The organism is Pseudoalteromonas sp. CO348 (assembly GCF_004208845.1).
Classification (GTDB): Bacteria; Pseudomonadota; Gammaproteobacteria; order Enterobacterales; family Alteromonadaceae; genus Pseudoalteromonas; species Pseudoalteromonas maricaloris.
Map to the genome: position 1 here is coordinate 173,015 of NZ_SGPI01000039.1, position 89,800 is coordinate 262,814.

Consider the following 89,800-nt stretch of genomic DNA (forward strand, 5'->3'; position numbering starts at 1 on the left):
TATTTTTCCGCCAAGAGATACCAACGAGGATCACTTCATCGAACAAAAAGAAGGTTGCCGAAGACAATGCTTCGATATGCCATACCGCATCGGTAAAGTAGAGTACAGGATAGCTTTTATCTTTTGAGTATTCCTCAGGCAGCTTGATATAAAGTTCATATTGATGGCCGGTAGTGATATCTTTTAGTGGCACAACTTGTGTTCCGGGCATCGCATATTGCGGTACTTCACTGGCATGTAGCAAGCTACAGAATAGGAGTAATATCAGCATAAACAGCAAACGTTTCATCACACATTTCCTTCTTTCATGTTATTTTTAGACTAGTGAATAAGTATCTCGTACTGGCAACTTAGCAGCTGAGAACAAAAATGCATGACGTTTACATGATGTTGTGCTGAATTGTGACTTTTAAATAAAAAACTATTTCTATCAAGTGGTTATGTTGTTGAGTTTCGATTGCTTCAAGTTTATCCTTATACTGATAATTATAATAATTGGCGTGGTTAGTGCGTGCGCTAGGCACATTGGGGATTTATGGTAGAACAATATTGGGTTGGTGATTTTTTTGTAGATTTATCACGTAACCAGATTTCACACCAAGGTGAATGTCAAACGCTTGCACCAAAGGCCCTGGCAGTACTCACTTGCTTGGCTCAGAATCAAGGCAAAGTGATGAGCCTTGATACCTTGCTCGATACAGTATGGCCAGATACGGTGGTCTCTCCTAATACTTTGCAGCGTAGTATTGCGCAATTGAGAAAGGCGCTTGGGGATGATGGTAAGGTGCAAGGTTACATCCAAACGCATGCTAAAAAAGGGTATAGCTTAGAGTGTGAAGTACGTTGGGGAGGGCAAACGAACGAGCTGACGAATACTGAGCTGCAACTTGAGGTAATGCCAGTCCCTGAACCTGAAATGCAACAAGATAAACACCTCAATCAAAGTCAGAATAAAAACAAGCTCGGTCTTTATGTGTTTGTTTTACTTGCCTTCACTATTTTGCTTGGGGCTATCGGTTATCAATATTTTTCCATCAAAAAACCTTCACCACTGTTCTTTGATACTTTGCGCTCATTGACCGCAACTGACGATAAAGAATTTGATGCAAGCTATTCCCCAGATGGTCAATACATCGTTTTTCACCGCTATTTAGATAAGTTTTGCGATAATAAGATATGGGCAAAAAAGGCGGATACCCAGCAAGAGATCTTGCTCACAGAGCGCTTTGGAGCATACGGCAGGCATAGTTTCTCAAAAGATGGTGAGCAGTTACTGTTTTTGGCCACCGATGCTTGTAGCGAGCCCGTTACACAAAAGCGCTGCTACGACCTTGTAACACTCGATTTTACTAAAGCATTGAAAGGCCCTCAGCAGCCAAAAGTTATTCTCCAGTGTAAAAACTCAGTGGTTGATAAGCCTATCTGGCTGAACGATGGCAATGTGGTATTGAAGCAAAAACAAGGCGAGCGCTGGAAGCTGATCAATTACTCCATTGATGACGACAGCGGTGTCGATCTTTATACCGTAGAAGACGGGACGTTGATTGATTACGCTTATTCCCCTCAAGATGATTTAATCGCGGTCAGTAGTATTCATGCCGATGGCCTACATTATATTGATATGCTAAAACCCGACGGTGAGTTGATCTCTAGCCATCAGATCCAGCTGCCGCCGGAAATTACTAAATTTCACGATATCTACCCAAGTTTTGACCCACTCAACCAGCAATTGATTTTCAGTACCGGACGTCAGCTATTTAGTCTGACTTATGAAGGGCTTGTGAGTAAAATTCAATTGCCGTTTTCAGATCGAATGAGACAGCCTGAATTTCGTCCTGATGGCAAAAGTGTACTGATGATCAAAGGGCCTTACGACAGCGATATCGTCAAATTACCGCTGACACAGTTAGCACAAGGCGCTCAAACATACACCAGCTTTGCGCGAACCAACCTTGGTGAAGATTATGCTGTCTTTCAGCCAGATGGAGATTTAGTGGCATTTTGGTCAGAGCGCTCTGGTACTGAACAGGTGTGGTTAAGCGATGGCAATAACACGCGACAACTGACTAACTTCCCCTTAGATACTTTTGTTCGCGGGATCCACTGGGCTGAGGATGGCCAAAGCATATTGGTCAGTGCCAGTGGTGTACTGACGCGAATTGCTTTAGATGGCAGCTTGACATCTTACCCGCACGCCTACCCTGTTTTACGCTTATATCAATGGAAAAGTGCAAAACAACGTGCGCTAACACAGATTCGGGTAAAGGGAGAAATGAAGTTAGCTGCTTATGATTTTGCTCAACAATCGTTTCAAATATTGACGCAGCAACCTGTGCTGTGGGCACTTGAAAGTGAACACGGTAAAGTTGTGTATAAGGATAGACTTGATCAGTTTTGGCAAATAGGCGCTGTTGAGCCTCAGCGGATCAATGCACTAGACAATCAAGGCGGCAGAGGAAAATCTTTTGTAATGCGCGGCAATGGGATATATGGCGTCAATGAAGATAATCAACTTTGGTCCTATGATCTAGACAAAATGTCGTTTACCATACTCGGCGAAGTGCCTACCAGTGTCGACTATCTCACCGACATTAACGACAACGATGTACTGTTGATAAATCGAATATCGGCCAAGAAGGAAGTGGTAGAGCTTACGGTTGCTAATCAATAACTGGAGTATAAAAATGAGCAAATTAGCTCAATATCAGCGTTTTAGGCAAGAACTGGGGCAATTGCTCGCACAATACAAAGGCTATGGGTTTGTACTCGGTTTTTTGCTAAATCTGAGTATTTGGCATATTGCATCTCAGTTTGTTGCTGATCCCTTTGTCTCTAATTTTTGGAATCAAGTGTTTGTTTCCTTGCTCTTTTCTGCGGTTTTTTATCTGCGCTCAGAGCGTACGGTAAGTTGATGTGGCGCTAACTCCTCATTCTGAGTTAGTTCATAAAGTTTGGGTCCACTTAAAAGCTAATTACTTGTTGTCATAGCTTTTAAGTGGACCATTCAATTAAGTGAGCTGTTATAAGACTAAAGCTCTGATTTTAGAATATCAATGGCACGTTCTACTTGATTATCAGTACCATTGATAATGCTCTCTCTAGTTCTTGGCACTAAATAATCTGGCGCAATACCTGCGTTGATCAGAGGGTCACCATTATAGCGGCTTGATAGAGTATTGGTGTAATAAAGTTCAACACCTAAATTCCCCTCTCCTACTCCCCCGAAAAAAGGGATCCCAAATACTGTTCCGTTAATTCCTGATGTGTGTTCTCCTAATATGGGCAAGCCGCCACTGCGTGCAAATATTAACGCATGTTCCCCTTGGCTTTGGCTTCTCCTAGAGGAAAGTACAATGGCGGGTATCGAGAGTGGGTTGGCATCTCTATGAATTATTTGCTGAAATGACTGAGCCTTTTTATCTGCTTGATTTGGTGCTCCTTGCCATAGCACAGACAAAGTATCATTAATCGCATCTTGTTTGATAAACCAACTTAATACGCTTCGCCATCCGTCCCAGCTTTGTGGGTAATGGCGAAAGTCGATCACGACGGCTTGTGCATTTTTTAACGTTTCTTTTATCGCGTTCAGGTCATCTGGTGTAACGTTATAGATATTGAGTTTATATATATTGTCACCCAGATATTCAATGTTTGATGGTGAGTGAGGCACGTAGGGTGAGCTAACAAGAGGTTTTATTTCACTGGGTTCTATTGGCGTTATAGTTGCTTGATAAGTAGTGCCCGTTGACTTTTTAAGGGTAAAACTAAGCGGGATCTTTTCTGTAAAAAAGAACTGCTGTCTCGCAGTATGACTCAATCTTTGTAATTCACTTTTCAAAGAGTAAAGCGCTTTCCTTGAAAGGTATTCAATAATATCTTCACCATTGACGGTAAGTAGCTCATCTCCAACCTCAACGCCATTTGGGTCATCTTGTTGAGCGCTTGTAACAATCGCTTTGCCTTCTACTATCTCGTAATAAAAAGTACCATAATATGTATTGTTATTCGTAAGCATATTAGTCGTTTTGATTATGATGTGGTTGTCATTCAATTTTGTGAACTCGGTATTAATTAGTTGCAGCCTTTTATTTGGCTCTTCAATTAAGCATGCGGCTAGTAGTGGATTCAAACTTGCTGGCCAGTCGACATCAATCTGTTCAAAGTAAGGCCAGAAATGTTGAATGTTGGCCCACATTCCTGACACGGTAGCCATACATGTTTCAATATGCGCGAAGTTAGGTTCAACTTGCCATCGTCCTAATTCTGTATATGTGCCACCTGTGAGCTCTGTTTTAACTGGTAGGTAGAGTGGTAAGTAGAGGGAACTCTGATAAAAGTTGAGGGTTACAAACAGTTCGTTGGGCGCGAATTCTCTCTCTTGAAGCTCGTTAAACGTGCCTGCGGTAAGCAAACTCGTATAAGCACTTACGTTTGCCGGCGCATTTTGTATCCAAGTATATGTTTGCGTATCAGGGAGCAATTTTGGGATATGGTTTTGTTTTGTAACCAAGTAAGGCGCAATTTGCCTTATGAGTTCAATCCCCTTTTCTCTACGCTCTTTACTTGGTGTTTGGTTTAATTCGACAATGCTTTCCGCGATGAAAAGTGACCAATCTGATTCTCTTACCTCGGCCGATGGATAAAAATACTGAACGGCATGCGCTAATTTAACAAACTCAGAAACATCATCAATAAAGCTTTGGTCGAAGCTCATATCAGGAAGGGGTTTAGGTGATGATGGTAAAGGCGTATTTGTTGGAGGCTTGTTAGAGGTTATATCTGTTGGAGTTGTATCATTTGTGTCACTGCCACATGCCGTCAGTACAAAACATAAAATTATGCTAGTAAGTTGCTTTATCATTTTTATATCCTTATGCAATCTTTTAGGTACAAGTTAGCTGTTATTTGAACAGCTGTAAACTTTAAGGAGCAAATGGGTAAGTTTGAATTGGCAAACGTGTAACTAGATTGCCTAATTTTACTGTTATTAATTCAATGCATTTGCAGTGTTTAAATTCATTAAATAAAGCCAGTTGAAATTTGATAGCAGGAGCATGTTTATTGTGCGAGTAATCAATTAGGGGCAGAATCACTTTGACTAATTAAAGTGAGACGTATACCTTAAGGCTGTTGCTGAGATGGAGACGGGATTTAATGAAAGCAATTGAGGGTAAGGAAAATGCGGTCGATTTCATTGAAAACTATAAGTTTGACGATGCTGTACTGGAGTGGTTTGACTGGTATATAGAAACGCACTTGGAATATAAATTATCTGATGATGAGATCCAAGTGGTCGTTGAGGGTCTGAAAGACTATCTAATATTTGTGGTTATTTCGCCACAAGCAGTTGCTGCAGCAAGCAAGTTAGTGGATGAGTTATTCCATGCATTTATTTTGCATACAGAACTATACCAAGCATTTTGCAAAGGTGTTGGGCAGTTTATACACCATTATCCAATTAGAAAAAAAGTGGTTCTCGGGAATGAAACTCCACTAGAAAATATTGAATATAATGATCATTACCAATCTATAATAAGAACATACTGTCTGGCTTGTCAGGCATCAGATCTCGATCCGCTAACCACTAATCAAGTTCCCTACCTATTTAAAGTCGATTCAATATTGCCTGAAAAACACGCCGCCTTATTCGACATCAAGTTTTTTCAATCTGTACTGCCTAAGTTAGGTGTACATAACTTTATAATTCAAGAGTAAAGGAGATAGTCATGTCATATTTAAAAAATCGTGCTAAGCGTAATGAAGCTGCCCATTCACAAGTTGAGATTGAGCTGACGAAACCCAAAAAGTTTGTAGATGTATGCCTAGCAGGTGTTTGGCCTCGCAAGTAAGTAGCCCAGAAGCAAAGCCGGTTTATGCTGGCTTTTTGGAAAGAGTATGCTGGATAAAATTGAAGCTTTAGAGCGAGCGTTACATTCGCCAGAGCTACGAAAAAATATTAATCTGATCTCGGACTACATCCATGATGAGTTTTCAGAAAGTGGACTATTTTGCGATGGTATGACGAAAGATGACATTATTGAAGGCTTGAAGAGTGAAGATCTCAGCGAGCATAAAATAATTAGCGAGGATTATAAGTTAGTTGAGCAGAGTCCCAATAAGGTTGTGATTGAGTACGTCTCCGCACTGGAAAATACCTTGGGTGAGAGGTCGTATGACGCACTAAGGCAGTCTATTTGGTATTTATGTAGCGATGAAAAATGGCGGTTGATAGGTCACTCTGCAAATTTGTTATAGCGCCAAGCCTGCAATCTATTGATAAAAGAGTGGACAAAGAAGAGCTAGGTAGAAGCACGCATCCTGCGTGCCTATTCAAAGTTAACTGGGCGTGGCTATAAGCAATATTGTGAGATGATCTTATACACTTGGTTGATATTGTCGCCTGCTTTAAATTCTTTACTAATCGGCGTTGGATCTGAGCCAATCCAGATTTTTAATTCCGCATCAAGGTCGAAGTGACCCGCAGATTCTTTGCTGTACTTTGTGATTTTGCTATATGGGATACTGAGCATTTCTACTTTATTGCCCGTCATGCCTTGCTTGTCGATTAAAATTAGGCGTTTGTTGGTAAAAATAAATAAGTCGCGGATCACCTTGTAAGCTTGTGCAACCTCTTCTCCAGCAATTAGCGTATCTGCTAATAACTTATCTACTTCGCTACTGTCTACTTCACTTGCATTTCCGAGTAGACCACTTAATAGTCCCATTGTTGTTCTCCGTTTTATTTCAATTCGTCTTAGACTGATCGTAAGATAGTGCTTAGGTCGAAATGAATTAATGATGAAAGTGCAAAACCAGCATAGAAAAGCGCGCTGATTTTGCCAAGTTAATAACCTGAGTTTGGAGTAAGGAGTTAGCTTATATCTCTTATCAAACAAATTTTTCCATCGCGAAATGCAAACTCTGAGCGGCCCTGCAAGGAGATGCTTTGTCCTGCTTTCATGCCATTGGCTAAGTCTTGGGCTAATTTAGCTTTGTAGGTCACATGAACAATAAACAGATCATTGTCTTGCGTGGCAGCGGTTAAAGATTGATTGCGTTCTGAAAATAACTTAGCAGACTGATTTGCTAATTCTGCAAATTCCATTTTACTGGTTGTACGCGTTGTAATTTCACCATTGGCAAGATTCTCAAACACGACATCATCCGTGAGCTGAGCTAGCATTCCCGGAATATCAAAATGATTGTAGGCAGAGATATAGTTTTTCACTAAGGTTTCCATTTTTTCCTCCTTGGTGTAATGGATGCTAATAAAAATTTAGATCGGTTTGTTCAATTTCGCACACTCTTTTTACCACTTTTTGCTGTGCCATCATTCGCATAAATCGGCCCAAATGTGCATAGTCTTTTGGCGCAGTATTAAACCCACTTGCCCAATGGGCCAGCATAAATAAATAATAATCACAAAGCGTGAGATGTTCACCAACTAAGTAGGTGTTTGTTGCTAACTGCTTGTCGATAAGTGCAAACATGTCGCTGACTCGTTGCTCAGCGGCTTGAAACATGGTCTTGCTGCTCTCTGGTGACAGCTGATATTTTTCAGGATAGAAATACAACATGAGTTCTGGCTGAACCGTCGTGGTTAAATAAAAAAGCCACTGATAAAACGTGGCTCTCTGTGGGGTTGCTGGTGCTGGGATAAGTTTTCCTTCAGGGTGCTTTTCGCATAAATGCAAACAAATTGCTGCACTCTCGAAGATGATTTGGTCACCGTCGACCAATGTCGGGATCCGCCCTGTTGGATTGAGTTCTAAATAGGTCGCAGACTTTTGTTGTTGCGTTTTTCTATCGATCAAGAGCAGTTCTTTTTCTAGTTGTAGGTGCTCAAGTACGAGATGTGGTGCCCAACTGGCATTACGAGGGTAGTAAAACAACTGATACATCTTTTGCTATTCCTTGACGATACTTTTTGTTAGCGTGCAATTGGTATTAGATGGTTGCAACTTTTATGGAGGCTGTAAACCGTTATTTTGCTTTTAGCTGGGAGAATCAAAAATGTATATTGGCAAGCTGTCGAAGCAAACTGGGCTGTCAGTCAAGGCCATTCGCTTTTATGAAGAGAAAGGGCTTATTCCTACCCCGGAGCGTGTTGGTAAATATCGCGTCTATTCTCAAGTAGATGTCGATCTGCTGTTATTAATAAAAGAAGCAAAATCGCTCGGCGTGTCGATTAAGCAATTACAGCAGGTGATTGAAATTAAAGGGCGGCAAGTCAACTGGGTAGAAATCAACACATTTTTAGTCGAACTCAAAGTATCTTTCATAGAGCAAGTTGCGCAGCTTCAGCAAAAAATACGGCGTATTGAACATTGCATCGCATCGCTCGATGAATGTCCACAGATAAAACTATCCTAACCTGAGGTTTGGATAAGGAATGTTCCAACTCATTGTTGCTAAAGCACAACTTAGTTTTTTCCTTGTCTAGCCAGCAAGATTTAGGGAAAACACCGCTTCCGCGTCCTGCTCTCGCTAAGGTACCTACATCCTGTAGGCAAGGCGAATTTACGCACCAATAGCTGGCTATTGGAAGTGAATTCAACACAGTTAGCGCTAAAACTGGCTGCTAGAAAGGCATTAATTATCCGCAGCTCAGGTTATCCTAGTCTCAGGTAGAGTAACTTGACTCTCCCGTTAAGGGGAGGCAGTACACTCGTTTCTCAGTCATGTGATAAGGAAACGACGATGAAAAAAATACTGCTACTAAACGGTAACCCCAAAACCAAAAGCTTGTGCCACGCTATCACCACAAGTTATGAGCGAGCAGCAAGCACCCAACATCAAGTACGTAGAATGGATCTTAGTGAGATGCACTTTGAAATCAATTTGATGTATGGTTATGAAGCGAGCCAACCATTAGAGCCATGCCTCAAGCAATTCCAAGAGAACTTACTGTGGGCGCAGCACATTGTGATAGTAAGCCCAATTTGGTGGTTGGCGTTACCTGCCAAGCTCAAAGGGCTAATAGATAGAGCATTACTTCCAGGCTTTGCTTTTAAATACAGTGAGACCGGCACTGAAATTGAAAAGCTTCTACCGCATAAAACCGCAAGAATCATTCTCACCTCAGACACGCCGCAAACTTATTTGCAAGAAGTTGCTGCTGGGCTTATGGCTCAGCTAGAACATGGGACATTGGGATTTTGTGGTATAGAGCCAACTCAACATACGCTATTTGGCCCTGCGCACTTAGCAACTCCTGAGGTAATTGATAACTGGCTGAGTGAAGTGACAAGCCTAGCCGTGCGGGGTGAGTGAATAAAAACACACAACTTCTATTGCTAAGCTTATTTTAAATCAAAATTTGCAATGCCGAATGTTGCTATCTTTTACACCAAGATGGCAACTTGGGCGGAGTGTATGCGAATTTGGAGTTTATTACTTTTTGCGTTTCCATTATTGGGAGCAGCAAATGAGCCAATTCTGCCACTTGAGCCTGCAATAGGGCTTGATGCCGATAAAGTCACCTTAGGCAGATCACTCTTTTTTGATAAGCGGCTTTCCCGAGGAAACCAAGTCAGCTGTGCGTCATGTCACCAACTACTCACTCATGGCGCGGATGTAAAGCCCCTTTCCAGTGGTGTTAATGGCGCACTCGGTGAGCTAAAAACTCCAACTGTTTACAATGCGGCTTTAAATATTCGTCAAGCGTGGGATGGCCGTGCGCAAGCGCTTTATGATCAAATCGACTCACCCATCTTAAACCCAAAAGAGCATGATATGACGTGGCCAGAAGTCGTTGCCAAGTTAAATCAAGATAAAACGCTGGTCGCGCAATTTACTAGAGTGTACTCGCAGGGCGTAACGCAGCACACGATAAAAGACGCAATAGCGACTTTTGAAGGGTCGTTAATCACGCTTAATGCGCCGTTCGATTTATGGCTTAAAGATAAAAGCGTAAAACTGCCTAAGTCGGCTATTGCCGGTTATGAGTTATTTAAACGGTATGGTTGCATTAGTTGTCATCAAGGGCGCAATGTTGGTGGCAATATGTTTGCCAAAATGGGCACCTTTGGTGATTATTTTGGCGATAGAAATACACCAATTCAAAACGCGGATTATGGTCGTTTTAACGTCACTGGCAATGAGCAAGATCGTTTTGTGTTCAAAGTACCGAGCTTGCGACTTGCTAGCAAACAAGCATACTTTTTTCACGATGCTAGTCATAGCAGCCTAGAAGCCGCCGTTGCGACCATGGCCAAATACCAACTTGGCCGCAATATCTCAGACTCCGATATTAACAAGCTAGTTGCCTTTATTGACAGCCTAGCAGGACATCACCACGAAATGGATTTGGAAAACCACGAATGAAGAATAAGGCCTTCATTGGTGTGCAAGCGTTACTGCTGTGCGCGCCAATTGCGCTTTTTGCGTATTTTTACTCGCAGCAAGAGCTCAGCAGTCAAACACACCAAGCACGAGTTACCCTGCTCTTTGAAGCCAAAAGTATTGATGCCAAACTGGATGCCGCTGTGTTACAAATGCTTAGTGCACAGCTCAATCAATATGATGAGTTAGCGCAATTAGCGCATGCAATTGATGCTTTGAATACACCACAGCGAGATGCATTATTTGCAGAAGCCACGCCTGACATTCGACAGCAATTTGATGCTTATCGTCGGCTACTCAGTAATAAAGTATTGCAAGTCGAGTCCATTAAAACTGCGGCGGCAAATATTAAAAATAGCCTGCTTTATCTTCCCGAGTTGCTAATCGAGCTGGAGCAGAGTGAGCCCGAACTGGCAACCCACGCCAATAGAATGCTTGCTAATTTAATGTTGGGTCAGCTCTACGAATTTGTCGCAGAGCCTTTAATGACCATCAACTCTGAAAGTAGCTTAGAGCAGCTTATCTATCAGCATTTTAATGTCGCGCTTGCTAACAGTGCAGAATTAAAAAAGGCAAAACAACGCTTTTTGTCTTTGCCGAGTGACCAAGCTTTTTCAGCACTTTACGCGGCATATAGCCAGCACCACAGTGAAACCATAGAAAAAACCAAGCATCAAAGTGAATTACTCTTACTGCTGACCATTGTGCTATTTTTGCTCTTGATTGTGTTTGCAAACCGACTTTATGTGGCCAAAAATAAAATTCTGAGCACCAGCCAAACTTTGTCCGATGCCGTTGCGCGTTTAACCGAAGGCTTTGCTCTTTTTAGTCGCAGCGGCAATTTGCTGCTCTGTAACAGTGCTTGGCGTAATCATTTCGCAATTGCCGATAGCGAAAAAATGCCACGCAAACTAGAAGAGTGGCAGCAGCAGTTTGGAGAAATTTTTAACTCCGACGCCAATTTGCATCAAACCGAATCTGGCGCTTGGTTACAGGTAAAACAAACGAACACACACAATAATGGCCAAGTGTTTGTGAGTGTTAATGTCTCCCTTTTTAAACAAGCGGAAGAAGAGCTTCGCAAGTGGGGCCATGCCATTGAGCAAAGCCCCTCTTCTATTGTGATCACCGATCCTCGTGCTCGCATTGAATACGTTAACCCTAAGTTTGAACAAGTTACTGGGTATTCACTTGAGGATGTGAAAGGACAAACACCCAAAGTACTAGGCTCCAAACAAGGATTTACCGACTACAAAGCGCTGTGGCAAACCATCAAACAAGGCAAAGTCTGGCGTGGTGAGTTTTACAATCGCCGTAAGTCTGGAGATTACTATTGGGAGTATGCGTCTATTTCCCCGATTAAAAACCAACAAGGGGAAATCATTAACTTTATTGCGATCAAAGAAGATATCACTGCACAAAAAAGCGCAAGTGCACAGCTTAAAACCGCAGCGGCGGTATTTAATGCAACGCAAGAAGGGATCATGACCACCAACGCAAAACTTGAGATCACCGCGGTCAATCCTGCTTTCACCAAAATTACTGGATACGAAGAACATGAAGTGCTTGGTCAACGACCTAATATTTTAAGTTCGGGTAAGCATGACAAACATTTTTATGAGCAGATGTGGAGCACCCTCAACTCGCACGGACAGTGGGCGAGTGAGATCTGGAACAAGCGTAAAGACGGTACTTTATATCCAGAGTGGCTAGCAATCAGTGTCGTGCATGATGACAAAGGGCTTGTGCAGCAATACGTTGCCATATTGTCTGATATGACCGAGCGCAAAGCGCAAGAAGAGCAGATTGAATATCAAGCCTATTACGATGTGTTGACCGGACTGCCGAATAGAACGTTATTACTTGAGCGCATTGAGCAAGATATTAAACGCATGAGCCGTACTCATCATCAAAGTGCAGTGTTATTTATTGATTTAGATAGGTTTAAGCGCGTCAACGACACCATGGGTCACGAGGCCGGAGATGCCTTACTTATCTCTGTAGCCAAGCGCTTAAACGGCCTGCTGCGTAAAAGCGATACCTTGAGCCGCTTTGGTGGAGATGAATTTGTATTGTTATTGAGCCAAATTGCGCATCCGGATCATGCCGCTCAAGTAGCCGATAAAATTGTCAAAGCACTGAGCGAACCATTTGTGATCAACGGCTTTGAGGTATTTACGGGGGCAAGCATTGGGATCGCGATTTTACCAAGTGATGCAAAAGATCAAAAAGAGTTATTACGACTTGCCGATTTAGCCATGTATAAAGCAAAAGAGGCGGGGCGCAATCAGTATCACTTTTTTGCGCAAGAAATGCAGCAACAGGTGAATCGTCGAGTTGAGCTGGAGCAGCTGCTCCGAGCTGCGCTTGAACATCAGCGCTTAACCGTACATTACCAACCTATTGTCGATACGGTGTCGGGTAAATTATATGGTGTCGAGGCGCTCATGCGCTGGCCAACTGATTTCGGCCAGTATATTTCCCCTGCTGAATTTATTCCAGTCGCTGAAGAAAGCGGCCTAATTGCTCCTCTTGGTGAGTGGTTACTTGCTAAGGCATGTAATGATATTCGCAGATTAAATAAAGCGCTCGGTATGAATTGTTATTTGACGGTAAATGTCTCGAGTCAGCAGTATCGACTCGGCTTTAACGCCACTATCATTAAACAAATCATGCAGCAATCAGGCTTTCTTCCAGAGAACTTAACGCTTGAAATCACAGAAAGCATCTTACTTGAAGATGATAAAGCCGTAACCGCTTGGCTGCAAAGCTTAAGGGCAACGGGGGTCAACTTAGCAATCGACGATTTTGGCACTGGCTACTCTTCGCTTAGCTACCTGAAACGCTTCCCCATCAATATATTAAAGATAGACCGAGGTTTTATTCAAGATATAGATCAAAACCAAGATGCTGCCGTTTTGGTCAACGCGATTTTGTCGATGGCGGAGAGTTTATCGCTCAAAGTGATAGCCGAAGGCGTAGAACAACAAGGACAACTAGATTGCTTAAAAGGCTTGGGCTGTCAGTATGTGCAAGGATACTTTTATGCCAAACCAATGGCGATTGAGGGATTAATCGACTGGGTTGAGCAATTTTCCATTGCATCGGAGCGAATAGCTCCCAAACTGTGGTTGGATTGAGGTGTGTGGCTGTTAAATTGCAGTATGGGGTGTTGTGATCCAATGAGAGCTGATATCTGGGCCCGTGAATGGGTTCCCAATCAAATGGCAATCCGTTCTAGATGGGTTGGCAAAGCTGTTTAGCTTTGCCAACTACTCAACGCAAAATCGCAGTTAGTAAAATTAAGATCTGTAAAAGTAGGCAAAGTACATTAGTAACAATGATTGCCATTCGCTGAAATCTCAGCCCATACATCAGCCAAAAACTAAACACCAATACATACCCGATTAAAAACGTAAAGGACAAGTTGGTTGGGCCTTGGCGCTCAAGTTCGCTGAGTAGCTGGCCGAATAATGCGATAAAACCGATCCCACCAAAGAATACACCGGCGAAATCCCAGTAGATATCTTTCGTTTGATAAAAGCCTGTCAGCCATGTTTTCATTCGCTTACTTCCTCTGATAAGTAGATATCCTGATAGTGATTGATACGGGCAACAATATGGTCATGCTGAATGGTACAAAAATGGTTAACTACGACTACGTCACAGCCTGCGCTAAGTGCGGATCTCACCCCTTGATCTGAGTCTTCAAATGCAAGGCATTTAGAGGTTGCCACTCCCAGTCGTTTGGCCGCCAATAAAAATGGCTCAGGGTGAGGCTTACCTTGCCCAACATCATCTGCGGTAATTAATATTTCAGGAATAGGTAAACCTGCTGTGGTGAGTCGTGCAACTGCATTGTGACGATTTGCAGAAGTTGCAACGGCCCACTTGCGTTGCTGTGCTTTTATTTCGCTTAAAAACGATTTAGCTCCAGGAATGGCTGTGACGGTATGGGCAAGGTCGGCTTCTGCTTGTTCCAACAGCTCAACTTCATGCAGGCTATCTAAATGCGGAGTAAATTGTTCTATAAAGTCTTTGAAACGTGCACCTCTGCCCGTAGTTAATACCATTTCCAAATCGACATGATGTTTCTCACACCAAGGCGCGACGGCCTGTCGTACTGCACTTTCAGAATCAACAAGTGTGCCATCCATATCGAATATCAATCCCTGATAACGGTTCAGGTTGAGTGAATTAAGTGCCATTTTTACTCCTTATGATAATATTTCACGCATAAACAGGCGTTAGTTAATAGTAAATCGGCTTTATCATGCATGTTTGTGCAAATAATACGCTTGTATCTCGATCTTTTTCAAGTAAAATTACGCAAAAACATGCAGGAACATGCAATGCTATTGGCAGAACGTCATCAATTCATTCTCGATCAGCTTAATTTACAAGGGCGGATCACCTCAGTGTCCTTGGCGCAAACGCTTGATGTAAGCGAAGACACAATCCGTCGGGATTTAAACAAACTGGCTGAGCTTAAGCTCCTGCGGCGTGTTCATGGTGGCGCTTTAGCGCTGCAGGATAATACTCCTGACTATATCGAGCGTTTAGATAAACCCGATACCAGTAAAATTCGTTATATTGAGCCTGCCTTAGCGATGCTCGTGCCTGGACAAACGATCGTGATTGATTCTGGCGAGACGTGCCGTTATTTGGCACAACACTTACCTAAAAATATGCCGTTGACTGTGGTTACGGGTTGTCCACTGATCGCTAAAGAGTTGGCTTATCATTCGCTGGTGGATGTGATTTTATTGGGCGGCCCGATGTTTAAACCAGCAATGCGGGTGGTAGGCATGACGGCGATCGAAATGGTGAAACGGATCCGTTTTGATATTGTTTTTATGGGGATTTGCTCGTTCCATATTCACCACGGTTTTAGTGCAAGCTATATCGAAGAAGCGGAGATCCTCTCTGCGACTATTCGTCAAAGCGATCACACTGTGATTATGGGACCGAGTAATAAACTAGATAAAGTCGCTACTTATCAGATTGTTACAGCTAACGAAATTGACACAATTATTACTGATGAAGAAATCAATCCAAGCTTAAAAAAGCAGATTGAGTCGCTAGAGATAGCGCTGACCTTGGTCTAGGTTAATAATGAAGCCAACAAATTAATATGGATCTACTTAGCAACTAGGGTCGCCGACTGACTATTGAGCTAAGCAGCTGTATACCTAAGGCTTTAATAAGGCAAAAATGTGATTGTTATAGAAACGTTCATTTTTGAATATAGCGTGTTTTAACACCGCTTCTTGCTCAAAACCTGACTTCTCTAGTAGCTTCATTGATGCATGATTGTCGTCAAATACTGCGGCAAAGATCCGTTCAATATTGGTCTCGCTAAATACCTCTGAGGTAATGTGCAAAATGGCTTTATGAGTAATTCCTTTACGCCAATGGCTTTTTGCGAGCCAATAGCCTATTTCACCAGAGCGCTCATATTCAAACTCGCCAGGATTAACACCTATACAGCCGATAAGCTGCTGACCATCGCAAATCGCCCGAACATAGCCGTGTTTACTGCCTTCATTTACCCACCACATGGCATCTTGCTCGGTGTAAGGTTGCGGAATTTTTGTTGATAAATACCGAACGACATCGGGATCGTTCAAAATCACGACCATGTTGTCAACATCATTGGCCTGGAACGGTCTTAGCTTGAACATTAAGCTCTCTTTCAATAAATTTAAACGTAAATTCATCAATAAGTTACCATTCCCTTTCGAGGTATACAATGCGTGCTTTGTGTTGAGAAAAGCAAGCTGGGGCTGGTTGTCGTCATCGGACTTTATTTTGCGTATTCTGATTGCATTAAATAAGGTTAATTATTTTATGGACGAGGAATCTACAGTGCTCACTTTAAACCTTGCATCGCAAATTCTTCAATTGAGATTACCTAACCTTAACTCGGGATAAGAAGTTAGTTAAGCTACTAAAATACCTAAGTTCAAAAGCGTAATATCACTCTAGCCAGAAGTTATTTCGTAATACAAGGCAAATTTGTGCGTCAATAGCTAGCCTATTGCAAGCAAATTTAATGCAGTAGTAAGGGATAACAGCTGCTAGAGAACAAGTTGTTATCCCGAGTTCAGGTTACCTATATTGTTTTTATTGTGTTTGCCCTAATTAAGAGAGTGGGATTACAAATTAATTGCAAAGGACTAGGAAGAAAAAACGATGGATAAAAATACCTTAATTGAATTGGTGACTGAGTACTTTAAAAAGATTGATGCTGGAGATTCAAGCTATTTAGACTTATTTCATGATGAAGTGACTTTCTTTTTTCCAAAGTTTGGTGACGCTGTTGGTAAGCAAGCATTACTTGAGTTTGGCGATAAAATTGGCAGCTCACTCAACAGTATTTGGCACGATATTGCGCATTTTAATTTCATTGTGTCTGGAAAAACTGTTGTTGTTGAAGGGCGCGAAGGCGGTGTGATGCGTGATGGTACGCACTGGCCTGATAATCAAATTTCATCTGGCCGTTTTTGTAGTGTGTTCGAATTCTCTGATAACTTGATCACAAGAATGTATATTTATGTTGATCCAGACTTCTCAAGCCAAGATAGTGATAGAATTTCAATATTATCGCGCTAATGTTGAGCGTTTTGATAAATAAAAGGATAGCTGAATTATGGTTTTCTCTGAAAGTGAAAAAGACACCTTACTCGCACTCAAGGGAGTTGGCCCTACGGTAATAAAGCGTTTTGAAGAAATCGGTATTTGCAGTTTGAGCGAACTTGCGACTTATGAAGTTGAAGAAATTGCTGAGCGGGTCGCTTCTATGTTGCGAACAACTTGTTGGAAAAACAGCCCACAGGCCAAAGCTGCGATCCAAGCTGCTATTACCAAAGCCAAAGAAGTAAGTTAACTGACTGGTTTATGGGTGGTGTGATGTAAAGCCCCTTTACATTTAGTGGGTTAGATTTATGGGTTTTACCGCTCTATCATCCGCAGCTGAGAATATGAGTCAACCATCTTACATCGGGTTGCAACTTAAACTACAGGTTTTTAAATCAGGGCTCCTTTGAAGTGATGAATAAGGGAGTGTTTGCAAGAAAGCTCCCTTATTATTTGTTGCAACGAATAATCAATCTGCTGCGATAAAAGTAGCTTACTTTTCGTGTTGTAGAACATTCACTAAGTAGCCAAAAGGATCCCGAACATAAAAGCGGCGCACACCCCAGGGCTCCGACACGGGTCCATACTCAATCTGTATTTGCTCCGCAACAACTCTATTCAAAGCGGTGTCAAGGTCGTCGACTTCTATGGATAATTGAGGCACAGGCGTTCCTGATCCCCCTTCAGATGCCACACTAATTTGTGCGATCATTTCTTCACCTGAACTAAAAGTTTTAATCCAGCCATGGTCCATGACAAGCTCAAGACCAAAGACACGTTCATAGAATACTGCGGCATCCTCTGGGTTGGGGGTGTTAATATTTGAAATAATCCGTTTTACTTTCATTAGACTAAGCTCCAAATATGTCTAAGCGTGTGCTTAAAACTTTGTCTCACCGGCCTACTGAGAAGCGGCTGCTATAAAGTTGAGATCAAAACGTCCGTCCGGATCTTCTACTTTGATAAGCTCGTTAAGCGGTTTGTTTTTTAACGCCTTATTTTCAGCAAAGATGTCTAGTAATAGTGGTTTTACTTCGTTTCCGCATAGTGCCTCGGCGAGCGCTTCATGAGATAGCTTGAACAACATATCCATATTCTCGTCCTCGTCTTCAACGAGTTCAATATCTTCCCAGCTCTCGAAAATGTCTCTCAGTTTACTGACTTCTGGACAATCATCTTCAAAATCAGACAAGATGATAAACTCGTCTGAAGCAACGTTTTTATGCTGCTCGAAACGGCTGTCGGGCAGGCTGTAGATATTCCAATTTACATCGTAATGCCAAAATTCAACAGATAACGACATATGAGAATAAGTACTTTGATTTACATAAAATTTTAACTCGTTGATACGCTTTTTAATAAGCGTAATTAAAACGTTTTCGTAGGCTTCAATAAGCGTATTTTTATCAAACATAATGTATCCTAACTGCAGTCTTAAACAATAAAACTACGTGCTCCTAAATTGGTTCTCAGTATTAATTCCACTCTACTATGTAAATGTGAACTTTTGTTACTGGTGTTTGCTAAAAGGAAATTTATCCAAAACAGATCAATTTAACCATCAGTGTAGAAAAAATACCAGATTATGCAGAGCCTGTATGGCTTTAATTTGACAGTATAGGTTTACTCAGAATAAGTTAGCTGTTTCGTTATAAAGCCACTGCACAATAGGGCCTTTACTTTGTTCTCTGCGTTGCACTATGCCCATTTCGACGACCAAAGAGTTAGGAATATGCTCGGTTGACAGCTCGAACAGTTCTCCCATGTACCAAGGCGTATTGACAACATGTTCAGGTACTAATGCCCAACCAACGCCTCTAATGACTAAACCCATGATGTAATAGTAGCTGTCAATGTGCCAGTGGCTTGTGGATATGGCTTGTGACTGAGTATTACCAATGCGGTCGCGTATTACGAGCTGCCGATGTCGATTTAGCTCTTCAATACTCGGGGCTGGATGTTGTGCCAGCGGGTGGTGAGGGGAGCAGATCAAGATTTGTTTAAAGCTGTTTATCGAAGTGAAATCCAGCGATTCTGGCAATGGTTTTTGGTGAAATAAAATGCCTATTTCTGCCCTTTTTGCGCTTACCCATTGTGCAATGTCGTCTTGAGAGCCATTAATAATGGCTAATTTTAATAACGGAAATTGCTGAGCCAATCGTTCAAACAAAGATTCAAATGCGATGATGGGTACTGCTTCATCCATGGCAACGGTGAGAGACACCTCTTCGCCACTATTAAGAGAATTGGCTCTTGATTGCAGTCGCTGACACTGCATGAGCACCGCTTCGGCTTCTTTAAACAGATCAAGACCAGCTTGATTTAACACTGGCAGTCTGGCGGAGCGGTCAAAAAGTGCAAAGCCTAGATCGGCTTCCAGATTGGCAATTGCGGTGCTGACCCGAGATTGTGCCTTCCCCAAGTGTCTTGCTGCAGCTGAAAATGACCCCAACCTGACGGCGGTGACAAAGGCTTCGAGTTGATCGAGTGTCCAATGCATGATTATTTAACCTATCCGAATTCCGGATGGATACTAACTTTGACCAATCTCAATTACAAGGATAATAACGGTTTTTCTTGCTTAAGGATTTCATCATGCTGTTAGATTCAGCGAGCAACCCCCCCACAAAAGACGCTAACGTTACCCGCGCTTTTTGGCGTTATACTATCCCTGCCGTTGTCGCAATGGTGGTCAACGGATTGTACCAAATCGTCGATGGTATTTTTATTGGTCACTACCTTGGTGCTCAGGGGTTGGCCGCTGTAAACCTTGCTTGGCCCATTATAGGGATCATTATTGGTTTTGGCGTTTTAGTCGGGATAGGATCTGGCAGTTTGCTGTCGATTTATCGTGGCGCTGGCGACAATACAGGTGTGCCGCAGCTGATGAGCACCAGCTTTTGGCTCATCGCTATCTTGACTGTGGTTGCAATGATTGTCCTTGTATTATTCGGACCGAGTTTGCTCGAGCTTCAAGGTGCATCGGGCGAGCTTTTACATTCCAGTTTGGCCTACTTACAGGTATTGAATTGGGGAGCTGGGGTTACCATTGCGGCAGGTGCGCTGCCGTTACTACTAAGAAACAATGGTAAACCAGAAATGGCAACAGCTTTGCTAATTATAGGGGCGCTCAGCAATATAGTGCTCGATTATTTTATGATTGTGAAAATGCAATGGCAACTTCCCGGTGCTGCACTTGCTACGCTGATTTCACAAGGGATAGTCGCACTGGCGGCGCTCTACTTTTTGCTCACTTCTAGTGACGAAAGTAAACCCAAAGGCGCGTTTAATCAGCCACTAGCTCTGGAAATACTAAAGTTAGGCGCTGCAGGGTTGGTGATGTTTTTATATTTTGGCTTTATCGTTGCGTTACACAACAAGCAGTTGCTGATATTTGCCAGTGAAGTTGAGGTGGCGGCCTTCGCTGTGGTTGGTTACCTTGGCGTTATTTACTATTTTATCGCAGAAGGCGTAGCGAATGGTGTCCAGCCGCCCATCAGTTATTATTATGGAGCAGGCCTTTACCAGCGCATTCACACTATGGTTAAGCTGGCGCTCAAAGTAAGCTTGGGTGTTGGTGTGATGATGGTAACGATGTTTTATCTGTTTCCGAAGGATGTACTTGGGCTCTTCAGTGAGGATTTGGCTTTGCTCAATGCGGCCGAGCGTGGTTTGCAGCTGCATCTATCCACGTTATTCTTGGATGGCTTTATATTTCTTACCTCGATGTACTTTGTTGCGGTAGGCAAAGGCGGTAAAGCATTGGCTATTTCGCTTGGAAACATGTTGGTGCAATTGCCGTTTTTATATTTATTGCCCTTCTGGTTTGGTGTTGATGGGGTGTGGCTTGCGGTACCTATCTCAAACATCACGTTAACCGTTATTATCATCCCTCTGCTTTGGCGTGATTTATATCAGTTAAAGCAGCTTGAGCACTTTGCGGATATGAAGGACGCATAGGCGCATACTGAAGGCGCTTATTTTAAGCGCCTTCTTAGGGTTATCTTTGGCGTACGTAGTAATTTTTTACCACGCAATCTAAATATCTCACAGCATTCACGTGTTTGAATTTAAGCGGTTCGTTTAATTTTCCGAATAAAGGTGTTCCACCACCTAAAATAGTTGGAATGGTCGTGATAATTAGCTCATCAATGAGATCTTGTTGGAGAAAGCTTTGTATGGTTTTTCCGCCATCAATGTAAAGGTTTTTAAAGCCCTGCTGAGCCAGTTGTTCGACGATATCAGTCAGTTCACCTCGCACAAGCGATACCTTATCTGCAAAGGCCTTCGGTACCTCTTTAAGCGTATTACTTAATACAAAAACAGGTTTATTGTATGGCCATTCGCAATCAAATCCTTGGATTGTCTCAAAGGTATTACGTCCCATGATGATGGCATCTACGCGGGCCATAAAATCGGCGAACCCCAAGTCTGAACCTTCAGGGTTGGGTAAATCGTGTAGCCAGTCTAAGCAGTTGTTTTTATCTGCGATAAAGCCGTCTAGGCTTGCCCCAATATAGACGATGTTTACCATTTTATACTCCAATTGAACCCTAAACCATTTCAAGATAAAATAAATTCTACGGTGTAGAATTTATTTTATCTTAGCGAGAGTAAACAATGAGTGTCAAGGATAAGAAGCGTGGCCGACCGTTAGCGGAAGGTGAAGCACTAAGTCAGGAGCGGATCATACAAGCTGCAAAATTGCAGATGAAGGAAAGTAGAAAAGTGCCTAGTATTCGAGCGTTGGCGAGCAGCCTACATGTCGATGCGATGGCAATTTATTACTACTTTAAAAACAAACAGGCTTTGCTCGAGGCTTTGACCTGCTCTTTAGTCGATGAAATATATGAACCTAGCTGCGATGAACCGTGGCAAACAGAACTACAACAGCTCAGTACAAGTTATTTACAGCTACTCGACGACTATCCAGGGTTGTTAACTGTGCTGCTGTCAATGAACTCAGTGGGTCCAGCTCAAGTATTTCAAACTCGATTTGAAGAAGTGACTCAAACGCTTAAATTACAAGGACAGGCACAACAAGATGCGATTAACTTACTGGTTGATTATTTACATGGGGTAGCACTCGCTATGGAGTGTAACCCAGATAGAGAAGCATTAAATGTCTCGATGACAAGCGGTGCAATTGCACTAATTTGTAAAGCGATTGAGGCTTAAGTGTCATTGCGTTGTGGTGTTGTAAAGGGGCATTACAAGGCGTTTAGGCGAAGTACCCGTTAGGGACGCTTGAGATAACGATTGGGAGTGGTGCCGATTATTTCTTTAAAATCTCTTATAAGATGTGACTGATCGGTATAGTTCAACTGAGCAACAATATCTGCCATTGTAGTCACATTGGACTCAAGCAGTGCAAGTGCTTGGTGCAGGCGATACTTTCGAATTAGCCATTTAGGACTAAAACCTATGTAGTGTTGGCAAAGCCTTTGTATTTTTCGTATTGGCATGTCGCATTGTTTAGCAAGTTGCTCAACCGAAAAAATATCGCTGTGATCTCGCAAAGTGTCGAGAATATCTTCAGCCATAGCAGCACCTGTGCTTTGAGGGAGTGTAAACGACATTAAAAATTGCGATAGCACTTTTACCCGCTCTGCATCATCACTTGCCATGGTTAATGAAGAAACCAGCGGACTCGATGGCACATCGCAAAGATGCTGCAAAGAAAAGGTTTTATCGACACATGTCAAAGGAGTGATATTAAATAGCTCCACTAGGGCACCGACCCTAAATTTAACCCCCAAGAGCTGCCCTTTTCCACGCATTGTGTAATCGTATACTTTGCTTACAGGGCCAATAATTTTTAACTCATCGGTACTTTGCAGCAAATGAAAGTTGGGATCTGGTAAGTTTCTTTGTGTATGGGTTTTATTATCCGGCAAACACCAGTCGACAAACCAAAATTGCTCGACAAAACCCTTTAACTCTGTACATGGAAAATACCGTCTAAGCTGGTAATTTGGCGCGCTTTGTTGTTGGTGAAGTACGCCGTTAATTTGACTATGGTTAGATTTCATCACTGCCTTGTTATGGATAGAGCTCTTCGTTTGTTGTCGTGTTTTTACAATACCAATTTGAAATCGCGTGCTAGATTTAAAACAAGCTGCATGAAACTGCAGAGCAAGGTCAAACTCTTCCACTATAAAATTAAGGGATAAACGATGCAACTAACAGGTGTGTACGAAATTAACAATTGGCAAGAAACCACAGAAAAACAATTTGATGATGGTGCTAAACTCTCAAAAGCCGTGGTGAGCCTCAGTTATGAAGGCGAAATTGAAGGCAGTAGCGAAGTTTATTATCAGCTTCACTATACCGAAGAAGGAGATGTTGAGTTTAATGGCTTTGAAGCCGTAACCGGGGGCTTTTCTGGGCAACAAGGTAAGGTTGTATTGATGCACGATGGTCGTTTTAAGCACGGTAAAGCACATAGTAATTTTACGGTGGTACAGAGCGATGTTGACGCGATTGCGGTGGGTGACAAAGGGTCATTTGAGTCGACTGAGGGAAAAAAGGCAAACTACCAAATAACACATAACTGATAGCTTCAATGTTATTGCGCTAGGCTAAGTAGCGGTGTCTTCTCATGTCTAGCGTGTACAGCGCATCAACTAACTCAGCAAAGTGACTAATGACGACATCTGCTTGCTCTGCGTAGTGAGGTTTGTCATTGGGGGCAAACAAGCATGACGGCATATTGGCGTTATGTGCCGCCTCTATATCGTAGAGGTAATCGCCAACATAAACACATTGATAAGGTGGCACTTGCCAGGTCTGAGCAACTTGCAGCAGTGCGGCCGGGTCTGGTTTGGCTGGTGCGTCGTCTCTGGTTAAAATCAATGGAATTGGCAATCCCGCTGTTTTAAGCTTCAATCGCGCCGCTTTTGCAAAGTTTCTGGTCACAACGGCAAGCGGGACCCCCATTCTCGAAAGATGCCCAATGGACTCCTTAACCCCAGGAATAACTTCACAGTGCTGTGCGTCACATAATTCATGTTGGTGGACGATGTTCATGGCCTCTTCACGCATATAAGGTGAAGGCAATGTACTGATAAAACTGAGTAAGTCTTGCCCTACCGGACAGCCAATTTGTGCCCGAATAAGTGAGAAGTCGAGTTCAGATGTCACTAGTGTGCCATCTAGGTCAAAAATGATGCCTTTAACCGGTATCCTATCCATTTTTAATATCCTTTGGTTTCGCATGTGTACTGCGTAGCCCTACTTAAAGGTAGGTACGTAATTGAAGTTTGTAAAGATCAAGACGATGGAGTTTTGCTTTTGCGAGATGAGTGGCTCACTGATGGTAACGGTGAGCCACTTTTTAGACTTTTCGAAGTTTTATGCGAGTTTGCGTAGTAGCCCTTGCGTGTTTTGTTTCATAGTGTTCGCTACCATAAAGTAACCGATCACAGCGACGAACGTTGCGCCGGTTGCAGGCCCTAATAACCAAATATAGGGGTGCAAGCGGCCATCCACATCGAATGTTTGGACTTGGATCACAAAAAGTGCAATGTCACTGACCACGGCAGCTACCAGCCCTGCTAATCCGCCAAGTAATAAAAACTCATAAAGTGTGGCGAGTTTTATCAAACGACCTTTGGCACCGAGTGTGCGCAAGATAACGATTTCTTGCATACGTTCGGCAAGGCTCGCCTGAACCTGAGAAATGAGCACCAAAGAACCGCTGATAAGCACGATACTAAGTACAAAGCTAATCGCCAGTGAGACTTGAGAAATCATCGACTGCGCCTGTTTGAGCTGACTTTGAATGTCTATCATGCTAATTGTTGGATACGCTTTCAAAAACTGACTAATAACCTTAGTGTCTGCTATTTCAAGCTTGGCGGCAGTAAAGTAAGTCACTGGGAATTGGCCGGCGATTTTATCGTTAAATATCATCACAAAGTTAGGTTTCAGCGAGCCCCAATTGACACTACGTAAACTCGTCACTTTGGCTTCAATTGTTTGGCTATTGATTAGGAAGCTAAGCGTGTCCCCCACTTTTATCCCTACTCGCTCGGCAAGCCCTTGGGCGACGGAAACTTGAAGTGCATCAGAGTCGTCAAACCACTCGCCATCGACTACTTCATTGCCCGCTGGCAATTCATCTAGCCAGGTAAGGTTGAGCTCTCTCCCTACCCCTTCTCGTGCGTCTTCGTCTTTTTCTTCACCTTCTTGTAGTGAGACCCGGCGCGCAAATTCTTCGCCATTCAGCGCATTTACACGGCCCAAAAAGACGGGATAAAAATGTTCATGCTTGATGCCACTTTCATCGAGTTTGCTTTGCATTGGCTGAATTTCTTGTTCCATGATATTGATAAAAAACGCATTGGGTGCGTCTTCTGGAACTTGCATCTGCCAATCTGAGATCATGTCATTTTTCAGCACCACTAAAAACAACATTAATTTGATAGCCAGAGCAAAGCTAATTAGCTGTACCGCATTTGCATTGGCACGTTTTTGCAGTGTGGCAATGGCTAAAGACCAACTTGAGCCCGGGCTCAACCCTAGTTTTCTACCCGCTGAAAATAATAGTCGTGAGATCACGTATAGCACGGCCATGAGTAGCAAGGTTGCGCCGAATAAAATCGCGGTGATCTTAATATCGCGACTAAATAGCCACATTAACCCAAAAATAGTTAACACTGAAAGCGCCATATGAATTCGGCTAATCGCGATGGTGTCTCCAAGGTTGCGTCTTAGGACGCGCAGCGGCGGGATATCAAATAAATCTAATAGTGGTTTTAATGAAAACATCATTGCGCATACCACACCCACGGCAATGCTCAATAGCCAAGGCCTAAAGCCTGCTTCAGGCAGGGCCGTATCCATAAAGTTAATCAGATAAGCGGCTCCAACACTTTGCAGCCCGTAACCGATAGCAAGACCGGCTACAACGGAAAAAAAGGTCACTAAAGAAAGATGTAAAAGATAAATACGGCGGATGGTTTTGCGACTACCACCGAGCGTTTTCATCATGGCGACGGGATCATATTGGCGCTCACAATAGCGCTTTGCAGAAACCGCCATCGCTACGGCAGCGAGCATGATCCCAAATAGTCCAGCAAGGAGCAAAAAGCTCTCCGAGCGAGCTAAGTTTTCACCCAAAGGTGATTGCCTGTCTTTTATTCCCTGCCAAGATTGGTTGCTCTTGAGTTGTGGCTTGAGCCAAGTGTAGTACTCTCCCAGTTGCTGCTCTGAGCCCGAAAATAATAGGCGGTAAAATACTCGGCTTCCGGGTTGAATGGCTTTAGTCACTGCAATATCATCATAATTAATAAGGACGCGTTTGTTCCCCGCCAGCGAGAAGAAAGGGGCATCAGGCTCGCTAATGAGCACCTTACTCACGGTAAACTGCCCTGCCCCTATTTCTACCACGTCGCCAATTTTAAGGCCAAGGGAATAAAACAAGCCTTCGCTGAGCCATACATTACCCTTTTTCGGAGCGGCTTGAACTTGGTAATTCTCGCCATTAAGGCTGTCTCTTAAAGTAAGCTTACCTCTAAGTGGATATGTCTCTGTCACCGCTTTTAGCGCGCCAAGTATTAACTCATCGTTGGCAAATAACATCGAGTCAAAATATACTTGCTTGGCGGTATTTAAGCCAAACTCTCGTGCTGTGGTTAGTACTCGGTCGTCGAAATCATGATTGCTTGAAAGCCGCCTGTCAGCAGCAATAAAATCTGCGGATTTTTGTTCTAGATTCAAACGGATCCGCTCGGTAATGGAAGACAAGCTAAACACTGTCAATACTGCAAGCGCAATAGCAGCTAGAATGATGGTGAGCTCGCCTCGTCTAAATTCCCTAGAGAATAAAGTAAGTGCTAACTTAAACCACATTGACGGCCGCTCCTTGTTTTATTACTTCTAGTTTTCCAGCTTCAATATGAATGATGCGATCACACTGTTGAGCGAGTTGCTCATCATGGGTAACAAGCACCAAAGTGGTGCCATTCTCTTTGTTTAGGTCAAACAGCAAACGCTCGATAAGATGGCCGTTTTTACTGTCTAAATTAGCCGATGGCTCGTCGGCGAATAAGATCTTGGGCTTGCCAACAAAGGCTCTGGCGATGGCTACTCGTTGCTGTTCGCCACCCGAAAGTTGTGAAGGATAGTGCGTTAGACGATGGGACAAGCCGACCTTTTCTAATAACTCTGTCGCTTGATTTTTTGCACCTTTGTCCCCAGCTAATTCAGCAGGAAGCATCACATTTTCAAGCGCCGTTAGGCTTTGCACTAGCATAAATGACTGAAATACGAAGCCGACTTTTTCTGCTCGCAGTTGAGCTCGAGCTTCTTCATCCATTTTTTGTAATGATTCGCCATCTAAATGAACTTCTCCTTTGGATGCGATATCTAAGCCGGCAAGCAAACTAAGTAAGGTTGACTTACCAGAGCCAGAAGCGCCAACGATTGCCACGGACTCACCTGACTTGACAGTGAAATCGATATCACTAAGGATAGTGAGATTACCTTCGACGGTAGAGACCTGTTTAGTAAGGCCTTTTACTTGGATCATATTTAACTGAGAAAGCACTGACATGAAGTACTATTTCCTAAAGTTGTTGTTCATACTTGTTATTGTAATGACGCCGTTAAGCGCAAATGCCAAGCAAAAACTCATGATAGTTGGTGATAGCTTAAGCGCCGCTTATGGCCTGAAACAAGATGATGGTTGGGTTAAATTGTTACAAAATAAATACGAAACAGAACAAAATCCGATCGAAATTATCAATGTTAGCGTTAGCGGTCAAACAACAGGTAATGCTGTGGCAAAAATAAATCAGCAATTGAAAACGATTTCGCCTACTCATGTATTAATCGAGTTGGGCGGTAATGATGGCTTGCGCGGTTTCCCTGTAAAAAGGTTAAAGGCAAATCTCACACAGCTGGTGCAATCTAGTCAACAAGCAGGCGCCAACGTTGCTGTAATGGAAATCCAAATACCTCCTAACTTAGGTCCACGTTATACCAGTATGTTTACCGAGAGCTACCAACAAGTGACAGAGCAAACCGGTAGCTATCTAATGCCCTACTTTATGTTAGAAGTGGCGGACAAACCGGAGTTAATGCAAAACGATAACCTACACCCAAACAAAGAAGCACAACCTCTAATCCGCGACTTTATGTATAAAGAAATAAATCAATGGCTGGCAAAGTAAGTACGAAAAAAACCCGCTAAGAGCGCGGGTTTGGGTGTGTTTTAGTTTGAAACTTGAACGTAAAGCGATTACTTGAAGTTTGCGATGCTCGTTTTAGTCGCATCTACCGTTTTCCAAGCATATGATTGACCAACTACACCATAAGGTACACCGCCAAGAGACCAGTTCGGGTTAGCGAAGTAGTCGTACTGTGTTGCATTACCAAAGACATGTGGATAAGCCATGATACTGGCGAAGTTGTCTTGTACGCCGTGGCCCATGCCATCAACGTATACACCACCGCTGGTGTCACCTTGTTTGCGTGAATGCGCTAGACCTTGGTTGTGACCAAGCTCATGAACAAATGTTGTTGCACCACAATCGATACCTGTAATGCTGAACATACGGTTGCTCATGCTTGAATATAGGTTGCCATTGCTACCTTGACCTACCCAAGCTAGACCACATGTGATGTAGTTACCATTGCGCTCACCTGTACCAAGTACTGCAACCATATCTGCACGCCAAGTATTACGTAGGTTAGCTACATAGCTGCTGTTAGTCACAGAATCTAACCAAGCACTCGTTGGTGTGATGTTGTAGTTACCTAAGTTTTGCGTACCTGCAAGGCGTAGTTGCAGATCGATACCATTTTGGCTGTAAACTTGGTTTGTAAACGCAATCAACTGATTGATTTTAGTATTAATGTTTGATGTAGCAGCCGCTGACTGATCAGTATAAAGAATGCCGATATCAACGGTGACTGCTGATGCGCTTGCAGATAGAGCGAGTGCTGTTGCCAGCGATGCTGCCTTTACTGTTGTATTCATTGTTTTTCCTTTCTTTTAGTTAACGTTACTTTTGGGTTGAAAAATATCTTCCTTCACAGAAACTGAGTTATGTTCTGTTTCATCATGACTATCATGCGGATGCAGTTCTTCTTCTTTGTGAGAGCGATATAAGTCTCGCTTGGCTGCGATCCAGCCAAATTGGTCTTTTGATTCGAATACATAGTTGCCGCTTGGCGCGGTGAGTTGACCATATACGGCGTCTTTGCCTACCGTCAAAACGGTGGTATGGAAACGACCATCAGCACCAGTGACCTTACCAAAGACGCTTTTATCGCCGTTTTCTGCCAAGGATATGCCGGTTACCTCTGCTACAAATGACTCTTGTGTTTGCGGAATAAGCAATTCAAAGTTATCGCCGCCTTCTAATTTTCTGAGTGTAGGTAAGTCAAATTCAATATAAGCTTCATTGTTTAAGTCTTGTGGTAAAACCTTTGCGGCTGACAGCACGGCTTTTGCTTTATTCGATACCTTATTCACCGCATAAAAGTCGCTACTTTTTTGTATTGGCGCTGCTGTAGTGATGGCTTGCTTAGAACCTTGTTCAAGCGTGTCAAGCTCTAGGGTCGCCTTCGACTCATCTTCTGTGTTGTTCGAAACTTGAATTACATTTGCATGTGAAAGTTGAGCTTCAGGCATCATTTTCCAAAAAGCAATTCCAATAAAACCAACAAGTAATGCAACAATGAGCAATCGCATAATCCACCACGAATACGTTAATAAGTGGTGAAATACTATTCATTTTGAGGGTTTGTGATCAACTTTAAATTTACCAAACGTTTTCATTTGTATTCATTGAAATTAAATATCTTCATGATATATATGTATAAATCTCATTAACAAATCTTTACAATGTGGTGTAGTTAAATGTGTTAAGCAGTGGGGTTGTCAAACTAATGTAACTAAAGTGTGTATTTCTAAAGTGATTGATTAAATTGACTTTATTTTTTCAATTAGTGGCATTATTTATCTGTTAGTCTCTATCTAGTTGATTTGTATATTTAAAGTTTTCAGCTTTAGTTGACGCTTTTATTCATAGTCCTGATGCGTGTTCAGGGTATTTTGCCATTTGTTTTGAAAACTGTTGTTTGACTTGGTGAAGTAACTGATCTGGAGTGAGCTCTGTAGTATTGTTAATCGCCGGCATAACAACAAAAGTTTTACTACGGTAGTCTATTGCCATAGGCACAATGGGGACTTCGGCGGATTGTGCGATGTAGATAAAACCTTTTTTCCATTCTGAGGTGTATTTACGAGTCCCTTCTGGGGCTAAGCCCAAAATTAATTTGTCGTTGGCATTGAAGATATCGCGAACCTGCGTGACCATACCATGAGGTGTATCTCGCCTAACCGGAATACCGCCCCATTTACGTAATAGCCAGCCAAATGGTGGGATAAAAATGGTGTGCTTGCCTAAAAAACGAATTTCAACATCAAGTGCAAGCTTGACAGCAATGCCAATAAAGAAATCCCAGTTTGATGTATGCGGCGCGACGGCTGCTACGAATTTGTCTTCACTTGGAAAAGTGCCAGTTATCCTCCATCCCATTATCTTAAGCATCAAGTTTCCAAGCTTTCGACCAACAGGGCTGTTCGAGCGTGGGATATTGGGTGGAATATTGATCAAGGTAATGGCCTTCTTTGTTTTTATTATTTATTGATGGTGAATTTATGTTAGTTGACAACTTTAGGTAGCCAGCGCTGGTGTGCGATACCATCGTGTAAAATGAACTACTGAATAGGCAGAGAAGTCTACAAAAGCATGATTGAACTAATATAGATCCCCTACTGCTGTATCCCAGCCCCAGATTAATTAACCAAAGCCGATAATTCAAGTTTCAATAGCTTGTCGCTCTGAGCTAGGTTTAGTTGGGTGATATGCACTGGTGGATAGGTTGCCATGTATATTTGGGGTTAAACAGGATATCCCTTGTGTGGCCACTCAAGTTTGGGTTTTGCAGTTTTAATGCTTTTCTCTCTTCAAATTTAGCTTTTGTAATGGCTTCACGAGTAATTGGGTGATTAAAAAATAGCCTATCAAATGAGCCGTCTTCTATTGCTTTGTTGAGGCCATAGGTAAGGCGCTCCTTGAGTCGGCGATTGTTTTTATTGACGAAAAAATACATGGCGGCGGGATAACAAAATGCGAACTTGGACTCTACCACTGCACTATCCATGCTTTGTAACTCCGTCCATGGTTCGTGAAGTGCGCGAGGGAAGAGCTCAAAGCGTTTTTCTTCTAGCATTTTAGGTAATAGGGCTGCCATGCTAGTAACCACTACAAAGCCATTTTTTTCGTAGATTGAGGTATCAGGCCAATCGATACCACTGCCAAGCGTGAAGCTCATTAATTGGGCGGGTGAGTTAAGTAAGGAGAGTCTTTCCTCGGTATCTTTATGGATAAGAAATAAACGCGCTCCCATCATCCCTTTTAATAACGGCACATATACCGTCGCTAAACTTTTTTCCCTTTGGATTGACGTCATGCTCCAGTGAACATCTAAAAGCTTCCCTTGTTCCAAGATTTCTAAGGTGCGTCCTTGAGGGGTGTGATCGAAAGAGTTTTCAATGAGTTGGTAAGCACCGTATTTATCGCGGCTCTTATTTAAAGTCAGTCTTAATAACGCGATGTAGTAGTCTTGTTTGGGATCAACAAATTCTTTAGAGATGTTATAGCGCACTAAATCGCTTGCACAGACGCCATATGACGTTAGTAATATGAAGGTCAAAACCAGTTTTATTGAGGCCATCATTCCTTTTCCTCGTCGCGCGTTCACAATGTATGCTTTAACTCTAGCGCAGAACGTGAGTTGATAAAGTAAAAAAGGCATCGAAGTGCCTTTTCCTCGTCGCGCGTTCACAATGTATGCTTTAACTTTAGCGTAGAACATGAGTTGATAAAGTAAAAAAGGCACCGAAGTGCCTTTTTACTTTAGCGAGTTAGGTAACCTAAAACGTGACGCTTAGCCAATCATCATTGCCATCAAAGTGCAGCGACCTGACTTTTCCTTTGCCTTCAAAGTTTACTAAATTGACTTGTTCTGACCACACATCTCTAAGTGCATTATGACGCATTTTAAGCTCAGTTATTGGTGAGAACAGCGGGGTTTCTTGATATACCCAAAAGAATTGGCCATCGATTTCCGCACCAACCAAATTTAAAGGCAGCACTTTCCCTGCGCCTGTTTTTATTTCAACGTGCTTACTGACATAATCCGCAAAGCTTTCTCTATCTGCAGCATTGTTAAAGATGTCGGCATTGTGACTCAGTAGGCTCTCTATCGCATGCTCAGTATCATGGAGATAAAATCTGTGCATGATCTCGATATTGCCACTGCGTTCGTTAAATAAAACAGTGGTGATCGCTGCTTTTAATTGGTGCGCCTGACAAAGCGGCGAAATCAGCACCAGTAAACAGGCTAAGCGCCAGGTTTTCATTAGTTATCCTTTTTCTCTTCGAATGGTTTTAGCTCGGCTTTCACGTCTTGCATGATATCGCGATACACTTTACCTTCACGCTCTTTCTTTTTATAGAGTTCGAGGCGGGATTCTATAATGCGCCTTGGGTAATGGTTATTCTCGATATCAACGTCAGCAGTTTCCCATCGCGGATCAACAGTCACGGATGCAAGCGGCTTATCTTTATCTGTAATAATTAGCTTGCTGACGTTACGGGCATTGCGACGCCAAATCTCGGCAGGGATAGTTCGCTCTTCTTTGCTACCATCTTGGTACGTGAGCTCAAGTAAGATTGGCATCACGAGTCCACCGACATTACTAAACTTAAGCACATAATAGTTTTTGTCTTCTTTTACCGCGCGCTCAAGGGTACGTTTTTCCCAAGGTTTAAGCTCAGATAAAAACTCACGATACTCATTTCGTTCTTCATTGGTTACCGTAAACTGGTCATTACTATCGTAAAAGTCTGTTATGTCTTGGTTTTTATCAATCCAAAGTGCGCGCCCTTGTTCTTGATTGCGTTTGACGAATAACGAGATTGGTTTGTTCTTTTCAAACTCACGTAGGCGGCCAAAGTCGATATCTGGGTTTTTGGTGTCTAACCGCAATTGATAGATTTTATCTAATGAAATATCGACATGATCAGTGCTGTAAAACCAGCCACGCCAGAACCAATCTAAATCGACCCCAGAAGCTTCCTCCATCGTTCTAAAGAAATCTGCTGGCGTTGGGCGTTTATATTTCCAGCGTAAGGCATATTCTTTAAATGCAAAATCGAATAGCTCACGGCCTAAAATCACCTCGCGCAGAATGTTAAGAGCCGCAGCTGGCTTAGTGTAGGCATTTGGACCGAGATGCAATACGCTGTCTGATTGCGTCATGATTGGAGACTGATCTTCAGATTTCATGTAGGCAGCAACATCTCTTGGCTCAACGCCCCAAGGAATGGTGGGATCCCATTCGCGGCCGGCAACGCCATCTAAAAAGCTATTGAGGCCCTCATCCATCCATGTCCACTGGCGCTCGTCAGAGTTGACTATCATGGGGAAGTAGATATGCCCTACTTCATGAATGACAACGCCGATTAAAAAACGTTTCTCGGCCAGTGAATAGGTGCGAGAGCCATCATCTTGCAATTTCGTACGAGGACCATTGAAAGTGATCATCGGATATTCCATCCCACCGACAGGACCATTTACCGATTGAGCGGTTGGATAGGGGTAATCAAACGAGAAGCGTGAATAGACTTCCATGGTATGAATAACGGCTTCGGTGGAGTATTTTTTCCACAAGTCACCCCCCTCTTTGGGGAAAAATGACATGGCCATCACGAGAGGCTGCTCGTCACCACCTTGCTGATAGCCTTTAGCATCCCACATAAATTTACGTGATGAAGCCCAAGCAAAATCGCGCACATTTTTGGCCTTAAAGCGCCACGTTTTAGTGTCATCTGTGCCGGCTTTTTCGTTTTCTAGCGCTTCTTCTTCAGTAACGACAAATACCGGGCGTTTTGCTGTTTTTGCTTGCGCTAGTCTGTCACGCTGGGTTTTGCTCAGAACTTGCTTTGGGTTATCTAACTTACCGGTTGCAGAAACGATATGATCGGCCGGCACCGTGATTTCAACATCGTAGTCACCAAATTCGAGCGTGAACTCACCACTGCCAAGAAACGCCTTGTTGGTCCAAGCTTCATAATCTGTATACGCCGTTAGACGAGGGAACCATTGCGCGAGCAAAAAGATGTCATTACCATCTTTTTCAAAGTGCTCATAACCCGAACGTGCGCCAACCGCATCTTCTTCAACAATATTAAAGGCGAAGTCCATGCTAAATTGTAGATCTTTACCTGATTTGAGCGGTTCGTTTAGGTCAACACGCATCATGGTATCAACAATCGTGACCTTGAGCGGTTTACCGCGACCATCCTTGACATTATTGATGACAAAACCAAGCTCAGTGTCATCCATAAACTGTTGGCGTCTGAGTTGATTTAGTGAAATTTTTGCATGTTTTGTAACCGGATTACTCTGTAATTCGTTCCCAAAAGTTGCAGTTCGTTCAGCGATTGAATCGTTTTTGAAGATATTTTGGTCTAATTGTAGCCATAAATATTTGAGGGTGTGAGGAGAGTTATTTTTGTAATGTATGGTCTGCGTAGCGGTTAATCTTTTGGCTTTCTCGTCCAAATTTACATCAATATCATAATCCACCTTTTGTTGCCAATAACGCTCTCCGGGCTCACCGGCTGCGCTGCGGTAGATATTTGGGGTCGGTAAAGTCTCGTCTAATTGGCGAAACTTATCTTCAAAATGCCCTTTGGTTTGTGAAATGGCGCTGGCGTGTGCGACACCGGATAGCGCGAGTGCAACCAATAAATGCATAGCTGGTGTTGATTTTTTCATTGTTATTTCCCGTTTTATCATGCCAAGGCATTGACCGATAAACATTTTTATTTCAGTTTTTTGCTCTGAGTGAGTAGAGGGGATTTACATGGTGACAAAGGAAGACAAATAAAACCTTCTACGTGTCAATAAACTGACAAATAAAAACACATAAATCAAAGTTTTGAGATAAAGTAACAAGATTTGGACACGACTGAAATGAGACTGTTTTGAGTGTTTTTTAATCTGTTGTTTTTGATAGAAAAAATACAGTGGTCTAAAAAATTAATTTGTATGCCAAAAAGGTATTTTGCTGGGTTATTGTGTACATTTTATAAATAAATAAAGAAAACAAAATTAGTTGTTGATATTGACCCAAGTTTGTCTTTAAAATCGCGCACTTTACAATCTCTGGGTAAAACTGGCGTTAGTTTTGCTCTGTACTAAATACCCGTTTAGCGAATCGAATGTGGTGGGCAGTATGGATTTCTACATACTAAAAAAACAAGAGAAGTTTGTTGCAATTCCTGCAGACGAACAAAACTGTAAAGATTATTTAGATGACGGCTATTTTTATGTTGATAAAGTAGCTGCCTGTAACGAGAAATCGGCGATTAAACGCGTGCAAGATAAGCATAGTCGTGTTTTCAAGTTACCTGCTAAATTCTTTTTACTGGCATTACCTATAATCATTTTTGCTTGGTGGCAGTTGACTCACTAAGCTGTTAAAGCGTCAATATTCACAAGACGAATATTGCTCGACGATGCTATATTAGCGTTTCTATAGGAAAAGGAACGCTAAATGAAGGTTTTACACACGTCTGACTGGCACTTAGGACAATCGTTTTACGAGCATGATCGCAGTGAAGAGCATCAGCTGTTTTTAGACTGGCTATGCGATGCGCTGGTTGAACAGCAAGTCGATGTACTGTTGATCAGCGGTGATATTTTTCATACCGCAACACCGCCCGCCAGTGCTGAAAAGCAACTGTATACCTTTATCCAAAAAGCATCTCAACTGTGCCCTCAGCTGCACATTATTCTGATTGCAGGCAACCACGATTCCGCTAATCGCATTGAAACCGCAAAACCACTCTTAACCTTATTCAACACCCATGTTATTGGACGCTTTAACAAACAAGCGCCTGAACAAGTTGTTATCGATTTACCCATCGCCGCGCAGCATATGCATGTTGTGGCAATGCCATTTTTGCGCAGTGCTGATTTACCAAAACCGCTAGCTGACGAGTTTGACTATCAAACCGGGGTACAATTAGCTTATCAGCATGCGCTAAGCACGATAGAAGAAGTGAAAGGTCCTATTGTGCTAATGGGGCATCTGCACGCCAAGGGGGGAACGATTTCTGAAGATTCTGAGCGTAACCTCAACATTGGCGGTTTTGATGCGGTATCTGCAGGCGTGTTTGGCGAGCAGTTTGACTATGTTGCGTTAGGTCATTTACATAAAGCGCAAACCGTCGCTAAGCAAAGCGCTATCAGATACTGCGGCACACCTTTGCCAATGTCATTTTCCGAACGCAATTATAAGCATCAGGTATTGCTCGCTGAATTTAATGAGCAAGGTCTGATCGATGTAAACCCCCTTTACGTTCCCCGTTTTAAAGATGTGCTATATATCCCTGAAAATGGTGCAAAGCGCTTGACTGAATTATGCGAAGCTATCGCGGCGCAGGATTTTAGCAAGTTCGATAGCGCTCCCTATATTCGCTTAAAATTATCTGCAGCGGAAACCAATAGCCGCTTTCGAGCTGAGATTGATGAAGCGCTAAAAGGAAAGGATATTAAGTTTTGTGGTATTGAGCGGGTGTCTAAAGGCGCAGCCGCCAGTGAGTGGTTGTTTGAAGATTTGGGCAAAGTTGAATCGTTATCGCCCAATACCTTGTTGGATATTGCCTATCGCGAAATTGAACCTGAGCAGGAAAAAGCACCCGCGACATTGCATGAAAAATTAGCAGAAGTGATCGCGAGCATGGAGGAGTAGTGCAATGAAACTTGAAAAAATATTAATCACCAACCTTGCCTCTATAGAAAGTGCTGAAGTCGACTTTACTGCGGCACCACTCAAAGACACCGGTCTTTATGCCATTACTGGTGATACAGGGGCGGGAAAAAGCACTTTACTGGATGCGGTTTGTCTCGCGTTTTATGGCAAAACCGCACGGTTAAAATCGGACGACAAAGAGAGAGTTGCCTTTAATGGCGATAACATTAAATTAAATGACCCGCGAAACTTATTGCGTCGGGGCTGTGTTGCAGCATCTGCGAGCGTGGTTTTTATTGCTCAAGATAGCAAGCGTTATCAAGCTACCTGGTCGGTAAAACGCGCTAGAAAAAGCCCTAAAGGAAATTTAAAAGACGCTACAATTGAGTTGTTCAGCCTACCAGATATGACCCTAGTCTGTGAGAAGAAAAAAGAAACGGGACAAAAAATCGAACAGCTAGTCGGGCTTAACTTTGAACAGTTTACTCGGGCCGTGCTGCTTGCTCAGCATGAGTTCTCCGCGTTTTTGAAGGCTGGGGGAGATGAACGGGCTCAGTTACTAGAATGTCTTACGGGTACCGAAAAGTTCAGCAATATCGGTAAAGCGGTTTTTGAAGCGCACAAACAAAAGAAAATTGAGCTGCAATCCCTGCAAGATAGGCTAGGTCAAATTGTGCTTTTGTCACCAGATCAGCTTGCCGAACTTGAAGCACAGAAGTTGGCGTTGATTGAAACAAGAAATCGACAACAAGAAACAAGCACAAAGCTGCAAGCTCAGCTGCAATGGCTCGCGGATGTCGAGCTAAGAAAGCAAAAAATAGCTGAGGTGGAACACACGCTAAAAACGCTTGAGCAGCAAATAGCAGAGGGAAAGCCACAGCAGGAATATGCGCAGCAAGTCTTAAAAGCCAATGAGATGCGTGATAACCGTGAGCAGCATGAGCTGGCGGATAAACGCGTTGCGCAGCTATCTCAAGAGCAGCTAGCACTGCAGCAACAAGATTTTGCATCCGCTATTGCAACGCTAAAAGCAAAACAGCAGCAACTTGAACAGCAGCTTATTACGCAGCAAGCCAATTTTGTAAAGTTAGAACCAAGCTTTAATACCATTCGTATATTGGATGAAAAGCTGAGCCTACACAAAGCGCAAGAACGAGAAACTAAGCCCTATCTCGACAAGCACGCCAATCTTATCGCGCAACATGAAGCTGCAATACAGAAGTATCAAGTGCAACAAGGCGAGATCGCTACTGAATTAAAGCAGCTAGAGCATGAGCAAGCGAACTTGCACTCAGTTAGCAATATTGCCGGGCAATGGAGCGTGGTTCAGCCTCAATTCGATGATCTGCAAAAGTACCAACAACAACGTAACGATCATGAAACCCAGTTGCAAAAATTACCGAGCGAACAGCAAGCGCTAGGTACACAATTGAGCAAACATGAGGCTGAGGTACAGCATCTACAAAAGGTTTACGACACCGAAGCCAGCGCGCTCTCAGCGTTAAAAGAAGCACTCACACCTTTGACTCAACAAGACCTAAATTTGGCATTGCAAAACTGGTCTCTATGCGTGCAGGCCTATCGTAGTATCGAAGAAGGGGATGCCTTGCTGCATCAGTTACGATCGCAACAAACTCAACAACATATTGGCTTGGAAAGGCTTGAGATACTGATCCGAGATACCAAGCAGCAAGACGAGTTGTCTAAGCAGCGCCTAGCCCTAACTCGTGATAACTTGGAGCAAGTGCAGTTACGCGCAAGTGAGCGGATCAGCGATTTACGCTCTCAACTGCGGGCAGGGCAAGAATGCATGGTGTGTGGCTCAAAAGAACATCCTTATGGTGTGGAGCACATCGATGCCCACTGGGAACAGCTACTATCGGATTTTCGGTCTCAGTATCAAGCTGCTGAGCAAGCTCGTGAACAAGTGTTGCAGCGTTATAATCAACAAGTCGGTGAAAAGGAGCGTGAGAATGCGCTATGGCAGTCAGTCACTCAGGAAATTGCTCACTGCACTAAGCAAATAAATGAGAATCGCGCTCGACTAGATGCATTGAGCGATGAGTATAAAGTTGGCAGCGCTGAGCAAGCTGAATTGCAACTCGTGAGTATTCAGTCACGGCTAAATGAACTATCAAAGTTACGCAATAATATCGACCGCCAGTGGCAATCGGTTCAGCAGGCACAACAACACCTCGAGCAGGCTAAACATAAAGGGCAGGCACTTCAGCAGCAGCACCATGATTTAGGCAATCATATTGCCTTTTTGCGAACCGAATATGAGCAGCTATCACAGACAGCAGACGCCTTACGCAATCGACTTGAAGCGTTAATTTCCGATAAGTCGTGGTGGCAAAACTTTGATTCATCTCCTCAAGCTGCCATTAGCCAACTTAAAACGGGGGTGCAAACTTGGCTAAAAACCACCGAGCGTACAGATGCGTTAACGGCGAATAAAGTTCAGCTTGAGCATCAATTACATCTTGTCAGTCAACAAAAACAAGATGAGGCGCAGCGGCTTGAAGAATTAGAACATACGCTTTTACAACATCAGCAGAATATTGAACGCCTCAATCGCGAACGTGCTGAATACTTACCACAGCAGCACACCAGATTGGATGATTGGATTGCAGAGCTGAAGCAGCAAGAACAGCAAAGCCGAGAGCAGATCACACAAACCCAGTTGGCGCTGAGCCAAACCGAAGCACAACGTGAAAAGACTCAGCACAGCCTGACGCAGCTAGAAAAGCAAATTGCCGAGCAAACATCGCGGTTGCAGCAGCTTAATGCGCGCTTTGAACAATGGTTGCTCGACCAGCAAGGGCAACTAGACAAAGTAAAAGTACTAGCGTTACTTGAGGTTTCGTTAGATGAAGCTCGAGCGAATCTAGAAAAGTGTGCGCAAGTTCAGCAAACCTTTCAAAACACTAAGCTGCAGCTTGGTCATCAGCGTGAAGAACTCAGCCAACTTGAAAATAAGTACCCTGATGGAGTTGATAGTGAACACGTTAAACTAAGTCATGCCGAGACGACGCAAGCACTTGAGCAAACTCAAAATCAGTTGCTACAAGTGCAAAGTGCATTAGAGGTTGATGCTCAGAATAAACAACAATTCTCTTTGCAAGCGGCAAATCTCGCTCAGTTGCAACAAGACTACGAACAATGGCATTTGCTAGACAAGTTATTAGGCGACGCAACAGGCAAAAAGTTGCGTAATTGGGCGCAAACACAAACGTTAAAAATCTTATTGCAGTATGCTAACCAGCAATTGCATACGCTTTCTAGACGTTATCTGCTTACCAATATTGAGCAATCTTTGGAAATTGCAGTTATAGATAAAGATATGGCTGACGAACAACGTAGCGTCAACACCTTATCTGGAGGAGAGTCCTTCTTGGTATCTTTATCTTTAGCACTTGGACTTGCCGCGCTTTCATCAAATAAAGTGCAAATACATTCATTATTCATTGATGAAGGGTTTGGTACGTTAGACCCCGAGACGCTAGGTGTCGCAATTGATGCACTAGACGCGTTGCAATCACAAGGCCGCAAGGTTGGAGTGATCTCGCATGTTGCTCAGATGAGCGAGCGGATCGCCACCCGTATCCATGTGAATAAACAGCCGGGAGGCTACTCATCTTTAAATTTAGTACCACAAACATAAGGAAATTTGGATGCCGACTTTTACGGGCGAAGAAGCCCAAAACTACGACTCTAGGATCACAAAACTGGTGCCAGGTTATGCGTTAATTCACCAACTTACCGGGGCGCAACTGTTAGCACTTTACCCAGATAGCGCAACCATTTTGGTTGTGGGTGCAGGGACAGGCAAAGAAATTGTAGAGCTTGCTCAGCTAAACCCGAGTTGGCGGTTTATAGCGCAAGATGTATCTGCTGATATGTTGGCAATTGCAGATCAGCATTTTACTAAGTTAGGCCTACAGGAGCGTGTGCAGATCCATCATGGCGCGATTTCACCACAGGCCTACCAAGCGGATGCAGTACTATGCTTGCTGGTAATGCACTTTGTAAAAGATAACGGCGATAAAGCAAGCTTGTTTAAACAAATGAGTGAACAGCTAAAGTCGGATGGACGTCTTTTTATTGCCGACTTAGAAAAACCTGCGACAAGTTTTGAACGTGAAGCGCAGTTAATCGTTTGCAAACAACTTGGCCTGACTGATGTTGGCGAGCAGCGCATGAGGGTGAATTTAGAGCATGAGTTTTATCCCGTGGATAAAATGCGCCTTGCTGAACTGCTAGACACCGCAGGTTTTGGCATTGCTAAACCTTTCTTTAAAGCCCTTGGATTTGCAGGCTTTGTGGTAGATAAACAGTAGTTTTTATCTAAATAACCTGAGCTTCGGATAAATAAGCCAGACCATATTCGGGTGTGGCTTTTCCTTTCTTACTTTTTCAAAGTAGCTTGTATTAAGTTAGTAAAATAGTGATCTATACCAAGTCAATTGCTGCTCTGCCACTGACGTCACCGCGTTCTATCTAAACCTCACGTCATTTACTTCTAAAAAGTTAGTAAAACTCTGATCTCAATGACTATGATACGGAAGGTAGATCAGTATTTTACTTAGTAAAAATTTGATCTCTTCACAAATTGGCATACAGTTTAGTTGCCGCCTAATATCTAACCTTGTCTTATTGTTTCCACTAACTTATTGATTTTTATATTACTAAGTTGGCGATAATCCAAAAATGGCGAAATAATAAGACGCAAGTTATAGTCAACGGCGAACTCATCATCCAGCCAAATTAGATTGTTAGTAAAAACCTGATCTCTGAGTAATGATTTCGCGTAGGTGCGTCCTGCAATAATATGCCAATCGTATGTTTTTGCTGAAAAATCAGGCGTTGAGAAGAGCAGGGCTTCTTGACTTGAAGCTTGAAGTAATGCGCTATCACGATATGACTGCCAAGTTGAATAGTTAGTAATATCGTGATCTGACAGTCTTGCAGCAAATAAAAACTTGGCAAAAACATTGAAGATTTTCCGCCAACCATTGCCACAATGCGCATTAATATGTTCGATCTCCCCACTCGCTAACGCACTGACTTGTATTAAATTATTATAAGGTTCTATGCGTGGTGGATGTTCAATATAAAACGCAACTTTACCCGTTGCTACACCCAAACCATGAGTTAGTATTTTTTTGCTCTGTGCTGTATTCATCATACTTTGCTGCGATCTATTCATTTACACGTAAGTTTAAAATAAATAAGGTGAAATTGGCATGGTAAGGGTTTGAATTAAATTTTGCTTTTACTAGGTAAAAATCGAACCTATCGTTAATCTTAGTGCTTGGTTACTACGTATGACATCAAGATGGAATATGGAGAACTTATATGAAAGTACCACAGTTATTTTTTACGGTGATTTTAGTGCTTGTAATTTCAGCATGCACAGGGCTACCTGAGGGCATTAAACCAGTTAAAGACTTTAATGTTGAGCGCTATACGGGCACTTGGTATGAAATCGCGCGATTAGATCATTCATTTGAAAGGGGAATGCAGAACGTCACGGCAACGTATAGCCAAAATCCTGATGGTTCAATTAAAGTCGTAAATAAGGGATATGTAACAGAGGAAGGAGAGTGGAAAGAAGCGGTTGGCAAAGCTAAGTTTGTTGCAAATGATGAAATAGCGCATTTGAAAGTGTCATTTTTTGGTCCATTTTATGGCAGTTATGTGGTATTCGAGTTAGATGAAGATTACCAGTATGCATTTGTTACCAGCTACAACCGTGATTACCTTTGGTTGCTTTCTAGAGCACCTAAAGTGCCCGATACCGTAATGAATCAGTTTAAAACCATGTCAGAACAATATGGTTTTAACACCAATGAACTTATCTATATGAGACACGAACCCGTTCAAAAAGAATAGTGTAAACCCCCTTTACATTAAAGTTCCTTTTATGGGTATTTAAACTTACTAACAGAAGGGAGGCTGTATGTGAGTTGAGCCTAAGTGTCTTATTCCTGTAGGAAATGGTTAATAAATCATTCAGTCAACTGTAACAGGAACACTTCACACTGTTGCACGCTTTACAAAAAATAATACTTAGGAACTGGAGTAACTCATGAAGCGTGTAGCATATTCTCTTATTGCAGCGGCAGTTGCAATGGCACTTACAGCCTGTGATGGTGACGATGGAGCACAAGGTCCTGCGGGTCCTCAAGGTGAGCAGGGCACTGCTGGCCAAGATGGTGCAAACGGTACTCATGGCTCAAATGGTACAAACGGCACAAATGGACAAAATGGTACTGACGGCCAGGACGGTCAAAATGGACAAGACGGCCAAAATGGTCGCGATGGTAGTTACAGCGTACCAGGCCTTGTTCGCATCGCAACCGTCCCTGCTGGTGCTGAAGTAACTGGTCTATTTCTTTCTGAAGGGGGTGACTTGTTCTTCAATGTTCAGCACCCAAATGATACCAACACAGCTACTGATAAGTTCAATAGCAAGCCATTCAATACGGGTACTGTTGGTGTACTAACCGGTGTGAACTTTAATAATTTACCTGCAAATATCCCAAGCGCGCCAGTTCCTGCTTCGACCATGGAACAACAAACCGTGATTTCTGCAATTGGTCAATATCAAATTCTAGGCCAAACAGGTGATACATTCGCAAACCTTGGCACTAAGGGGTTAGCAGGTGGTTTGGGTGTACATTACAGCATCTCAACTGGTGAAGAAATCATTAAAAATGATAACCCTGATTTCAATGGTTATATTCCAGTCGATGCAAACACAGGTTACCTATTCACAAACTGGGAAGCGTACCCTGGTGGTGTCAGTCGTTTGAAAATGAGTAAAGCGACAACGGGTAAATGGTCAATCGAAGAAGCCATGATGGTAGACTTTGACGGTGTTAAAGGCACTGCTGCTAACTGCTTTGGTTCAGTATCACCTTGGGGCACACCGCTGACTTCGGAAGAATGGATTGTCTGGTCTGAAGTTGATTCAACACAAGATCCACAGTGGAATAACCCTGCTGAAACAGGTAATGACACAATGGAAGCGTTAATGGCACCTGATTTCCCTAACCCTTATCGCTACGGTTACATTGCAGAAATCAAAAATCCTACAACCGAAACACCTGATGTTGTAAAACACTTTACAATTGGCCGTTATGAGCATGAAAACTCAGTTGTAATGCCTGATCGTCGTACTGTCTATTCATCACAAGATGATACCGGTGGCGTACTATTTAAATTTGTTGCAGATCAACCAGAAGACTTAAGTGCAGGTACCCTATACGCAGCAAAGCTAACTCAAGATGCAGGCCTTACCGATCCGGCTGTAACTGGCTTTGACATTAGCTGGGTTGAGCTTGGTAGCGGCAGTAATGCACAGATTGAAACTTGGGTGGCCGAATACGACGGCATCAATGAGACTGACTATGTTGAAGGTCAAACAAGCTATTTGTCTGTTGCTGATGTAAAAGCGTGGGCAGAAGGCGCTGCAACTTATCCAACTGTTGCAAACGGTGGCGGTAAAGTAACGGCAGGTAAAGCGATGGACAACCGCGCTATCTTCCTTGAGTCTCGTCAGGCTGCACGCCAAAAAGGCGCTACGGCTGAATGGCGTAAACTTGAAGGCTTAAGCATCAACCATAACCGCGTACTTGAGGCAGTAACTGGTCAAGATGTTGTTGCCGGTGAGGTGGTAGATAAAGCCTATATGTATATCGGTATCTCTGATATCGACAACACCATGATTGATGGCGAAGGTGACATGCAGCTTTCTGCGCGTGTTAAAGATTGTGGCGGTGTATACCGTGCTCATATCGATAACAACTATAACCTAACTCGTATTGAGCCGGTTGTTATGGGTGCAACTTACCGCTCGTCACTAACTGGCGCTGAGCGTTGTGACGTCAATCAGCTTTCGCAGCCTGATAACGTTATCGTTATGGAAGATGGCCGTATCATCATTGGTGAAGATGGCTTCCAAGAAAACAATACGCTTTGGCTTTATGACCCTAAAGCAAAATAATTAAGCAAGTAGCAGTGCACTGAATGGTGCGCTGCTTTTTTTTAGCAAAATTTTGGAGTCATAAAAATGAAATACGTTAGCCTAACTCTAGTGGCATTGACGAGCGTAGCCTTGTTTGGTTGTAATGATGAACAGACTCAAGGGCTAACCAATACCGCACTTATGTCGGCGCAAACTACAGCACCTTATAAACAGGGTGATGATATTCCTGCGACCGCATTTATGCAGCACAATGAAGTCTATAACCCTGAATCAGTGATCCCACCTCAGTGTTACACCAAAACGGATGGCGTGAATAACCCTTGCTATGCCTGCCATCAATCATATGATGAAAAAAACCGACCAAACATGATGCGCGATGCCAATTTACAAGGCGCCTATGAGTTTTCCGATCTTGGATTTAAAAACCATTGGAAAAATCTGTTTAAAGATCGTTCTGAGCTTATCAAAGGTATCTCAGATCAAGATATTACTAACTGGGTCAACCAAGATAATTACAGCCCTTTTATCGAAAAACTAAAAAATAACCCCGACTGGAAAGGTGAGATCACCCCGCTTAACAACTTGGCATATCCGGAAAAAGCGTTCGATGAGCTTGGTATAGCAAAGGACGGCAGTGGCTGGGTGGCATTCAATTATAAACCTTTCCCTAGTACTTTCTGGCCAACCAATGGCTCTACAGGGGATGTCATGATCCGCCTTGCTGACGCCTTCAGAGAAAAGGGCGAAACGTATAATCAGGACGTTTACCTTGCCAACTTAAGCCTAGTTGAAATGGCTGTAAAGGGGCTTGACGAAATATCAACGCCAGTGATTTCTGAGTCGCGAATTGGCGTAGATTTAAATGGTGATGGCAAACTCACGAAGATCACTAGCATGCTGCGCAGTGAACGTTATCTTGGTGATGCCAATACTATCAAGCTGGCTCATCTGTTATATCCACAAGACACTGAATTCTTACACACCGTTCGGTATATTGGGGTGGATGATAATGGCCAAGTATTTAATGCGCCAAGAATGAAAGAAGTGCGCTACATGAAAAAGCACAACTTTAAATCCAAGCAGTCACTCGGCGCTGCTTACTACAGAGAAGCGAAAGAAAAGTCATTCGAAAATTACCCACAAACGCTTTATTTGGGCGACCAAGGGATCAATAACAACTTCGGTTGGACGATTAACGGTTATATTGAAGACAAAAATGGTGCTCTTCGTCCGCAACATGAGCAAGAGCTCGCTTTTTGTAATGGTTGTCACAAAACCATTGGTTCAACCTATGACCAAACCTTCTCGTTTGCGCGTAAAGTTGAAGGCAAACTGGGTTGGGGTTATATCAATTTAAAAGAGATGCAAGACGTACCTAACAAAGGCGAAGAGCAGGGGGAGTTCTTGACCTATATGATGCGTGTTGGCGGCGGTGATGAGTTTAGGCAAAACCAAGAGATGCTAATGCGCTGGTTTAACGAAGATGGCACGGTAAACAGCAAAAAAGTGCAGTCTGCGAAAAACCTTTATGAATTGATCACACCTTCAAAACCACGTGCGCTGGCACTGAATAAAGCCTACTTGACCATTGTCAAAGAGCAAAGTTACCTATTCGGTCGTGACGCCACTATAGTAAAAGCGCGTAATGTACTTGAACAAGTCGATGATTCTCAACAGCCTCTAGAGCCAGAGCACCGATATGTGTGGGATATGCAGCTGGACTGGAATAAAGCCGAGTAAAGTATATTCAGGGTAGGACACTTCCTGCCCTGAGTTGATAAAGGCGCAAAGATAGGGGACTGGCACTGATAAGAGGTAGTTTCAAATTGAAATTGCACGCTAATCTTTTGATAGCGGATAAGTGCATGTCTTTTCATTATTTCTGAAACTCCAAAAGCAAGTTTCTGAGGGCAATTCATTGTTTTTATTACAGCTTTAAAGTTACACTTGTTTTAAGACAGGAGTGGGTTTGAAATACGTGAAGAAGTTGCTGGTTTTTATTATTGTTACGGGGTTAGTCGTTATAACATGGTTATTTACACAAGATAACAGTATTCAGCTTACTCCGTTCGTGGGTGAAAATTCAAACTTAATCAAGGTATTACCTCAAGAAGAGCGCCTTGTTGAGAAGTCAAATGCTCAACAACCGCTTTTGCTTCATGCTCACGAGAGTTCTGATGAGCTCTACGAGCAAGCAAACAAAATAAGAATATGCAGAAGAGTGCCTAAAACGCAGAGTGAACTCGACACTTGGGCTGAACAAGCGCATGCTAATGATGAGTACTATGAAATCATAGATAGTATGTATAGAAAATTTAAAGTGTGCTTAGGCAGCGCAGATCGCGATGGCCCTTATGTTGACATGTTGATAGAAGCTGCTGAAAAGGGCTCAGATAAAGCAGTGTCTTTGCTTTGGCTACTGGGCGACGTTGAGCTGGTTGATGAGCTGAAGTTAAAAGATGTCCCAAGAGATGAACAAGTTTCGCGTCGACAAGCATTTATCGCGACTAAGTATCGCTTAGCGCACAAGGTTGCACTTCAAGGTGGTGAGAATTCGATGCTAAAGCTTATCTCTGGCTTTCAACACTTAGATCCACAAACTGGTGGGCAGGATTATGTTAAGTCTCTCGCTTTTGCTTACTTTTTTGTAGAAGTGGTGAGTAACAGTGACGTATTTGGCAGAGTTGAGTGGACAATCAGAGATCTCGAGGGAAAAATGTCACCAGAAGAAATTACTCAAGCCAACGAACTGACTCGTGACTTTTTAGCGCAGCATAGAGCGCTATAGACCTTGAAGGTAAGATAAAACTTAAGCTCGGAGCAGAGCTGAGTTACTCTTCTCGCTTTTTGGATCAAAATTTAACTAACCAATAGTATTCTTTTGGCGCTTAGATCAGGATTTTACTAAGCTAGTCCGAAAACAAGACTGTCAGATCATATTTTTACCAACTGATTAAGCTTATTGGGCTCATTAGATCACGATTTTACTAACCTACCTTAGTTTGAGTTGGTAAATTTGCGGTGTATATCGTCATTATTGCTGATATTTTATGCTAAATGATGTGGTTTCAAAGAGTTAACAAAGGAATGTTAGTAAAATTGTGATCTAAAAAAGGCGCCGTTAGTGGCGCCTTAGTTAAAATATGATCCAATATAGCGTACTGAGCAGCATAGCGATAATGACTAGGTAAAATAGTGATCTGAAGTAACTAGGTTTGGTCGCAAAGATAGCGATAAGTAGTAATACTGCCAAGGTCATATAACCAATAAACTCTAAGCTACCGTAGGTCCCCTGAGTTTTAAGAGCAAGTGCTAAGCTGCCGCCGAGGCAGAGCCAGCTGGCAATGGTTAATTGGTTTGTTACGTTACCTTTTGGACGTGTACCAAATACTTCTTTATAGTGATTGGGCTTTGCTACTGCAAAACCCATAAATGCTAGTAGGCAAAGTAAAAACGTTAGCCATTCCATTAGGCGTTTACCTCGCGTTTTGCTTGGCGACGCGGTGTCGCTGGTGCTGCTTTGGTACTGCCGAGCTTTTTGGCTTGAACCAAGAAACCGAACGCGATACCAATAGCCATCGCGTCAAAACCAAATAATACCCACTGACCATTAATGAAATAGCTCACGAGGCTGCCATCAGTGGTTAGCATGTTTACGACAGGCAGTAAGCCCCATATGATTGCATTTACTTTCGCAGATAGCAGCCACGCTAGCCTATCCGACTTAAATAGAGCGGCCAGAGTGAATATTCCCCACGTAACAAAGAACGCCAGAACTTCTTTGTCTGCACGTCCCGCTAATTCCATTGGAAGCAATCGGTTTGCATAAAAGAACATCGCCGTTGCGGCTGGTAGACCCATAATGGTGCCTAAATTGAGCGACTCCACAAGCCTAAGGCCTACACCCGGCTTGTCATCACCTTTGAGCTTTTGGCGCAGTCTTTTTGCCCACATAACCGCACCAGTAGCAATCATGGCACATCCCGCTAATCCAGCAACAAAGTATAACCAACGCAAAAGCGGCTCTGCTAAACGTCCGGTGTGCAGTGCTATCATTCCGCCGTAGAGATTTTCAGCGCCAGACAGTGTCACATTGTGCGTTTTTAACAGCTCACCTGATACCGCGCTATACATCCAGCTTGGTGGGTCATCCTGAACAGTACGTTGAGCATTGGCATAAAGCTTAATCGTTGCGCTTGCATCCCCTGGCGATGAGATCACAATGCGGCGAAGCGGTGCGTCACCAGAGTTAGTAAAATAATGATCTAACGCTGTATTTAATGCGAGCTCCTTCAATGGTTGTCCTGTTTCAGGGATCGCAGCAAGAAAGGGGTAGCGTTCGGCTCGGAGCGTTTTTGTATCTTCAAAGCGCTGCTCAGTTGGTTGTGGCAGCAACATAAAAATAAGCGTCACTAAGCCGGTATAAGTGATCATAATATGAAACGGTAATGCCACTACGGAAGAGAGATTGTGGGCGTCTAGCCAACTTCTCAGTCCTTTCCCGTTTCTAAATTGGAATAGATCTTTGAAAATGCGTTTATGGATCACTACGCCAGAAATAAGCGCAATCAGCATAAACAGAGTCGCAAAACAGACAATCCAGCGCGCGGTGATTGCGTTCATGTAGTGCAAGTCAAAATGTAGGCGGTAGAAAAAGTTACCACCTTTGGTTTCTCTAAACTCAGGAAGTGCCTCCAGCGTTACTGGGTCAAGATACTCAGAGTGACGTTTTCCACGTCTTTCCCCTTCGGCTGGCTTTTCGGAGTACATCAATAGCAGGCTTGGGCGGCGCTCCGTTGGCATTTCAATACGCCAAGACTCTGCGTTTGGTGCTATATCTTGAAACCGTTCGATACTCTTTTTAACGGTTTCATTTTGTTGAGCGCTACCGTAATGAGGTAGATGATGTGTCGCAGGTTGTGCCCACAGACTGATCTCATGTCTGAAAAAACTCGCTGTACCGGCAAAAAAGATTAAAAACAGCAACCAACAAACGAGTAAACCAACCCAAGTGTGTAGCCAAGTCATACTGCGGAAAAATGACTCTCTCACAGGGAGCCTCCAAAATGCGTCAGTGCGCCGTAGAGAATACAAAGTAGTCCGATCATGCCAAGAAATACTTTTCTAAAAGAGCGGCATCCAAACACCCAAATAAAAACGATGGCGTAAAAGACGATGCCGGTTGTTAATGCATATAAAAGCGCATCTAGGCGCGGAGTAGGTAAAGTTAAAGCTAACAAAGATGAAGCCAAAACGGTCACGTAATAGCCGCCGAAAATAGCGATGAAAAAGCGTGCTAGCACTTCAGCTCTGTACAAAATAGCCTTATTGTTTGTGTTATCCCGACTAGGCATAGCACCTCTTAAAAAGACAGAAAACGTAATAGAATATTATCCAATAATTTGCATCTAAATGATAGTGATTCGTACTTGTTTTAAGTCGAGTGGAGGTGTTTTAACGACTAAGTGCTTTTGGTTCAATGGGGTTTTGAATGTGGTTATGCCATAATGACTCTCGGTGCGATTGGGTAAAATAAGAAGTAAGGGAAGATGGATACTTTTGAACGTGTTAGGCAGTGCAAGCTTTGTGATAAAACGCTTCCCATGGGGGCAAAACCTATCATCCAAGGCAGTTATAAGGCCAAAGTCTTAATTATAGGCCAAGCGCCGGGGTTAAAAGCACATCAAACCTGTCAGCCGTTTAATGATCCAAGTGGAGATAGATTGCGAGACTGGCTGGGTGTAAGTCGAATACAGTTTTATAACCCTGAACTCTTTGCCATTATGCCAATGGCATTTTGTTACCCTGGTAAAGGGAAATCTGGAGATTTACCACCACCTAAAATCTGCGCGCCCACGTGGCATTCTCAGGTGCTAGCTACACTCAGCCACGTATCGCTGACACTACTTATTGGGCAATATGCGCAAAAATACTACTTAACGCAATATTCATCAGTAACTGAGATGGTAAAAAATGCTGACTTTTCCAGTCAAAGTCATTTGCCATTACCTCATCCTAGCCCCCGTAATCAGATCTGGTTAAAAAAGCACGACTGGTTTGAAAAAGACAGTGTACCGCAGTTAAAGACAAGAGTTTCAGCTGCGCTATCATCTTGATAACGCGCTAATTAAGCTTTCACTTAATGCTTTAGGGTTAGGTTTAAAATCAAAGGCAATCTGATAGGTTTAAAACTAAGGAATAAAGGTCATATCAGCCAACATTTATCACCATTTAGTTGCGTAATTACGAGTATTACCTCATACTCCAGCCTGTTTACATAACAAACACTTTTTAACATTTTCAAAGGACTTGATAATGATATACAAAACTACCGGTTGGGCTGCTGTACTCCTTTCTCTCGTCGCATTTTATCCTAGTATGCAACCTGGTGCGTTTTCCGTTATAGGCTTCTACTTATGCCTGTTTTCCCTCATTATCGCAGCATTTGCGAGCCATATGGATAAACCGATTTATTTTCGCAGCGTGATCACACTGTCTCTTGTTAACATCTTGTTAGTGAATGATGGTACTCGTGCAAGCCTTTGGTTTGGCCAAAGCGACTGGGTTTATATCGGCTCTATGTACGGTATCTTTTTAGTCGTGGTGAGTATTTGTGGTTTTCTAGTGAGCCGAGACTTATTGATATCAACCTTAGAAGGTAAGGTTGAGTAAAAAATAAGTGCACAAGCAAAGCCTGTGCACTATATCAGCGGTAAAATACGCTTAACTCTTTGCGAGCGACTGGGCCACCGTTGTGGTCGGGCGACCAATCAACTGGCTGAGCGCATTACTCTGGGTTGCCAAATATCCTTGCTGTGCTTGTGCCTCGGCGTCAACCAATAACGCAGCAAACGCTGCTGGCACGCCAAGAGCAACCAAGTAGGCCAAGTATTCTTCTTCAGATACAAACTTTGCTTTTACTTCAACTTGAGTATGCTTTGACACCGCTTGTGCCAAACCTTCAATTGTAAATGCGTTATCGCCAGCCAGCTCATAGACTGAATTATCATGGCCAGAACTACTTAATACGGTTGCAGCAGCCAGTGCGTAGTCTGCACGAGCAGCGCTATTGATCTGAGCTTGCGGCGCGATTGAGGTAATGGCATTATTTGCTGTAAATACAGGTACTAAATCAGTGTAGTTCTCGTTATACCATCCATTTCTCAGCATGCTATAAGCCACGCCGCTTGCTCTCAAATACGCCTCTGTTTCTTTGTGCTCTTTAGCCAGTTCCAGTGGTGAGTTGTCCACATTCAAAATACTGGTATAGGCGATTAAGCGCACTTGGTTTTTCACTGCGGCGTCAATAACTGCTTTGTGTTGAGGTGTGCGGCTTCCGATCTGATTGCCTGAGATCAGCAGCAGCTTTTCAACACCTGCAAGTGCTGCATCAAGTGTATGCGGTTTGTCATAATCAGCTTGCCTTACGGTGATCCCTAAATTGGTGAGTGCCTTTCCTTTATCGAGATCTCTGACAAGAGCCACGATGTGCTTGGCTGGTATCTTCTGTGCCAAAAACTCGATAACTAATTGACCTAATTTGCCTGTTGCGCCTGTGATTGCGATCATGATGTATACCTCTTTTGAAAATGAGAATGTATTGGATGTGGCTATTATGCGTGGTAATTTTTGTTATCATAAGTGGGTTAATTCGATATGGTGAGTTCTGAAATTGAGTACAATAGACTTAAATGCATTAAAACTATTAGCAATATTTGCAACGGTTGTGGATGCGGGAAGCTTTGCTCAAGCTGCGCGAAAGCTCGCGACTAGCCGTTCTAGAGTGAGTGAACAAGTGTCCCAGTTAGAGACCATGCTGGGTGTTCGACTACTGCAGCGTAGCACGAGGCAACTCACGCTAACGCGAGAGGGGCGTGACATTTTGGCTCAAGCGCATTCATTGCACGCTATTTTGGATGATGTTGAGGTATTGCTCGATAACAAAGAGCCTCATGGTATGGTCTCAATAACCATGACACACGACACCGCACATAAGTTTCTGTTACCAAAACTTTCTGAGCTCACGGCGCGATATCCGAAGATCCAATTAAATATCATCGTTGATGATGACAAGCGCGATATTATTAACGACCAAATAGATCTCGCCATCAGGGTTGGCTTTCCTAAAGACAGCGCACTGATTGCAAGGCAATTACATCAAGAATGTTTTAAGCTCTATGCAAGTCCTAAACTGATAGCATTGCATGGGTTACCAAGCAAAGACACACAGCTAAACCAGCTACCTTGGTTACTGTTAGAGCAGGCTAAATCAACGGGGATGACGCAGTTTTATCGTGGTGGTGAAGCCGTAAACTTTACACCAACTCAAGTACATTGGTGCAATTCCCCCATGCTGTTACAACAAATGACAGTGGCAGGATTAGGAGTTGCGCAATTATTGCCTTCTACTGTGAAGCAAGAAGTTGAGCGTGGGGAGTTACAAATGATCTGTCCAGAGTTAAGTAGCGAGCAACTGGTGTTTTCTCTCATTTATCCATCACGTAAACAAATTCCGCCTAGAACACGGGCGGTGATTGACTACCTATTGGAAGCGAATCTGTTTGGATAGCTTTAATTCTTTTTAATAGAATGATGTGTGATATTTTTACTAATTTAATTATTTTAAAGCGAACGTATACTTTCTTCCAACGGCTCATCACCGAGAGTCAATCCAATGTCGTCTATATTTATCGAGGAAAGTATCATGAACCTAATTAACATCATTAAACCGAACAGTACAATGGCATCAGTATTATCTTTATTTGGCCGAGTAGGGCTGTCAGCCATTTTTATACTGGCTGCTATTAATAAAATCCAATACTTCGAAGGTAATGCTGCATACATGGCTTCAAGTGGATTACCAAGCGAGCTGCTGCCATTGGTTATAGCCTTTGAATTGATAGGAGGGCTTTTCATTCTTGCGGGGGCATATACTCAACTGACAGCGATTGCATTTGCAGGGTTTAGTATTGTCAGTGCGTTGCTGTTTCACTTTGATCTGGCCGACCAAATGCAGTTCTTAATGTTTTTTAAAAATATTGCAATGGCTGGTGGCTTTCTCGCACTTGCCGTGTCAGGTGCTGGTAAATTCAGTATCGATAGTAAGCTCGTAGAGAGTAAGTAACCTGAGCTGCGGATAATTAATGCCTTTCTAGCAGCCAGTTTTAGCGCTAACTGCGTTGAATTCACTTCCAATAGCCAGCTATTGGTGCGTAAATTCGCCTTGTTTTCCCTAAAACTCTCTGGCTAGACAAGGAAAAAACTAAGTTGTGCTTTAGCAACAATGAGTTGGAACATTCCTTATCCAAACCTCAGGTTAAGTAATTACAAAATAAAAGCGCACAGGGTTGGGACCGTGCGCTTTTTGGTTGTCCTGTTAAGCCTTTTTAAATTTAATTTGTGCGACAAAAAATAATGCTAGCGTTTGTGTAATTAGGACGGCCGCATGGAGGTAAACTGGAAAACCCAAGGTGGCATCAATGGTCGAAAGCGCCAACTGAGAAATATGGAAAGTTGGCAACAGCCAAGCAAACCATTGCATTGCTTCAGGAAATAGCGTGATAGGTAGCCACAGGCCAGAAAGCAATGAGAGTGGTAGGTAAACTAAATTAACCACTGCAGGTGCCGCTTTTGCTGATACTGACAGCCCAACTAACAGCCCTAACATACACAAAGGCAAGGTGCCGAGTAGGGCAATGGCAATCACGAGTAACCATTGAGCTAAACTTAAAGACACGCCAGAAAATAATGCCAGCAAGCTCATTAGGCAGGCTACGAGCAATGAAAAAGCCGTCGCACTCACACATTTTGCGAGCAGATACTGATAGGGAGAAACGGGAGAGAGCTGCTTGAGTATCAGCCAACCATTTTGCTTTTCAAGGGCGACGTTAACGCCAAAGGAAAATAGCGCAGGTCCTATCATGCCAAAAATCAAATAATTGATATACATATAGTTATGGGAGTCATGATGACTGAACACCACGCCGAAGAAAAGATAAAACAAGCAAGGAAATAGGGTGGCTGGGATCACAAAACCCTTACTTCTAAATGTGCTCAAAAGTTCAGTTTTGCTTTCAAGTATAAAGGATGCTGTATTTATCATGGCTAAGCGCTCCTAGGATTCATTAGGGATAAATAAGCTTCTTCGAGGCTCATTGGGGCTACATACAAATTGCGGATAGAAAATTTCTCTAATAACTGCTGCAAAATATGGTTTGGCTCGTCCGTCAATATAGTGAACTGATCACCTTTAACATTCAGATCTATCATGGGAAGTGCGTTAACCAGTGCAGCAGCAGACAGGTCGCTGGTGAACTTGATTTGTGAGCGACGATAGGTGTTGGCAAGCTCAGGTATGTCGTTAAGCTTGGTACATTTTCCTTCTTTTAAAACTAACAATTCATCCGCTAATGCTTCCGCCTCGTGAAGATAGTGTGTGGTAAGGAGTACCGTTTTATTTTGTTGTTTTAACGTCCGTACGGCCTGCCACAGTTGCTGTCTTGACTCAACATCCATACCAACACTAGGTTCATCCAAAAAAACAATGTTGGGGTTGCCTGCTAGTGCAATTGCCATAAACAGTCGTTGCTTTTGACCTCCAGATAACGTATCGAAAGTTTGTTCTAAAAATGGTGCTAATTGGCAGAGGGAAATTAGCCGCTCCAATGGAATTGGGGCTTGATGGTAACTTGCAAATAACGCCAGAAACTCCTTCACCTTGGTTTGCAGAGGTAGTCCGCCTAACTGCATCATGGCACCCACGCGCTGGCGACAAAAATCAGACTCAGGCTGATGGCCAAGAACTGAAACTCGTCCTGATGTGGGTCTTAGTCTGCCAAGCATTATATTGATCAGGGTGGTTTTTCCTGCGCCATTTGGACCAAGAATGGAATATACCTTACCCTGTTCAAGCGTAAGGTTTAGGTCTGCTAATATTGGCTTAGTATTGTTGTATGCAAAACTGATATTTGATAACTCAATGGCATTGCTCACGGTCTTCGCTCCTACTGAACTGTACTATTTGCAGTATGCGCTGCTGTAAGATGAAGCGTGAGTGAGGGTTGTCAGAAAATAAAATGACAAATGTCAGAACTTAAAAAGAGAACTCACAGGCATTGCAACACCTGTGAGTATTCAGCATTACAGCCCTGTCATTTTTGATAAATGTGTAGAGAGGGCAAGTTGGATCTTAGTGTCAGGGGCCTTTACTGTAAACAAAGCCTCTTCAAAATCTCCTTTTGAAAAGCTATCGTGAATGTTATTCGACAGCGCATAAGGCTCACTTGGCATGCCGGTAAATGGGAAGATCATCCGATCCATGCCGCCATCACCATCTTCGTCATGGATCACGTGGATCGCATACTGGCCTGCAGGCACGCCTTCAAAAGTGACCGTCGTGGTAGGAGTTTGCGGTGTGACAATCAGCTTGCGAAAAAAGTGAGCGTCTGGATCATTCACATTTTTATCGCTGTGGTAGTCAGCGCTGTTGTCAAATAGCAGTACTAGCATTTGACCATTGGTATTGGTCACATCAGTGATCTCAACCGTAAGATTCGTTGGGGGACCTGCAACCGTATTTACGCTTACCGGACTTGTTGAACTACACGCCGCAAGTAGTGCCAGCGCAAACAATAAACTTAGGGACCTCATCCTTTGCTCCTATTAAGGGTTAAATTGTAGCTCCACAAGCTTGTCAGATAATTGTGTAAATACTGTTAAAAATTGTTAGATGCGAGCAATGTTAAAGACTGTTCTGACCAGTATGACCGCGCGCTGTAATAGATGGGAATAATCATTCGATGTAATAGAACGAAATAGCCAAATTTGACTAATTTTATTCTCGCGCAGGTTTGGTAGGCTAACCATTGAATTATGGCGCTGAACTTATTACCCCAAGTTCAGGTTAACCCGAGAGCTATTATGAAAATTATCCGAACTAACAAAGCACAGGCAACACAAGATGGTGCTGGCGTAAATATTAACCGCATCGCTGGATTTGACGGCAAGAGTTTAGATCCTTATCTCATGATTGATGAATTGAAATCAGATAATCGCAGTGACTTTATGGCTGGCTTCCCACCGCACCCACACCGAGGCATTGAAACCTTTACCTATATTCGCAAAGGCGGCTTTGAGCATAGAGATCAAATGGGTAATGTTAAAGCCATTCGCAGCGGTGATGTGCAGTGGATGAGCACCGGGCGTGGTGTGGTGCATTCAGAAATGCCGCTAAGTGACGCACAAGGCATGCATGGCTTTCAAATTTGGTTAAATATGCCGGCAGAAGACAAAATGCGAGCGCCTAGATATCAAGATACAACTGAGCAGCCTGCACCACAAAAAGCGATAGCAAAAGCTGGTCATTTCAAAGCACTGGCGGGCACATGGCAAGTGGAGGGCGAAGTACTTACATCATCATTACAGTCTCTTGCTGGGGAGGGAGCACTTGCCGATGTGACCTTAACTGCGGGTAGTCAATTACACCTTGAACTGGTTCAGTTTGGCAAGGTGATGATCTACATTCATTCGGGCAGATTTGAAAACTATGGGGAGCAAACGCTGCTTGAGCTTGACCCAAGCCAAAACCTTGATCTCCTCGCGACGGATGATGTTGGCTTTTTGATCCTCGCAGGGCAGCCGATTAATGAAAAAATAGCGCATATGGGACCATTTGTGATGAATACCCAAGAGGAGCTTCAGCAAGCGGTAAAAGATTATCAACAAGGACGCTTCGGCGATATTGTATAGGAGGTTTACATGGGATTATTAATTGACGGTCAATGGCACGATAAGTGGTATGACACAAAAAGTAGCCAAGGCAAGTTTGAGCGTGAGTCTGCAAAACTAAGAAATTGGGTAACAGCAGACGGCAGTGCGGGGCCAACGGGTAAAGCAGGCTTTAAAGCTGAGTCCGGACGCTACCATTTGTATGTTTCCCTTGCGTGTCCTTGGGCTCATAGAACGCTCATTTTCCGACAGCTTAAACATTTAGAGGCGCATATTGATGTATCCATTGTTGACCCTGATATGTTAGACCAAGGTTGGTGCTTTACCAGTCAGCGGCCAGAAGTCGGTGATAGCCTGTATCAGCTCAGTTTTATGCATCAGCTGTATACGAAAAACGACCCAAATTATTCGGGTCGAGTCACGGTGCCAGTCCTTTGGGATAAACAAACGGAGCAGATCGTGAGCAACGAATCGAGTGAAATCATTCGTATGTTTAATCGTGCTTTTAATCAGATAACGGGAAACGACACCGATTATTACCCAGAGGCGTTACAGCATGAAATCGATGAAATAAACGAATTTGTTTATCACAATATCAACAATGGCGTATATAAGGCCGGATTTGCGACAACCCAAGATGCTTATCACAATGCGGTAAGCGCGTTATTTAACGCGCTAGATAAGCTCGAAGCAAGACTCGCTGCGCAACGTTATCTTGTGAAAGGACAATTAACGGAAGCCGACTGGAGACTATTTACGACTCTCATCCGTTTCGACAGCGTGTACCATGGTCACTTCAAGTGCAACATTAAGCAAATCGAAGATTACCCCAATATTTCTGCGTATGTGCGTGACTTATATCAACATCAAGGTATTGCAGATACGGTTGATTTTTACCACATTAAAAGGCACTACTACTTTAGCCATACGATGATCAATCCAACCCAGGTAGTACCAGAAGGGCCAAGCATTGATTATCACCGTTTTCATAACCGTAAAGGCATCACGTTGTAAATAACCTCCGTGTGCAGGGTAAGTAATCTTTGTCTTTGTTTCTATTTGGACTAGATTTAATAATGCGTTTGCTTGTAGCTGCCCTTTGTGCTTAAGTGCAAACGCATTTTAGGTCTTTATGCCTAACAGTTAGGCCACTGTCCAAGGAGAAAATGTGTCTTCTTCCAATATTGCTAAGGGCGCTATTGTACTGCTGCTCGCCGTGATGGTGAGTGCCATCTTATATTTTGAAAACAGTATCCATCGTGACCTGAACGAGGGCTTTTATCAGCGCTTGGAGCAGGTACATTCGGCACAAAACAATATTTACTTGGGAGAGATCGACGATAACCGCCGGTTTCTTTATTTTCTGCTAGATACCCCGCCAATTCAGGGTATCGCCAGAGCGGAAAAAAACGATGGTATCGACCCTCAAGAAAACACGCCGCTTGATGTTTGGCGGGCACGACTAAGTACGATTTTTAGGTCAATGTTATATTCGTATGATGGCCTTAACCAAATCCGCCTACTTGACGCCCATACAGGCGTTGAGATGGTTAGGGTTGAACGGCAGCTAGGGCAGGTCATCGCTGTACCCGATAGCAAACTACAGGATAAGAGCGAAAGTGATTACTTTATCCAAGCACTGCAACTGCCAGAGCGCACTATCTATTCCACAACAATCAACTTAAATCGCGAGCACGGACAAGTCGTCACACCTTTTCAACCAACCAAACGTTTTACTTTACCGACTTACGATATAGATAACGACTTATTTGGTATATTGGTAATTAATACCAATGCTGAAAAGATGATAGATAGGATTGTCTCTCAAGCGCCAAGTATGCAAAAAGTGATGCTATTAGGTGCAGATGACTCATTTATTTATCACCCTGAATTTTCGCTACGATACAGCAAAGATATAAACCCCGAAATCAACTTTCAAACATTATATCGCGTGACGCCATGGTCCAATAAAATCCAACTGGTGGAAGAAAAATCAACGGGAGAGCAGTTTCTTGCGCTCATTAGCAAGGTTGAAGGGGCTAACTTTAACAACTTAGAAGTTAAGCTCGTTAATCTTATCCCTTTTGCTGTTTATCAGCAAAGCCTCAATGAAAAACGATTAACCACCTATGTTTTACTCGCTATTGCCTGCGGTGTATTCGCTCTAGTCTTTTTTGCGTTTTGGCAATATACGAGCAGTTTACGTGCGCTCGATTCAACGCGAGCAGAGTTTAAGGCGATTTTAGATGGTGCATCAGATGGTGTGCTTGGCTTTGATAGCAACTTAAAGCTCACCAGCTTTAACGAGTCGGCACAGCGCTTCTTTAAGCCGCTGAATGACAGTCGTTTAGGTAACAACCCACAGTTTTTGCCAGAGGCTGTGCATCAGTTTTTATTTCACTATGCCAATATGGTTTTACAGGGCGAAGTGGTGGAGTCTAAGTCATTACAACTAGACTTGAACGCCCATGAAAACATCTGGCTTTCGCTTAGCTTGTCTCCAATCTACGCAGGAAATGGACGCATTCAGGGGGTTGCACTATTTGTTGAAGACATCACTGTGAAAAAAGAAGCGGAAGCACAGTTAGTTGGTGCAAATGAACGACTGGAGCAAGAGGTGAAGGAGCGTACCAAAGAGCTGGTGGACGCTCGGGATAAAGCAGCGAAAGCGTCAGAAGTGAAAAGTGCATTTATTTCCACTATCAGCCATGAAATGAGGACGCCTCTCAATGGGATTTTAGGATCACTAAACTTGGTGAGAAAAGAGCCCGTTACTAAGCACCAACATAAGTACCTAGAAATGATGGAAACGAGCTCGACTACGCTTTTGTCGTTAATTAATGATGTACTGGACCTGTCGAAGATAGAAGCGGGTAAGCTGGATATCGATAATGAACCATTCAACCCGCTCTCTGTCATTGAGCATGTCGCGCTATCTATGTCGGCGAAAGCCAAAGAACAGGATATCACTTATATTTTGGACCAAACTGGTTTAGCGCATATTGAACTGTGCGGTGATGCGGCGCGCGTTAAACAAATAATTTATAACCTCCTCAGTAACGCAATTAAATTTACTAAAAAAGGTCATGTGAAATTGACCGTTACCACCGAACAGTTAGACGACACGGTATGGCTTAAAGTCACTGTGGAAGACACTGGAGTTGGAATTGAAAAAGCTAATCAAAACAAGCTATTTCAATCGTTTAGTCAAGAATCTGCTAATACCTCGAACGAGTTTGGAGGCACAGGCCTTGGACTCTCTATTTGTAAGCAGTTAGTCGAAAAGATGCTCGGCCATATTCACTTTGAGAGTGAAAAGTTTAAAGGCAGCAAGTTTTGGTTTGAATTACCGTTTTCTAGTGCGCAAACTAAACCCACCAACGTGCCTGAAGTATTGGCCGGTAAAACAGTCTCTGTGTTCAGTGAAACCAAATTGGAGTCAGAGACTGTTGCTAAGCTTATCGCTAAATGCGGTGGTAAGTACCTTGAGAAAGAGATGCAGAGTGATATATGCATCATTACCAATGAGCAAGATTATATTCAAGTGAAATCAGCTCAAAATCATTTTGAGAAACTTATTTTAGTGGGGGATGAACTTCAGAATATTAACGATGCTGATAACATAGTGCATATCTCTTCACCTCTTCGGGTTGGAGAATTTGTCGCGCTATTTGACTTAAATAAGGCAATTCGATTACAGCCTAGCTTGAAGAAGTCAGGTGAGACAGTCGCGTTAAGTGGTAACTTGGTCGCGGGCTGTCACTTCTTGGTGGTAGACGATAATCAAATCAACCGGATTGTGGCAAAAGGTATTTTGGAAGGACAAGGAGCTAAGGTGAGCTTTGCCGTTGATGGTCAAGATGCTGTGAACAAGCTACTGTTATTTGAGCATCAAGAGGTTGATTTTGATGCTATCTTTATGGACTGTAATATGCCAGGAATGGATGGGTATCAGGCCACAAGAGCGATCCGTCAAGGTCAAGGTGGTGATAAGTATAAAGATGCGATCATTATTGCGATGACTGCCAGCGCCCTTGCGGGTGAAAAAGAACGTTGTCTCAATGCAGGAATGGATGAGTTTGTGACTAAACCTGTGGTCGTCGAACAGTTATTTGACGTGCTAGATGCGCTAGGTGTGCATGCTAAGGATGATGATTCTGTGCTTATTCACCCGTTTGAAAGCATGGCAGAAGAGCAAATAAGCCTGCCGATAAACGAAGCTGACGTGCTCGAGCGCCTCTCTGGGGACGAAGAATTACTTAAAAAGGTGTACACCTTATTCTTGAACGACTCTGAAAATCAAATGCAACAGCTTAGATTGAGTATCAAAAATAGTAATTGCGATGCATCGGCAAAATACAGCCATGCACTTAAAGGTCAAGCTGGTGATTTAGCCGCAGAAGCACTCTTTGATCTGCTTGATAAAATAGAGACTTATGCGCGTGAACACCAAGCTGGGCAGTGTAAATCACACTTGGAACAAGCGCAAAGTGAATACGATAAAGTCGTCGTATTTGCTAAAAAACGCGTGAGTGAGCTAGAGTTCGTAGATATCAACAGTGGCTAAAGTGAGTAAGGCCTTGGTTGAATAATGGTGAGGTTATTCACCATTATTAACTTCTAGGCCAGTCATAATCCATTTGGGTTGCGGTTTTTCTTGCAACAGATTGCCCAAAGCGTTTTTTCACCAGCTCTAAACTCATATCTATACCTGCCGAAATACCCGCTGAGCTAGTAAAATTCTGATCCATCATAAATCTTACGTCCTCAACGACTTCTAAAGAGGGATATTGCTCTCTCAAATCGTCGATATCCTGCCAGTGGGTGGTGACTCGCTTGCCATCAATAAGGCCTGCTTCGGCATATAAAAACACACCTGTACAAACAGATGCGCACTGAGAGGTATGATTCGCTGTTTCTGCAAGCCAATTAAGTACGTTGTGATCTCCGCAAATTTGGTGATGAAGTCCGCCGACTACGATGAGCAAATCAAACTTTGGATGCGAATAGATACTGTAATGGGGGTTTACACTCATACCGCCACGCGAGGTAACAGGAACATGACTTGGTGCGACAAGGCTGACGTTAATCGGCGTTTCGATAAATCGCTTTGCGGTGTTGAATACCTCAAACGGGCCACAAAAATCTAAACACTCCGCACCGTCATAGATAAAAATACCAACTTCCATCATTTTTTCTCACAGATCAGTTTTTTACTAACTTGGCTGATTTTAGTTAAATTTTCAAGATAAATTGTAACAACCCATGAAAAAACTCTACTCACTGTCGTTTTAGTGTCTTTAAGCTACTATGAACTCAAGCTTTTCTGCTCCATCGCAGAGAACCTTGTTTCTCCCGCAAAGCGATTGCACTTTTAGAGACGATCCGTAATATCTTACCCACGATAACAACAAGCGATGAAACAAAATGTTCAAACCTTCCATCACATTATTAAGTGCAGCCGTATGTTTAGCCCTTGCGGGTTGTGCGGGCACTGCAGACCAAAGCCAAGAGCCAGTAAAATCACTGCAAAGTAAGCAATATGATAACGTGCTTTTACAGGAGTTTTCAGGTCCTTATCAAGGCGTTCCTCATTTTGACAAAATGAAGCTTGAAGATTTAGAAGCCGCGCTTGAAATTGGTATGGCTGATAATTTGAAAGAAATTGAAGCAATAGCCAATAATCCAGCTAAGCCAACTTTTGAGAACACCATTGTTGCACTAGAAAGAGCGGGTGCCGCTTTGGATCGCGTTTTTACCTACTATGGTCTTTGGAGTGCAAACATTTCAAGCCCAGAGTTTAGAGAAATCCAATCGCGAGTTGTGCCTAAGTTTTCAGAGTTCAGCTCTAAAATTACCCAAAACCAAGCGCTTTTTGAACGCGTAAAAGCAGTATATGAAGGCGCTGAATATAAAAAGTTAACTGCTGAAGAGCAGCGTATCACTTGGATGCGTTATAACGGCTTTGCTCGCAATGGTGCGACGCTAAAAGGTGAAGACGCTAAGCGTTACGCAGACATCAATCTTGAGCTATCAAAGCTACATACTAAGTTTGCAAATAACGTCCTTGCAGATGAAGAAAACTACGTGGTTTACCTCACTAAAGCGCAGTTGTCAGGTTTGCCCGAGTCGTTTGTTGCATCGGCAGCGGCTGCTGCAAAAGCACGCGGCAAGGCGGATATGTATGCGATTACAAACTCTCGCTCTTCAATGGATCCATTTTTAACCTACTCAACAGAGCGTGAGTTACGCGAGAAAGTATGGAACAACTACTATAACCGCGGCAACAACGGTGGTGAGTACGACAACAAAGCGATTATCTCTGACATCTTAACGCTTAGACATGAGCGCGTTAACTTACTGGGTTACGATAATTACGCGCAGTGGCGTCTTGAAGACCGCATGGCGAAAAAGCCTGAAAACGCGATGGCGCTGATGAAAAAAGTGTGGCCAGCAGCAATTGCCCGCGTGAAAGAAGAAGTTGCTGACATGCAAGCGATCGCCGACAAAGAAGGCGCCGATATCACCATCAAGCCATGGGATTACCGTTTCTACGCCGAGAAGGTTCGCCAAGCTAAATATCAATTGGATTCAAACGAAGTTAAAGCTTATTTACAGCTAGACAATCTGCGCGAAGCAATGTTCTATGTTGCAGGCCGTTTGTTTAACTTTGAGTTCACCGAAGTGCCTAAGGGCTCAGTACCAGTGTTCCACCCTGACGTTCGTGTATGGGAAGTAACAGACAAAACCACCGGTGATAATATCGGCCTTTGGTATTTAGACCCGTTCGCACGTAAAGGTAAACGCTCTGGTGCGTGGGCCATATCATATCGTAGCCATACAACATTTGATGGTAAAACAAATGTGCTTAGCTCAAACAACTCCAACTTTGTGAAAGCACCTGAAGGTGAAGCGACCTTAATTTCTTGGTCAGATGCAGAAACCTATTTCCATGAGTTTGGTCACGCGCTGCATGCGCTTTCATCAAACGTGAAGTACCCAAGTTCAAACTCTGGTGTGCGCGACTACACTGAGTTCCAATCTCAGCTATTGGAGCGTTGGTTGGCAACGGACGAAGTGATCAATCGTTACTTGGTTCACTATAAAACAGGCAAACCTATGCCTAAAGCGCTAATCGAGAAAATCAAGAAGTCAGCAACCTTTAACCAAGGTTTCGCGACGACTGAATACCTTGGATCGGCTATCATGGATATGCTTTTCCATACCACAGATCCTGACAAGATTGGCGATCCTGTTGCATTCGAAAAGTCTCAGTTAGGTGCGCTTGGCATGCCGGACGAGGTAGTGATGCGTCATCGTACAACTCACTTTGGTCACGTATTCTCAGGTGAAGGTTATTCTGCGGGTTACTACGGTTACCTGTGGGCTGAGGTATTAACTTCTGATGCAGCAGAAGCGTTTGCTGAAGCGCCAGGTGGCTTCTACGACAAAGACGTTGCACAGCGTTTAGTGGATTACCTATTCTCAGTTCGCAACTCAATGGATCCAGCAGAAGCGTATCGCAAGTTTAGAGGCCGTGACGCTGAAGTTGAGGCGCTAATGCGTGATAGAGGCTTTCCGGTAGAGAAGTAAAAAGTTTACTCTGCTATTTGGATAATAAAAAACCCCTGAACCAAGGGGTTTTTTATTAAGCTTTAGCTTTTGGATTTCGTGCCGTCACCAAATAGGGATTTAAGGCCGTCGGCAAATTGCTTTATTTGCGCTTTCATCGAGCGCTTTACACTAACTTCAATGCTACCCAAAATCATTCTGCCGTGAATATAAATTCGTGGACGCTGTTTCACCTGCCCTGCAGATGCAAGCGTATTTCTTGTGTTTTCTACTGAACCCATAATATTACGAATATCGGTGACGACATCGACCGTGTCTGGTACAAAAATTTCGTCACTGCCTAAAATGCAATCTATATAAATATGTACTTCAGGGTGACTAAAAATTGCGTTGCTAAAATCTAGTTCCAAGCTGCCAAGGTAGTTTTTTAGGTGGATCTCTTTAGGTACGACCCACTCGCCACTGCGATGGTTGGAACTAAGTATAGAGGTAATGCTTATTGCCTCAGCACCATCTACGCTTGAGGTAAATTTTGGACCCAAACGAGCGGCTTTTTCGCTGTGATATCTTGCATCCGACTTGAGCGGTAAATCAGCACTAAGTGCTGCAATTTGTTCTTGTTCGTTCAGAGCGTATGCTTTATCCAATCGTCTCTCGAATGCATCAGCCGAAAGCTCACCGTGGCTGTAATTTAGAATTAACTGGTCAATCACCTCTTCCCTGACGGATTCGAGAGGTCTATCTTTTAATGGTACAGACATATGGTTGGTTCCGTTCTCTTGATTTGTGGTTAGAGTAGCAACAACCAAGCCAACATTAAATCATTTATAAAACAATTGGTTAGTATTTTTTAATATCAACTTACTCTATTTATTTACTAATATTTAGTTGTACAAAATAGTATTTGGTCAAAATTACCACTATTAGATTGCAGGTAACGCAGTAGCGCAGGTGTAGTTTGATATTGTCAGTCACTTTGCTATGGTAGTAGGTGTTCGCAAAACAACCAAAGGAGATTAGTTATGGCGAAGAAAAGCGATGTTAAAGCGCTTAAAAAAGAGCTGAAAGCGCGTAAAGCAAAGATTGAAAAGCATGAAGCGAAAATCAAAAAGCTGAAAAAAGCGATTAAAAAGGCTTAAAAGCCATTAGCCCTAAGGTAAAGGGATAAGTAAGCGAGCGGTAAATATACCGCTCTTTCTGCGAGTCAGATTAAATCGAAAGATGGCTATATAGCAACCAAGTTCCCACACAGATTAAGGTCACCCCTCCAAAGGTTTCAGCTCGACTACCAAGAAACTTTCCAGCCGAATGCCCAATCATCACCCCAATTGTTACCATCATGGTGGTGGCAAGGCCAATGAGCGCAGCGGCGAGCCATATATTCACATCAACAAATGCGAGACTGACACCGACAGCCATCGCATCAATGCTAGTGCCAAACGCTGTGATAATGGTTTTTAACCAAGGCTGCTTTGCGTGTTGAGTTGGTGCATCATCGTCACCCTTAAGGCTCTCATAAATCATATGAGCGCCAAGTCCTAACAATAAGATAAACGCAATCCAATGATCCCAAGCCTCGACATAGCCAGCTGCAGATTGTCCTATTAACCAGCCAATCAGCGGTGTACTGGCTTCAATAATCCCAAAAATAAGGCCGATTTTTATGGCTTCGGTAAGCCGAGGTGATTTTAGGCTGGCGCCTTTACCGATTGCCGCGGCAAACGCATCGGTAGACATGGCGTATGCTAACAGTAGCAGGGTGACGAAATTCATTTACATTGCTCCGGTCGGGCGATTTGAGTCCACGATACATCCACACGCCCGACCACAGGCATGGATATATCGATGGTCTCGCCAACCGAGAGGTGTCCGCACCATGGCATGTGGCCAATTATGTTGATACGGACTCTTCCGAGCATTGGAAGCAGGCTACTCCCCAACGAGTTGCGATAATATCAAGAATTGCAGTGGATGCAAAACCAAAATTGAGCAGCTTCTGACGGTGATAATTCTCGTTACCTTTATGACGGGGTCAAGAAGTCTATTTCGGTTGTGATAAGCTGCTCTCTTGCATCGCCGAGTATAAGTACCTCGCCATTAGGGCTCACAAGAAGGCTTTGGCCGATAAATTGAATTCCCGTGCCATTGCTGTGGTCCATTCCTAGGCGATTGGCTGACATAATATGGACTTTATACTTCTTGGCTTGTTTTATGATTGTATCAAGGCTGTCTTCGCCACAATAATTTGAAGGGTTCACAATGAGCTGTACGCCCTGCTCGGTGAGTTGCATCAGCCCCTCTTCAAACCAGATGTCGTAACATAATAAAATACCCACTTTAATACCCATTACTTCGTGCACTTTGAATGCATTACCTGATTGAAAAAAGCGCTTATCGGGCGGTGCTAAAAAAACCTTGCGATGTACGCCAACAATCCCTTCTGGACCCACTATAGCCGCACTATTAAAGTGCTCACAGCCTGCCTTTTCAATGATGCCTGCGATGATAGTACCGTGTTGCTGTTGTGCGATAGATTGAAGCAGGCTGATAGTTGTGCTCTCGGATAACTCCTCTGCCATTTCCTCCATATGAGTGTGGCAAAGAAAGAGGCTACCTGAAGTACATAATTCGGGTAAGACGATGAGATCAAAGTCAGCCTTTGATAAGGTTTTTTCTATGATTGTCCGGTTGCATTGAGGGTCGCCATAGTTGACTGCAAATTGATAAAACCCCACTTTCATCGTTCACCTACGTAATATTGGGCCAAGTAAACTGCCTAAAGGTCAGATTGAATCTAGCACCAACCTCTTTAGGTGCGGGGGGGATGGCATGTTGGAATTGTGTTTGAAAGCCATTCCCCATAATAAATAATGAACCATCTTCTAGCTGCTGTTCAAATTGTTCATCGGGTTTTGCTTGATGACGAACTTGAAACAAGCGCTCGGCACCTAAGCTCAAAGAAGCGATAACATTAGTTGGCCCAAATGCGGACAGATCACTGTGAAAGTCCATATACTCTTCACCATCTGGATAAAAAATACAGACACAGACGCTAAATTCGATACCTATTTGAGTCTGTAATCGCTGCTGTATCAATGCAATCAAATCAGGCCAAGTTTGGCGTCTACCATGATAGCTAGGAAATACCGCTGGATCTTCGAGCCTTGGCTCTACAAACATCATTTTCCAGGGCCTAATCTCTGTATTTTCACCGTTAGGCAAGGTGATGATTTCAGGCTGAGATAAATCACAGTGCTTGATTAACCACTGATACAGTGAATGGCTTTCTGCCTTGGTAAGAAACGCTGGAATATACTCTGCCTCGGCGTTATCGATAAGTGGAAGTTTCATGACTAATTCCTTGTTGTTGCTATTTTTCTTTAACAAAAAGAACTGCACTAAAGCAATACACTAAAGCCGCTCCCTTTTCCTACTTCAGAGATTGCGCCGATCTGCCCTTTGTGGCGATGAGAATTCAAGAAAGTATGTTAACGAATAGCTACTAGCTTGCCGCTCCAAACACTCGATTTTTACCATTCTTTTTAGCTTCATATAGCGCGTTATCTGCTCTTTCTACTAACTCTTCAACAGTTTGATTGATATTATCCTCACTAAGTGAAGCGACACCAGCACTAACCGATACAGCTTTTAGTGGTGAAAGTTTATGTTCAATAGCGGTTTCGAAGAAGGTTTGTACCACTCTTTGCGCAATCTCTAAAGCGAAAGAGTAGGGGGTGTTTGGCAGTAAGATGGCAAACTCTTCACCGCCGTATCTGTACAGAGCATCCATAGGTCGACGAATATGATTTTTGGCGGTGTTAGCAAAAACCTTCAAGACATCATCACCCATTAAATGACCATATTCGTCGTTATAGAGCTTAAAATAATCAACATCCAACATTACGACACTAAGCGGACTAATAGAGCGCTTTGCACCACGATAGTGGCGCTCTAAGTCAGTATCAAATAACCTGCGATTAAACGCTTCTGTAAGTCCGTCAACGTATGAATATTCCCTAAGTTGATCGGCTTGCTTTTTATACTTTAGGTGGGTAAGTACGCGATTAAATAGCGTTCGCGCTACAATTGGTTTGCTGATGAAATCGACAGCACCTGCATCCCAGCACATTTCTTGCTGATTTTCTTTAATGTTGGATGTCACAAATATGACAGGAATTCGGGCGGTTATTGGATCTTTTTGAAGCTCTGTACAGGCCTCTATACCCGTTATCCCTTCTAGCATCCAGTCCATTAGGATTAAATCTGGCAATGCAAGTTTTACATATTCCAAGGCCTTCTCAGCACTTTCAAAAGCGACGACTTTGCATATGTCTTCTAAACATGCGCATAGCACCTTTTGAGTGAGTGGCGAGTCTTCTACGACTACTATAGTACAGTTATTTAGTTCTACTACGTCTTCAAACATGCTATTGCCTTTATTCCTGTTGCAGGCTTAGATTGTGTGCTATGTCTTTATGTTTAAAAAGTCAAAATGCACTTATGTTGCTATTAACAGGATTAATATTAGGTAAGTATCGCACTGTAAATAAAACATCTTGCACGAATAATAGTGTAGACATTTTTGTGCTGAAGCACACTTGTTATTTAACATTTCCATTACTTTTATCTTGAATAATATCGCTTTCCTACTATAGATCTTGTTACCTGTTCCCAATGTAAATTCCTAATGACAGACTCAACCTCACTTGAGAAAGCAGACAGATTTGTTGGTGATGATTCTCTTTCCGATTTAATTTTTGACAATATTCCGGACTACGCCTTTATCAAAGATGATCAGCTTAGGATCGTAAAAGCGAACGATGCTTTTCGCTCCATGTATCCAGAAGAAGCCAGAGAGAAAATTATTGGCTACACCACACTTGACTATTATCAACCAGAAGAAATAGAAGAGTTCATTAAAGATGATAAAAAAGCCTTGGAAACAGGGTATGCAGAGTGTTTGGAGATTATCAATTTCCCAGATGGTGGCGTAAGAACATTATTTACTCGCAAAAAGCGATTCTATGATGCCAAAGGCGCGACGTTTATTTTAGGGCTTTCCAGTGACGTGACCGAAAGGGAGCATCTTGTCGCTCAGTTAAAGCGCTCCAATGAAGCCTTAGACGAATTTGCTTATATTGCCTCTCACGATTTAAAAGCGCCACTCAATGCGATTTCCAAGTTGGTAACTTGGATTGATGAAGACTACGGCGATGAGTTACCCGAAGGCGCTAAGGAGAATTTTGATTTAATTCAGCAACGTGTGTCAAGAATGAGTAAATTGCTCCATGATTTATTGATTTACTCGCGGGTAAATCGAAAGCATAGTGAAAATGAAACGTTTGAATTCCGCGAGTTTACAAAAGAGATATATGACTCGATTGATATTGAGGCGAAGCTGAAATTGGAATGTACTTCTTTAATTGTCACTTTACCAAAAACAGCACTTGAAGTAGTTACCCGCAATTTAATTAGCAACTCGCTTAAACACCACGACTGTGAAAATGGCTCACTAATAATCCACGTTAAAGAAAGCGCTAAAGAGTATGAAATGCATTTTATTGACGATGGACCGGGGATCCCACCTGAGTATAGAGAGAAAGTATTTGAAATGTTCCAAACGCTTAAACCTAGAGATCAACAAGAAGGTAGTGGTATGGGTTTGGCAATAATTAAAAAAGTGCTCAATTTCTATGGTGGCTCGGTCGACATTGTGGATAGTAATGTTGGCACTGAGTTTGTGATCAAGTGGCCAAAAGTTGATACCAGAGTTAACCCTAATTAGGATTCATTTTATGCAAAATAATGATATTACAGTGCTGGTCGTCGAGGATGATGACATTGACTATATGACAGTAAAGCGCAGTTTTGCAAAGCGCAAGATAATGAACCCTATGGTTCGGGCAATTGATGGCGTTGAAGCGTTAGAATTCTTACAAACTAAAAAAATAGATTATCCATTTATTGTTCTATTAGATTTAAAAATGCCTCGCATGGGTGGGCTTGAGTTTTTAGGTAAGTTGAGGGATGACCCAGAGTTAAAAGATACCGTTGTGTTCGTACTCACAACTTCGAAAGATGAAGATGATATTCATCATAGTTATGAAAAAAACGTAGCAGGATATTTTTTAAAAGAAGAAGCAAGTAACTCAATGATGAGCCTTGTTGATATGTTGGATGGATATTGGCGAATTGTACAGTTTCCAACTAAGTAATGAGGTTGTAAATGAATATATTGCTCGTTGATGATGATGTAGTTGACCGAAAGATGATCCGCCGTTCCTTAGTGAAAGGCGGGATTGAACATCAATTGACAGAAGTTAGTACAGTAGAAGAAGGAATCTTTGCGCTAGAAGAGCTTTGCTTCGACCTATTACTACTGGATTACAATATGCCGTCCAAAAATGGTTTGGACTTACTTATTGAACTTAAGCGTATTAACCATATTAAAGATTTAACCATAGTCATGATCAGCAATTCGCATTCTGAAGAGTTGGTTTTGAAATGTCTAGATTTGGGCGTACAGGACTTTCTACTCAAAGAAGAAGTCACCGCATCGCTTTTGAGCCGTTCTATTATCCAAGCAAGGAAACGCTTTGAGCTAGAAAGTCAACTGCATAAAAGCTACCTGCAAGTAAAGCAGATGGCTGAACGCGACTCATTGACGGGGTTGTATAATCGTTACTATTTTGAAGAAACCTGCCAGCGGTTGATGCAAGCCGATAAAAAGCGCTATAAGTGTGCTGGGATCCTTGTCGTTGATATCGTCGATTTTAAAAAGATAAATGACCGCTTTGGCCATGAAATCGCTGATCAACTTTTACTTGAACTAGGAGCAAGCTTCAAGAGGCACACCAAGCAAGAGGATATTGTCAGTCGTTTTGGTGGAGACGAGTTTGCTTGTTTGATGGTGTCTTGTGACAACCCGCTTCAAATTAAAATAGAAGCTGAAAAGCTTATCCGGTTACTAAGCCGAAGCTATTCAATCTATGAGTTGGACATCTACTGCCAAGTAAGAATGGGAATTTCTCTTTACCCACTCAATGGTAATAATGCTGATGACTTAATACGTTTTGCTGATATTGCACTATTTAGGGCTAAATCCTCGCAAAGTGCGATAGCGTGTATTTTTGAAGATAATATGCAGACTGAGTTCCAAATGAAGTATAACGTGGAGCAAGACTTAAGAGGAGCGATAGAGAGGCAAGAGTTAGAGTTAGCGTTTCAGCCGATTGTAGATATTCAGCAGGCCAAAGTCGTGTCTCTCGAAGCGTTGATCCGATGGCCTACTGCAAAATACACAAGTAGTCCTCAAGAGTTCATTACAATCGCTGAAGAGTCAAAGCTCATAGAACCGTTGGGGAAGTGGATTATTGAGCACGCGATCACTACATTGAAACTGATACAGACAAAGTGCGGATATCCTATTCGTTTAGCGATAAACCTGTCGCCATTACAGCTCGGAGACATTTCTCTACCAGCATATATCAATGATTGTCTAAAACGAGTCGATATTGACGGTACTTTATTTACCTTTGAGCTAACAGAAACTGCGCTTTTGGATGAAAGTGAACGGGTAATATCAAGCCTAAGCCGCATTAAAGAGCTTGGCTGCAAGATTGCGCTAGATGATTTTGGAACGGGCTATTCTTCAATATCACATTTGCTCAATTATCCAATTGATATTGTTAAAGTGGATAAATCGCTTACCGACAGAATTGAGGTAGACGATAGAGGGAAAAGGATATTTAAGGGTTTGATTGATATGCTTAAGAGCCTGCAGTTGAGCATTGTTGTCGAAGGTGTTGAGAACTATCAGCAGTATTATGTGTGCAAAGAAGCACGAGTAGATAAAATTCAGGGGTATTACTTTTCGAGCCCTGTTTCCGAAAAGTCCGTAGTGAAAACGATAAAAGCGGTAAATAGAGAGCTCGCCAGAGAATTTAAAGCAACGCAGTAAAAAGATAAAGCCAGCAGTTACGGCCGGCTCCAGCAATGTTTGTATTAAGCACCAGGACCACATTCCAAGCAGTGCTTGATAATATCCGGGCCAAACTTCAAGTTTGCATTTAGATTTCGCAGTGCCGTTCTTAGGCCTTCTTCTATCACTGGGTGGTAGAAAGGCATGTCGAGCATTTGTGGCACGGTCATCTTGTTTTGTAGCGCCCAAGCAAGTAAATGCGCCATATGCTCAGCAGCTGGGCCGACAAATTCGGCACCTAAGAATAATCCGGTGCCTTGCTCAGCGTAGACTCGCATATGGCCTTTGTTTTTTAACATCACGCGGCTGCGGCCTTGGTTTTCAAAGCTTACCTCTCCGATGGCAAAGCAGCCACAATTGCCATATTGCTTTTCCAGCTCTTTATAACTTGCTCCAACCATGGCAATTTGTGGGTCGCTAAATACCGCCGCAAGCTTTGCACGGCGCAGTCCCACTCTCACATCAGGGAAGCGACCGGCATTTTCACCTGCAATCGTGCCTTGATCTGCGGCTTCATGTAGAAGCGGGATCTGGTTGCTGGCATCACCTGCAATAAAAATCGGGGCGTTACCAGAGCCATCAAGACATTGCATGGTATGTGGGTCGGCTAGCGGTACGCCTCGGTCATCAAGTTCAAGCGTGGTATTTTCTAGCCCAAGGTTATCAACATTGGGCACACGGCCTGTTGCTGCCAACACATAGTCAAACTGCTCGGTTTGTGGTTTCCCTTGTTTGTCAATGTAGGTAAGCTCGGCTTTGTCACCAACCTGTTTCATATCTGATACTTTGGCATCTGTGTCGAGGTAAAATTCATCACTGAACACCGTGGTGGCATAGTCTTTGACGATTGGATCGGTTAGTGGTCCAAGGCCACCGCCGACACCAAATACTTTGACCTTTACGCCAAGTCGGTGTAGCGCTTGACCTAGTTCTAAGCCAATCACGCCGGGGCCAAATACGGCCACTGAGTCAGGCAAGTCATCCCAGTCAAAAACGTTATCGTTAATGACTAAGCGGTCGCCAAAATTATTAAATGCACCGGGGTAGCTAGGTCTAGAACCTGTTGCGATTACAAAGCGTTTGGCTGTGATCTGGGTGTGGTCGTCCAACTGTACCGTATGGCTGTTGATAAATTTTGCACTGCCGCGTAGTTTATCCTGCAGAGGCAATTCGTCGACAGCTTCGACGACAAAGCCAACGAAGCGATCTCGCTCACGTTTGACTCTCGCCATAACCGCTTTACCGTCAATTTCAGCAGGTTTTACATTAATACCAAATTTAGGTGCGACTTCAATTTGATGTGCGGCTTCAGCTGCGGCAATCAGTAACTTGCTCGGCATGCAACCAACCCGTGCGCACGTTGTGCCGTATACGCCAGACTCAATCATCAGTACTTCTGAGGTATATTTTTTGGCATTTCTATAGGCGCTGAGACCTGCTGTTCCCGCACCAATCACGACTACGTCGGTGTTTATCTTTTTCATTTTTTGCTCCGAAATCAGAAAGTGTGATACCAATTTACTTAATTAAGAGGTCTATTTGAGGCGAGAAAATCTTGTCGATAACCAGGCAAAAATTTTGCTATTTAGTTGTTCTAAATGAGAAATTTTTAACGCAGTTAGCGTCAGATTTGCTCCTTCAAATTGAGCAAGTATTAAGACAAATTGGTATACTCCCCCATGACAGTCAGTTATTAGCCATCGTGTTGTGTTGAGGGGGAACATTTTGACTTGGTGAGCAAGTTCACCAAGTCATGTTGTGGGGGATGAGTGATTAAGCGAAATATTCAGCTAAATCGTCTGAACCACCGATGTGTTTACCGCCGATAAATACTTGCGGCACGGTTTCGCGACCAGACAGTGCTTTAAGGCTGGTTAGCGATGCCTGTTGACCAAGTACCAGCTCTTCATATGCCAGTCCTTTTTCTTTTAGCAAGGCTTTGGCTTTTTCACAGAATGGACAGCCAATCTTGCTAATAACGGTAACCGGCTCTGGTTTGATTTGGCGCGGGTTAATGTACTCCAGCATAGTATCTGCGTCTGATACTTCAAACGGGTCGCCAGGCTTTTCTGGTTCGATAAACATCTTGTCAATCACACCATCTTTTACCAGCATTGAATAACGCCAGCTGCGTTTGCCAAAACCTAAATCGTTTTTATCAACTAACATGCCCATACCGTCAGTGAATTCGCCGTTACCGTCAGGTAGTAGTGTAATATTCTGCGCTTCTTGGTACTGTGCCCATGCGTTCATTACAAACGTATCATTAACGGATAAACACACGATTTCGTCGACACCATTTTGTTTAAATACGCTAGCAAGCTCGTTATAGCGAGGTAAGTGCGTAGACGAACAAGTTGGTGTAAAAGCACCAGGCAAAGAAAATACAACTACAGTTTTACCTTTAAAAATTTCATCGGTGGTGACGTGCTTCCACTCTTCATTTTCTCTAATTGGGAATGTAACCTGTGGTACGCGTTGACCTTCAATATTCTTTAACATTTTGCTTTCCTTCTTAAGTTGATGTAGCCATTATGCCGTGCGCATTTTGATTTGTATAATTGATAGTTAAGATTAAAGTGTTCAATAAAATTGATTGTTTTCGACTTCAACTATTTGTATTTTTTAACCTAGCCAATGCCGCTAAGTTGAGATTAGTCAATTTTTACAAGAGCAGGGAATATTTAGATGAAAGCAAACTTTGAATTAATGGCGGATTACAATCGCTGGATGAACGAAAGGTTATATGAAGCTGTTTCGGGATTGAGCGCCACGGAATTACACCAAGATCGAGGGGCTTTTTTTGGTTCCATCATGGGATCGTTAAACCATATTCTTGTTGCCGATATTATTTGGCTTAAGCGCTATACAGAGCATAGCCATCATGTTGAAGCACTGAATGCTGTAGCAACAATGCCTCTGCCGACAAAGCTTGATGCGATGCTGTATGAAGATTTTGCAGCGTTGAGACAGGCAAGGGCGGAAATGGATAAGGTGATTATTGAGTTTGCGAATGAAGTCACTGAGGAGGCGCTTGCAGCCGATTTACACTACAAAAACACACAAGGTAAAACCTTTTCTCGCAAGTTTGGTTTTTTAGTGCATCATTTATTTAATCATCAGACGCACCATAGAGGGCAAATAACGACATTACTCAGCCAGATTGGTATTGATATGGGAGAAACCGATCTATTAGCTCGGATCCCCACATCATTTGGTTAGTGGTCTAGCTTTACCGCTTCAGTTATGTCTAGTGTTTTGTGCTAGTGGCATCACCCTCTTATAAAGACTAAACCAATTCCGGTGATGGTGAAGTTGTTGTCTGCCTTGAGTGTTATATCACTTTGGATAACACTGCGATGGCTGCGACCCGCCTTAAGGGTCAAATCTTGTTTGGCGCTGACGTCAATTTGATTAGCGGTGAGTTCAAAGTTAATCATCATCGCATTTTCAATTAATAAGTAAGTGTTTTTAGTGGTAAGGAGTTAAGTAGTTTTTATTTGCTACTTTAATAACAGGAGCATTTATTATGAATAAGCCTTAGCTATAAGCCCTTGTTGGTCTAGTATTTCTTTCTGACCAAATGATGCTAATACACTTAGATGGGCGAAAATATTTACTTTACTGACATTGTCAATGGTAGGCTGCCCACCAAGAAAAAAAGCGGGTTCAAAAGCATACATTTCGTTATATTTTAATTGAGATAATCGAAGTTTACATTTCTCAAAAAGTAAGCCTCCACTCGTATCATCTATATCCAGTGATGTTGGTCTTTTTGCACTAAAGAAAAACTGTATGGCATCGTTTTCTTCTCCAACTGCTATGTCTTCGGCATTACCTTCTTTCTCTATAATCCAACCGTGAGATGGGTCGATTAGATATTTATGTCCAAATTTCTCTCCCCATAAGAATAGCTCTCCAAAAGCACTGCGAGCAATTACATAATATGTGTCTTGCTCGATGATACCTATATCTCCAAGCCATGCATCTAAGGTATCTTCAAAATCATCGGGATTAGTTAACCAAAAAAGTCCTTCCCCGAAACCAGAAAATCCGTATTCACTCCAATATTCTAATAATCTAGTAGGTAGTTTACCTTCAAACTTTTTTATTATTTCTGCTGGGGCTTGATGTTTTTCAGTAGGCTCTTCAAATTTTTCAAGAAACCACTCGAAATCTTCATCTATTTCAAATTGTTTAGTCATTATTTTAACCTCCTTACTTACACCGTTCTAATTCTACATTCATTTGGGTGGTAAGGCCCATTGCTCTCAACGCAACCCTTGCTGCCTCACCTATACCGGAAACTCTCCATAAACTGAAACGTTTTACCTATGGCTTGCATGCCTTCGATAGCGGCGTCAGGGAGTAGTAGGTCGTAGTGCCAACTGGTGGACATGTCATCGAGTGAATCGCGCAGGTCTTTGACGATGTTTTTAACTTCCGTGGCGGATTGTTTTCCTAGGTCTTGCCAGTTGATGCCTCTTAGGTATTTAACTGGGTCGCCTTTACCGACTTTTCTTTGGGTAAAAAGCCGCAGCACGGCAAGCGCAGCGGAGAGTGATTCTCCGGTATTTTTTAAGATAACCTTGTCTATGGTTGTGACATGTCTTGGGCCTCTATTGGTGGCTTTGAATAACCCCTACAGCATCTGATTTTGAAGGTAGTGAAACGATGTTAGTATTTTAAATTAACTCGGACACGCGAAGCGCTAAGAAGTTATGAGTTGAGCTAGTGATCCTGACTTTTTAATAAAAGCTTTTATCTTAGATGTGTTGTACTAATTTTCTCCGAAAATCAGCGAACACAGCTTTCGAATAATATCATTGCTTTCTAGCTCGTTCATTTAGAACTTTAAGTAAGTCAGAATCGCCTTTTACCCAGAACTTGTCATCATCAGGAAAAATATTCTCTGGGTACTCATTTGCAAAATCTATAAATTCACCGCTCCAATGTTGCGGTATGTACTTTTCCATTTGCACGCCTTCATAATAAAATGCGGCTACACTTTTAGCATCAAAGTCGATAAACATGATAGGGAATAAATCAGCAACATCCCACCAAGAGCTAGCTGATGGAAACCTAGATTCAAGCCTTGCACTTAGTTCGCTACAACTTATTTCATTACCCTGAATTTTATCGAGAAAAGTCTCAACATAATTTTCATCTAAAATATGGAGGCCAAATCTATCCGAGTCGTCAAGCTCTGGAACTTGATATCCATTTTCTATAAAAGCGTCTCTTAGTTTTACCAAATCTAATATCCATAACTCTCGTTCACCCTTAAACCAGCGAATTTTACTTTGATAGCGTATAACTACTATTACTACTTCGTTAATCATGACTAATAAAAATATTTTTAATGATAAGTTAACTTACTTAGAAAATACTCACGTTCTTTTTAATAAATAGATATGGATTCACATCCACTTGAGATTCTAATCATCTTCCTCATAAGCAAATGAACCGATAAAAACAGGGTCACTTTGAACAGAGCGTGTTATTTTTTTAGGGTCATAATCAAAATCAAACTGACAAACAAGCCACCTTGCTTTGGTAATACCGATTGACTTAGCAGAGTCTATGGCACTTTTTTCAAAGGAACTTGCATAAGATATTTCTGTAAAAAGTTCTGCAATATCGACAATTCCTGACTCTATATACTCAGATTCTTGATTTGCTAAGTCATAATAACCAACGCCACACAGATCTTGTAGAACATCAACTTCTATAGATTCATCCGCAGCTTCAACTCCAAGCCATATAGAAACAACACCGTCTTTTTCAAACCCCTGAGTATAATAGTCGTCTTCTTCTAGGTATTCCTCTCTGGTCATTTTAATGCGCCTTATTTATGAAATCCCTTGGGCAATGAAATATAACCACCTTCAACCCACTTTCTGATATTGTTTTTAAGGATCTAGACTTTCAGATCTTTTTATTATTTTTTGCAATTGATTGTAGATCTTTTCGAGTTTGGAGTTCTCGATCCCAGGGTGAGAGCATACAGTGTTAACTACCATTAACACTGAAGGTCAGCTCTGCCTCAAGTTCATCGTCAATTGAAGTTCGTACATATTTGCGACGTATCGAATCTTCACGACCAGTGTGTTTTACAAAATTATAAGCAACCGGTCTGAACAGTGCAGTTTTCCGCCGAAATTGGTTCACTTTTCTGACAAGCACCTTTCTTAATTACGACATCTAATACCCAATGCTAATAAGGGGGACGCAAACTAACCGTTTATATTACCTATATTCAGCCTAGCAGAGACGTTCAACAAAAGCTTCAAAACTATCCGAAACTAGTACAAAAACAGGACTTAATTCATCTGATTCATTATGATCCCAGAGTACAACTGACGGCTCAATATCGCTATCTTTGAAGTTTAAACATAAAAAGTCTCCACCAAAAACATGAGCAAAAGGAAGTAGCTCAGCACCCACTAAATCTTCATTGTCGGTTAGGCGCTCTTCAATCTGAGCGAGCACCACTTTTATTTCGTATTGCATAATATCGTCTGACAAATTTGAAGCGTTTGTGATAAGAAGTGTTCGTTCAATCAACCGCTCCTCATTGTCTATGTCGTAAGTTAACCCTTCAAAAGCAACGCCATTGTTGTTGCGGAAAAACTCGATAAATGAATGTGGAAGTTTCACTCTGCAAAAGCTTTCCAATTCAAATATGCTTGAGTTATTTAACTCATAAGAGTCATTACGTTTAGTGAGCATATATAACCTCTATCTTTTGCTGTATGCCCAATGGCCTTTCGATCTTCCACCTTGGTGGTTAATCATATTATGAGGACCAAAAGGAACCAACTCCATAACACCAGGAATCTCTGAGTGATGCCAAGTGTTACCATCTCTCATACCTACAGGCAACTTTTCATTGAGCCACTTAAATTGAATGTAATCTGATTTTTTTCCATAGCCCTTCTGGTAATTTTAACTTTGCTTTAATTAAATCAGCTGACGCAAAGTCAGGGTATTTTGTTCCAGATTTAAACGAAACATTATCAACCAAACCTTTATCAATAGCCTTTTGCTTGATTGCTCTTTTTTCCTTAATAGTAAGCTTATCGCCATCTGGAAAATCTTTCCAAGACCAAGGTTTATTTGAATTAATTAAACTCGCATAATCGGAAGCTTGTATCTCTAGTTTTTCAGCTAGTAACAACTTGTTTTGACCGCTGGGCAGCTCATTCCCTTTTGGCGGTTCCAATTCATCGGCTTTGGCTTTGGAGGGCTTGTCGGTAACGCCTCGAATTGGTGATTGACCCTGATACTCATCCAGTGCTTTATTAACTCGCTGTCCGATTTATTGGGCTGCTTGTTGCATATGCTGGTCGATTTTGGGGGTGACGTCATCTAGGCGTTTTACTGTGGCTTGCATACCTTCGATGGCGGCGTCTGGAAGTAGTAGGTCGTAGTGCCAACTGGTAGACATGTCATCAAGTGAATCGCGCAGGCCTTTGACGATGTTTTTAACTTCCGTGGCGGATTGTTTTCCTAGGTCTTGCCAGTTGATGTCTCTTAGGTATTTAACTGGGTCGCCTTTACCGAGCTTGCGTAAAACGGCAAGCGCAGCAGAGAGCGATTCTCCGGTATTTTTTTAAGATAACTTTGACTATGGTTATGATATGTCTTGGGTCTTTATTTACGGCTTTGTCTTACCACTGCATACCATTTCAATAAAGCAGTTGAAAGTTAGCTACCTCGGTTTCTCTAATTAAAAATGTAAATGGAAGCAGCAGAAGAAATTTGGTGAGAAATGTAGGCTAGGAGGATGATTGAACCTAGCCTTGCAATATCTATGTATTTAAAGGACTTAAAAAGGTGCTATTGGTTATGGGGTAATTGGTTAGATAGCGTAACGATATCGGCCATAACACGCTTCTCTCCAAGGTCAGCTAGGAATGCCAAATGTTCTGTAGCTTTTACCTTTTGGAGATTCTCAAGCTTAGGCTCGCCACCAAGGGCAAGAGCAGGCGCAAAGCCATAGATCTCTCCATTTTCAAGAGGACCTAGCTTTTCGACAGCACGCTCAAAAAGAGGCTGTTCATTGTGATCTTTTAGATCAATTTCAGCTTTTTGGCTTTGAGTAGCAAAAAATAGATCTAGTGATTTAGATGCTCCATTTTGAGTATAAAACTCATTATTAAACATTGGAAAAATCATTCCATAGTTACTTGTTATTTTTAAGCTGTAACCAGAGTTTTTACCCCAAATGCACATCTTACCAAACGCATCTATCGCAATGACAGAAAAAATATCGATGCCTTCATTTTGCATTATTTCGAACTGAGTTCCTTTCAACCATTCAGTCAAAAGATCTTGATAGTCTGCTGGGTTGACTATCCACAGACGCCCATCTCCCCAACCACAAAAGCCGTACTTCTCCCAATACTCAAGCAGGTTGTCAGGTAAAACGCCTTGGTAGAATCGTAGCTGCTCTGGGGTTGGTAGGATCGACTTTATAGCCGGCCCAAAACCTTTATAGTTATAAAAATTGTCAAAAAACTTGTTCATTATTTGCACCTATGTAGGTGTATATTTAACTCACTCGGACTAAGTGTAAATAATGTGTTTTGTGCCTCAATACTCATATCTGAAAGGACCCCATTAATATTTTTATGTAGAGGTGGTTTATCTGAGTAAATCAACCGGAACATAAATACTATCTTCTAAGGATTCTCTTGGTATTTCTAGAACATTAGCGACTAAAACTAATTCAAAACACCAATAACCAATATAATAATCCGTGTACTCGAATTCGCATTCACAATTGTGATTATCATGCCAGTCCGCCAAGCCCTCTAACTTACTGTACCAATTTTGTGCAAATTGGTTGAGTAAATCAGGCTTTTGTTCATTGGGTACTGTAAAAGCGAGTGAAAGGTTTTGATAAATTTCAGGGTAGTAGAGTGTAGGCGAAATAGGTCTATCGTTATCACCAAGTGCAATGGCTACATTATCAAGTAAGGTGTCTTTGCCGCGTTCGCCAATAACATCGAGCACTTCTTGAATATGAGCTGGAGTGACATCACAGGCTTGTAAAAGTGCCAGCCACCACAAAGTGTAGATATAACGATTGATATTAGGGGAGCCGACAGCATCGATTTGCCCGCCCAACCTTTCAAAAGCATGACGGTATATTTGATGATTTACAGGTAACTTATCACAGTAGTGTGTCAGTTGTTTGCGATACGGCAAAATCGCTTCGGTATAGCGCTTAACATCCCCAAGGTGAGCACCATATGAGTAGTGCGCTACCGCTCGCATAATCGCGAGCTGATATATACGCTGGGCAACATCAACTCGCTTGCTAGGTGTGGTAAAATTACCTGCGTTGAGGGCTTCCTGTGTTTCTTTAATGCCAACTTCAATGTCGACTAAGAATGCTTCGAAATAATCGTTACTTCTCCGTGTATCGCGCACCTTTATCTCCTACTGATTATCTTGCCAATGTACGAGGTCTTTGGGGTAGTATGGGTGGTCAATAAAGCTGCTATCATCAATATTGAATAATTTAACAACTAAAGCAGCCCCCCAACACCAATAACCAATATAAGCATCATTGTCCATTAAATGATAATCGGGGTTACCTTCTGCCTTGTACCAAGCGTCAAGGTAAGCTTTAACTAGAGATGGCCGCTGTTCTGGACTTCCTTCTACAACGTTATATAGTTTACCGAAACGCTTTTTGAATAGAGTATCCGTAGCGACCTCGCGATTGGTGTCACCTAATTCAACAGCTAATTTATCAAGTAAAGCGTCTTGTCCTTGATTAGCAATCAGTGTTAGTGCTTGCAAGTAGTAATCTCTTCCCATATTTAAACAGTAAGCGAAACTGAGCCAGATAATAGTTCTTCTCATATCATCTTCATGTAACTCTTCCGAGTCAATTCGCATAACTTGTTCATGTTCAGGCAGAGCATCGGCATAATCCTTTTGCCATTGACGATAAGTTAGCGTATCTAGCAATAAGGGTTTAAATTCTGCTAGATTATCACCACGAGAGTACTTTTGATGGAGCAAATACGTAGAGTCACTAACAAGCCCAAATGCAATTTGCATTTTTGAGTTCAATGACAATGAGCCATCGTTTTTTAAGTCCTCTATATCTTCCTCTATGCACTCGCGCTTAAAAGCAACTCTATCATCAAAGTAATTTTTATCTTTTATTGTATCTCTTAACATATGTTCAACTCATTAAAGGGTTATTGGCTTTACAATTTTTTTGGCAACACTATCAAGCTCAGTTACAATCAAACTATCATCTAATGTGTTCCTAATTAGAAGTTTTTGTACAGTGCCATCATTCCTTCTTAATCCTTTTAAGATTTTTCTGCGGTCTTGCTCGCTAATCCCAGCTTTTTCTAATCGCTCATCCGTGACCCAATTATTATGCATCTGCTTACCATCATCAGTCATACCCAAAGGGGAAGTATTATATTTAGCTTCTGTAATAACAAAATCAGGTGGTGGGTTTGGATGTAAATAAATTCCGTCAATACCTTGTTCACCTGGCTTGTAATTACCATCGGTTTTACCTAGTGGTGTATAGCCATTCTCCAACATTAATTGGTGTGCATTGTACTCACCAGTAGCACCTTTTCTATGATTTAATGATTTATGCTGCGTAAAGTCACTAGGCGTCTTACGTGATGGCGGATTAACTTTGTTAACAGGGGCACCTTTGAGATCGTTTCCTTCTGGAGCTGAAAGCTCCGGCGCTTTAGATTTCTTCGGCACATTGGTAACGCCAACCTGTGGTAACTCCCCTTGATATTCATCCAGTGCTTTATTAACTCGCTGTCCGATTTCTTGGGCGGCTTGTTGCATATGCTGGTCGATTTTTGGGGTGACCTCGTCTAGGCGTTTTACTGTGGCTTGCATGCCTTCGATGGCGGCGTCAGGGAGTAGTAGGTCGTAGTGCCAGCTGGTAGACATATCATCAAGTGAATCGCGTAGGCCTTTGACGATATTTTTAACTTCCGTGGCGGATTGTTTTCCTAGGTCTTGCCAGTTGATGTCTCTTAGGTATTTAACTGGGTCGCCTTTACCGAGCTTGCGTAAAACTGCAAGCGCAGCGGAGAGGGATTCTCCAGTATTTTTTAAGATAACCTTGCCTATAGACCTCTATTTAGTCGATTCTGAATATTGACATTTTGGTGCTCAGACTGGTTGAGCAACTCAGTTTACCCACAGTTTGGCTAGAATTTTCCGGCAGTTTTGCCCTGCGATGCACACATCGTACTGTGCGGCACTATGCCACCTAGCCACTGTCCACAAAACAGCTAAGGGTGTAAAACAAGTCAACACCCTTGGGTAAGCCTAGAAACACGTATGGAGGATATATCCAGATTAGGTTACTAAGCTCTCAAATTATTGAGAAGTTCATTTATATCTTTTGAAACATAAATAAAAGCTTCTGGTGAATCAGGATCTTCTTCCACATTCACGAAGATTATAGGTGGATTTGAATGGTCAATATTAAAATTATAGGCAAAAAAGTTGCCTGCACCTCCGGCATCAGCAATAGGAAAGATATTTGGATATAAATCTTTCCATTTATTAAATTTTTCCAGAGCACTATATAGGATGTGTTCAGAGGAACAATTTTCTAAAACGTGAAATAACGGTCCAAACGGCGTGGGCGCTAAGTAATTTGATTCAATTACTTCTTTAGATGGTACTAATCCCTGCTTGTCAACTATAAAAGATTTGTAATCAGCAGGTAGTATAAAACCTATAATGGCCTCTATTGTTGAGATCTCAGTGCTCGAGATATCTTGCAAAGGAGGATCTACATACTCTTCCCAAATTATATTCACTTTTTGCTCCTTGTTACTTTTTATAGCCTCCACCCCAAATAGACATTCCTCCAGTATGGGGCACGAAAGCGTCGTGTCCTATTTGATTGAATCACAACAAGTGTCACAATACAGCGTTATTCATGCTGCTTAATAGCGCCACGTACCATAGAAGCCATATCAATGATTTCCATATCACCCATGTCGGCAATTAAATTCAAATGGGCAAAAATATCGCACTTTTCAATATTCTTGACTTTTTTCTCGCCACCCATAAATAAAAATGGTGCAAAGCCGTACACTTCATCGGCATTGAGTGGGCCCTGTTTTTTTAATGCCGCAGGAAAGAGTGGCTTCCTTTGGTTATTTTCAATATCAAGATCTTCAATTTCTTGAAACGCTATAAAATTTTTTATTGTCCGCTCAGTGTTACCTGCTTTAATATCTTGCTCATTCCCTTTTTTTGTTCGCATCCAATTTAGGTGTGGGCTTATTTCAAGGGACTCACCTGTTGTTTCGCCGTAAATCTGAAGTTCCCCCCAAGCGTTACGCGCTATAACATAATAGATATCATTTTGCTCAAACGGGGTATCTTCTAAAAATCGGTCAAGGATGTCTTGATAATCCGCGGGGTTTGTCAACCAAAATAAACCATCGGCAAAGCCACTGAAACCGAGTATTTGCCAGTATTCAAGTAGCTTGTCAGGCAGTTTCCCTCGATACGCTTCTATATCAGCGGTAGTCGCAGGTATGATTGTTGTTGGTTGGCTAAATTTGCTTAGAAAATATTCTAATGCGTCATCATTCGTCTCTATCATAGGTTCTCTACTTTACTTTTTGTTCAACGGGCAACGCTCAAGTCGAATGTTCAACTTAGCATCTGGGCCATATTCTTTAAATGCTTTTTCAACTTGCTCATCCATTAATTCCACGCGTGTTTTATCCCCTTTTTTACTTCCTATAGGTGCTTTGGCCCACTGCGGACCTATAGATTCATTAACTCTTTTATCACCCAGACGAGTAACATTATCATAACCGCCAGCGCCCATATCAGGGTCATGTAATGCATGTAAATTGCCCATAATTTCTGTTGCTCTTTGCAAGGCTAATTTTTCGGCTTCAGCATATGATAATTTTCTACTGTATAAGTCTTTAAGAGATCTCTTTAAATCTTTTTCGAAGTCTTTTCTAAAACCTTCTTGAACAGTTCCAGTCCCTTTACGCTTCATATTTTTGTATCGATCGCGGTTTTCTCTGTATTCACCAATGGTTAAATCATTTAAGCCTTTTTCTTGATACTTAAGCTGCCTTGCGTAATTATGTTCTAAAGCACGTAAGTCGCCCTTATGTTTTTTCCTTAAGTTATCACTTGGTTTAAAACAGGGGACCTTGTATGCTTTCATGCCTGCTTTGAGAGGGTGCAACCCTTTCCCTCCCGGCAACTCATTCCCTTTTGGCGGCTCCAATTCATCGGCCTTGGCTTTGGTGGGCTTGTCGGTAACACCTCGAATTGGTGATTGACCCTGATACTCATCCAGTGCTTTATTAACTCGCTGTCCGATTTCTTGGGCGGCTTGTTGCATATGCTGGTCGATTTTTGGGGTGACCTCGTCTAGGCGTTTAACCGTGGCTTGCATGCCTTCGATGGCGGCGTCTGGAAGTAGTAGGTCGTAGTGCCAACTTGTAGACATGTCATCGAGTGAATCGCGCAGGCCTTTGACGATGTTTTTAACTTCCGTGGCGGATTGTTTTCCTAGGTCTTGCCAGTTGATGTCTCTTAGGTATTTAACTGGGTCGCCTTTACCGACTTTTCTTTGGGTAAAAAGCCGTAAAACGGCAAGCGCAGCACAGAGCGATTCTCAAGTATTTTTAAGATGGCCTTACCTACGGTTGTGGTATGTCTTGGGCCTTTATTTATGGCTTTGTCTTATCACTGCATACCATCTCAGTAGAGTAGTTAAAGTTTAACAACCGTGGTTTCTCTAATTAAAAATGTACATGAAAGCAGCAGAAGAAATTTGGTGAGAAGTGTAGGCTAGGAAGGTGATTGAACCTAGCCTTGTAACGTCCATCTTGTTAAAGTGTGTGGTTGATCAAATTAGACTTCTTTTTTAATTTACCTTAATCATTTTGGTGGGTTAGGGTTTACCAACCAATCAGGTATATAGCCATTTTCTGTAGTCAAGTCGTAACCTTTAATGTCTTTTGCTAATGAAGCCATGGCAGTGAGAGGTATTGAAATAGCTCCGTCTAACGAGTACCTTCGGTCATCGGTGTCATAGTATTCATTATGCAGGACGCTAGCACTCTCTATTGCCTGATTGTATTCCACTCCACTATCATCGGTAAATATGCCAAGAATCACAGACACTATTGGCCATTCTAAGCGACTCGAATAAAGGTACACTTCGTCTTCACTACAGTCATTTGGATCACTGGCGATTAATGCTTTTTCTATCGCTTGGCTTAAATCTGCACTAGGTGTAAAAATAGCCTTGAGCAAATCAACATATGCAAAATCAAAAGGCAAGAGCTGATCTGAATATTTGGCTGATTTAAAAACCGAGTTATCTACAGTTATCAAGTAATCAATCGCAGCCTGATTTCGAGTGATAATGGCGCAGAACAGCGCTTTTTGCCAATTAAAGATGTTTGCATATTGTGGGGATAGCTGCCCAGATAGTTCAATTACTTCGTTATCGTAGGCGAATTTGAATATGCTATCAGGGTTTTCATTAAATTGGAAAATAGCAAGCTTCAGCTGTAGGGCTCTTGCAATGTAATGCCATGCTTTGTTGCTGCCTGGATTTTCGAGAACCTCAAGAGGGAACATCTCCTCTAAATTTAACGACGCGAATGTAGATAACGTATGACAGCCATTTTTTTTAAGTGTTTCCAAAAAAATACTATTACTTTTCTCATATAGCTTATTCGCTCTGTCGTACGTTCGCTTTGCGTAACTATAGTGATTTTTAACCATTTATTTTAACGCTCCAACTTACCTTATAATATCAAACTCTGTTATGTCTATAACTTCGACAAGTCCATTGTCTCGAGCTCTTTGTTGCACACCTATATAATCTATGCTTTCTGTTAGCTTTGATGATTTATAAGCGTCTATCATATCTTCAAGTTGTTCAACTTGATTTGTAAATACTTCATATTTATCAGAGCCAAAATTTGGGCTATCTAGATACTCTCTTAATTTATCTTCGTAATTCTTGAAAATAGAGTCCATGTACTCTCTTGAGCCCTGCTGAGCTCGACGCTTTCCCGCCATTCGACTCCCCCAAGTTGCGCTACCACCTTTGGCTTCAATAACTAGGAGTCTGCCGTCTTCGGTTTGATATAATTGGTCAAATTGTCCTTGCTTACCATCTGTGAGTAACTTTGACCTCAATGGTGTTGCTCCTGGGTAATTTTGTTCTACGAAGATCCGGGCGGCTTCTTCACCCAGCTCTTCACTGGCTGCACGCATATCTTTATATGCTGCTTTAAGGTGCTCTGCATTACCAGACTTTAATGCGGCATCGCGTTTGGCGATGGCTTGATTTCTTTGTGCTTCTAGCGTCTTAAGCTTTTGTTTTGCCGCTGGAGTGAGAGATTTGTGGTCAACCTTTAAGCGTTGTAAGACTTTATTAGGTGTATCAATTCTATTCGAAGCGAAAACAATTTGGCCGTCAACATACTGCAATTGGTCACTGACAGTTTGGTTTCGTCTTGTTATATACGGCTTTCCATCTCGTAATGCAACCCGGTAATTATTCTTTACATGCTCTGGGGCATCACTTAAAAAGTCATCCAATAATATTTTAACATGCGTCCTTGGGTTAACTTTTAATGCAACTGAGGCGGGTGCGACAGACTCAATTCTTTTAACGTCGTCAATGTCGGTTTCGACCTTTGAGATCCGGTCTAATTGTACTTTTTCAGTTGTACCCGAGCGAGTGTAATTTAAGCGTTTTAACTTGGTGGCTTGAGTAAGCTTTTCCAATGCGCGGGTTGCTTTAACAAAGTAATTGGATTTAGCGATAGCAGAAACCACTGCACCACTACCAAAGGTGGCAAGGGCAAGCAGTATTTCAAACGACAATCGGCCAGCCATTCTGGTGCGTTCAACACTAGAATGAGCATTAAAGTAACGTACTGGAAAGTTTGCCAGTAAAGTACGCGCTTCTTCATCTTCTGCAATAATAACTAATGTCTCAAACGCTTCAACAATGCCATTAATGGACTCTGAGGCAGTTGACATAATTTGCTGTAACTCTGCCCGCATAGCTTCCACATCGCCAGTTGCAAGATGGCCCAAAATACGGAAAGTTGCTGCGCCAACATCATAAATTGCTCCTGCTGTGCCTTCGACTAAATCTGCGACTCCCGTTACAATGCTTTCTCCTTGCTGATAAAGCCCGTATAAGAATGCACCGCTATAAATAAGCCCTTGCATCCCAAGGTTTTCGTCATCAATCAGGCGCTCTTGAATGTCAGCTTGCTTGCGGATTTCTGCAACCATTTGGTCAAGGGCCGTGCGAAGCTCTTGGCGTAACGAGATAATCTTCTCTTCGTCCTCGCCGATGTAACTCACGGTATAATTCCCAGCAGGCACATCAATGATTTCTGCGGTACCGCCACTAAGCTGGCCTGTGTATATTTTGCCGTTATCCATCACGACTTCGTAATCAATGTCTTCTACTGGTGTGCCATCGCTATAAAAATACGAAAGGTCAATGGTTTTATCCGCAAGTGATGCCACGCCATCAGCGGTTAACGACAAGCGTTGATTTTCAGCTAACTGTGCTATTTGCGGTACACTCGGCATAGTGGCGCTTTGTTTGCTGCCAATATCTTGCTCCATGCTGCCGTCAAACACAGCCATGGCT

91 protein-coding genes, 1 pseudogene and 1 riboswitch (1 of these 93 only partly in view) are annotated in these 89,800 nt (G+C 42.6%); of the genes and pseudogenes, 36 read left to right on the forward strand and 56 right to left on the reverse strand.

Translation table 11 applies throughout. From position 1 onward, the window contains the following. On the reverse strand, positions 1–289 hold the beginning of the coding sequence (locus EXT48_RS20595; RefSeq protein ID WP_130165601.1) for an alpha/beta hydrolase. Its footprint begins 548 nt before the window's first position; the window shows 289 of its 837 coding nt (coding positions 1–289); the start codon lies at positions 287–289; its stop codon lies beyond the left edge, outside the window. A 246-nt stretch (positions 290–535) separates the two neighbouring features. Between EXT48_RS20595 and EXT48_RS20600 the strand changes: the two genes are divergently transcribed. Further along, positions 536–2,671, forward strand: coding sequence for a winged helix-turn-helix domain-containing protein (locus EXT48_RS20600; protein ID WP_130165602.1), 2,136 nt, complete (start codon positions 536–538; stop codon positions 2,669–2,671). A 13-nt stretch (positions 2,672–2,684) separates the two neighbouring features. Continuing rightward, on the forward strand, positions 2,685–2,912 hold the full coding sequence (locus EXT48_RS20605) for a hypothetical protein (RefSeq protein WP_130165603.1): 228 nt from the start codon (positions 2,685–2,687) through the stop codon (positions 2,910–2,912). A gap of 116 nt (positions 2,913–3,028) precedes the next feature. Here EXT48_RS20605 and EXT48_RS20610 read toward each other — a convergent pair whose 3' ends face one another. Beyond that, entirely contained in the window at positions 3,029–4,861 is a 1,833-nt protein-coding gene (locus tag EXT48_RS20610) for a S41 family peptidase (RefSeq protein ID WP_130165604.1), read from the reverse strand. A gap of 293 nt (positions 4,862–5,154) precedes the next feature. Between EXT48_RS20610 and EXT48_RS20615 the strand changes: the two genes are divergently transcribed. From EXT48_RS20615 to EXT48_RS20620, 3 genes are read left to right on the forward strand one after another with little or no spacing between them, the layout of a single operon-like run. Beyond that, the gene (locus tag EXT48_RS20615) at positions 5,155–5,715 is read left to right on the forward strand and encodes a hypothetical protein (RefSeq protein ID WP_069023109.1); all 561 of its coding nucleotides are present in this window, start codon (positions 5,155–5,157) and stop codon (positions 5,713–5,715) included. A gap of 11 nt (positions 5,716–5,726) precedes the next feature. After that, the gene (locus tag EXT48_RS24010; RefSeq protein ID WP_017216907.1) at positions 5,727–5,849 is read left to right on the forward strand and encodes a hypothetical protein; all 123 of its coding nucleotides are present in this window, start codon (positions 5,727–5,729) and stop codon (positions 5,847–5,849) included. Positions 5,850–5,895: 46 nt separating this feature from the next. Then, complete coding sequence (locus EXT48_RS20620) at positions 5,896–6,255, forward strand: nuclear transport factor 2 family protein (RefSeq protein WP_130165605.1); 360 nt, start codon at positions 5,896–5,898, stop codon at positions 6,253–6,255. A gap of 95 nt (positions 6,256–6,350) precedes the next feature. On the opposite strand, the gene EXT48_RS20625 is transcribed toward EXT48_RS20620, so the two are convergent. The 3 genes from EXT48_RS20625 to EXT48_RS20635 form a co-directional block, all read right to left on the reverse strand. Continuing rightward, complete coding sequence (locus EXT48_RS20625; protein WP_130165606.1) at positions 6,351–6,725, reverse strand: PH domain-containing protein; 375 nt, start codon at positions 6,723–6,725, stop codon at positions 6,351–6,353. A 146-nt stretch (positions 6,726–6,871) separates the two neighbouring features. Next, on the reverse strand, positions 6,872–7,240 hold the full coding sequence (locus EXT48_RS20630; protein WP_010605566.1) for a nuclear transport factor 2 family protein: 369 nt from the start codon (positions 7,238–7,240) through the stop codon (positions 6,872–6,874). A gap of 25 nt (positions 7,241–7,265) precedes the next feature. Beyond that, entirely contained in the window at positions 7,266–7,901 is a 636-nt protein-coding gene (locus EXT48_RS20635) for a glutathione S-transferase family protein (RefSeq protein ID WP_130165607.1), read from the reverse strand. Positions 7,902–8,013: 112 nt separating this feature from the next. Here EXT48_RS20635 and EXT48_RS20640 point away from each other — a divergent pair, with 112 nt between their 5' ends. The 4 genes from EXT48_RS20640 (at position 8,014) to EXT48_RS20655 (ending at position 13,484) form a co-directional block, all read left to right on the forward strand. Further along, positions 8,014–8,373, forward strand: a complete 360-nt coding sequence (locus tag EXT48_RS20640; protein WP_130127475.1) for a MerR family transcriptional regulator — start codon at positions 8,014–8,016, stop codon at positions 8,371–8,373. Positions 8,374–8,700: 327 nt separating this feature from the next. Continuing rightward, positions 8,701–9,273 carry an NAD(P)H-dependent oxidoreductase gene (locus tag EXT48_RS20645; RefSeq protein ID WP_130165608.1) on the forward strand — a complete coding sequence of 191 codons (573 nt, stop codon included), beginning with the start codon at positions 8,701–8,703 and terminating at the stop codon, positions 9,271–9,273. Positions 9,274–9,375: 102 nt separating this feature from the next. Further along, entirely contained in the window at positions 9,376–10,326 is a 951-nt protein-coding gene (locus tag EXT48_RS20650) for a cytochrome-c peroxidase (RefSeq protein ID WP_130165609.1), read from the forward strand. After that, positions 10,323–13,484, forward strand: coding sequence for an EAL domain-containing protein (locus EXT48_RS20655; RefSeq protein ID WP_130165610.1), 3,162 nt, complete (start codon positions 10,323–10,325; stop codon positions 13,482–13,484). Before EXT48_RS20650 ends, EXT48_RS20655 begins: the two co-directional genes overlap by 4 nt. A gap of 136 nt (positions 13,485–13,620) precedes the next feature. On the opposite strand, the gene EXT48_RS20660 is transcribed toward EXT48_RS20655, so the two are convergent. Both EXT48_RS20660 and EXT48_RS20665 read right to left on the reverse strand, forming a co-directional pair. After that, on the reverse strand, positions 13,621–13,908 hold the full coding sequence (locus EXT48_RS20660; protein ID WP_130165611.1) for a hypothetical protein: 288 nt from the start codon (positions 13,906–13,908) through the stop codon (positions 13,621–13,623). Next, positions 13,905–14,552, reverse strand: a complete 648-nt coding sequence (locus EXT48_RS20665) for an HAD-IA family hydrolase (RefSeq protein ID WP_130165612.1) — start codon at positions 14,550–14,552, stop codon at positions 13,905–13,907. The genes EXT48_RS20660 and EXT48_RS20665 overlap by 4 nt, the downstream gene beginning before the upstream one ends. Positions 14,553–14,696: 144 nt before the next feature. On the opposite strand from EXT48_RS20665, the gene EXT48_RS20670 reads away from it, so the two are divergent. Beyond that, on the forward strand, positions 14,697–15,452 hold the full coding sequence (locus EXT48_RS20670; RefSeq protein WP_045965520.1) for a DeoR/GlpR family DNA-binding transcription regulator: 756 nt from the start codon (positions 14,697–14,699) through the stop codon (positions 15,450–15,452). A gap of 84 nt (positions 15,453–15,536) precedes the next feature. Here EXT48_RS20670 and EXT48_RS20675 read toward each other — a convergent pair whose 3' ends face one another. Beyond that, the gene (locus EXT48_RS20675) at positions 15,537–16,028 is read right to left on the reverse strand and encodes a GNAT family N-acetyltransferase (protein WP_130165613.1); all 492 of its coding nucleotides are present in this window, start codon (positions 16,026–16,028) and stop codon (positions 15,537–15,539) included. A 511-nt stretch (positions 16,029–16,539) separates the two neighbouring features. Between EXT48_RS20675 and EXT48_RS20680 the strand changes: the two genes are divergently transcribed. Continuing rightward, the gene (locus EXT48_RS20680; protein WP_130165614.1) at positions 16,540–16,959 is read left to right on the forward strand and encodes a nuclear transport factor 2 family protein; all 420 of its coding nucleotides are present in this window, start codon (positions 16,540–16,542) and stop codon (positions 16,957–16,959) included. Between the two features lie 37 nt (positions 16,960–16,996). Beyond that, the gene (locus tag EXT48_RS20685; RefSeq protein WP_130165615.1) at positions 16,997–17,233 is read left to right on the forward strand and encodes a helix-hairpin-helix domain-containing protein; all 237 of its coding nucleotides are present in this window, start codon (positions 16,997–16,999) and stop codon (positions 17,231–17,233) included. Positions 17,234–17,476: 243 nt separating this feature from the next. On the opposite strand, the gene EXT48_RS20690 is transcribed toward EXT48_RS20685, so the two are convergent. From EXT48_RS20690 to EXT48_RS20700, 3 genes are all read right to left on the reverse strand, one after another. Then, positions 17,477–17,830 (reverse strand): VOC family protein, encoded by a 354-nt coding sequence (locus EXT48_RS20690; RefSeq protein ID WP_045988624.1) that lies wholly within the window; start codon positions 17,828–17,830, stop codon positions 17,477–17,479. 54 nt (positions 17,831–17,884) lie between these two features. Continuing rightward, positions 17,885–18,397, reverse strand: coding sequence for a hypothetical protein (locus EXT48_RS20695; protein ID WP_130127479.1), 513 nt, complete (start codon positions 18,395–18,397; stop codon positions 17,885–17,887). A gap of 213 nt (positions 18,398–18,610) precedes the next feature. Continuing rightward, the gene (locus EXT48_RS20700) at positions 18,611–19,483 is read right to left on the reverse strand and encodes a LysR family transcriptional regulator (protein ID WP_130165616.1); all 873 of its coding nucleotides are present in this window, start codon (positions 19,481–19,483) and stop codon (positions 18,611–18,613) included. 95 nt (positions 19,484–19,578) lie between these two features. Between EXT48_RS20700 and EXT48_RS20705 the strand changes: the two genes are divergently transcribed. Next, a complete protein-coding gene (locus EXT48_RS20705) occupies positions 19,579–20,943 on the forward strand; it encodes an MATE family efflux transporter (RefSeq protein ID WP_130165617.1) in 1,365 nt (454 codons plus the stop codon). 40 nt (positions 20,944–20,983) lie between these two features. Here the strand turns inward: EXT48_RS20705 and EXT48_RS20710 are convergent, their stop codons facing one another. Continuing rightward, positions 20,984–21,517 carry a dihydrofolate reductase family protein gene (locus tag EXT48_RS20710; RefSeq protein WP_130165618.1) on the reverse strand — a complete coding sequence of 178 codons (534 nt, stop codon included), beginning with the start codon at positions 21,515–21,517 and terminating at the stop codon, positions 20,984–20,986. 86 nt (positions 21,518–21,603) lie between these two features. Here EXT48_RS20710 and EXT48_RS20715 point away from each other — a divergent pair, with 86 nt between their 5' ends. Continuing rightward, positions 21,604–22,161, forward strand: a complete 558-nt coding sequence (locus EXT48_RS20715; protein ID WP_130165619.1) for a TetR/AcrR family transcriptional regulator — start codon at positions 21,604–21,606, stop codon at positions 22,159–22,161. 59 nt (positions 22,162–22,220) lie between these two features. Here EXT48_RS20715 and EXT48_RS20720 read toward each other — a convergent pair whose 3' ends face one another. Next, positions 22,221–23,015, reverse strand: coding sequence for a helix-turn-helix domain-containing protein (locus EXT48_RS20720; RefSeq protein WP_240703416.1), 795 nt, complete (start codon positions 23,013–23,015; stop codon positions 22,221–22,223). Positions 23,016–23,159: 144 nt separating this feature from the next. Between EXT48_RS20720 and EXT48_RS20725 the strand changes: the two genes are divergently transcribed. After that, positions 23,160–23,540, forward strand: a complete 381-nt coding sequence (locus EXT48_RS20725) for a DUF3224 domain-containing protein (RefSeq protein ID WP_130165621.1) — start codon at positions 23,160–23,162, stop codon at positions 23,538–23,540. A gap of 19 nt (positions 23,541–23,559) precedes the next feature. Here EXT48_RS20725 and EXT48_RS20730 read toward each other — a convergent pair whose 3' ends face one another. The 3 genes from EXT48_RS20730 to EXT48_RS20740 form a co-directional block, all read right to left on the reverse strand. Continuing rightward, positions 23,560–24,177, reverse strand: a complete 618-nt coding sequence (locus tag EXT48_RS20730) for an HAD family hydrolase (RefSeq protein ID WP_130165622.1) — start codon at positions 24,175–24,177, stop codon at positions 23,560–23,562. A gap of 159 nt (positions 24,178–24,336) precedes the next feature. Further along, on the reverse strand, positions 24,337–26,838 hold the full coding sequence (locus tag EXT48_RS20735) for an ABC transporter permease (RefSeq protein ID WP_130165623.1): 2,502 nt from the start codon (positions 26,836–26,838) through the stop codon (positions 24,337–24,339). Further along, positions 26,828–27,541, reverse strand: coding sequence for an ABC transporter ATP-binding protein (locus EXT48_RS20740; RefSeq protein WP_010376092.1), 714 nt, complete (start codon positions 27,539–27,541; stop codon positions 26,828–26,830). The genes EXT48_RS20735 and EXT48_RS20740 overlap by 11 nt, the downstream gene beginning before the upstream one ends. Between EXT48_RS20740 and EXT48_RS20745 the strand changes: the two genes are divergently transcribed. Continuing rightward, on the forward strand, positions 27,540–28,160 hold the full coding sequence (locus EXT48_RS20745) for an arylesterase (protein WP_010376088.1): 621 nt from the start codon (positions 27,540–27,542) through the stop codon (positions 28,158–28,160). The two genes, EXT48_RS20740 and EXT48_RS20745, sit on opposite strands and share 2 nt — an antisense overlap. A 68-nt stretch (positions 28,161–28,228) precedes the next feature. Here the strand turns inward: EXT48_RS20745 and EXT48_RS20750 are convergent, their stop codons facing one another. The 6 genes from EXT48_RS20750 to EXT48_RS20775 all read right to left on the reverse strand — a co-directional run bounded on the left by EXT48_RS20750 (position 28,229) and on the right by EXT48_RS20775 (position 34,848). Beyond that, positions 28,229–28,969 (reverse strand): reprolysin-like metallopeptidase, encoded by a 741-nt coding sequence (locus tag EXT48_RS20750; RefSeq protein WP_039495419.1) that lies wholly within the window; start codon positions 28,967–28,969, stop codon positions 28,229–28,231. Between the two features lie 15 nt (positions 28,970–28,984). Then, the gene (locus EXT48_RS20755) at positions 28,985–29,686 is read right to left on the reverse strand and encodes a hypothetical protein (RefSeq protein WP_130165624.1); all 702 of its coding nucleotides are present in this window, start codon (positions 29,684–29,686) and stop codon (positions 28,985–28,987) included. A 334-nt stretch (positions 29,687–30,020) separates the two neighbouring features. Further along, positions 30,021–30,614, reverse strand: a complete 594-nt coding sequence (locus tag EXT48_RS20760; protein ID WP_045988635.1) for a 1-acyl-sn-glycerol-3-phosphate acyltransferase — start codon at positions 30,612–30,614, stop codon at positions 30,021–30,023. 238 nt (positions 30,615–30,852) lie between these two features. Further along, positions 30,853–31,740 carry a hypothetical protein gene (locus EXT48_RS20765; RefSeq protein ID WP_130165625.1) on the reverse strand — a complete coding sequence of 296 codons (888 nt, stop codon included), beginning with the start codon at positions 31,738–31,740 and terminating at the stop codon, positions 30,853–30,855. A 196-nt stretch (positions 31,741–31,936) separates the two neighbouring features. Next, positions 31,937–32,425: a DUF6702 family protein gene (locus EXT48_RS20770; protein ID WP_045988637.1), complete on the reverse strand. Its 489-nt coding sequence runs from the start codon at positions 32,423–32,425 to the stop codon at positions 31,937–31,939. Next, positions 32,425–34,848, reverse strand: coding sequence for a M1 family metallopeptidase (locus tag EXT48_RS20775; protein WP_130165626.1), 2,424 nt, complete (start codon positions 34,846–34,848; stop codon positions 32,425–32,427). Before EXT48_RS20775 ends, EXT48_RS20770 begins: the two co-directional genes overlap by 1 nt. A 460-nt stretch (positions 34,849–35,308) precedes the next feature. On the opposite strand from EXT48_RS20775, the gene EXT48_RS20780 reads away from it, so the two are divergent. The 4 genes from EXT48_RS20780 to EXT48_RS20795 all read left to right on the forward strand — a co-directional run bounded on the left by EXT48_RS20780 (position 35,309) and on the right by EXT48_RS20795 (position 41,169). Next, a complete protein-coding gene (locus EXT48_RS20780) occupies positions 35,309–35,548 on the forward strand; it encodes a hypothetical protein (protein ID WP_010376069.1) in 240 nt (79 codons plus the stop codon). A gap of 81 nt (positions 35,549–35,629) precedes the next feature. Then, entirely contained in the window at positions 35,630–36,829 is a 1,200-nt protein-coding gene (locus EXT48_RS20785) for an exonuclease subunit SbcD (RefSeq protein ID WP_130165627.1), read from the forward strand. Positions 36,830–36,833: 4 nt separating this feature from the next. Next, on the forward strand, positions 36,834–40,493 hold the full coding sequence (locus EXT48_RS20790) for an AAA family ATPase (RefSeq protein ID WP_130165628.1): 3,660 nt from the start codon (positions 36,834–36,836) through the stop codon (positions 40,491–40,493). 10 nt (positions 40,494–40,503) lie between these two features. Beyond that, complete coding sequence (locus tag EXT48_RS20795; RefSeq protein ID WP_069021006.1) at positions 40,504–41,169, forward strand: class I SAM-dependent methyltransferase; 666 nt, start codon at positions 40,504–40,506, stop codon at positions 41,167–41,169. A gap of 302 nt (positions 41,170–41,471) precedes the next feature. Here EXT48_RS20795 and EXT48_RS20800 read toward each other — a convergent pair whose 3' ends face one another. Continuing rightward, positions 41,472–42,014 carry a hypothetical protein gene (locus EXT48_RS20800; RefSeq protein WP_130165667.1) on the reverse strand — a complete coding sequence of 181 codons (543 nt, stop codon included), beginning with the start codon at positions 42,012–42,014 and terminating at the stop codon, positions 41,472–41,474. 173 nt (positions 42,015–42,187) lie between these two features. On the opposite strand from EXT48_RS20800, the gene EXT48_RS20805 reads away from it, so the two are divergent. The 4 genes from EXT48_RS20805 (at position 42,188) to EXT48_RS20820 (ending at position 47,610) form a co-directional block, all read left to right on the forward strand. Next, positions 42,188–42,724, forward strand: coding sequence for a lipocalin family protein (locus EXT48_RS20805; protein ID WP_130165629.1), 537 nt, complete (start codon positions 42,188–42,190; stop codon positions 42,722–42,724). Between the two features lie 196 nt (positions 42,725–42,920). Next, positions 42,921–44,840, forward strand: a complete 1,920-nt coding sequence (locus EXT48_RS20810; RefSeq protein ID WP_130165630.1) for an alkaline phosphatase PhoX — start codon at positions 42,921–42,923, stop codon at positions 44,838–44,840. A 66-nt stretch (positions 44,841–44,906) separates the two neighbouring features. After that, positions 44,907–46,562, forward strand: coding sequence for a hypothetical protein (locus EXT48_RS20815; RefSeq protein WP_130165631.1), 1,656 nt, complete (start codon positions 44,907–44,909; stop codon positions 46,560–46,562). Between the two features lie 229 nt (positions 46,563–46,791). Continuing rightward, the gene (locus EXT48_RS20820) at positions 46,792–47,610 is read left to right on the forward strand and encodes a hypothetical protein (RefSeq protein WP_130165632.1); all 819 of its coding nucleotides are present in this window, start codon (positions 46,792–46,794) and stop codon (positions 47,608–47,610) included. A 348-nt stretch (positions 47,611–47,958) separates the two neighbouring features. On the opposite strand, the gene EXT48_RS20825 is transcribed toward EXT48_RS20820, so the two are convergent. Genes EXT48_RS20825 through EXT48_RS20835 form a run of 3 tightly spaced genes read right to left on the reverse strand, consistent with a single transcriptional unit; the run spans position 47,959 to position 50,176 of the window. Further along, positions 47,959–48,291, reverse strand: coding sequence for a DUF3325 domain-containing protein (locus EXT48_RS20825; RefSeq protein ID WP_130165633.1), 333 nt, complete (start codon positions 48,289–48,291; stop codon positions 47,959–47,961). Beyond that, positions 48,291–49,874 (reverse strand): PepSY domain-containing protein, encoded by a 1,584-nt coding sequence (locus EXT48_RS20830; RefSeq protein ID WP_130165634.1) that lies wholly within the window; start codon positions 49,872–49,874, stop codon positions 48,291–48,293. Before EXT48_RS20830 ends, EXT48_RS20825 begins: the two co-directional genes overlap by 1 nt. Further along, a complete protein-coding gene (locus tag EXT48_RS20835) occupies positions 49,871–50,176 on the reverse strand; it encodes a hypothetical protein (RefSeq protein WP_010376045.1) in 306 nt (101 codons plus the stop codon). Before EXT48_RS20835 ends, EXT48_RS20830 begins: the two co-directional genes overlap by 4 nt. Positions 50,177–50,371: 195 nt before the next feature. On the opposite strand from EXT48_RS20835, the gene EXT48_RS20840 reads away from it, so the two are divergent. After that, a complete protein-coding gene (locus tag EXT48_RS20840) occupies positions 50,372–50,938 on the forward strand; it encodes a uracil-DNA glycosylase family protein (protein WP_130165635.1) in 567 nt (188 codons plus the stop codon). Between the two features lie 199 nt (positions 50,939–51,137). Continuing rightward, complete coding sequence (locus EXT48_RS20845; RefSeq protein ID WP_010605604.1) at positions 51,138–51,494, forward strand: hypothetical protein; 357 nt, start codon at positions 51,138–51,140, stop codon at positions 51,492–51,494. A 51-nt stretch (positions 51,495–51,545) separates the two neighbouring features. Here EXT48_RS20845 and EXT48_RS20850 read toward each other — a convergent pair whose 3' ends face one another. Continuing rightward, on the reverse strand, positions 51,546–52,391 hold the full coding sequence (locus tag EXT48_RS20850) for an SDR family oxidoreductase (RefSeq protein WP_130165636.1): 846 nt from the start codon (positions 52,389–52,391) through the stop codon (positions 51,546–51,548). A 103-nt stretch (positions 52,392–52,494) separates the two neighbouring features. Between EXT48_RS20850 and EXT48_RS20855 the strand changes: the two genes are divergently transcribed. Together EXT48_RS20855 and EXT48_RS20860 are read left to right on the forward strand one after the other, a co-directional pair. Further along, positions 52,495–53,391 carry a LysR family transcriptional regulator gene (locus tag EXT48_RS20855; RefSeq protein WP_010605606.1) on the forward strand — a complete coding sequence of 299 codons (897 nt, stop codon included), beginning with the start codon at positions 52,495–52,497 and terminating at the stop codon, positions 53,389–53,391. A gap of 135 nt (positions 53,392–53,526) precedes the next feature. Next, a complete protein-coding gene (locus tag EXT48_RS20860; protein ID WP_130165637.1) occupies positions 53,527–53,946 on the forward strand; it encodes a DoxX family protein in 420 nt (139 codons plus the stop codon). A gap of 252 nt (positions 53,947–54,198) precedes the next feature. Here EXT48_RS20860 and EXT48_RS20865 read toward each other — a convergent pair whose 3' ends face one another. The 3 genes from EXT48_RS20865 to EXT48_RS20875 all read right to left on the reverse strand — a co-directional run bounded on the left by EXT48_RS20865 (position 54,199) and on the right by EXT48_RS20875 (position 56,471). Further along, positions 54,199–54,924 carry an ABC transporter permease gene (locus EXT48_RS20865; protein WP_039495447.1) on the reverse strand — a complete coding sequence of 242 codons (726 nt, stop codon included), beginning with the start codon at positions 54,922–54,924 and terminating at the stop codon, positions 54,199–54,201. Positions 54,925–54,926: 2 nt separating this feature from the next. Then, on the reverse strand, positions 54,927–55,814 hold the full coding sequence (locus EXT48_RS20870) for an ABC transporter ATP-binding protein (RefSeq protein ID WP_130165638.1): 888 nt from the start codon (positions 55,812–55,814) through the stop codon (positions 54,927–54,929). 147 nt (positions 55,815–55,961) lie between these two features. Continuing rightward, entirely contained in the window at positions 55,962–56,471 is a 510-nt protein-coding gene (locus EXT48_RS20875; protein ID WP_069021899.1) for a DUF2141 domain-containing protein, read from the reverse strand. A gap of 270 nt (positions 56,472–56,741) precedes the next feature. Between EXT48_RS20875 and EXT48_RS20880 the strand changes: the two genes are divergently transcribed. From EXT48_RS20880 to EXT48_RS20890, 3 genes are all read left to right on the forward strand, one after another. Next, positions 56,742–57,569: a pirin family protein gene (locus tag EXT48_RS20880; RefSeq protein ID WP_130165639.1), complete on the forward strand. Its 828-nt coding sequence runs from the start codon at positions 56,742–56,744 to the stop codon at positions 57,567–57,569. 9 nt (positions 57,570–57,578) lie between these two features. After that, positions 57,579–58,562 (forward strand): glutathione S-transferase family protein, encoded by a 984-nt coding sequence (locus tag EXT48_RS20885; RefSeq protein WP_130165640.1) that lies wholly within the window; start codon positions 57,579–57,581, stop codon positions 58,560–58,562. Between the two features lie 154 nt (positions 58,563–58,716). After that, positions 58,717–62,115: an ATP-binding protein gene (locus tag EXT48_RS20890; RefSeq protein WP_130165641.1), complete on the forward strand. Its 3,399-nt coding sequence runs from the start codon at positions 58,717–58,719 to the stop codon at positions 62,113–62,115. A gap of 46 nt (positions 62,116–62,161) precedes the next feature. Here EXT48_RS20890 and EXT48_RS20895 read toward each other — a convergent pair whose 3' ends face one another. Next, on the reverse strand, positions 62,162–62,740 hold the full coding sequence (locus EXT48_RS20895; protein ID WP_239360727.1) for a DJ-1/PfpI family protein: 579 nt from the start codon (positions 62,738–62,740) through the stop codon (positions 62,162–62,164). Positions 62,741–62,975: 235 nt separating this feature from the next. Between EXT48_RS20895 and EXT48_RS20900 the strand changes: the two genes are divergently transcribed. Beyond that, complete coding sequence (locus EXT48_RS20900; protein ID WP_130165642.1) at positions 62,976–65,141, forward strand: M3 family metallopeptidase; 2,166 nt, start codon at positions 62,976–62,978, stop codon at positions 65,139–65,141. A 62-nt stretch (positions 65,142–65,203) separates the two neighbouring features. Here the strand turns inward: EXT48_RS20900 and EXT48_RS20905 are convergent, their stop codons facing one another. The 5 genes from EXT48_RS20905 to EXT48_RS20925 all read right to left on the reverse strand — a co-directional run bounded on the left by EXT48_RS20905 (position 65,204) and on the right by EXT48_RS20925 (position 69,546). Then, on the reverse strand, positions 65,204–65,881 hold the full coding sequence (locus EXT48_RS20905) for a LiaF domain-containing protein (protein WP_130165643.1): 678 nt from the start codon (positions 65,879–65,881) through the stop codon (positions 65,204–65,206). A 448-nt stretch (positions 65,882–66,329) separates the two neighbouring features. Further along, on the reverse strand, positions 66,330–66,893 hold the full coding sequence (locus EXT48_RS20910; RefSeq protein WP_039495455.1) for a manganese efflux pump MntP family protein: 564 nt from the start codon (positions 66,891–66,893) through the stop codon (positions 66,330–66,332). A 36-nt stretch (positions 66,894–66,929) separates the two neighbouring features. Continuing rightward, positions 66,930–67,070: riboswitch (yybP-ykoY riboswitch) on the reverse strand. Positions 67,071–67,141: 71 nt separating this feature from the next. Next, positions 67,142–67,861 (reverse strand): nitrilase-related carbon-nitrogen hydrolase, encoded by a 720-nt coding sequence (locus EXT48_RS20915; protein WP_130165644.1) that lies wholly within the window; start codon positions 67,859–67,861, stop codon positions 67,142–67,144. 7 nt (positions 67,862–67,868) lie between these two features. Beyond that, positions 67,869–68,471 carry an alpha-ketoglutarate-dependent dioxygenase AlkB gene (locus EXT48_RS20920; RefSeq protein WP_130165645.1) on the reverse strand — a complete coding sequence of 201 codons (603 nt, stop codon included), beginning with the start codon at positions 68,469–68,471 and terminating at the stop codon, positions 67,869–67,871. 151 nt (positions 68,472–68,622) lie between these two features. Then, positions 68,623–69,546, reverse strand: coding sequence for a diguanylate cyclase (locus EXT48_RS20925; protein ID WP_130165646.1), 924 nt, complete (start codon positions 69,544–69,546; stop codon positions 68,623–68,625). 261 nt (positions 69,547–69,807) lie between these two features. Here EXT48_RS20925 and EXT48_RS20930 point away from each other — a divergent pair, with 261 nt between their 5' ends. Genes EXT48_RS20930 through EXT48_RS20940 form a run of 3 tightly spaced genes read left to right on the forward strand, consistent with a single transcriptional unit; the run spans position 69,808 to position 73,080 of the window. Then, positions 69,808–70,905 carry an ATP-binding protein gene (locus tag EXT48_RS20930; RefSeq protein ID WP_130165647.1) on the forward strand — a complete coding sequence of 366 codons (1,098 nt, stop codon included), beginning with the start codon at positions 69,808–69,810 and terminating at the stop codon, positions 70,903–70,905. Positions 70,906–70,915: 10 nt separating this feature from the next. After that, positions 70,916–71,335, forward strand: a complete 420-nt coding sequence (locus EXT48_RS20935; RefSeq protein ID WP_130165648.1) for a response regulator — start codon at positions 70,916–70,918, stop codon at positions 71,333–71,335. A gap of 11 nt (positions 71,336–71,346) precedes the next feature. Continuing rightward, entirely contained in the window at positions 71,347–73,080 is a 1,734-nt protein-coding gene (locus EXT48_RS20940; protein WP_130165649.1) for a bifunctional diguanylate cyclase/phosphodiesterase, read from the forward strand. Positions 73,081–73,124: 44 nt separating this feature from the next. Here the strand turns inward: EXT48_RS20940 and EXT48_RS20945 are convergent, their stop codons facing one another. Together EXT48_RS20945 and EXT48_RS20950 are read right to left on the reverse strand one after the other, a co-directional pair. After that, positions 73,125–74,585, reverse strand: coding sequence for a dihydrolipoyl dehydrogenase (locus tag EXT48_RS20945; RefSeq protein WP_130165650.1), 1,461 nt, complete (start codon positions 74,583–74,585; stop codon positions 73,125–73,127). 289 nt (positions 74,586–74,874) lie between these two features. Further along, the gene (locus tag EXT48_RS20950; protein WP_010605622.1) at positions 74,875–75,603 is read right to left on the reverse strand and encodes a glutathione peroxidase; all 729 of its coding nucleotides are present in this window, start codon (positions 75,601–75,603) and stop codon (positions 74,875–74,877) included. Between the two features lie 186 nt (positions 75,604–75,789). Between EXT48_RS20950 and EXT48_RS20955 the strand changes: the two genes are divergently transcribed. Then, positions 75,790–76,323: a DinB family protein gene (locus tag EXT48_RS20955; RefSeq protein WP_130165651.1), complete on the forward strand. Its 534-nt coding sequence runs from the start codon at positions 75,790–75,792 to the stop codon at positions 76,321–76,323. Positions 76,324–76,373: 50 nt separating this feature from the next. Here the strand turns inward: EXT48_RS20955 and EXT48_RS23755 are convergent, their stop codons facing one another. The 18 genes and pseudogenes from EXT48_RS23755 to EXT48_RS23760 all read right to left on the reverse strand — a co-directional run. After that, positions 76,374–76,544 (reverse strand): hypothetical protein, encoded by a 171-nt coding sequence (locus tag EXT48_RS23755; protein WP_157782789.1) that lies wholly within the window; start codon positions 76,542–76,544, stop codon positions 76,374–76,376. A gap of 84 nt (positions 76,545–76,628) precedes the next feature. Continuing rightward, the gene (locus EXT48_RS20960; protein WP_010605624.1) at positions 76,629–77,306 is read right to left on the reverse strand and encodes a GAD-like domain-containing protein; all 678 of its coding nucleotides are present in this window, start codon (positions 77,304–77,306) and stop codon (positions 76,629–76,631) included. 86 nt (positions 77,307–77,392) lie between these two features. Continuing rightward, positions 77,393–77,644 (reverse strand): hypothetical protein, encoded by a 252-nt coding sequence (locus EXT48_RS20965; RefSeq protein WP_130165652.1) that lies wholly within the window; start codon positions 77,642–77,644, stop codon positions 77,393–77,395. Positions 77,645–77,924: 280 nt separating this feature from the next. After that, entirely contained in the window at positions 77,925–78,443 is a 519-nt protein-coding gene (locus EXT48_RS20970) for a group-specific protein (RefSeq protein WP_130165653.1), read from the reverse strand. 96 nt (positions 78,444–78,539) lie between these two features. Then, the gene (locus EXT48_RS20975; RefSeq protein WP_130165654.1) at positions 78,540–78,938 is read right to left on the reverse strand and encodes an immunity 22 family protein; all 399 of its coding nucleotides are present in this window, start codon (positions 78,936–78,938) and stop codon (positions 78,540–78,542) included. Between the two features lie 427 nt (positions 78,939–79,365). Further along, complete coding sequence (locus EXT48_RS20980) at positions 79,366–79,833, reverse strand: SMI1/KNR4 family protein (protein ID WP_130165655.1); 468 nt, start codon at positions 79,831–79,833, stop codon at positions 79,366–79,368. 9 nt (positions 79,834–79,842) lie between these two features. Beyond that, the gene (locus EXT48_RS23920; RefSeq protein ID WP_226899488.1) at positions 79,843–79,974 is read right to left on the reverse strand and encodes an HNH endonuclease; all 132 of its coding nucleotides are present in this window, start codon (positions 79,972–79,974) and stop codon (positions 79,843–79,845) included. A gap of 28 nt (positions 79,975–80,002) precedes the next feature. After that, positions 80,003–80,326: a hypothetical protein gene (locus EXT48_RS23925; RefSeq protein WP_240703417.1), complete on the reverse strand. Its 324-nt coding sequence runs from the start codon at positions 80,324–80,326 to the stop codon at positions 80,003–80,005. A 96-nt stretch (positions 80,327–80,422) separates the two neighbouring features. Continuing rightward, complete coding sequence (locus tag EXT48_RS24015; RefSeq protein WP_275446674.1) at positions 80,423–80,551, reverse strand: hypothetical protein; 129 nt, start codon at positions 80,549–80,551, stop codon at positions 80,423–80,425. A 392-nt stretch (positions 80,552–80,943) separates the two neighbouring features. Next, the gene (locus EXT48_RS20990; protein WP_130165656.1) at positions 80,944–81,633 is read right to left on the reverse strand and encodes a GAD-like domain-containing protein; all 690 of its coding nucleotides are present in this window, start codon (positions 81,631–81,633) and stop codon (positions 80,944–80,946) included. A 117-nt stretch (positions 81,634–81,750) separates the two neighbouring features. Further along, positions 81,751–82,542 carry a PoNe immunity protein domain-containing protein gene (locus EXT48_RS20995; protein WP_130165657.1) on the reverse strand — a complete coding sequence of 264 codons (792 nt, stop codon included), beginning with the start codon at positions 82,540–82,542 and terminating at the stop codon, positions 81,751–81,753. 9 nt (positions 82,543–82,551) lie between these two features. Beyond that, positions 82,552–83,304, reverse strand: a complete 753-nt coding sequence (locus EXT48_RS21000) for a PoNe immunity protein domain-containing protein (RefSeq protein ID WP_130165658.1) — start codon at positions 83,302–83,304, stop codon at positions 82,552–82,554. 12 nt (positions 83,305–83,316) lie between these two features. After that, the gene (locus tag EXT48_RS23930) at positions 83,317–84,057 is read right to left on the reverse strand and encodes a hypothetical protein (protein WP_239359807.1); all 741 of its coding nucleotides are present in this window, start codon (positions 84,055–84,057) and stop codon (positions 83,317–83,319) included. A gap of 422 nt (positions 84,058–84,479) precedes the next feature. Further along, complete coding sequence (locus EXT48_RS21010) at positions 84,480–84,941, reverse strand: SMI1/KNR4 family protein (RefSeq protein ID WP_239359806.1); 462 nt, start codon at positions 84,939–84,941, stop codon at positions 84,480–84,482. 116 nt (positions 84,942–85,057) lie between these two features. After that, a complete protein-coding gene (locus EXT48_RS21015; protein ID WP_130165660.1) occupies positions 85,058–85,738 on the reverse strand; it encodes a GAD-like domain-containing protein in 681 nt (226 codons plus the stop codon). A 12-nt stretch (positions 85,739–85,750) separates the two neighbouring features. Then, positions 85,751–86,503 carry a polymorphic toxin type 15 domain-containing protein gene (locus EXT48_RS21020; protein ID WP_239359805.1) on the reverse strand — a complete coding sequence of 251 codons (753 nt, stop codon included), beginning with the start codon at positions 86,501–86,503 and terminating at the stop codon, positions 85,751–85,753. A 542-nt stretch (positions 86,504–87,045) separates the two neighbouring features. Next, positions 87,046–87,900, reverse strand: coding sequence for an immunity 49 family protein (locus EXT48_RS21025; protein ID WP_130165662.1), 855 nt, complete (start codon positions 87,898–87,900; stop codon positions 87,046–87,048). A gap of 18 nt (positions 87,901–87,918) precedes the next feature. Further along, a pseudogene (locus tag EXT48_RS23760) lies at positions 87,919–89,800 on the reverse strand (type IV secretion protein Rhs); the annotation flags it as partial.

What these genes read in the sequence shown, in the direction of transcription:
- EXT48_RS20600 (WP_130165602.1), top strand. Translation starts at nt 536, where the DNA reads ATGGTAGAACAATATTGGGTTGGTGATTTTTTTGTAGATTTATCACGT.
- EXT48_RS20605 (WP_130165603.1), top strand. Translation starts at nt 2,685, where the DNA reads ATGAGCAAATTAGCTCAATATCAGCGTTTTAGGCAAGAACTGGGGCAA.
- EXT48_RS20610 (WP_130165604.1), bottom strand. Translation starts at nt 4,861, where the DNA reads ATGATAAAGCAACTTACTAGCATAATTTTATGTTTTGTACTGACGGCA.
- EXT48_RS20615 (WP_069023109.1), top strand. Translation starts at nt 5,155, where the DNA reads ATGAAAGCAATTGAGGGTAAGGAAAATGCGGTCGATTTCATTGAAAAC.
- EXT48_RS24010 (WP_017216907.1), top strand. Translation starts at nt 5,727, where the DNA reads ATGTCATATTTAAAAAATCGTGCTAAGCGTAATGAAGCTGCCCATTCA.
- EXT48_RS20620 (WP_130165605.1), top strand. Translation starts at nt 5,896, where the DNA reads ATGCTGGATAAAATTGAAGCTTTAGAGCGAGCGTTACATTCGCCAGAG.
- EXT48_RS20625 (WP_130165606.1), bottom strand. Translation starts at nt 6,725, where the DNA reads ATGGGACTATTAAGTGGTCTACTCGGAAATGCAAGTGAAGTAGACAGT.
- EXT48_RS20630 (WP_010605566.1), bottom strand. Translation starts at nt 7,240, where the DNA reads ATGGAAACCTTAGTGAAAAACTATATCTCTGCCTACAATCATTTTGAT.
- EXT48_RS20635 (WP_130165607.1), bottom strand. Translation starts at nt 7,901, where the DNA reads ATGTATCAGTTGTTTTACTACCCTCGTAATGCCAGTTGGGCACCACAT.
- EXT48_RS20640 (WP_130127475.1), top strand. Translation starts at nt 8,014, where the DNA reads ATGTATATTGGCAAGCTGTCGAAGCAAACTGGGCTGTCAGTCAAGGCC.
- EXT48_RS20645 (WP_130165608.1), top strand. Translation starts at nt 8,701, where the DNA reads ATGAAAAAAATACTGCTACTAAACGGTAACCCCAAAACCAAAAGCTTG.
- EXT48_RS20650 (WP_130165609.1), top strand. Translation starts at nt 9,376, where the DNA reads ATGCGAATTTGGAGTTTATTACTTTTTGCGTTTCCATTATTGGGAGCA.
- EXT48_RS20655 (WP_130165610.1), top strand. Translation starts at nt 10,323, where the DNA reads ATGAAGAATAAGGCCTTCATTGGTGTGCAAGCGTTACTGCTGTGCGCG.
- EXT48_RS20660 (WP_130165611.1), bottom strand. Translation starts at nt 13,908, where the DNA reads ATGAAAACATGGCTGACAGGCTTTTATCAAACGAAAGATATCTACTGG.
- EXT48_RS20665 (WP_130165612.1), bottom strand. Translation starts at nt 14,552, where the DNA reads ATGGCACTTAATTCACTCAACCTGAACCGTTATCAGGGATTGATATTC.
- EXT48_RS20670 (WP_045965520.1), top strand. Translation starts at nt 14,697, where the DNA reads ATGCTATTGGCAGAACGTCATCAATTCATTCTCGATCAGCTTAATTTA.
- EXT48_RS20675 (WP_130165613.1), bottom strand. Translation starts at nt 16,028, where the DNA reads ATGTTCAAGCTAAGACCGTTCCAGGCCAATGATGTTGACAACATGGTC.
- EXT48_RS20680 (WP_130165614.1), top strand. Translation starts at nt 16,540, where the DNA reads ATGGATAAAAATACCTTAATTGAATTGGTGACTGAGTACTTTAAAAAG.
- EXT48_RS20685 (WP_130165615.1), top strand. Translation starts at nt 16,997, where the DNA reads ATGGTTTTCTCTGAAAGTGAAAAAGACACCTTACTCGCACTCAAGGGA.
- EXT48_RS20690 (WP_045988624.1), bottom strand. Translation starts at nt 17,830, where the DNA reads ATGAAAGTAAAACGGATTATTTCAAATATTAACACCCCCAACCCAGAG.
- EXT48_RS20695 (WP_130127479.1), bottom strand. Translation starts at nt 18,397, where the DNA reads ATGTTTGATAAAAATACGCTTATTGAAGCCTACGAAAACGTTTTAATT.
- EXT48_RS20700 (WP_130165616.1), bottom strand. Translation starts at nt 19,483, where the DNA reads ATGCATTGGACACTCGATCAACTCGAAGCCTTTGTCACCGCCGTCAGG.
- EXT48_RS20705 (WP_130165617.1), top strand. Translation starts at nt 19,579, where the DNA reads ATGCTGTTAGATTCAGCGAGCAACCCCCCCACAAAAGACGCTAACGTT.
- EXT48_RS20710 (WP_130165618.1), bottom strand. Translation starts at nt 21,517, where the DNA reads ATGGTAAACATCGTCTATATTGGGGCAAGCCTAGACGGCTTTATCGCA.
- EXT48_RS20715 (WP_130165619.1), top strand. Translation starts at nt 21,604, where the DNA reads ATGAGTGTCAAGGATAAGAAGCGTGGCCGACCGTTAGCGGAAGGTGAA.
- EXT48_RS20720 (WP_240703416.1), bottom strand. Translation starts at nt 23,015, where the DNA reads ATGAAATCTAACCATAGTCAAATTAACGGCGTACTTCACCAACAACAA.
- EXT48_RS20725 (WP_130165621.1), top strand. Translation starts at nt 23,160, where the DNA reads ATGCAACTAACAGGTGTGTACGAAATTAACAATTGGCAAGAAACCACA.
- EXT48_RS20730 (WP_130165622.1), bottom strand. Translation starts at nt 24,177, where the DNA reads ATGGATAGGATACCGGTTAAAGGCATCATTTTTGACCTAGATGGCACA.
- EXT48_RS20735 (WP_130165623.1), bottom strand. Translation starts at nt 26,838, where the DNA reads ATGTGGTTTAAGTTAGCACTTACTTTATTCTCTAGGGAATTTAGACGA.
- EXT48_RS20745 (WP_010376088.1), top strand. Translation starts at nt 27,540, where the DNA reads ATGAAGTACTATTTCCTAAAGTTGTTGTTCATACTTGTTATTGTAATG.
- EXT48_RS20740 (WP_010376092.1), bottom strand. Translation starts at nt 27,541, where the DNA reads ATGTCAGTGCTTTCTCAGTTAAATATGATCCAAGTAAAAGGCCTTACT.
- EXT48_RS20750 (WP_039495419.1), bottom strand. Translation starts at nt 28,969, where the DNA reads ATGAATACAACAGTAAAGGCAGCATCGCTGGCAACAGCACTCGCTCTA.
- EXT48_RS20755 (WP_130165624.1), bottom strand. Translation starts at nt 29,686, where the DNA reads ATGCGATTGCTCATTGTTGCATTACTTGTTGGTTTTATTGGAATTGCT.
- EXT48_RS20765 (WP_130165625.1), bottom strand. Translation starts at nt 31,740, where the DNA reads ATGATGGCCTCAATAAAACTGGTTTTGACCTTCATATTACTAACGTCA.
- EXT48_RS20770 (WP_045988637.1), bottom strand. Translation starts at nt 32,425, where the DNA reads ATGAAAACCTGGCGCTTAGCCTGTTTACTGGTGCTGATTTCGCCGCTT.
- EXT48_RS20775 (WP_130165626.1), bottom strand. Translation starts at nt 34,848, where the DNA reads ATGAAAAAATCAACACCAGCTATGCATTTATTGGTTGCACTCGCGCTA.
- EXT48_RS20780 (WP_010376069.1), top strand. Translation starts at nt 35,309, where the DNA reads ATGGATTTCTACATACTAAAAAAACAAGAGAAGTTTGTTGCAATTCCT.
- EXT48_RS20785 (WP_130165627.1), top strand. Translation starts at nt 35,630, where the DNA reads ATGAAGGTTTTACACACGTCTGACTGGCACTTAGGACAATCGTTTTAC.
- EXT48_RS20790 (WP_130165628.1), top strand. Translation starts at nt 36,834, where the DNA reads ATGAAACTTGAAAAAATATTAATCACCAACCTTGCCTCTATAGAAAGT.
- EXT48_RS20795 (WP_069021006.1), top strand. Translation starts at nt 40,504, where the DNA reads ATGCCGACTTTTACGGGCGAAGAAGCCCAAAACTACGACTCTAGGATC.
- EXT48_RS20800 (WP_130165667.1), bottom strand. Translation starts at nt 42,014, where the DNA reads ATGAATACAGCACAGAGCAAAAAAATACTAACTCATGGTTTGGGTGTA.
- EXT48_RS20805 (WP_130165629.1), top strand. Translation starts at nt 42,188, where the DNA reads ATGAAAGTACCACAGTTATTTTTTACGGTGATTTTAGTGCTTGTAATT.
- EXT48_RS20810 (WP_130165630.1), top strand. Translation starts at nt 42,921, where the DNA reads ATGAAGCGTGTAGCATATTCTCTTATTGCAGCGGCAGTTGCAATGGCA.
- EXT48_RS20815 (WP_130165631.1), top strand. Translation starts at nt 44,907, where the DNA reads ATGAAATACGTTAGCCTAACTCTAGTGGCATTGACGAGCGTAGCCTTG.
- EXT48_RS20825 (WP_130165633.1), bottom strand. Translation starts at nt 48,291, where the DNA reads ATGGAATGGCTAACGTTTTTACTTTGCCTACTAGCATTTATGGGTTTT.
- EXT48_RS20835 (WP_010376045.1), bottom strand. Translation starts at nt 50,176, where the DNA reads ATGCCTAGTCGGGATAACACAAACAATAAGGCTATTTTGTACAGAGCT.
- EXT48_RS20840 (WP_130165635.1), top strand. Translation starts at nt 50,372, where the DNA reads ATGGATACTTTTGAACGTGTTAGGCAGTGCAAGCTTTGTGATAAAACG.
- EXT48_RS20845 (WP_010605604.1), top strand. Translation starts at nt 51,138, where the DNA reads ATGATATACAAAACTACCGGTTGGGCTGCTGTACTCCTTTCTCTCGTC.
- EXT48_RS20850 (WP_130165636.1), bottom strand. Translation starts at nt 52,391, where the DNA reads ATGATCGCAATCACAGGCGCAACAGGCAAATTAGGTCAATTAGTTATC.
- EXT48_RS20860 (WP_130165637.1), top strand. Translation starts at nt 53,527, where the DNA reads ATGAACCTAATTAACATCATTAAACCGAACAGTACAATGGCATCAGTA.
- EXT48_RS20865 (WP_039495447.1), bottom strand. Translation starts at nt 54,924, where the DNA reads ATGATAAATACAGCATCCTTTATACTTGAAAGCAAAACTGAACTTTTG.
- EXT48_RS20875 (WP_069021899.1), bottom strand. Translation starts at nt 56,471, where the DNA reads ATGAGGTCCCTAAGTTTATTGTTTGCGCTGGCACTACTTGCGGCGTGT.
- EXT48_RS20880 (WP_130165639.1), top strand. Translation starts at nt 56,742, where the DNA reads ATGAAAATTATCCGAACTAACAAAGCACAGGCAACACAAGATGGTGCT.
- EXT48_RS20885 (WP_130165640.1), top strand. Translation starts at nt 57,579, where the DNA reads ATGGGATTATTAATTGACGGTCAATGGCACGATAAGTGGTATGACACA.
- EXT48_RS20895 (WP_239360727.1), bottom strand. Translation starts at nt 62,740, where the DNA reads ATGATGGAAGTTGGTATTTTTATCTATGACGGTGCGGAGTGTTTAGAT.
- EXT48_RS20900 (WP_130165642.1), top strand. Translation starts at nt 62,976, where the DNA reads ATGTTCAAACCTTCCATCACATTATTAAGTGCAGCCGTATGTTTAGCC.
- EXT48_RS20905 (WP_130165643.1), bottom strand. Translation starts at nt 65,881, where the DNA reads ATGTCTGTACCATTAAAAGATAGACCTCTCGAATCCGTCAGGGAAGAG.
- EXT48_RS20910 (WP_039495455.1), bottom strand. Translation starts at nt 66,893, where the DNA reads ATGAATTTCGTCACCCTGCTACTGTTAGCATACGCCATGTCTACCGAT.
- EXT48_RS20915 (WP_130165644.1), bottom strand. Translation starts at nt 67,861, where the DNA reads ATGAAAGTGGGGTTTTATCAATTTGCAGTCAACTATGGCGACCCTCAA.
- EXT48_RS20920 (WP_130165645.1), bottom strand. Translation starts at nt 68,471, where the DNA reads ATGAAACTTCCACTTATCGATAACGCCGAGGCAGAGTATATTCCAGCG.
- EXT48_RS20925 (WP_130165646.1), bottom strand. Translation starts at nt 69,546, where the DNA reads ATGTTTGAAGACGTAGTAGAACTAAATAACTGTACTATAGTAGTCGTA.
- EXT48_RS20930 (WP_130165647.1), top strand. Translation starts at nt 69,808, where the DNA reads ATGACAGACTCAACCTCACTTGAGAAAGCAGACAGATTTGTTGGTGAT.
- EXT48_RS20935 (WP_130165648.1), top strand. Translation starts at nt 70,916, where the DNA reads ATGCAAAATAATGATATTACAGTGCTGGTCGTCGAGGATGATGACATT.
- EXT48_RS20940 (WP_130165649.1), top strand. Translation starts at nt 71,347, where the DNA reads ATGAATATATTGCTCGTTGATGATGATGTAGTTGACCGAAAGATGATC.
- EXT48_RS20945 (WP_130165650.1), bottom strand. Translation starts at nt 74,585, where the DNA reads ATGAAAAAGATAAACACCGACGTAGTCGTGATTGGTGCGGGAACAGCA.
- EXT48_RS20950 (WP_010605622.1), bottom strand. Translation starts at nt 75,603, where the DNA reads ATGTTAAAGAATATTGAAGGTCAACGCGTACCACAGGTTACATTCCCA.
- EXT48_RS20955 (WP_130165651.1), top strand. Translation starts at nt 75,790, where the DNA reads ATGAAAGCAAACTTTGAATTAATGGCGGATTACAATCGCTGGATGAAC.
- EXT48_RS23755 (WP_157782789.1), bottom strand. Translation starts at nt 76,544, where the DNA reads ATGATGATTAACTTTGAACTCACCGCTAATCAAATTGACGTCAGCGCC.
- EXT48_RS20960 (WP_010605624.1), bottom strand. Translation starts at nt 77,306, where the DNA reads ATGACTAAACAATTTGAAATAGATGAAGATTTCGAGTGGTTTCTTGAA.
- EXT48_RS20970 (WP_130165653.1), bottom strand. Translation starts at nt 78,443, where the DNA reads ATGATTAACGAAGTAGTAATAGTAGTTATACGCTATCAAAGTAAAATT.
- EXT48_RS20975 (WP_130165654.1), bottom strand. Translation starts at nt 78,938, where the DNA reads ATGACCAGAGAGGAATACCTAGAAGAAGACGACTATTATACTCAGGGG.
- EXT48_RS20980 (WP_130165655.1), bottom strand. Translation starts at nt 79,833, where the DNA reads ATGCTCACTAAACGTAATGACTCTTATGAGTTAAATAACTCAAGCATA.
- EXT48_RS23920 (WP_226899488.1), bottom strand. Translation starts at nt 79,974, where the DNA reads ATGAGAGATGGTAACACTTGGCATCACTCAGAGATTCCTGGTGTTATG.
- EXT48_RS24015 (WP_275446674.1), bottom strand. Translation starts at nt 80,551, where the DNA reads ATGTCTACCAGTTGGCACTACGACCTACTACTTCCAGACGCCGCCATC.
- EXT48_RS20990 (WP_130165656.1), bottom strand. Translation starts at nt 81,633, where the DNA reads ATGAACAAGTTTTTTGACAATTTTTATAACTATAAAGGTTTTGGGCCG.
- EXT48_RS21000 (WP_130165658.1), bottom strand. Translation starts at nt 83,304, where the DNA reads ATGTTAAGAGATACAATAAAAGATAAAAATTACTTTGATGATAGAGTT.
- EXT48_RS23930 (WP_239359807.1), bottom strand. Translation starts at nt 84,057, where the DNA reads ATGTCTACCAGCTGGCACTACGACCTACTACTCCCTGACGCCGCCATC.
- EXT48_RS21015 (WP_130165660.1), bottom strand. Translation starts at nt 85,738, where the DNA reads ATGATAGAGACGAATGATGACGCATTAGAATATTTTCTAAGCAAATTT.
- EXT48_RS21020 (WP_239359805.1), bottom strand. Translation starts at nt 86,503, where the DNA reads ATGCAACAAGCCGCCCAAGAAATCGGACAGCGAGTTAATAAAGCACTG.
- EXT48_RS21025 (WP_130165662.1), bottom strand. Translation starts at nt 87,900, where the DNA reads ATGGTTAAAAATCACTATAGTTACGCAAAGCGAACGTACGACAGAGCG.